This is a genomic window from Flavihumibacter sp. UBA7668 (assembly GCF_002483205.1).
Lineage (GTDB): Bacteria > Bacteroidota > Bacteroidia > Chitinophagales > Chitinophagaceae > Flavihumibacter.
On the sequence record NZ_DLHM01000005.1, the window covers coordinates 691,804 to 807,146 of the forward strand.

General features: G+C 42.9%; 100 protein-coding genes (1 of these 100 running past the window's edge). 55 read left to right on the forward strand and 45 right to left on the reverse strand.

All coding sequences use genetic code 11. The features are described from left to right. Nucleotides 1-178 precede the first annotated feature (178 nt). On the reverse strand, nucleotides 179-538 hold the full coding sequence (gene rplS, locus B2746_RS15050; protein WP_290795517.1) for a 50S ribosomal protein L19: 360 nt from the start codon (nucleotides 536-538) through the stop codon (nucleotides 179-181). 1,106 nt (nucleotides 539-1,644) lie between these two features. Continuing rightward, a complete protein-coding gene (gene rny / locus B2746_RS15055) occupies nucleotides 1,645-3,210 on the reverse strand; it encodes a ribonuclease Y (protein ID WP_290795519.1) in 1,566 nt (521 codons plus the stop codon). 155 nt (nucleotides 3,211-3,365) lie between these two features. On the opposite strand from rny, the gene B2746_RS15060 reads away from it, so the two are divergent. Next, nucleotides 3,366-4,493: a TlpA disulfide reductase family protein gene (locus B2746_RS15060; RefSeq protein WP_290795521.1), complete on the forward strand. Its 1,128-nt coding sequence runs from the start codon at nucleotides 3,366-3,368 to the stop codon at nucleotides 4,491-4,493. Here the strand turns inward: B2746_RS15060 and B2746_RS15065 are convergent. The 3 genes from B2746_RS15065 to pheT are packed head-to-tail and all read right to left on the reverse strand — an operon-like array spanning nucleotide 4,490 to nucleotide 7,512. Then, entirely contained in the window at nucleotides 4,490-4,792 is a 303-nt protein-coding gene (locus B2746_RS15065) for a cell division protein ZapA (protein WP_290795523.1), read from the reverse strand. The two genes, B2746_RS15060 and B2746_RS15065, sit on opposite strands and share 4 nt — an antisense overlap. Before the next feature lie 3 nt (nucleotides 4,793-4,795). Continuing rightward, nucleotides 4,796-5,086 (reverse strand): hypothetical protein, encoded by a 291-nt coding sequence (locus B2746_RS15070; RefSeq protein ID WP_290795525.1) that lies wholly within the window; start codon nucleotides 5,084-5,086, stop codon nucleotides 4,796-4,798. Then, nucleotides 5,086-7,512, reverse strand: a complete 2,427-nt coding sequence (gene pheT / locus B2746_RS15075; RefSeq protein WP_290795526.1) for a phenylalanine--tRNA ligase subunit beta — start codon at nucleotides 7,510-7,512, stop codon at nucleotides 5,086-5,088. Before pheT ends, B2746_RS15070 begins: the two co-directional genes overlap by 1 nt. A gap of 558 nt (nucleotides 7,513-8,070) precedes the next feature. Between pheT and dnaB the strand changes: the two genes are divergently transcribed. Together dnaB and B2746_RS15085 are read left to right on the forward strand one after the other, a co-directional pair. Then, nucleotides 8,071-9,639: a replicative DNA helicase gene (dnaB, locus tag B2746_RS15080; protein WP_290795528.1), complete on the forward strand. Its 1,569-nt coding sequence runs from the start codon at nucleotides 8,071-8,073 to the stop codon at nucleotides 9,637-9,639. Continuing rightward, the gene (locus B2746_RS15085) at nucleotides 9,639-10,340 is read left to right on the forward strand and encodes an RsmE family RNA methyltransferase (RefSeq protein WP_290795529.1); all 702 of its coding nucleotides are present in this window, start codon (nucleotides 9,639-9,641) and stop codon (nucleotides 10,338-10,340) included. The genes dnaB and B2746_RS15085 overlap by 1 nt, the downstream gene beginning before the upstream one ends. A 3-nt stretch (nucleotides 10,341-10,343) precedes the next feature. Here the strand turns inward: B2746_RS15085 and B2746_RS15090 are convergent, their stop codons facing one another. Continuing rightward, nucleotides 10,344-11,168, reverse strand: coding sequence for a TerC family protein (locus B2746_RS15090; RefSeq protein ID WP_290795531.1), 825 nt, complete (start codon nucleotides 11,166-11,168; stop codon nucleotides 10,344-10,346). 30 nt (nucleotides 11,169-11,198) lie between these two features. After that, on the reverse strand, nucleotides 11,199-12,245 hold the full coding sequence (locus B2746_RS15095) for a quinone-dependent dihydroorotate dehydrogenase (protein WP_290795532.1): 1,047 nt from the start codon (nucleotides 12,243-12,245) through the stop codon (nucleotides 11,199-11,201). A 144-nt stretch (nucleotides 12,246-12,389) separates the two neighbouring features. Between B2746_RS15095 and B2746_RS15100 the strand changes: the two genes are divergently transcribed. The 5 genes from B2746_RS15100 to B2746_RS15120 all read left to right on the forward strand — a co-directional run bounded on the left by B2746_RS15100 (nucleotide 12,390) and on the right by B2746_RS15120 (nucleotide 19,197). Next, complete coding sequence (locus B2746_RS15100) at nucleotides 12,390-13,565, forward strand: thiolase family protein (protein WP_422653617.1); 1,176 nt, start codon at nucleotides 12,390-12,392, stop codon at nucleotides 13,563-13,565. A 145-nt stretch (nucleotides 13,566-13,710) separates the two neighbouring features. Further along, the gene (locus B2746_RS15105; RefSeq protein ID WP_290795536.1) at nucleotides 13,711-14,355 is read left to right on the forward strand and encodes a response regulator transcription factor; all 645 of its coding nucleotides are present in this window, start codon (nucleotides 13,711-13,713) and stop codon (nucleotides 14,353-14,355) included. Then, nucleotides 14,352-16,196 carry a tetratricopeptide repeat-containing sensor histidine kinase gene (locus B2746_RS15110; RefSeq protein ID WP_290795538.1) on the forward strand — a complete coding sequence of 615 codons (1,845 nt, stop codon included), beginning with the start codon at nucleotides 14,352-14,354 and terminating at the stop codon, nucleotides 16,194-16,196. The genes B2746_RS15105 and B2746_RS15110 overlap by 4 nt, the downstream gene beginning before the upstream one ends. A gap of 69 nt (nucleotides 16,197-16,265) precedes the next feature. Next, nucleotides 16,266-18,617, forward strand: a complete 2,352-nt coding sequence (locus B2746_RS15115; RefSeq protein ID WP_290795540.1) for a TonB-dependent receptor — start codon at nucleotides 16,266-16,268, stop codon at nucleotides 18,615-18,617. Between the two features lie 28 nt (nucleotides 18,618-18,645). Beyond that, nucleotides 18,646-19,197 (forward strand): hypothetical protein, encoded by a 552-nt coding sequence (locus B2746_RS15120; protein ID WP_290795542.1) that lies wholly within the window; start codon nucleotides 18,646-18,648, stop codon nucleotides 19,195-19,197. On the opposite strand, the gene B2746_RS15125 is transcribed toward B2746_RS15120, so the two are convergent. From B2746_RS15125 to B2746_RS15140, 4 genes are read right to left on the reverse strand one after another with little or no spacing between them, the layout of a single operon-like run. After that, nucleotides 19,178-20,956 carry an ABC transporter ATP-binding protein gene (locus B2746_RS15125; protein ID WP_290795544.1) on the reverse strand — a complete coding sequence of 593 codons (1,779 nt, stop codon included), beginning with the start codon at nucleotides 20,954-20,956 and terminating at the stop codon, nucleotides 19,178-19,180. The genes B2746_RS15120 and B2746_RS15125 overlap by 20 nt on opposite strands. Before the next feature lie 35 nt (nucleotides 20,957-20,991). After that, entirely contained in the window at nucleotides 20,992-22,536 is a 1,545-nt protein-coding gene (locus B2746_RS15130) for a YifB family Mg chelatase-like AAA ATPase (RefSeq protein WP_290795546.1), read from the reverse strand. Between the two features lie 49 nt (nucleotides 22,537-22,585). Then, nucleotides 22,586-23,911 (reverse strand): MutS-related protein, encoded by a 1,326-nt coding sequence (locus B2746_RS15135; RefSeq protein ID WP_290795547.1) that lies wholly within the window; start codon nucleotides 23,909-23,911, stop codon nucleotides 22,586-22,588. A 30-nt stretch (nucleotides 23,912-23,941) separates the two neighbouring features. Continuing rightward, nucleotides 23,942-25,282 carry a dihydroorotase gene (locus B2746_RS15140; RefSeq protein WP_290795550.1) on the reverse strand — a complete coding sequence of 447 codons (1,341 nt, stop codon included), beginning with the start codon at nucleotides 25,280-25,282 and terminating at the stop codon, nucleotides 23,942-23,944. A 33-nt stretch (nucleotides 25,283-25,315) separates the two neighbouring features. Here B2746_RS15140 and B2746_RS15145 point away from each other — a divergent pair, with 33 nt between their 5' ends. From B2746_RS15145 to B2746_RS15185, 9 genes are all read left to right on the forward strand, one after another. Next, the gene (locus tag B2746_RS15145; RefSeq protein ID WP_290795552.1) at nucleotides 25,316-26,977 is read left to right on the forward strand and encodes a hypothetical protein; all 1,662 of its coding nucleotides are present in this window, start codon (nucleotides 25,316-25,318) and stop codon (nucleotides 26,975-26,977) included. Continuing rightward, nucleotides 26,967-27,833, forward strand: coding sequence for a UbiA family prenyltransferase (locus B2746_RS15150; protein ID WP_290795554.1), 867 nt, complete (start codon nucleotides 26,967-26,969; stop codon nucleotides 27,831-27,833). Before B2746_RS15145 ends, B2746_RS15150 begins: the two co-directional genes overlap by 11 nt. After that, nucleotides 27,826-28,923, forward strand: a complete 1,098-nt coding sequence (locus tag B2746_RS15155; RefSeq protein WP_290795556.1) for a type III polyketide synthase — start codon at nucleotides 27,826-27,828, stop codon at nucleotides 28,921-28,923. The genes B2746_RS15150 and B2746_RS15155 overlap by 8 nt, the downstream gene beginning before the upstream one ends. Beyond that, complete coding sequence (locus B2746_RS15160; protein ID WP_290795557.1) at nucleotides 28,898-29,611, forward strand: methyltransferase domain-containing protein; 714 nt, start codon at nucleotides 28,898-28,900, stop codon at nucleotides 29,609-29,611. The genes B2746_RS15155 and B2746_RS15160 overlap by 26 nt, the downstream gene beginning before the upstream one ends. Then, nucleotides 29,604-30,746, forward strand: coding sequence for an NAD(P)/FAD-dependent oxidoreductase (locus tag B2746_RS15165; RefSeq protein WP_290795559.1), 1,143 nt, complete (start codon nucleotides 29,604-29,606; stop codon nucleotides 30,744-30,746). Before B2746_RS15160 ends, B2746_RS15165 begins: the two co-directional genes overlap by 8 nt. After that, nucleotides 30,743-32,209 carry a DUF5723 family protein gene (locus B2746_RS15170; protein ID WP_290795561.1) on the forward strand — a complete coding sequence of 489 codons (1,467 nt, stop codon included), beginning with the start codon at nucleotides 30,743-30,745 and terminating at the stop codon, nucleotides 32,207-32,209. The genes B2746_RS15165 and B2746_RS15170 overlap by 4 nt, the downstream gene beginning before the upstream one ends. A gap of 52 nt (nucleotides 32,210-32,261) precedes the next feature. Continuing rightward, nucleotides 32,262-32,768, forward strand: coding sequence for a GbsR/MarR family transcriptional regulator (locus B2746_RS15175; protein WP_290795564.1), 507 nt, complete (start codon nucleotides 32,262-32,264; stop codon nucleotides 32,766-32,768). Between the two features lie 5 nt (nucleotides 32,769-32,773). Beyond that, complete coding sequence (locus tag B2746_RS15180; RefSeq protein ID WP_290795566.1) at nucleotides 32,774-33,142, forward strand: CoA-binding protein; 369 nt, start codon at nucleotides 32,774-32,776, stop codon at nucleotides 33,140-33,142. A gap of 73 nt (nucleotides 33,143-33,215) precedes the next feature. Further along, the gene (locus tag B2746_RS15185) at nucleotides 33,216-33,689 is read left to right on the forward strand and encodes a ribonuclease H-like YkuK family protein (protein WP_290795568.1); all 474 of its coding nucleotides are present in this window, start codon (nucleotides 33,216-33,218) and stop codon (nucleotides 33,687-33,689) included. A 45-nt stretch (nucleotides 33,690-33,734) separates the two neighbouring features. Here B2746_RS15185 and yihA read toward each other — a convergent pair whose 3' ends face one another. After that, the gene (gene yihA, locus B2746_RS15190) at nucleotides 33,735-34,382 is read right to left on the reverse strand and encodes a ribosome biogenesis GTP-binding protein YihA/YsxC (protein WP_290795570.1); all 648 of its coding nucleotides are present in this window, start codon (nucleotides 34,380-34,382) and stop codon (nucleotides 33,735-33,737) included. Nucleotides 34,383-34,467: 85 nt separating this feature from the next. On the opposite strand from yihA, the gene B2746_RS15195 reads away from it, so the two are divergent. Then, nucleotides 34,468-36,153 (forward strand): pyruvate dehydrogenase complex dihydrolipoamide acetyltransferase, encoded by a 1,686-nt coding sequence (locus B2746_RS15195; protein ID WP_290795572.1) that lies wholly within the window; start codon nucleotides 34,468-34,470, stop codon nucleotides 36,151-36,153. Between the two features lie 16 nt (nucleotides 36,154-36,169). On the opposite strand, the gene B2746_RS15200 is transcribed toward B2746_RS15195, so the two are convergent. After that, nucleotides 36,170-37,666, reverse strand: a complete 1,497-nt coding sequence (locus tag B2746_RS15200) for a glycosyltransferase (RefSeq protein WP_290795575.1) — start codon at nucleotides 37,664-37,666, stop codon at nucleotides 36,170-36,172. Between the two features lie 166 nt (nucleotides 37,667-37,832). Here B2746_RS15200 and B2746_RS15205 point away from each other — a divergent pair, with 166 nt between their 5' ends. Beyond that, nucleotides 37,833-38,975, forward strand: a complete 1,143-nt coding sequence (locus tag B2746_RS15205) for a hypothetical protein (protein ID WP_290795577.1) — start codon at nucleotides 37,833-37,835, stop codon at nucleotides 38,973-38,975. 9 nt (nucleotides 38,976-38,984) lie between these two features. Here the strand turns inward: B2746_RS15205 and B2746_RS15210 are convergent, their stop codons facing one another. The 7 genes from B2746_RS15210 to B2746_RS15240 form a co-directional block, all read right to left on the reverse strand. Beyond that, nucleotides 38,985-39,761, reverse strand: coding sequence for a rhomboid family intramembrane serine protease (locus B2746_RS15210; protein ID WP_290795579.1), 777 nt, complete (start codon nucleotides 39,759-39,761; stop codon nucleotides 38,985-38,987). A 141-nt stretch (nucleotides 39,762-39,902) separates the two neighbouring features. Then, complete coding sequence (locus B2746_RS15215) at nucleotides 39,903-40,664, reverse strand: outer membrane beta-barrel protein (RefSeq protein WP_290795581.1); 762 nt, start codon at nucleotides 40,662-40,664, stop codon at nucleotides 39,903-39,905. 88 nt (nucleotides 40,665-40,752) lie between these two features. Continuing rightward, nucleotides 40,753-41,508 carry a bifunctional demethylmenaquinone methyltransferase/2-methoxy-6-polyprenyl-1,4-benzoquinol methylase UbiE gene (gene ubiE, locus B2746_RS15220; protein ID WP_290795583.1) on the reverse strand — a complete coding sequence of 252 codons (756 nt, stop codon included), beginning with the start codon at nucleotides 41,506-41,508 and terminating at the stop codon, nucleotides 40,753-40,755. A 26-nt stretch (nucleotides 41,509-41,534) separates the two neighbouring features. Further along, the gene (locus B2746_RS15225) at nucleotides 41,535-43,331 is read right to left on the reverse strand and encodes a DNA polymerase III subunit gamma/tau (RefSeq protein WP_290795585.1); all 1,797 of its coding nucleotides are present in this window, start codon (nucleotides 43,329-43,331) and stop codon (nucleotides 41,535-41,537) included. 73 nt (nucleotides 43,332-43,404) lie between these two features. Continuing rightward, nucleotides 43,405-44,565, reverse strand: a complete 1,161-nt coding sequence (locus B2746_RS15230) for a hypothetical protein (RefSeq protein WP_290795588.1) — start codon at nucleotides 44,563-44,565, stop codon at nucleotides 43,405-43,407. A 33-nt stretch (nucleotides 44,566-44,598) separates the two neighbouring features. Next, nucleotides 44,599-45,771 (reverse strand): hypothetical protein, encoded by a 1,173-nt coding sequence (locus B2746_RS15235; RefSeq protein WP_290795590.1) that lies wholly within the window; start codon nucleotides 45,769-45,771, stop codon nucleotides 44,599-44,601. Between the two features lie 5 nt (nucleotides 45,772-45,776). Beyond that, the gene (locus B2746_RS15240; RefSeq protein WP_290795592.1) at nucleotides 45,777-46,859 is read right to left on the reverse strand and encodes an AI-2E family transporter; all 1,083 of its coding nucleotides are present in this window, start codon (nucleotides 46,857-46,859) and stop codon (nucleotides 45,777-45,779) included. A gap of 65 nt (nucleotides 46,860-46,924) precedes the next feature. On the opposite strand from B2746_RS15240, the gene B2746_RS15245 reads away from it, so the two are divergent. Genes B2746_RS15245 through B2746_RS15255 form a run of 3 tightly spaced genes read left to right on the forward strand, consistent with a single transcriptional unit; the run spans nucleotide 46,925 to nucleotide 47,907 of the window. Then, nucleotides 46,925-47,173 (forward strand): YtxH domain-containing protein, encoded by a 249-nt coding sequence (locus B2746_RS15245; protein ID WP_290795594.1) that lies wholly within the window; start codon nucleotides 46,925-46,927, stop codon nucleotides 47,171-47,173. Between the two features lie 10 nt (nucleotides 47,174-47,183). Beyond that, complete coding sequence (locus tag B2746_RS15250; RefSeq protein WP_290795596.1) at nucleotides 47,184-47,561, forward strand: phage holin family protein; 378 nt, start codon at nucleotides 47,184-47,186, stop codon at nucleotides 47,559-47,561. Beyond that, nucleotides 47,545-47,907: a hypothetical protein gene (locus B2746_RS15255; protein WP_290795599.1), complete on the forward strand. Its 363-nt coding sequence runs from the start codon at nucleotides 47,545-47,547 to the stop codon at nucleotides 47,905-47,907. Before B2746_RS15250 ends, B2746_RS15255 begins: the two co-directional genes overlap by 17 nt. Before the next feature lie 122 nt (nucleotides 47,908-48,029). Here B2746_RS15255 and B2746_RS15260 read toward each other — a convergent pair whose 3' ends face one another. Further along, nucleotides 48,030-49,655, reverse strand: coding sequence for a L,D-transpeptidase family protein (locus B2746_RS15260; RefSeq protein ID WP_290795602.1), 1,626 nt, complete (start codon nucleotides 49,653-49,655; stop codon nucleotides 48,030-48,032). A 132-nt stretch (nucleotides 49,656-49,787) separates the two neighbouring features. Here B2746_RS15260 and atpD point away from each other — a divergent pair, with 132 nt between their 5' ends. The 3 genes from atpD (at nucleotide 49,788) to B2746_RS15275 (ending at nucleotide 53,344) form a co-directional block, all read left to right on the forward strand. Next, nucleotides 49,788-51,287 (forward strand): F0F1 ATP synthase subunit beta, encoded by a 1,500-nt coding sequence (gene atpD, locus B2746_RS15265; protein WP_290795604.1) that lies wholly within the window; start codon nucleotides 49,788-49,790, stop codon nucleotides 51,285-51,287. Between the two features lie 35 nt (nucleotides 51,288-51,322). After that, nucleotides 51,323-51,586 carry an ATP synthase F1 subunit epsilon gene (gene atpC, locus B2746_RS15270; RefSeq protein WP_290795606.1) on the forward strand — a complete coding sequence of 88 codons (264 nt, stop codon included), beginning with the start codon at nucleotides 51,323-51,325 and terminating at the stop codon, nucleotides 51,584-51,586. 114 nt (nucleotides 51,587-51,700) lie between these two features. Next, entirely contained in the window at nucleotides 51,701-53,344 is a 1,644-nt protein-coding gene (locus tag B2746_RS15275; protein WP_290795608.1) for a DUF4139 domain-containing protein, read from the forward strand. 218 nt (nucleotides 53,345-53,562) lie between these two features. On the opposite strand, the gene B2746_RS15280 is transcribed toward B2746_RS15275, so the two are convergent. Beyond that, nucleotides 53,563-54,120: a YqgE/AlgH family protein gene (locus B2746_RS15280; RefSeq protein ID WP_290795610.1), complete on the reverse strand. Its 558-nt coding sequence runs from the start codon at nucleotides 54,118-54,120 to the stop codon at nucleotides 53,563-53,565. 96 nt (nucleotides 54,121-54,216) lie between these two features. Here B2746_RS15280 and B2746_RS15285 point away from each other — a divergent pair, with 96 nt between their 5' ends. Continuing rightward, nucleotides 54,217-55,563, forward strand: a complete 1,347-nt coding sequence (locus B2746_RS15285) for a sensor histidine kinase (RefSeq protein WP_290795612.1) — start codon at nucleotides 54,217-54,219, stop codon at nucleotides 55,561-55,563. A 6-nt stretch (nucleotides 55,564-55,569) separates the two neighbouring features. Here B2746_RS15285 and B2746_RS15290 read toward each other — a convergent pair whose 3' ends face one another. After that, nucleotides 55,570-56,805, reverse strand: coding sequence for an S-adenosylmethionine:tRNA ribosyltransferase-isomerase (locus B2746_RS15290; RefSeq protein WP_290795614.1), 1,236 nt, complete (start codon nucleotides 56,803-56,805; stop codon nucleotides 55,570-55,572). Between the two features lie 266 nt (nucleotides 56,806-57,071). Between B2746_RS15290 and mraZ the strand changes: the two genes are divergently transcribed. The 14 genes from mraZ to B2746_RS15360 all read left to right on the forward strand — a co-directional run bounded on the left by mraZ (nucleotide 57,072) and on the right by B2746_RS15360 (nucleotide 74,544). Further along, nucleotides 57,072-57,533 (forward strand): division/cell wall cluster transcriptional repressor MraZ, encoded by a 462-nt coding sequence (mraZ, locus tag B2746_RS15295; protein ID WP_290795617.1) that lies wholly within the window; start codon nucleotides 57,072-57,074, stop codon nucleotides 57,531-57,533. A gap of 1 nt (nucleotide 57,534) precedes the next feature. Continuing rightward, entirely contained in the window at nucleotides 57,535-58,443 is a 909-nt protein-coding gene (gene rsmH / locus B2746_RS15300; RefSeq protein ID WP_290795619.1) for a 16S rRNA (cytosine(1402)-N(4))-methyltransferase RsmH, read from the forward strand. A 59-nt stretch (nucleotides 58,444-58,502) separates the two neighbouring features. Then, nucleotides 58,503-58,823 carry an FtsL-like putative cell division protein gene (locus B2746_RS15305; RefSeq protein ID WP_290795621.1) on the forward strand — a complete coding sequence of 107 codons (321 nt, stop codon included), beginning with the start codon at nucleotides 58,503-58,505 and terminating at the stop codon, nucleotides 58,821-58,823. Nucleotides 58,824-58,900: 77 nt separating this feature from the next. Next, complete coding sequence (locus tag B2746_RS15310; protein ID WP_290795623.1) at nucleotides 58,901-60,961, forward strand: penicillin-binding protein; 2,061 nt, start codon at nucleotides 58,901-58,903, stop codon at nucleotides 60,959-60,961. Further along, a complete protein-coding gene (locus tag B2746_RS15315; RefSeq protein ID WP_290795626.1) occupies nucleotides 60,961-62,427 on the forward strand; it encodes a UDP-N-acetylmuramoyl-L-alanyl-D-glutamate--2,6-diaminopimelate ligase in 1,467 nt (488 codons plus the stop codon). The genes B2746_RS15310 and B2746_RS15315 overlap by 1 nt, the downstream gene beginning before the upstream one ends. Before the next feature lie 155 nt (nucleotides 62,428-62,582). Continuing rightward, on the forward strand, nucleotides 62,583-63,857 hold the full coding sequence (gene mraY, locus B2746_RS15320; protein WP_290795627.1) for a phospho-N-acetylmuramoyl-pentapeptide-transferase: 1,275 nt from the start codon (nucleotides 62,583-62,585) through the stop codon (nucleotides 63,855-63,857). Between the two features lie 91 nt (nucleotides 63,858-63,948). After that, entirely contained in the window at nucleotides 63,949-65,301 is a 1,353-nt protein-coding gene (gene murD, locus B2746_RS15325) for a UDP-N-acetylmuramoyl-L-alanine--D-glutamate ligase (protein WP_290795629.1), read from the forward strand. A 43-nt stretch (nucleotides 65,302-65,344) separates the two neighbouring features. Then, nucleotides 65,345-66,577: an FtsW/RodA/SpoVE family cell cycle protein gene (locus tag B2746_RS15330; protein WP_290795631.1), complete on the forward strand. Its 1,233-nt coding sequence runs from the start codon at nucleotides 65,345-65,347 to the stop codon at nucleotides 66,575-66,577. Next, nucleotides 66,570-67,652: an undecaprenyldiphospho-muramoylpentapeptide beta-N-acetylglucosaminyltransferase gene (gene murG, locus B2746_RS15335; protein WP_290795633.1), complete on the forward strand. Its 1,083-nt coding sequence runs from the start codon at nucleotides 66,570-66,572 to the stop codon at nucleotides 67,650-67,652. The genes B2746_RS15330 and murG overlap by 8 nt, the downstream gene beginning before the upstream one ends. Nucleotides 67,653-67,654: 2 nt before the next feature. Further along, nucleotides 67,655-69,040 (forward strand): UDP-N-acetylmuramate--L-alanine ligase, encoded by a 1,386-nt coding sequence (murC, locus tag B2746_RS15340; RefSeq protein ID WP_290795635.1) that lies wholly within the window; start codon nucleotides 67,655-67,657, stop codon nucleotides 69,038-69,040. Then, complete coding sequence (locus tag B2746_RS15345; RefSeq protein WP_290795637.1) at nucleotides 69,030-69,977, forward strand: cell division protein FtsQ/DivIB; 948 nt, start codon at nucleotides 69,030-69,032, stop codon at nucleotides 69,975-69,977. The genes murC and B2746_RS15345 overlap by 11 nt, the downstream gene beginning before the upstream one ends. Nucleotides 69,978-70,008: 31 nt before the next feature. After that, nucleotides 70,009-71,403 (forward strand): cell division protein FtsA, encoded by a 1,395-nt coding sequence (ftsA, locus tag B2746_RS15350; RefSeq protein ID WP_290795639.1) that lies wholly within the window; start codon nucleotides 70,009-70,011, stop codon nucleotides 71,401-71,403. Between the two features lie 72 nt (nucleotides 71,404-71,475). Continuing rightward, nucleotides 71,476-73,455 (forward strand): cell division protein FtsZ, encoded by a 1,980-nt coding sequence (ftsZ, locus tag B2746_RS15355; protein ID WP_290795641.1) that lies wholly within the window; start codon nucleotides 71,476-71,478, stop codon nucleotides 73,453-73,455. A gap of 156 nt (nucleotides 73,456-73,611) precedes the next feature. Beyond that, entirely contained in the window at nucleotides 73,612-74,544 is a 933-nt protein-coding gene (locus B2746_RS15360; protein ID WP_290795643.1) for a TIGR01777 family oxidoreductase, read from the forward strand. 21 nt (nucleotides 74,545-74,565) lie between these two features. On the opposite strand, the gene B2746_RS15365 is transcribed toward B2746_RS15360, so the two are convergent. The 4 genes from B2746_RS15365 to B2746_RS15380 form a co-directional block, all read right to left on the reverse strand. Further along, a complete protein-coding gene (locus B2746_RS15365; protein ID WP_290795645.1) occupies nucleotides 74,566-75,030 on the reverse strand; it encodes an RDD family protein in 465 nt (154 codons plus the stop codon). A gap of 75 nt (nucleotides 75,031-75,105) precedes the next feature. Then, nucleotides 75,106-75,924, reverse strand: a complete 819-nt coding sequence (locus B2746_RS15370) for an ABC transporter permease (protein ID WP_290795647.1) — start codon at nucleotides 75,922-75,924, stop codon at nucleotides 75,106-75,108. 7 nt (nucleotides 75,925-75,931) lie between these two features. Then, entirely contained in the window at nucleotides 75,932-76,825 is an 894-nt protein-coding gene (locus B2746_RS15375) for an ABC transporter ATP-binding protein (RefSeq protein ID WP_290795650.1), read from the reverse strand. A 126-nt stretch (nucleotides 76,826-76,951) separates the two neighbouring features. Beyond that, a complete protein-coding gene (locus tag B2746_RS15380; RefSeq protein WP_290795652.1) occupies nucleotides 76,952-79,330 on the reverse strand; it encodes a 3-hydroxyacyl-CoA dehydrogenase/enoyl-CoA hydratase family protein in 2,379 nt (792 codons plus the stop codon). 158 nt (nucleotides 79,331-79,488) lie between these two features. Between B2746_RS15380 and B2746_RS15385 the strand changes: the two genes are divergently transcribed. After that, nucleotides 79,489-80,865 (forward strand): glycerate kinase type-2 family protein, encoded by a 1,377-nt coding sequence (locus B2746_RS15385; RefSeq protein ID WP_290795654.1) that lies wholly within the window; start codon nucleotides 79,489-79,491, stop codon nucleotides 80,863-80,865. On the opposite strand, the gene B2746_RS15390 is transcribed toward B2746_RS15385, so the two are convergent. The 3 genes from B2746_RS15390 to metG all read right to left on the reverse strand — a co-directional run bounded on the left by B2746_RS15390 (nucleotide 80,822) and on the right by metG (nucleotide 88,158). Continuing rightward, the gene (locus B2746_RS15390) at nucleotides 80,822-82,168 is read right to left on the reverse strand and encodes a GntP family permease (RefSeq protein ID WP_290795656.1); all 1,347 of its coding nucleotides are present in this window, start codon (nucleotides 82,166-82,168) and stop codon (nucleotides 80,822-80,824) included. The two genes, B2746_RS15385 and B2746_RS15390, sit on opposite strands and share 44 nt — an antisense overlap. Before the next feature lie 8 nt (nucleotides 82,169-82,176). Further along, nucleotides 82,177-85,959: a hypothetical protein gene (locus B2746_RS15395; protein WP_290795658.1), complete on the reverse strand. Its 3,783-nt coding sequence runs from the start codon at nucleotides 85,957-85,959 to the stop codon at nucleotides 82,177-82,179. Between the two features lie 84 nt (nucleotides 85,960-86,043). Then, the gene (gene metG, locus B2746_RS15400) at nucleotides 86,044-88,158 is read right to left on the reverse strand and encodes a methionine--tRNA ligase (protein ID WP_290795660.1); all 2,115 of its coding nucleotides are present in this window, start codon (nucleotides 88,156-88,158) and stop codon (nucleotides 86,044-86,046) included. Nucleotides 88,159-88,275: 117 nt separating this feature from the next. Between metG and B2746_RS15405 the strand changes: the two genes are divergently transcribed. The 3 genes from B2746_RS15405 to B2746_RS15415 are packed head-to-tail and all read left to right on the forward strand — an operon-like array spanning nucleotide 88,276 to nucleotide 90,472. Beyond that, on the forward strand, nucleotides 88,276-89,310 hold the full coding sequence (locus B2746_RS15405) for a S66 peptidase family protein (RefSeq protein WP_290795663.1): 1,035 nt from the start codon (nucleotides 88,276-88,278) through the stop codon (nucleotides 89,308-89,310). Continuing rightward, nucleotides 89,307-89,498, forward strand: a complete 192-nt coding sequence (locus B2746_RS15410) for a hypothetical protein (protein ID WP_290795665.1) — start codon at nucleotides 89,307-89,309, stop codon at nucleotides 89,496-89,498. Before B2746_RS15405 ends, B2746_RS15410 begins: the two co-directional genes overlap by 4 nt. 56 nt (nucleotides 89,499-89,554) lie before the next feature. Beyond that, nucleotides 89,555-90,472 (forward strand): DUF2167 domain-containing protein, encoded by a 918-nt coding sequence (locus tag B2746_RS15415; protein WP_290795667.1) that lies wholly within the window; start codon nucleotides 89,555-89,557, stop codon nucleotides 90,470-90,472. Between the two features lie 198 nt (nucleotides 90,473-90,670). Here B2746_RS15415 and B2746_RS15420 read toward each other — a convergent pair whose 3' ends face one another. Together B2746_RS15420 and B2746_RS15425 are read right to left on the reverse strand one after the other, a co-directional pair. Next, nucleotides 90,671-92,938: a mechanosensitive ion channel domain-containing protein gene (locus tag B2746_RS15420; protein WP_290795669.1), complete on the reverse strand. Its 2,268-nt coding sequence runs from the start codon at nucleotides 92,936-92,938 to the stop codon at nucleotides 90,671-90,673. 212 nt (nucleotides 92,939-93,150) lie between these two features. Continuing rightward, nucleotides 93,151-94,353, reverse strand: coding sequence for a DUF4421 family protein (locus B2746_RS15425; protein WP_290795671.1), 1,203 nt, complete (start codon nucleotides 94,351-94,353; stop codon nucleotides 93,151-93,153). Between the two features lie 100 nt (nucleotides 94,354-94,453). On the opposite strand from B2746_RS15425, the gene map reads away from it, so the two are divergent. Continuing rightward, nucleotides 94,454-95,212 carry a type I methionyl aminopeptidase gene (gene map / locus B2746_RS15430; RefSeq protein ID WP_290795673.1) on the forward strand — a complete coding sequence of 253 codons (759 nt, stop codon included), beginning with the start codon at nucleotides 94,454-94,456 and terminating at the stop codon, nucleotides 95,210-95,212. Here the strand turns inward: map and B2746_RS15435 are convergent. The 5 genes from B2746_RS15435 to B2746_RS15455 are packed head-to-tail and all read right to left on the reverse strand — an operon-like array spanning nucleotide 95,209 to nucleotide 100,845. Continuing rightward, entirely contained in the window at nucleotides 95,209-95,661 is a 453-nt protein-coding gene (locus B2746_RS15435; RefSeq protein WP_290795675.1) for a Spy/CpxP family protein refolding chaperone, read from the reverse strand. The genes map and B2746_RS15435 overlap by 4 nt on opposite strands. Before the next feature lie 6 nt (nucleotides 95,662-95,667). Further along, complete coding sequence (locus B2746_RS15440) at nucleotides 95,668-95,997, reverse strand: hypothetical protein (RefSeq protein ID WP_290795676.1); 330 nt, start codon at nucleotides 95,995-95,997, stop codon at nucleotides 95,668-95,670. Beyond that, on the reverse strand, nucleotides 95,990-96,568 hold the full coding sequence (locus B2746_RS15445) for an RNA polymerase sigma factor (protein WP_290795679.1): 579 nt from the start codon (nucleotides 96,566-96,568) through the stop codon (nucleotides 95,990-95,992). The genes B2746_RS15440 and B2746_RS15445 overlap by 8 nt, the downstream gene beginning before the upstream one ends. Nucleotides 96,569-96,613: 45 nt before the next feature. Next, the gene (locus tag B2746_RS15450) at nucleotides 96,614-99,490 is read right to left on the reverse strand and encodes a TonB-dependent receptor (protein WP_290795681.1); all 2,877 of its coding nucleotides are present in this window, start codon (nucleotides 99,488-99,490) and stop codon (nucleotides 96,614-96,616) included. Nucleotides 99,491-99,540: 50 nt separating this feature from the next. Further along, on the reverse strand, nucleotides 99,541-100,845 hold the full coding sequence (locus tag B2746_RS15455; RefSeq protein ID WP_290795682.1) for a voltage-gated chloride channel family protein: 1,305 nt from the start codon (nucleotides 100,843-100,845) through the stop codon (nucleotides 99,541-99,543). A 117-nt stretch (nucleotides 100,846-100,962) separates the two neighbouring features. Between B2746_RS15455 and B2746_RS15460 the strand changes: the two genes are divergently transcribed. Next, nucleotides 100,963-101,874, forward strand: coding sequence for a S66 peptidase family protein (locus B2746_RS15460; protein ID WP_290795684.1), 912 nt, complete (start codon nucleotides 100,963-100,965; stop codon nucleotides 101,872-101,874). Here the strand turns inward: B2746_RS15460 and B2746_RS15465 are convergent, their stop codons facing one another. Together B2746_RS15465 and B2746_RS15470 are read right to left on the reverse strand one after the other, a co-directional pair. After that, nucleotides 101,875-102,573: a copper resistance protein NlpE gene (locus tag B2746_RS15465; RefSeq protein WP_290795686.1), complete on the reverse strand. Its 699-nt coding sequence runs from the start codon at nucleotides 102,571-102,573 to the stop codon at nucleotides 101,875-101,877. It lies immediately after the preceding gene. Beyond that, the gene (locus B2746_RS15470; protein ID WP_290795688.1) at nucleotides 102,573-102,713 is read right to left on the reverse strand and encodes a hypothetical protein; all 141 of its coding nucleotides are present in this window, start codon (nucleotides 102,711-102,713) and stop codon (nucleotides 102,573-102,575) included. Before B2746_RS15470 ends, B2746_RS15465 begins: the two co-directional genes overlap by 1 nt. A gap of 51 nt (nucleotides 102,714-102,764) precedes the next feature. Between B2746_RS15470 and B2746_RS15475 the strand changes: the two genes are divergently transcribed. Next, nucleotides 102,765-103,709 carry a hydrogen peroxide-inducible genes activator gene (locus B2746_RS15475; RefSeq protein WP_290795690.1) on the forward strand — a complete coding sequence of 315 codons (945 nt, stop codon included), beginning with the start codon at nucleotides 102,765-102,767 and terminating at the stop codon, nucleotides 103,707-103,709. Between the two features lie 44 nt (nucleotides 103,710-103,753). On the opposite strand, the gene B2746_RS15480 is transcribed toward B2746_RS15475, so the two are convergent. Further along, nucleotides 103,754-104,572 carry an alpha/beta hydrolase gene (locus B2746_RS15480; RefSeq protein ID WP_290795692.1) on the reverse strand — a complete coding sequence of 273 codons (819 nt, stop codon included), beginning with the start codon at nucleotides 104,570-104,572 and terminating at the stop codon, nucleotides 103,754-103,756. A gap of 70 nt (nucleotides 104,573-104,642) precedes the next feature. On the opposite strand from B2746_RS15480, the gene B2746_RS15485 reads away from it, so the two are divergent. Next, nucleotides 104,643-105,794: a hypothetical protein gene (locus tag B2746_RS15485; protein WP_290795694.1), complete on the forward strand. Its 1,152-nt coding sequence runs from the start codon at nucleotides 104,643-104,645 to the stop codon at nucleotides 105,792-105,794. Here B2746_RS15485 and nudK read toward each other — a convergent pair. The 4 genes from nudK to B2746_RS15505 form a co-directional block, all read right to left on the reverse strand. Beyond that, the gene (nudK, locus tag B2746_RS15490; RefSeq protein ID WP_290795697.1) at nucleotides 105,791-106,369 is read right to left on the reverse strand and encodes a GDP-mannose pyrophosphatase NudK; all 579 of its coding nucleotides are present in this window, start codon (nucleotides 106,367-106,369) and stop codon (nucleotides 105,791-105,793) included. The two genes, B2746_RS15485 and nudK, sit on opposite strands and share 4 nt — an antisense overlap. A gap of 18 nt (nucleotides 106,370-106,387) precedes the next feature. After that, on the reverse strand, nucleotides 106,388-107,566 hold the full coding sequence (gene bla / locus B2746_RS15495; RefSeq protein WP_290795699.1) for a subclass B1 metallo-beta-lactamase: 1,179 nt from the start codon (nucleotides 107,564-107,566) through the stop codon (nucleotides 106,388-106,390). Next, nucleotides 107,529-108,389, reverse strand: coding sequence for an alpha/beta fold hydrolase (locus B2746_RS15500; protein ID WP_290795701.1), 861 nt, complete (start codon nucleotides 108,387-108,389; stop codon nucleotides 107,529-107,531). The genes bla and B2746_RS15500 overlap by 38 nt, the downstream gene beginning before the upstream one ends. Before the next feature lie 99 nt (nucleotides 108,390-108,488). Continuing rightward, entirely contained in the window at nucleotides 108,489-109,640 is a 1,152-nt protein-coding gene (locus B2746_RS15505; protein ID WP_290795703.1) for a serine hydrolase domain-containing protein, read from the reverse strand. 126 nt (nucleotides 109,641-109,766) lie between these two features. On the opposite strand from B2746_RS15505, the gene B2746_RS15510 reads away from it, so the two are divergent. The 7 genes from B2746_RS15510 to B2746_RS15540 all read left to right on the forward strand — a co-directional run bounded on the left by B2746_RS15510 (nucleotide 109,767) and on the right by B2746_RS15540 (nucleotide 114,644). Next, complete coding sequence (locus tag B2746_RS15510; protein ID WP_290795705.1) at nucleotides 109,767-110,615, forward strand: alpha/beta fold hydrolase; 849 nt, start codon at nucleotides 109,767-109,769, stop codon at nucleotides 110,613-110,615. Next, nucleotides 110,615-111,106, forward strand: a complete 492-nt coding sequence (locus B2746_RS15515; protein WP_290795709.1) for an RNA polymerase sigma factor — start codon at nucleotides 110,615-110,617, stop codon at nucleotides 111,104-111,106. Before B2746_RS15510 ends, B2746_RS15515 begins: the two co-directional genes overlap by 1 nt. Continuing rightward, nucleotides 111,093-111,704, forward strand: coding sequence for a hypothetical protein (locus B2746_RS15520; RefSeq protein WP_290795711.1), 612 nt, complete (start codon nucleotides 111,093-111,095; stop codon nucleotides 111,702-111,704). The genes B2746_RS15515 and B2746_RS15520 overlap by 14 nt, the downstream gene beginning before the upstream one ends. Before the next feature lie 309 nt (nucleotides 111,705-112,013). Next, the gene (locus tag B2746_RS15525) at nucleotides 112,014-112,808 is read left to right on the forward strand and encodes a helix-turn-helix domain-containing protein (protein WP_290795713.1); all 795 of its coding nucleotides are present in this window, start codon (nucleotides 112,014-112,016) and stop codon (nucleotides 112,806-112,808) included. Between the two features lie 116 nt (nucleotides 112,809-112,924). Further along, entirely contained in the window at nucleotides 112,925-113,077 is a 153-nt protein-coding gene (locus B2746_RS15530; RefSeq protein WP_290795715.1) for a hypothetical protein, read from the forward strand. Further along, nucleotides 113,074-114,267 carry a helix-turn-helix domain-containing protein gene (locus tag B2746_RS15535; RefSeq protein WP_290795717.1) on the forward strand — a complete coding sequence of 398 codons (1,194 nt, stop codon included), beginning with the start codon at nucleotides 113,074-113,076 and terminating at the stop codon, nucleotides 114,265-114,267. Before B2746_RS15530 ends, B2746_RS15535 begins: the two co-directional genes overlap by 4 nt. A 5-nt stretch (nucleotides 114,268-114,272) precedes the next feature. Further along, nucleotides 114,273-114,644 carry a DUF3703 domain-containing protein gene (locus B2746_RS15540; protein WP_290795720.1) on the forward strand — a complete coding sequence of 124 codons (372 nt, stop codon included), beginning with the start codon at nucleotides 114,273-114,275 and terminating at the stop codon, nucleotides 114,642-114,644. On the opposite strand, the gene B2746_RS15545 is transcribed toward B2746_RS15540, so the two are convergent. Then, nucleotides 114,641-115,343, reverse strand: the 3' portion of a protein-coding gene (locus B2746_RS15545; RefSeq protein ID WP_290795722.1) for an alpha/beta hydrolase. It continues 80 nt past the right edge of the window; only the last 703 of its 783 coding nucleotides appear in the window; its start codon lies off the right edge, out of view — the gene reads right to left on this strand; its stop codon occupies nucleotides 114,641-114,643. The genes B2746_RS15540 and B2746_RS15545 overlap by 4 nt on opposite strands.

Consider the following 115,343-nt stretch of genomic DNA (forward strand, 5'->3'; position numbering starts at 1 on the left):
AGGAAAAGGAGACAACGGAGGAAAGGAGAAACCAAAATTTCGTAATCATTAAACTCCGGTGACCTGGCATTTATTAATTTAAGAACGGGACATCCACGGAAATGAGACTGAAATACAAACTGTGGCAATAAATAAAAAAACCGCCTCGAAAGGCGGTTTAAGTAGTATATAGAATTGCTTATTTAGCAACAGCCATTTTCTTTTCTTTGATACGAGCGCTTTTGCCGCTACGTTCACGAAGGAAGTAGAGTTTCGCTCTGCGTACTTTACCAACTTTGTTCACCGCAATAGAATCGATGTTGGGGCTGAACAGGGGGAAGGTTCTTTCCACACCAATACCATCGGAAATTTTCCGAACGGTGAAGGTTTGGGTAGTACCCTGACCCTGGCGTTTGATCACATCGCCCTTAAAGCTCTGGATCCGCTCTTTGTTACCTTCAACAATTTTATAGTTTACAGTCACGTTGTCGCCTGCCTTGAATTTCGGAAATTCTCTTTTCTGGGTTAGCTGCTCGTGAACAAATGCTACTGCGTTCATGACATTGTTTTTTTAATCGGACGGCAAAGGTAATAGAAAGAAAGTAAAAAGTCAAAAGTAAAAAATAAAAAGTTGGAATACTCCGAAAATCAGGCAGGTAGAGGAAGTTCAATCACCCAAGGAGGAAAGTGGACAAGGAGGAAAGTGGACAAGGGGGAAAGTGGACAAGGAGGAAAGTGGACAAGGGGGAAAGCGGACAAGGGGGAAAGCGGACAAAAGTGAAAGCGGACAAAGGGGAAAGGGGAAGGATGGAAAGAAGAAGAAGGAGGAAAGGTTGAAGCCGTTTTTTGACCATTATAAAAGTCTTTGCAAACCAACAGCTTTTAATAAGGATCTGTGTCGGGCCAGCCAAATAGGCGTTTCTGTATAATCCAGAAAAAGCATTAAAGAAACTGAATTGGAACACTAGTTGTTAATAATTAAAGAGTTATGGCTCAAGATAAGATTATTTGTTTCATCGGAGTAAGGAAGAGGATAGGATGAAGCTTGGATGAAGTTTGGGTAAAGGAGAAAAAGGAGAAAAAGGAGAAAAAGGAGAAAATGGGTAAAAGTAGAAAAGGGGGAAGGTGAAAAGCCGTCTAAAAGCCGTCTAAGAGCCAGAAACGATAGAGAAACAAGAAGGAATCGATAGGGAATCGACGGATAAAGGATTTAGAACAGATATGCAAACTACGGAGAAATGATTTACAAACGATATAGAATGGAATTACAAACAATAATAGTGGTTTGGGAAAACAAGGGGCAAAGGAGGAGGGAGGTAGGAAAAAGGAGATAGGAGGAGGGTGGAGAGAGGATGGGAAAGTGGAGGGGGGAGCAAAAGTTGGCAGGGGAGAATGGACAAGGGAGCGAGGAGAGAGCAAAGACTAGAGGTGAGACGAAAGTGAAATAGAAATGAGGAGAGTTAGGTTCGGAGAAGGGAAGAGTGGAAGATGAAGAGATGAAGATGAAGAGGGGAAGAGGAGGAGGTGTCTCGTCAAGGGAGAGAGTGGAGAAGGCCGTCCTTGTAAGGTGTTGAATAATTACCCGTCGGGTGTAAAATAAAAGTGGGGAGCCTGCACACGCGGACTCCCTACTTTTAACTTATTACTTTTAACTTTTTACTTGCACTATCGTGCAACATTCACCGCTCTTTTCTCGCGGATCACTGTCACGCGGATCTGGCCGGGGAACGTCATTTCGGTTTGGATTTTCTGCGCAATTTCAAAGCTCAGGCGATCACTGTCGGCATCCGTTACCTTATCGGCTTCTACAATTACCCTTAATTCACGTCCGGCCTGAATGGCATAGGCTTTCTCTACTCCCGGGTAGGCCATAGCCATATTCTCCAGGTCCTTGATCCGCTGCAGGTATTGCTGCATAATCTCTCTGCGGGCACCGGGACGGGCACCGCTGATGGCATCACAGGCCTGAACAATCGGAGAAATCACATATTGCATTTCCATTTCATCGTGGTGAGCACCGATAGCATTCACTACTGCGGGATTCTCTCCATATTTTTCTGCCAGCTTCGCTCCAAGCAACGCATGGCTCAATTCAGATTCCTCATCCGGAACTTTACCAATATCGTGTAGTAATCCGGCTCTTTTAGCCAGTTTAGGATTCATTCCTAATTCAGATGCCATAATTCCGCAAAGATTGGCCACTTCCCGACTGTGCATCAGGAGGTTTTGTCCATAAGAAGAACGGAAGCGCATTTTACCTACAATCCGCACCAGTTCCTTATGTAATCCATGGATGCCCAATTCAATTACCGTCCGGTCCCCAATTTCCATTACCTGCTCTTCTATCTGGCGACGGGTTTTCTCCACTACTTCCTCAATACGGGCAGGGTGGATTCGACCATCGGTTACCAGACGTGTAAGACTCAGACGGGCAATTTCACGACGTAATGGGTCAAATGAGGATAGAATGATCGCTTCCGGAGTATCATCCACAATCAGATCAACACCGGTTGCAGCTTCCAATGCCCGGATATTCCGACCCTCACGTCCTATGATCTGTCCCTTTATTTCATCACTCTCCAGATTAAACACGGTTATCGAGTTCTCGATTGCCTGCTCAGCAGCCGTACGCTGAATGGTTTGGATGATGATTTTGCGGGCTTCCTTGTTCGCTTTTTGTTTGGCGTCATCAATAATTTCCTGCTGTACCGCAATGGCCTGGGTTTGCGCCTCATTTTTAAGGCTTTCAACCAACTGAGCTTTTGCTTCATCAGCCGTTAATCCGGCTATCTTTTCCAGCCGGCGAATATGCTCTTCCTGGTGTTTTTCCAGTTCCGTGCGCTTGATATTCACCAACTCAATCTGGCGGTTCAGGTTTTCCTTTATGGCTTCGTTCTCCTTGATCTGTTTATCCAGTCCGGCTTCTTTCTGATTAATGCTGAGCTCCTTTTGTTTGGCTCTGTTTTCAACATCGCTCAGTTTCCGGTTCCGATCCAGTACTTCCCGGTCATGGTCTGCTTTTAATTGAACAAACTTCTCTTTTGCCTCCAGGATTTTTTCCTTTTTAAGAGTTTCTGCCTGCAGCTGGGCATCTTTAATTAATTTCTGTGCCTGGCTTTCCGCTTCATCGATTTTCTGTTGAGTATTCGCTTTAAAAATAAACTTTCCTGCCACAATGCCCACTATCAGTGCAACAATGGCAACAATCAATATCATTAAGGTTTCGTTCATTGAATGGTTGTTTTAATCTTTTTTCAATCGTACATAAGGCCCTAAAATAACTCATAACTGGTTGAGTAAGACGCTAATTTGCGAAAATACGAATTCATAGCATAAAAGGTTGCAGCTTTTAATGCCAGGCCGTAATTTGGTGTAAAGAATCCAATATGGTTAAAAAAAGTATGGTCCTATTGCTTATTTGCTCATCGGTAACGGTAAGTGCTCAGGATCAATCCTTCAGCTTACAGGGGAGTTTTGCTAAAATGGACCGGAAACCTTCCAAACTCTACCTGCAATACCAACGGGGTAACCAGTGGATAAAAGACAGCAGCGAGGTGGCCAATGGAAATTATTTTTTTAGTGGCCAGATTCCGGAACCTACCCTGGCCAGTCTCACAGTTGCCGGTCAAGGTGGTGTTTCAACCGGTTTACCACAAATTCTTGGACTATTCCTGGAAGCTGGAACTATCAGAATTCTTCATACAGACAGTTTTTCCCAAATTATAGTGTATGGATCACTTGCTCAGTTGGATTATGCAGAACTGGACAAATCGGGTGCCCCTTATCGATTTCGGCTCGATACCCTATATAATGCCTACCGGCTGGCTCGAAAATTAAAAGAAGCTAACCGGATGCAGAAACTGGAAATTGAAATTGAAGAGGTTTCTGAAGAGCACCGCGAAAAAGTGCTACGAAAATTTGCTGCGGAACATCCCGAATCTCCCGTTGCTTTATATGCTTTGATTGAATCAGCAGGTTTTCCACTTGATCCGGTTAAAACAGAGCCCTTGTTTCTAAAACTGGCTCCCGGATTGAAAAATTATCCTTCTGCAAGAGAACTGAAAGCAAAAATTGATATCGCCAAACTAACTGCAATTGGTCAGATCGCTCCTGATTTTACCCAAAATGATACGCTGGGTAATCCAATTACATTGTCCAGTTTAAGAGGAAAATACCTGTTGATCGATTTCTGGGCTTCCTGGTGTGGTCCCTGCCGCTACGAAAATCCCAACCTGGTTGCGGCTTATGAAGCTTATAAGGATAAGGGATTTGATATTTTAGGCGTATCGCTGGACCAGCCAGGCGAACGCGCGGCCTGGCTGAAGGCTATTAAAGACGATAAATTGAACTGGCACCAGGTATCTGATCTTCAATTCTGGAAAAATTCCGTAGCAGTTCAATATGGAATCAATGCAATTCCGCAAAACCTCCTGCTGGATCCCCAGGGTAAAATCATTGCAAAAAACCTGAAGGGGAAAGACCTGTTGCTGAAATTGCAGGAGTTAATGCCTTAAACAGGCTGATTGTCTTTCATCCTGTCAAGAAATGTTTCCAACTGATCCAGTTTGTCCTGGACAGCCTGGGTATCCAGATCAGTGCGGGTATTGGAGCTTTGCTCTGTGGCATACCAGACCAGTACCATAGCTATATAATCCTGCATGTCTTTAGCCGAAAACTGGGTTTTAAATTCAATGATTTTATCATTGATCAGCTTTACAGTGGAACGTACGGCTTCCTCATCCTGAACCCTGATTTTGATCCGGTAGGTACGATCTCCTATTACAATATTGGCGGGAATGAGTTGATCTGACATTACCTATTCGTTTAAAAGTGCAATACACTGTTCAATCTCTTTCAGGTACTGGTTGATCCTTTTCTCCAGTGCCTGCCGATCGGCTTCGTTCATGGTAGCGGGACGCGTAGCCCGTACCACCTCCAGCTGCCTTTCCAATTCTTCGATACGGGATTGCTGCAGTTTGTCTTTTTCCTGGAATAACTGCAGGGTTTGTTGCAGACGATCCTGTTCTTTCTTCAATTGCAGGTGTTGCTTCTGCACCTCCGCCAGTTTTTCCTGGATTCGGGTTATATGTTGGAGAATCGATTCCATCAGGATGTCCGGATTTCTGCACCAATTTCTTTTTCCAGTGTTTGGATCAGCTTTTGCATCAATGCATCAATTTCCTTATCCGTCATGGTTTTTTCTTCGTCCAGAAAAGAGAAATTGACCGCTACCGATTTTTTATCTGTCCCCAGTTTGTCACTTTCAAATAAATCGAACAAACGGGTTCCGGAAAGTTTTTGAACTCCTGCTTTTTTTATGGCCGATTCGATGGAACTATAAGCTACCGTACGGTTTACGAGCAGGGCAAGATCCCGTTCCACAGCAATCTGTCTTGGCAGCTCACGGAAACTCAATTTGTTTTTGGTGGCAAGTTTTACAAGGGTATTCCAATTCAGATCTGCCAGATAAACGGCCTGTTTCAAATCAAACTGAGCCATCTTGGATTTTGAAACCTGTCCAATCACGCCAATTTTTTCCTTGCCTGCCAATAAATTAAATCCGGGTTGAAATCCGGTTAAAGCTGCTTCTTCCAGTTTTAATGTAGGTAATCCAAGAGCTGCAGCCAGTTTTGCCGCAACCCCTTTAAGGAGATACAAATCGGCCTGTTGTGCCGGCTGCCTCCACGAGGCTTCCGTATATAAACCACTCAGGTAAACACAACAATGGTTTTCTTCCTGATATTCACCAAGCCCGGTGGTGGAATAGGTTTTTCCAAATTCAAAAAGCCGCAACTGGTCGTTCTTGCGGTTAAGGTTATACGAAATAACTTCCAACGCTGTCTCCATCATAGACGGACGTAAAATATTGAGTTCAGCACTAAGGTTATTCAGCATTTTAACCGTACCCTGCAACTGTTCTTCCGTATAGTAGGCACTATTGGTAATTGAGTTGGTCAGAATTTCTCTGAAACCGGCTCCGGCCAGGTATTGGGCCAGCTTTTCCCGCAGCTTTCCATCTACATCATTTTCAACAGAGGGGGTGATAGTAATGGCCTGAGGAATTTCAATATTGTCAAGTCCGTCAATCCGTATAATTTCCTCCACTATATCGGCCGGGATGGAAATATCCGGTTTACTAAAGGGAACACATACCCGCAGCTCATCAATTCCATCTTTCAAAACTTCGAAGCCTAATGCTTCCAGAATCTTTTTTACGGTATCGGGATGATAGTTTTTGCCACTTAATTTTTTCAGGTAATGGTATTTGATGGCGACCTGTTTTTTTTCTTCCTGATTCGGATAGATATCAACGATATCGGATGCAATTACGCCGCCGGCTATTTCCCTGATAAGGAGGGCTGCTCTTTTTAGAACATACACCGTTTGAGAAATATCCACGCCTTTTTCAAATCTTCCTGCTGCATCCGTGCGCAATCCGTGTCGGAAAGAAGTTTTGCGAATCATGCTGGGATTAAACCATGCCGATTCAAGAAAGAGTTGTGTTGTTTCATTTGTTACACCACTGCCGATTCCACCAAAAACACCGGCTATACAAAGCCCTTCTGCTGCATCGCAGATCATCAGATCATCTGCATGCAGACGGCGTTCTTTTTCATCCAGTGTTATAAAAGGGGTTCCTTCCGGCAATTGCTGAACGATAATTTTTCCCCCTTTGATTGCAGCAGCATTAAACGCATGAAGCGGCTGTCCGGTTTCATGCATAACATAGTTGGTGATATCAACAATATTATTGATTGGACGCAATCCTATTGCAAGCAGACGGTCTTTTAACCATTGCGGTGATTCAGCCACTTTAATACCTGATATGCTTACACCGGCATATCGCTGGCAGGCAACAGGATCTTTTATTTCCACTTCTATCTGAAGCGATTGTTCCTGTACTTTAAAACTATTTACAGAAATCGTTTTAATCCGTAGTTCTTTTTTATCGTGATGGGTAAGATAAGCAGCCACATCCCGCGCAACCCCCATATGGCTCATGGCATCCATGCGGTTGGGGGTAAGCCCAATTTCATAAATGATATCGGTGTAAACCTGGATATGCTGATTTACGGGTGTGCCGGCTTTAAGTGTATCGGGTAAAAGTAGAATTCCTCCATGATCGGGCCCCAGTCCGATTTCATCTTCTGCACAGATCATACCCTGACTTTCCTCACCCCTTATTTTAGCCAGTTTCATGGTGAGGGGATCGCCAGAAAAGGGATAAATTGTAGTGCCCACAGGTGCTACTACCACGGTTTGTCCGGGTGCCACATTCGGTGCCCCGCAAACGATGGAAAGTAATGCTTCTCCACCTATATCAACCTTGGTAAGGGTAAGTTTATCCGCATTTGGGTGCCGCTCACAGGAGCGAACCTTTCCAACCACCAATCCTTTTAGTCCGCCTTTGATAGATTCATAGGGTTCCATGTTTTCAACTTCCAGTCCAATCGAAGTAAGAATTCTGGACAACCGTTCAGGGTCAACCGAAACGGGTAAATAATCGCTCAACCAATTATAAGAAATCGTCATGTAGGTAATTATCAATTAAGAACGCAAATATAACAGATTGTAGAGGCTTCGAAAAACCCGCAGTATATAAGGCGTGAAACAGTAGTGAAACAGGGCATAAATTGGAAATAGGTGTTTTCACGGATTTTTTAAATCCCGTGAAACCTTTTTCCAGTAGGTGTTTGAGGTAAATTGTCGATTTGATGCAAATCCTGAAAGGCTTGTTCCTGTTTGGTTTGAGGTGAAATTTGAGATGCCTGAAGCAGCTCCGGCAGCCGCAAACGCCATTCTGGTAATCCTGGTATGTGGCCAACGATTCTGCCTTAAATCTTTGTTCACAAGTGGTGTGTATAAACTTCGGCTAATCAAGGAAAACTTTTTTAAATTGTGGATAGCCCACCAAATCAGGTGGATAACCGTCTGATTCCTGTGGATAAGCACCTGCATTACTTAAGTAAAACTAAACGGTTTAAAAAATTTTTTCGGAGTTGGGTGCAGGTCTATATTCGCCGTCCTGATTAGGGGTGTTAACACCCGATTCACGATTTCATAATGTTCTGGTAACGTTGAATAGTTCAAATGGATCTTACAAATATTAATAAAGACCGTAAAAACAGGCGGAAAGGCACTATGGACCTTAGTACCATGGTGTACGGTAAAGTACCGCCCCAGGCCAAAGACCTGGAAGAAGCGGTTTTGGGGGCCATCATGCTGGAAAAAAGTGCCTTTGATACGGTGGTGGAAATCCTGAAGCCCGAATGTTTTTATGTGGATTCGCATCAGCGGATCTTTAAGGCAATGCAATCCCTGTCTCAAAAAAGCCAGCCGATTGATATCCTGACCATTGTTGAAGAACTCCGAAAGCGGGAGGAACTGGAGATGGTTGGTGGTCCATATTATGTAACCAAGCTGACGAATACCGTCGTTTCATCCGCCAATATTGATGCGCACTCCAGAATTATTCTTCAGAAATTTATTCAGCGCGAACTGATTCGGATCAGCGGTGAGGTGATTTCTGATGCGTATGAAGATTCAACCGATGTATTTGATCTGTTGGATTCAGCGGAAAGCAAGTTGTTTGATATCACCAACAATCACCTTCGGAAAGATTATAGTGCTATCGACTCGGTATTGGTGCAGACAGTTCAGCGGATTGAAGACCTGCGGAACCAAACGGAGGATATTTCCGGTGTGCCATCGGGCTTCCCGAGTATTGACAAGGTTACTTATGGCTGGCAAAAAACCGATCTGATCATCCTGGCTGCTCGTCCCGCGGTGGGTAAAACCGCCTTCGCGCTTAACCTGGCCCGGAATGCTGCATTGAGTCCGACCCGCCCAACGGCGGTGGCTGTGTTCAGTTTGGAGATGAGTGCCGGACAATTAGTTCAGCGGATTCTTTCTGCAGAATCAGAAATCTGGCTGGAAAAAATCAGTCGCGGTAAACTGGAAGAATATGAGATGAAACAGCTCTATGCCAAAGGCATTCAGCGTTTGTCGGAAGCGAAAATATTCATTGATGATACGGCAGCCCTCAACATTTTCGAATTGAGAGCGAAATGCCGTCGCCTTAAAAATAAACACGATCTCGGCCTGATCATCATCGATTACCTGCAGCTGATGAGTGGTGCCGGCGGGAATACCAACCGGGAACAGGAGATTTCACAGATTTCCCGCTCTCTCAAACAACTGGCAAAAGAATTGGAAGTTCCGATTATTGCACTTTCCCAGTTGAGCCGGGCGGTGGAAACCAGGAAAGAAGGTAATAAAATGCCGCAGCTGAGTGATCTCCGGGAATCCGGTGCCATCGAACAGGATGCGGACATGGTAATGTTTATTTACCGTCCCGAATACTATGATGTGAATGCCAATGAACACGGTGAAAGCGTAAAAGGGGAAACCCATGTTCGGATCGCAAAACACAGGAACGGTTCACTCGAAACCATCAAACTCCGCGCAATGCTTCATATCCAGAAATTTGTGGATGAAGGAGTGGAAGGGGGTGATGGTCCGCCATCCGGACCAATGCCGGGAGCCTGGAAGCCGATTGGTCCAACCGGGCCTGCAGCCGGACCGGATCAAAGCGGTTATCGCCAAATCGGCAGCCGGATGAACGATGTTCCTTTTGATGATGATGAAACTCCATTTTAATGGCCCTTCCTTTTTTTTACCTGAACCAATACCAGGGAGAAGACAGGATTCTGCTGGATGAAGCAAATTCAAGGCATATGGTTGCCGTGCTCCGTATGCAGACAGGGGAGGGAGTGCAGCTTACCGATGGGAAAGGAAACCTGCTTCAATGCCGGATTAGTGAAGCACATAAAAAAAAGGCGATCGTCGATTTAATTAAAAAAGAGGTATTGCCTCCCCCAGTTAAAAAAATTACCATTGCTATTTCTCCGGTTAAGAATACTACCCGCTTTGAATGGTTTCTTGAAAAAGCAACAGAGATCGGCGTTTCTGCCATCATTCCGCTGATTGCACAACGTACCGAAAAACAACAGTTTCGTCACGACAGGATGCAGCAAATCCTGATCAGTGCATTAATGCAAAGCCAACAGGCCTGGTTACCGGAACTTATTCAGCCTGTTCGATTTGCTGATTTGATAAAACAGGAAAATTATTCACAGAAATGGATTGCCCATTGTCTGGATACAGAACGCAAATCCTTAAGAACTCAAATAGGTGCAGGAAACAATCAATTACTGCTTATTGGTCCGGAAGGCGATTTTACTCCTCAGGAAATTGAGCTGGCATTACAGGCCGGATTCGAAGCGGTTACTTTGGGTGATACCCGTCTTCGAACCGAAACTGCCGGTCTCGTAGGTGCAACCCTGCTTTGTGTTTCCTGATCATCAACGAGCCATATCGGAATATCCGTCGGCATCTTTATCTGTTGAAAAACCTGCATTTTTTAACTGAGGTTCTCGTAATGCAACCGGTGCAACCCTGGTTTTTTTGCGCATAGCCATATTCAGCATTTCAACGCCAACTGAAAAGGCCATTCCAAAATAAATATAGTTTTTCAGGTGAAGCTGGTGGGCTGCTTCACTATCCCAACCTTCAATTACCAGACTTAATCCAATCATTACCAAAAAGGAAAGCGCCAGCATTTTCAGTGTTGGATGTTTATGAATGAATCCGGAAATATTCGGACTAAAACGGAACATCACAAACATGGCAATAACAACTGCGGCTATCATAATTTCAACATGTTTGGCAGTTCCTCCGGCAGTCAGAATACTGTCGAAAGAAAATACTGCATCCAAAATTACAATCTGCGTAATGGCTTGTGCAAATCCAAGTCCGGCTTTCTTTTCGGCCGCTTTATTTGGATCATCTCCTTCCAGTTTGTGGTGAATTTCTTTAACGGATTTATAGATAAGAAAGAGTCCGCCTAACAGCATAACCAGACTGGCGAGGTCAAATCCTTTGGAGCCGATGTGAAACAGGTTTTTTCCTTTTTGAGCCAGCAGCCAGCTCAATCCCAACAATAACAGACTACGCATAATAATGCCAATGATCATCCAGTAGCGTCTTGCTTTTTTCTGGTCTTTGACATCCGGCAACCGATTCATAATAATACTTACGAATATCACATTGTCAATGCCGAGCACTACTTCCAGTATAACCAGAATAATAAAGCTGATAATACTTTCGGAGGTTAAGAGATGTTCCATAATAAAAACTAACTGGGTTTGGGTAAAAGCTTAGAGAGATTTACAAATATCCTTAGCAATAGTTGGACCAACATAAATAAATCCGGTCCACACCTGCACAAGGCAGGCACCGGCATCCATTTTTTCACGGGCTTCAGGGCCGGTAAATATACCGCCACTTGCAATGATTGGAATTTCGCTATTGGATTGTTTACTGATATATTCAACCAATTCAGTTGCACGCTGCCGTAAGGGAGCTCCACTTAATCCACCGGCACCAATTGCATCCAATTCCTGCTGACCGGTTTGTAAATGCTCACGGGAAATAGTGGTATTGCTTACAACCAATCCATCCAGATGTATTTCCCTTGCCAGATCAACCACATCGTTTACCTGTTCCAGCGTAAGATCTGGTGCGATTTTCAAAAACAGCGGTTTGGGATGCGGTTGCTGTTGGTTGATCGTTTGCAGATGAGAAAGAATTTTGTGGAGGGCATCCTTTTCCTGTAAGGCCCTAAGTCCCGGTGTATTCGGTGAACTAACATTTACGACAAAATAATCGACCACATTAAACAATTCACGAAAGCAGATTTCATAATCTTTCCAGGCATCTTCATTGGGGGTCAGTTTGTTCTTTCCAATATTGCCACCAATAATCAGCCGGGGAGTTCTGAGATTTCGGCTCTCTTGCGTCAGTTTCCAGTTTTTCAATCGTTCCGCCACCACTTTTACCCCCTCGTTGTTAAATCCCATTCGGTTGATGAGTGCCTTATCTTTTGGTAAACGAAACAGCCGGGGTTTTTCATTTCCATCCTGAGGTTTTGGTGTTACTGTTCCAATTTCAATGAAACCAAAACCAAGCAATTCCAGTTCCCGCAGGTAGCGGGCATTTTTATCGAAACCTGCAGCAAGCCCAACGCCGTTTTTGAAGCTTAATCCAAATGCCTGCACCGGCCGGGCTTCAGAATAACTGAACTTCCGGCTGATCCAGTTACGCAAAAAAGGGATACTGCTTACCAATTGAAGGCAGTTCATTGAAAAATAATGGGCAGTTTCTGCAGGTAACCAAAAAAGAATACGTCGTAAAAATGAATACATACTCCAAAAAAAAACCATTGGGGGGGCATAACAAAAAAATCTTTTCCATCTACGCAGTTTCCTTTAAATTTGGGTAATAAGGTTGTTTATGCAACCAATATGGAAGTGGCCACCACTTCTTATTTCAAACTTCAAACTTCTCAGATGAAAACGGCTTATATCGTGGCGGGATTTCGTACTGCAGTAGCAAAATCAAAACGGGGAGGATTTCGGTTTTATCGTCCGGATGATCTTGCGGTTGACCTGATAAAGGGACTGATGGCAACGATTCCTCAGTTGGATCCAACCAGGGTGGATGATCTAATTGTGGGTAATGCTGTTCCGGAAGCGGAGCAGGGACTACAGGTTGGCAGGATGATTTCCGTCAGGGCATTGGGAATTGAAGTGCCTGGAATGACGGTGAATAGGTATTGTGCCAGTGGCTTGGAAACAATCGCTATTGCTACAGCCAAAATTCAAAGTGGCCAGGCAGAATGTATTGTTGCAGGAGGTACTGAAAGCATGAGTATGGTGCCAACAGCCGGGTGGAAAACGGTTCCAGCTTATAGTGTGGCAACTGAAAATCCGGATTATTACCTGAGCATGGGATTAACTGCAGAAGCGGTTGCAAAAGAATATGGAATCAGCCGGGAAGCCCAGGATGAGTTTTCTTATAATAGTCACCAAAAGGCAATCCATGCCATATCAAGCGGCTATTTTAAAGCAGGCATTTTGCCGATGAATGTGGAACAGGTTTATCTGGATGAAAAAGGGAAAAAACAGAAAAAACAATATATCGTTGATACGGATGAAGGGCCGAGAGCCGATACCAGCCTGGAAGTTTTGGCAAAACTTAAACCTGCTTTTGCTGCCGGTGGTGTGGTAACTGCAGGCAATTCCTCTCAAACAAGCGATGGGGCTGCCTTTGTAGTGGTAATGAGTGAATCGATGGTGAAAGAACTGGGGGTTCAGCCAATAGCCCGCCTGGTTAGTTGTGCCAGTGCCGGTGTACATCCAAGAATCATGGGAATTGGGCCAGTTGCAGCCATTCCAAAAGCAGTAAAACAAGCGGGACTAAACCTGTCACAGGTTGATCTGATAGAATTAAACGAGGCATTTGCCAGTCAGTCGCTGGCAGTTATTCGGGAAGCCGGATTGGATCCTGAAAAGGTTAATATTAATGGAGGTGCCATTGCATTGGGACATCCATTGGGATGTACCGGTGCCAAATTAAGTATTCAGGTTATTCATGATATGAAAAGATTGGGCAAAAAATATGGAATGGTTACCGCATGTGTTGGAGGTGGACAGGGAATTGCAGGTATTATAGAAAATTTATAAGTAGTATATTTCAGTAAGATGTGAATATTTATGAAAACGCCGGACTCCAATTCGGCGTTTTCCTGTATATATAGGGTAAAATATAGTTTCTTTGTAATAGGTTTACGGTCCGTTAACCATGATTCTTTTAAACAGCAAGCAAGCTATGACCAGGGTTTTTATTATCGATGATCATGAAATGTATCTGGAAGGGCTCTCTTTATTATTGGCAAAGCAATCCACAATTCAGGTGACCGGTGCCTGTCAGACTGCCACTGATTTATTGGAGCAGCTTCCCCAACTTTCAGCAGAAGATATTTTATTGTTAGATGTGAATCTGCCTGATATGGAGGAAGATGTATTGTTGAAGGAAATCCGAAAGACCCGCCCACAGCAGAAGATCTTATACCTCACCCTGATGAGGGGTACCCGTTATGTTCATAAATTATCCAAGTTTCAGATTCAGGGTTATATATTGAAAAATGCCTCGGTGGATGAATTGGTAAATGCGATTGAAACGGTGAATGGAGGTGGAACTTATTTCAGTAAGGAAATAGATATAATGGGATCTGAAACTTTTCGGAATACACTAACTATTGAAGATCGTAAAGTTGATGAAATTTTATCCAAAAGAGAAATTGAAGTACTCCGGCTGGTTTGCAAAGAATTCAGCAACGCAGAAATTGCTCAACAACTATTTTTAAGTATCAGTACGATTGAAACACATCGGAAAAACCTCATTGCCAAACTAGGTGTTCAGAATACCGTAGGATTAGTGAAGTTTGCTTTGAGGAATAATCTTATCGATTGATAAAATTCCGGCTCATATCGCCAGCCATTTTTTTTTGCTTTGGCTTCCTGCATCTTCAGGCTCAGGTATCCGATACCAATGCCATAAAAAATCTATACGATCAATCGCTTGATTATTCTGAGGATCGTATAGATTCTTTAAAATCGAATGCCATTCTGATTGAAACAGCATCCAGTCAATTAGGGTTTAGTAAAGGCTTTATTCTTTCAAACCGATTAAAAGGATTGGCAGAAGAGTACGCAGGAAATTATGAAGAAGCCATTTCATGGTACTTGAAAACCCTGAATGATGCCAGATCAGCTAAATTGGTGGAATATGAGATTGCGGCATTAAGTGATCTGGCCATTACGTACAGTGAGGTTAAACAATATGAAAAAGCCAGAGATGTTTACAGACAGTCTTTACAGCTCTCCATGCAAAGAGGGGAGGTCTCCAATATAATTTCCGGGCTGGGCAATCTCGGTGCAATTTATAACCTGCTGAATAAACCGGATAGTGCATTGCTTTTTCTGGAAGAGGGACTTCGTTTATCAACCGCCTATAATACTTCCGAAACGCTGCCAACCATTTATAATAACCTGGGGAATGTTTATTTTAAAAAGAAAGATTTCTATAAAGCACTTCAATATTTCAGAACCAATAAATCACTGCATCAATCGCCCGATCAATTGGGGAATCTTTGGACAGATTATCTGAATATTGGCGATGTTTATATTGAGTTGGGAAGGCTGGATTCTGCAAGAATGTATTGTGATGAAGCGCTTCGCCTGGCCAAACAATTAAACTCCCGATCCAAAGAGGCTGAATCATATTCGTTATTGGCAAAATTATATGAGCGCCTGGGTCAATACCGCATGGCTTATCAGTATCAGCAACAATGGTATCAGTTGGATACAGCGCTGGTAAATCAGGATATGGCCGCTTCCATTGCAGAAATGCAGGAGCGTTTTAATGCCAAAGACAGGGAGAAAAAAAATCAGTTGTTACAGGCTGCCATTGAAAAAGAAAAACTGAATAACCGAAATCTTCGTTCCTTAAGTCTGGCAGCATTTCTCATACTCGTTTTGATCAGTATAATTTTATTTATTTATAGAAATTCCAATCAAAAGCTGGTAAAAGTGAATGCTGTAATCAACAGGCAAAAGGAATCACTTTCATTGCTGAATCAGGAAAAAAATACCCTGATCAGTATTGTTTCACATGATTTAAGCACGCCTTTTTCCAGCATTCATATGTGGAGCAGGTTACTGGAAGCCGACCATAACCTGGCACCGGATCAGAAAAAGGCGACTGAGAATATTCGTAAAGCTGCTGAGAATGGTGAACAATTGATTCGCCATATTCTGGAAGTCGAAAAGGAAGGTACCGGAATGGAAAAAATGGAACTGGAAGAAATTCATCTTGCTGCTTTTTTGCATCATTTGGTGGAGCATTTTCAGCCCGCAGCCAGCGAGAAAAAAATTAAACTTTCCGGTCCTGATCCGGAGCAGCAAGTATTTCTTTTTGCGGATCAGTCACTTTTAAAACGGATTATTGAAAACCTGGTTTCCAATGCGTTGAAATTTAGTTTACCCGGACAGCAGGTTCAAGTACGGATTGATAACAATTCGGCCTTTACCGATATTATTGTGGAGGATAATGGTCCCGGTATCAGCAAAGAAGATCAACAACGACTGTTTACCAAATATGGTCAATTATCGGCACGGCCTACAGCCGGCGAATCTTCCACCGGGCTGGGATTGGCTATTGTAAAACGCCTTGCCAATGAATTGAATGCAAGTTTGCAGTATGAAGGGAATCCAGGTATTGGAAGCCGCTTTATCATCCGGTTTAAAAAATAAAAAAGAAACATTGTTGCAAATTTTGAGAATTTCCTAGATTTGTGGTCTTAACAGTAAAAGGTGCGGAATTTGAGAAGATTAGCAGGAATTCTTATCGGATGTTGTTTGTTGAACAGCAGTCAGGCACAATGTATTCTGCGGTTTAGTGGGGTGGTTACCGATTCCGATACACGGGAGAAGCTGGCAGGAGCTTCTGTTCGGATCAAAGACACCCGGCAGGTGGTTGAATCAGATGCCAATGGCCGTTTTCAGTTTGAAGGTCTTTGTCCGGGAAGCTATAATATCCTGATTACCCATATTGGTTGTCAGCCACTTGAATCACATATCCACCTGAAAGATGACCTGGCAAAAGACTTTGTTTTACCTCATGCTCACAGTGAGTTGGAGGAAGTAGTGGTAGTAGGTGCAACTCACCGGCATGGCACTGCGGTTGCGGAAGAATTAAAAGGCCGACAACTGGCAGCAACCAGAGGCAGCAGTTTGGGAGAATCACTTCGAAGTATCAGTGGCGTAAATATTTTACAGACAGGGGCAAATATTTTCAAACCAGTAATTCATGGATTGCATAGTAACCGGGTATTGGTATTGAACAATGGAATCCGCCAGGAATCGCAACAATGGGGAAGTGAGCATGCTCCGGAGGTAGATCCCTATATTGCCAACCGCATAACCGTAATAAAAGGAGCCAGCAGCATCCGTTATGGTAGCGATGCAATTGGGGGCGTTGTACTGGTTGAACCCAGATTATTACCCGTGGAACCGGGTCTCTACGGAGAAATAAATACAGCTTTTTTTAGTAATAACAGGCAGGGGGTGTTATCGGGCATTCTCGAAAATAATTCATCGCGTCATCCCGCATTCAGCTGGCGTTTACAGGGAACTTTAAAGAGAGGCGGTAATTCCAGAACACCTGATTACTGGCTCATGAATTCAGGAATTGAAGAATATAATTTTTCAGTTGCTGCCGGGTGGAAACAGCAACATCGCGGACTGGAATTATTTTACAGCAATTTCAATACAAAGCTGGGCATTTTTCGGGGTGCTCATATTGGAAATGTAACGGATTTGGAAACTGCAATTGAGCGGGGCGAGCCATCAGAAGAAGTTAAATCGGCGCCCTTTACCTATACCATTGACCGACCCTATCAGCAGGTGCATCATCACCTCGTGAAGCTGAAAGCATTTCATACAACCGGTACTGCAGGTAAATTGAACTGGACCTTATCCGGACAATATAATAACCGGATGGAATATGATGTAAAACGATTTGCCTCCAGTTCGGATGCGCCTCAACTGGATCTGAGCATTAGTACAGTGGGCACCGATCTGGTTTGGGATCATAATAGCTGGAACGGATTGCGTGGAACCATTGGTGTCAGCGGAGCCTACCAGTTTAATGACAGTTATAAACAACGGGTTTTTATTCCTAATTACCAGGCCTGGAATGGAGCAGCATTCCTGATAGAAAAATGGACGCAGGGAAAATGGATGCTGGAAGCGGGAATCCGATACGATTGGAGATCCATGTTCAATATTGAAAATAATAATAACCAGCAATTTCCCGATCAGCAATTCAGTAATTTTTCAGGCTCGGCAGGAGCCAGTTATCAGTGGAATAAGGAGTTGAGTACAACCTTGAATTTTTCGACAGCCTGGCGATCGCCGCAAATAAATGAATTGTACAGCGATGGCCTTCATCATAGTTCAGCCAGAATTGAAACAGGAAATCCCGATTTGAATCCGGAAAGAGCCAATAGCTGGATGCTGAACCTGAACTACCAGCCATTCAGGTGGACAATCGATCTGGGATTTTATTATAAGGATATTTCGAATTTTATCTATCTGGCACCTGATTATCCGCCTGTATTAACCATTCGCGGAGCCTTTCCATCTTTTTCATTTGAGCAGACGAATGCAAGATTACATGGATTGGACGCTAATGTTGGTTATACGCTGACAGCGCACTGGAAAGCAGAAGCCAAAGCATCCATACTCAGAGCATGGGATAAAAGCGCAGACGACTGGTTGATTCAAATGCCGGCAGATCGATACGAAGCAGGACTTATCTATGAATTTGGAAATGCCAGGCATTGGCAGGACAGTTATATAAAACTAAGCGGACAACAGGTGCTAAGGCAAACAAGGGTGCCGGCTACCGGTAATATTGAAAAACCAAATCCGGATGGAACCATCCGGTTTGAATCAGATTATGCACCACCACCACCAGCGTATCTTTTGGCTAATCTGGAAGCAGGAACCAAAATAATCTGGGGAAAGCAGCCATTGCATTTGACGTTTACGGTAACCAACCTGTTAAATTCAGCCTATCGCGATTATATGAACGCGTTTCGGTATTTCGCCTGGGATATTGGCAGGAATATTGGATTAAGAGTGATGATCCCTTTGGGAAAACAACATTGAGTCTAATCAAACCATAAAATAGAACATCATGCAAACAAGATGGGTAAAGCTGTTTAGCGGAGCCGCCTTATTGGCTTTTACTATGAGCGCCTGTTCCAAAGACAAAGATGAAGTAGTAAATGAAGAAGAACTCATAACCACGGTTGCACTTAGCTTTCAGGAAGTGGGTACTGTAAATGCTTTTTCAGTAGTTTTTCGTGATACGGATGGTGAAGGTGGAAATCCTCCTTCAACTTTTGATGAAATCATTTTAAAGCCGAATGCAAATTATTCCTGTTCTATTACACTCCTGAATGAAAGTGTTAATCCGGCAGAAAGTATTACGGACGAAATTGAAGAAGAGGCCGATGATCATGAATTTTTTCTTATTCCTTCCGGTGCGGATATTGACATCACACGAGTAGACCTGGACAGCAAAAACCTGCCTATTGGATTAAGCAGCACCTGGGCAACCGGCGCAGCATCAACAGGAACAGTTCGGGTTGTTTTAAAACACAAACCAGGTTCAAAGGCTGGCGGTGATGCAGTAACCAAGGGAGAAACAGATATTGATCTGAATTTTACTGCAAAGGTTCAGTAATTGGTTGTGCAGTAGGAGTTTTCCTTTCTCCAATCTGTTGCCTCCACATAGCATAGTAGAGACCCTTATCCTCCAATAACTGGTAATGGGTACCGGTCTCTGCTATTTCTCCTCTTTCCAGTACATAGATTTTATCGGCATGCATAATGGTGCTGAGCCGGTGTGCAATCAGTACAGTTATCTGTGATCGTAAAGATGAAATTGTTCTGATTGTTGTAGTTATCTCTTCTTCTGTTAAAGAATCCAGCGCAGAAGTCGCTTCATCAAAAATCAACAATTTGGGTTGACGCAACAACGAGCGGGCAATCGATAAACGTTGTTTTTCGCCGCCACTTAGTTTCAGTCCGCTTTCTCCGATTAAGGTATCCAGGCCGTTTTCTGCTTTTTTAAGCAGGCTATGGCAACTGGCTTTATAAAGAGCATCCAGTAATTCTTCATCCGTTGCGCCGGGTTTTACAAATAATAAGTTCTCTCTGATGGTACCTGCAAATAGTTGCGTGTCCTGCGTTACAAAACCAATCTGTTTGCGCAATTCATCATAATCAACATCGTTTTCGTTGATCGTATTGTAGGAAATGCTGCCTTGTTGCGGCCGATATAAACCTACCAATAATTTAACCAGGGTTGTTTTACCAGATCCGGAGGGTCCAACAAAGGCAATGGTCTGTCCCTTGCTTACTTCAAAACTGATGCCTTGTAAGGCATGTTGCTGCGCTGTTTTATGTTTAAAATGCACATTGTCGAAACGGAGCTGCTCAATTCCTTCCAGCAGTACGGGATGTGCTGGTCTGGGTTCCGGTTTCTTTTGCATCAGGGTTTTGAAATTATTCAGAGATGCTTCTGCTTCCCTGTAAGAAATGATAATATTTCCTATGTCCTGCAAAGGTCCAAAAATAAAAAAAGAAAAAAACTGCATGGTAACCAGTTGTTCGGGAGCCATATGTTCCCTGTAAATCAGCCATAACAGAATAAACAGAATGGCCTGTCTCAATGTGTTTACAAATGTACCCTGTACAAAACTCAGACTTCGGATGCGCTTGACCTTGGTAAGTTCCAGCCCGAGTATTTTGTACGTATTTTTATTCAACCGTTTTACTTCCTGATCGGTTAATCCCAGACTTTTTATCAATTCGATATTTCTAAGTGATTCGGTGGTACTTCCGGCCAGAGAGGTTGTTTGGGATACAATGTTTTTCTGTATGGTTTTGATCCGCTTACTCAATGCATTGGTGAGTATGGTCAATAACAGAATACCACCAAAATAGGTGAGGGGCAGCGACCAGTGAATATTGAAGGCATAAATTGATACAAACAGGATGCCTACAAATACACCAAAAAGTACATTTATGAAATTGGAAATGAATTTTTCCGTATCCGTTTCCACTTTCTGTAAGATACTCAGTGTTTCACCGCTTCGCTGATCTTCAAATTCATGAAAAGGTAATTTCATGGCATGTTGTAATCCATCGGTAAATACCTTGGCTCCAAATTTTTGAGTTATTACGTTGAAGAAATAATCCTGAAAAGCTTTTGCTATCCGGCTTACCATGGCCACACTGATAGAGGCAAGGAGTAGCCAGCCGATACTTTGGGCAAAACTTCCCCAGCTTTCGTATTCTTTATAGGTAAAAGCAGCTTTGGTGATTTTACCAAAGATGATCGGATCAAGAAGGGAAAATCCACTGTTGATCGATGCTAATAAAAGGGTAAGAAGAACCAGCCACTTGTATGGTTTGAGGTACTGTAAGAGTAGTTTCATAAAAATAATGGTAGAACACTAAATTAAGACAATCCCTATTTCCAGCCCCAATTATCCCGGTCGAGGCTCCGGTACTGGATAGCTTCGGCAATATGTTCCGGCAAAACCTGGTCAATTTGAGCCAGGTCAGCAATGGTTCTTCCCATTTTGATAATGCGGTCATATGCCCTGGCGGATAGTTTTAAACGTTCCATTGCAGTCTTCAACAATTGTTGAGCCGGTTGGTTCAGTCTGCAGTGATGATTCATCAATGAAGTGTTCAATTGTGCATTGCAATAGATCCCCTGATTGGATTTCAGTCGGTCTTCCTGAATTTTTCTTGCCTTGATTACCCGGTTTCGTATCAATTGTGAACGTTCCCCCGGCTGATTGCTGCTCAGGTTTTGGAAGGGAACCGGAGTTACTTCAATTTGAAGATCAATCCGGTCCAAAAGTGGGCCGGAGATTTTTTGCAGGTATTTCTGAACGGCTCCCGGAGGGCAACTGCATTCTTTCTCCGGATGATTATAATAACCACAGGGACATGGATTCATAGATGCCACGAGCATAAATGCGGCCGGAAAGTCGACACTTGATTTTGCTCTTGAAATGGTTAGTTTACGTTCTTCCATCGGTTGACGCATAACTTCCAGAACTGAACGATTAAATTCAGGTAATTCATCCAGAAACAATACACCGTTGTGTGCGAGTGAGATTTCGCCTGGCATCGGGTTGCTCCCACCTCCAGCCATGGCCATATGAGAGATGGTATGATGTGGTTGCCGGAAGGGACGCTGACAAACCAATGAATTACTGCTGTTCAATTTGCCGGCTACACTATGAATCCTGGTTGTTTCCAATGCTTCATCAAGCGTTAGTGGCGGCAGAATCGTAGGTATTCTTCTTGCCAGCATGGTTTTGCCAGCACCAGGCGGACCAATCAAAATAAGATTATGCCCGCCTGCCGCCGCGATTTCCATAGCACGTTTTATATTTTCCTGTCCCTTTACATCGGAGAAATCTCCCTGGTTATATACCATTGGCTGATTGAACCAGTCGGTTGAATTGCTTTTTATTGGAACTACTTGATTTGGCTGTTCCAGTAGTTGAATTACTTCCAAAAGTGAGCGCACACCAATAACCGGCAAGCCTTCAACAACGGCGGCTTCATTAGCATTTTGGAAAGGCAGCATAATACCACTGAAGGCTTCTTTGCGGGCTGTTAAAGCCATGGGTAAGGCTCCCCGTATGGATTGAATGTTTCCATCCAATCCCAATTCTCCACAGAGTACCCAGTTTTGTAAAGTTTCCAGATGGATGAGCTGATCGGTAGCGGCTAGTATTCCAACAGCAATGGGTAGATCAAAAGCAGTTCCTGTTTTACGGATATCCGCAGGTGCCATATTGATGATCACTTTGGTACGGGGCATAAAAAACCCGATTGCTTTAATCGCACTTTCAACTCGTAACATACTTTCCTTTACTGCATTGTCGGGTAGTCCGACCAGGAAGGTATGCGTTCCAATGGTTACATTAACTTCTATTGAAATTGTGATTGCGTCCACACCATTCACAGCACTGCCAAATGTTTTCACTAACATTTGACCAAGGTAGTTCAGGCCGGAATTCCGGTCAACCGTTCTTTAACCCTTATTTTGCGGGGATTTGCTCCAGTAATTCCACCACCTTTTCTCTTTTTAGGATCAGATAACCTAAGCGATCATTACTGATACCTTCCTTTAATTGATAGCTAAAATTTAACTGGTCATCGTTTACTTCGGTTTCAAAATAGCGAAAAATAATATTGGGGAATATTCTTAATCCTTCTCCAATTTCATATAAGTGAGTGGACAATATAAAAAGAGAATGGTTGATTTTTATAAGGCCTTCAATAACGGTGGAAGAACATTTCATGGCATCCTGAACATTGGTTCCCTTGAATAATTCATCGATTAGTACCAGCCATTTTCGTCCATCATTTATTTTAAGGATGGTGTTTTTAATTCGTTGGACTTCGTTAAAAAAATAGCTTTCTCCTTTTACGATATTGTCTGTGAGATTAATATTGCTGAGTATGCCATCAAATAAAGATAACCGTAAATAAGATGCGGGTACCCCCATTCCAAGGTGCGCAAGGTAAACCGCAGCGCCAACGGATTTGATAAAAGTGCTTTTGCCTGCCATATTGGCGCCGGTCAGAAAAAGAAAATTATGCTGCTGATCCAAATGAAGATCATAATCTACCGGTTTTGCCAATAATACATGAAATAATCCCCGTGCTTCAATAAAAGGTTGTTCGGATTGTTCAAATACCGGGAATTTGAGATTGAAATGCCGCATTGCCGCAGCCATCCCGTACCAGCCATCGAGTTTTCCATAGATTTCAATTAACTCGGTCGTAGCATTTTTGAATCGGTTGCGGATATAGTGACCAAAATAAAGCACCTGTTTTGGACTAAGAACGGTTTCTTTTTGAAGTTCTGCTAAGGTTTGCAGGTGTACATCTTCTGTTAAACGATTTGCTCTTTCCAGAATGGCTACCAGATTAGGTGGCAGGGTTTTCTCTTCAAAAAGCCGTATGATTTTTCTTATTCCTCTGATGAAATCACCGAAATGCAGCAAACTGAAACGGATGATCGCGTAATCGGGACTGTGAAACAATTTGTAGAAATGGGCATTTATCCAACTGCTATCGTGTGGAATACTATCCAGCTGTGTGCTAAAAAATTTTTCCATTACCATCAGGGTTCCATTGGTAATGTCTTCCGGCCAGTTGTCAAGTGCTTCATGAATCAGCCGGAGAATTTGTTGTGTTTGATTGATTGATTTTAAATCATGAAAAGGCTCCTGGAACCGCAACCGAAGCCATTCCTTCCCTTCCACGGTGCGGGTAAAATTAAGCCGGTGAAAAATAGAGTATTCCTCTTCCGGATGGAAAATATTAAGGTCCAGTAAGGAAATTTTATCTATATCCATAGGCTGTTAATTTACAGAATCCGGCTCATTTTACCGGTCAAATTCGAGGCGTGCGCCTTTCTGAGATTCATCCAACTGCCCATTTCCATAAACCAGGTGCCCATTTACAAATGTGTGGGTAACCGAAGCTGGTAATTCCATTCCTTCCATTGGGCTCCATCCGCATTTATAATAAATGTTTTCTTTTGATACGGTTTGGGCGAGGTTCATGTCTACCAGAACCAGATCTGCAAAATAGCCTTCTCTAATAAAGCCCCGATTCCGAATCTGGAAACAGGTGGCAGGGGCATGACTCATTTTTTCCACAACTTTCTCTAATTTAATAGCTCCTTCATTTACATATTTCAGCATGAGTGGAAGCGAATGCTGCACCAGTGGCAGTCCGGCATGCGCATGGAGATAGTCTTCCTGTTTTTCATCCCAGGTATGCGGGGCATGATCCGTTGCAATGATGTCCAGCCGGTCATCCAGCAGGGCTTTCCAGAGTGCAGTTCGGTTGTTGGGGGCTTTAATAGCCGGATTACACTTAATAAGATTGCCGAGCCTTCCATAATCTTCACTGGTAAAATGAAGGTGATGAACGCAGACTTCCGTTGTAATTCTTTTTTGATCCAATGGCAGCATATTGCCAAACAACTGTAACTCCCGTTCAGTGGAAATATGCAGTATATGCAATCGGCTATTGAATTTTTTTGCCAATTGAACAGCATAAAAAGAAGACTCAAAGCAGGCTTCCTCATTTCGTATAATGGGATGGTCAGCTGCTGTCAGGGTTCTGCCGCTTGCTTTTGCAGCTTCCAGATTCTTATGGATGATGCGTTCGTCCTCACAATGGGTGGCAATCAGCAATTCAGAAGCTTCGAAAATATGTTCGAGCGATAAAGGATTGTCGACCAGTAATCCTCCGGTGGAGGAACCCATGAATATCTTTACCCCGCAAACCCTGTCTTTTTTGTCGTTTGTTTTTAAAACCTCTTCCAGGTTATCATTGGAGGTCCCCATAAAAAAGGAATAATTCGCCAATGAACTGGCTGCTCCAATTTCATATTTGTTTTCCAGCAATTCCTGGGTAAATACAGGTGGCTGGGTATTGGGCATTTCCATAAAACTGGTCACCCCACCTGCAACAGCAGCCCTCGATTCTGTAAAAATACTGGCTTTATGCGTAAGGCCGGGTTCTCTGAAATGAACCTGGTCGTCAATTACGCCAGGTAATAAATACTTTCCTTCCCCGTTTATTTCAATAACTCCGTTTGTGGCACTGATTTGGCTATTGATTTTCTCAATTCGTCCCCCTGAAATCAGCATATCTGCGGAATAAACGGTTCCTTCGTTGACAATTTGCGTATTCTTTATGAGATATTTTTGCATATTAGTATTTCAATCCTGTTAAACATCCAATTGATGCAAGTTATAAAAAGACTGCTTTACACTGCCTGCTTAAGTTTCCCTGTTTTGGGTTTTTCCCAATCCACCTTATTGCCACAGGGGTATAAACACCAGCCACTGATGGACCGTCTGGAGATAATGCACCGGGATAGTGCCCTTTCATTTCAGCACCTCAAACCTTTTGATCGCAAAGGCTGGGTGCAGTTTCTGGAAACTATTCCGGTGGAGAACTTAAGTAAAGTGGATGCCTCTAATCTACGAAGTGCCCTGATGAATAATTCGGAATGGGTGACAGGCGATAAAACAGCTTTCCAAAGTAAAAAATCGATTTTTAAAACATTTTATACACAGCAATCTGATTTTGCACTGGTAGATGTAAAGGATTTTTTTCTGAGCATTAACCCGGTTGTACAATTCACCGTTATGAAGGAGTCGGATAACAGTGAATCCCTTTTCCAAAATACCAAAGGAGCCCGGGGACGGGGTATGATTGCCAAACGAATCGGATTTGATTTTTACCTGACCGATAATCAGGAAAGACCACCTTCCTTCGTGAAAGATTTTATCCGGGAAAACAGGGCTGTGCCCGGGGCCGGTTATTACAAGCCGTTTAAATCAACCGCATTTGATTATTTTGATGCACGAGGTTCCATATTTTTTAATGTGACCGATTATATCAATATGCAGTTTGGTTATGACCGGAATTTTATCGGAAACGGTTATCGCAGTATGTTCCTGAGCGATTTTGGGAACAATAATCTTTTTTTGAAGATCAATACCCGAATCTGGAAACTGAATTACCAGAATCTTTTTATGGAATTGAACCCTTCCCATATCCGTAGAAATGATAACCTGCTTGATAAAAAATACATTACCATGCATCATCTCAGCTGGCAGGCTACCCGTTGGCTGAATATCGGTTTTTTTGAAGCCGTTGTTTTTGGCAGAACCAACCGCTTTGATTTCAGTTACCTGAACCCAATTATCTTTTTCCGTTCCATTGAACAACAAAATGGGAGTCCGGATAACGCCAATGTTGGCTTTGATCTCAAAGCAAATATTGCAAAACGGGTTCAATTATATGGACAACTGCTTTTAGATGAATTCAAATTAAGTGAAGTGAAGGGCGGAAAAGGTTGGTGGGGAAATAAATATGGGTTACAGTTGGGAGGTAAATATGTGGATGTGGCCGGAATAAAAAATCTTGACATTCAGGGGGAGCTCAATATCGTGCGACCCTTTACCTATAGTTTCCGCGATTCCGTTGCCAGTTATATGCATTATAATCAGCCGCTGGCGCATCCCAGGGGTGCCAATTTCGTGGAATTTGTGGGGATAGCCCGGTATCAGCCTCATCCCAAACTAACGGTTCAGGGTAAACTAATAGTGTGGAAGCAGGGACTGGATTCAGCCGGGATTAATTTTGGCAGCAGACCCGGCCGGCTCTACACAACCCGTCCATTTGATTATGGATGGGAGATAGGGGAGGGCAGATCCTCAACCGGAATAAATGCATCATTATGGGTAGGTTATGAATTGAAGGAGAATATATTTCTGGATGGAAGTCTGATGCTTAGAAATCTGGATGTGCCGGATGATGCCAGCTTAACCAGGAATAGTACTATATTCAGTCTCGGCTTAAGAATGAATATGTTCCGCCGGGAATATGATTATTAACTCTTCTACCATACGACTACTACGGTTCCCTTTTTCTCTGTTTCTTTTACCGGTATTTCTGTTCGGATTAAGTCAGCCAGTGCAATCCAATTGGACCAGAGCAGGCTTACTGTTTTTTATATTGCATTTTCTTGTATATCCATCCAGTAACGGGTATAATAGTTATATCGACCGGGATGAATCACCAATTGGGGGATTAGAGCATCCTCCACAACCAACCAAACAGCTCTTATACCTAACAATAATAATGGATCTATTGGCAATTGGATTGTCCTTTTTTCTGTCTGTTTGGTCAGTAGTAGCTATTTTTTTTTACATACTTGCTTCACGAGCATACAGCAGCCGGACTATACGATTGAAAAAATATCCTTTTCTGGGTTTTTTAGTAGTTATTAGTTGTCAGGGCGGACTTATCTTCTGGCTGAGTTATCATGCCACGCACGCAAGTTTAAGTACTTCTGTTCCTTTTACTGGAGTACTGGCCAGTACTTTTTTGCTTGCAGGAGCTTATCCGCTTACTCAAGTCTATCAACATCAGCAGGATGCAGCAGACGGAGTTACTACCATCAGCATGCGTCTGGGAATCCGGGGAACATTTAAGTGGGCTGCATTGTTATTTAATTTATCTTTTCTTTTGTTGGGATTACATTTTGGTCTTCAACTGGAATTGGACCGATTTTTTATAGTATTGATCTGTTTTCTTCCTGTTCTAGTATATTTCATCTGGTGGGCAAAAGCCGTTTGGCGGGATCCTTCCAAAGCCAATTTCCATTATCTTATGAAAATGAATACAATTTCTGCTGTTGGATCAATAGCTGGTTTTGGATCACTTTTAATATGGAAATTTTTTGACTGATATTTTAGCAATAGGAACTGCCTTGCCGACCTACAGGCATGTACAAACGGATATTCTTACGTTTATGCAACGCGTATATGCGTTGGATCCGGTAGAAGAAAGAAAACTTCGTTTTCTGTATCATCAAAGTGGAATTGATTACCGGTATTCATTTATTCCGGATTATAGTAAACCAAAAAGGGAGTGGAGATTTTATCCTCCTGAAGAATCCCTGGAGCCTTTTCCAAGCCTGGAACTTCGAATGAGCTGGTTTCAGAAATATGCAGCCGCTCTTTCGGTTGATGCGATCCGTGACTGCCTGCAGAATTATGGAAAAGACAGGCCTGAAATAACACATCTGATAACGGTAAGTTGTACCGGTATGAGTGCACCAGGACTGGATTTACAGGTAATGGAAATGATGGAGCTGCCAAGGCATATACACCGATCTGCAATTAATTTTATGGGCTGTTACGCAGCACTGCATGCCCTAAAGCAGGCCGACAGTATATGTAAAGGAGATCCCTCTGCAATAGTTTTAATCGTGTGTACAGAACTATGTACCCTGCATTTTCAAAAAGTTCCAACTGCAGATAATCTGACAGCATCCCTTCTGTTTGGTGATGGTTCTGCAGCTGTTTTGATCGGTTCCGGATCAAAAGAAAAGCAAATCGCAACATTGAATGGTTTTTATGCAGAAGTAGTACCTAAAGGAAAAAGAGATATGAGCTGGGAATTGTCCTCTACCGGTTTCCTGATGACCCTAAGCGGCTATATTCCTGAATTGATTTCGACCGACTTTAAGCCCTTACTGGAAAGAGCCATGAAGCAATATAAGCTGGATCTGAAGCAGATCGATTCCTGGTGTATTCATCCTGGTGGTAAGCGAATTCTGGAAGCTGTTAAAAAATCACTGAATCTGGATGAACATGCTCTGGACTCAGCAGAATCGGTGCTGCGTGATTACGGAAATATGTCTTCGCCTTCCGTTTTATTTGTATTAAAACGAATTCTTGATGCGGGTAAAAAGGGACGGGTGCTGGCTGCGGCATTTGGTCCGGGTTTAACCATGGAAACCTGTTTTCTTGATATCCCTGATTCAAATGTATAAAAGAGCCTGTCAGAAAGAGTTGCTGGACGATCCGTCTATGTCTTTTGAGGAAATTCAACTCAATATGAAAGAGTTGAACACAATCAATTCTTTACTGGGAGGACATGCAATCACGCTATCTGGTTTGCGTAAAATAGTTTCAGATAGAAAGGATTCATCCATTTCTGTTATGGAAATCGGCTGTGGCGGAGGAGATAACCTTAAAGCATTATGGACATGGGCCATAAAAGGGAATTCCAGTATTCAGTTCTCAGGTGTAGATATCAATCCGGCCTGTATCAGTTTTGCTAAACAGGTATTTCCGGAAGCAAACTATCTGCATGCTGATTACCGGCAATTAATTTTTGATAAACAGCCTGATATTCTGTTTTCATCCCTTTTCTGTCATCATTTTACGGATGAAGAATTGGTTGAACAGCTACGATGGATGTATCGCCATTGCAAACTTGGTTTTTTCATTAATGATCTACATCGGCATTGGGTGGCCTACCATAGTATTCGCTTGCTGACAGCTGTATTTTCAAGGTCCAGGTTGGTTAAAAACGATGCGCCTTTATCTGTTAAGCGTGGTTTTCGTCGCGCTGATTGGATCCGGCTATTGCAGTATGCAGGTATTCCTGATGCTGAAATTCAATGGCGATGGGCCTTTCGCTGGTTAATTGTGGTAAAAAAGCCCCACCATGACTGATAAAAAAACATATGATGTGGTTGTGGTTGGAGGTGGCCTTGCCGGGCTGTCGGCTGCTATTCAACTTGCAGAAAAGGGATACCGGACCTTGTTAATCGAAAAAAATTATTATCCGTTTCACCGGGTCTGTGGCGAATATATAAGTGAAGAAAGCAGGCCTTTTCTGGAAAAGCTGGGTATCCCAATTTCGTCGCTGTCGCTTCCGAAAATCGGGCGGCTACTGGTCAGTGCTCCGGATGGCAGCAGTTTGACCAACCCTCTTGTACCGGGCGGTTTTGGGATCAGCAGATATTGGCTGGATGCTTTACTTGCCAGTCAGGCAAAATCTGTTGGAGTTACTGTTTGGGAAGGTATGAAAGTGCAACAGGTGAATTATGTTGACGGCTGGATGCAGGTTCGGTTGTCTGGCGCTGTTATACAATCCAAATTGGTCCTCGGTTGCTTTGGTAAACGATCTTCCCTTGATATAAAAATGAACCGATCTTTTGTTCGTGAAAAACCGGGCAAACTGAATAATTTTCTTGGAGTAAAATACCATATTGAATGGGATGATCCGGAAGATTTGATTTCTCTTCACAATTTTAAAGGTGGTTATTGCGGAATTAGCCGAATTGAGAACAATCAGTATTGTCTTTGCTATCTTACCAATGCCAATAATCTTGGAATGAGTAATAATTCTATTAGTCAAATGGAAAAATCGATCTTATCGCGCAATCCCTACCTAAACCGTATTTTCAGGGAGGCCCGTAAGATCAGGCAGGAACCTGTCAGTATCTCGCAGATTTCTTTTGCACCCAAAGAGCAGGTGGAGGAACATTTATTACTGGTTGGAGATGCTGCCGGATTAATTTCTCCATTATGTGGTAATGGTATGAGTATGGCTTTACATGGAAGTTATCTGGCTGTTAAATCTGCCATGCCATTTTTGGAAGGCAACTGTTCACGCCAGCAAATGGAACAGGAGTATGCAAAACAGTGGAAACAACAATTTTCCGGTAGGTTGCGCTCAGGACGAATCATTCAATCCTTTTTTGGTGATCCATGGTTGTCAAAAGGACTTATTTTCGCAGGAAACAAATTCCCGGCTTTTACCAACTGGTTGATAGGGAAAACCCATGGAGAAACTTTTGTATGAGTAGAATACCCGTTACTATGAAAAATATGGTGCTCATCTGTATTTTGGTGAGTGCTTCCGGTTATTTAACAGCTCAGGATTACCATGCAATTTCAGGTTCTAACTATGCCGGAGCCCTGGGTGTTCATAATAATCCCGCTTCTATTGTAAATACACCATATCCCTGGGATATTACGCTGGTTGGTTTGCAGGCGAAATATCAGACCAATGCCATCAAAGTGGTCGATTATTCTTTATTGTCCAGCCCGGCACAGTCTAAATTTTTTGTGTCGGGAGGAAATTATGCAAGGAAAGGAAATGAACAATTAAACCTGAATCTGCTGAATACAAGATTTGCCTGGGGTAAAAAAACGGTTTTTGCTTTTGGCGCCAATCTTCGATCCTTTGCCAATGTCCGATCTTCTGCTTATAATTTTAGCGATAGTATTGAAACTGTTAATGAATTATTCGCACTGAATCCGGGAAATACGCCATTGGAAGCCAGCATGCGAACCAGCAGTTGGATTGAACTTTATGGATCTGTTGGCAGAACTTTATTCGAAGAGCAGGGTTTTCGCATCAATGCCGGACTCACGGCAAAGGTAAACCGCGGAATTGGAGGGGGGCGACTGGATGTAACCGGCATGTACCGCGATCGAACCATTGTGAATGGGGAACCACAGTATTCTTTACGGGATGGACAATTTGCTTACGGCTATTCCTCCAATTTTGACAGATGGAACAGTGACCGGAGTACAACTGAAAATTTGCGGGAGGTTCTGTTGACAACCCGGATGGGTTTATCGCTGGATGCGGGTTTGGAATTATTGATCAAGCCCTCAGGTGAGCCAGGTTTTATGGAGGATGAAGAATCCTATTACGATTATGACTGGAAGTTTGGAGCCTCTCTGATAGATCTTGGATTTGCCTATTATCGTTATAGTAATAATAGCAGAACTGGCAGGATAAAAGTTAGCGGATTGGACGGTACTCGTTTAAACAATGCTTTTGTGGATGGTATTCCAAATATTGACGCGTTTTCTGATTCTGTAGCAGCTGTATTTGATGCCAATACCCTGAGCGGTGATTATAGAATCTGGTCTCCAACCCGCCTGGTGCTAAACGCAGATCGATTTATTACAAGTGCTTTTTATGTGAATGCTGAGCTCAATATCAACCTCATCGGTTTGTTGGGTGATCAGCGGCTTTATGTAAAGAATCTGAATCTTATTCGGGTAACTCCTCGCTATGAAACCAGACGATGGGGTGTCTATATGCCCTTATTATACAACTCCCAAAATCAGTTCTGGGTAGGCGCTGCCATTAAGGCCGGTCCGTTGTTATTGGGCTTTCATAATTTGGGAAATGTATTTGGAAAAAACAGCATGGCAAACGGTGGTGGATATATTGCCATAAGTATTCGGCCCGGAAAAAGGGTAACAGGTGAAAAAGAAGACCGAGGTATTGATTGTCCCCCATATTGATTAGTAGTTTCAATAAGTACTGAAAGCTTAGAAAAATTCAATAAATTGCCGTATGAAACTGTCAGAAGCGAAAGCGCAATTCATACAGACCTGGGGTTCGCTGGCAACCCAATGGGGCATCAATAAAACAATGGCCCAGATTCACGCGTTGTTATTGATTACACCTAATCCGCTCAGTCAGGATGATCTTATGGAAGAGTTGAGTATCAGCAGGGGAAATGCGAATATGAATATCAGGGAACTGATCGATTGGGGACTGGTGGACCGGGTTATTATACCAGGTGAGAGGAAGGAGTTTTTTCTGGCTGAAAAGGATATCTGGAAAGTTTCCAGGCAAATCATAAAAGAACGGAAAAAAAGAGAATTGGAACCGCTGAATAAAGTGTTGGAACAATTGCAGGAGGTTGAAGGAGATAAACGAAATGCCGAGGTGAAAGCCTTTACGGAAACGATCGGAAATATCCGGAAATTTGTAAGTCAGACAGATAAATCGCTGGACACATTGATTAAGGCAGATGAAAATTGGTTTTGGGGCAGTCTGATTAAAATGATTAAATAAGAGCCATGGGAAGTCCTAAGAAAACATTGGTACTGGGGGCATCAGAAAATCCGTCCCGTTATAGTAACCTGGCTATAAAAAGTTTGGTTAGCCGGCATCACCCGGTAGTTGCAATTGGAAAGAGACAGGGAGAGGTGGACGGTGTTCCCATTCAAACAGATCATCCTGATTTGACTGATATTGATACGGTAACGCTGTATCTTTCTCCAGAAAACCAGCAGGATTATATTCCCTATATACTATCACTTAAGCCCAAACGAATCATCTTTAATCCGGGTGCTGAGAATCCCGAACTGGCCAAACTGGCAAAAGAGCAGCAAATCTATCCGCAGGAAGCCTGTACACTTGTTCTACTGAGTACGGGCCAGTATTAAGTTAATTTTTATATAACAGGAACAAACCATTATTGGAACTGGGTTTTTCGGTAACTTGGGAAAACCCATTTTTATGTTATGGAGAAAATTTAACGGCGACACGATCGATCTTCCGATTCGTGATGCCGTAGAAAAAGCCATCCGGCGCGAAACTGAACAGGGATATCGCTTGAAAGTATGTATTGGAACAGATTCCCAGGTCAAAGGATCCGAAACAGAATTTGCAACTGTTATTGTTTTCCTTCGGGAAGGGCATGGTGGATTCATGTTTATTCAGAATGAGAAAACAAGGCAGAAGTATTCTATTAAGGAGCGGATGTTGGTTGAAGTGGCAAGAAGCATCGAAATTGCCTATGAATTATGTGGACTTTTTACGACGTATAATGTTGATATGGAAGTGCATGCTGACATCAATACCAATCCGCAATTCAAAAGCAATGATGCATTAAAAGAAGCCATGGGCTATATTCTGGGAATGGGCTTCGCGTTCAAAGCCAAACCGGAAGCTTTTGCCAGCAGCAGTTGTGCCAATAAGGTGGTGAACTGATCCTGCCCTTCGTTTTTCCTGCCTGAAGTGGTGTACTCTACACTGCTAAGGGACTTGTCTCCCTTCTTCATAGCTATTATTGGATTCCTGGATCATTTCCAGAATCTGTTTTCTTCCCATGCCTTTCATAACGCTGGTTACTACGCTGGCTGGTAAAAACTGCCAGGTTTTCCGCATGGCATCCAGAAAATCACGCACATTTTTTGCTACAACCCGCTGTGTTTCCTTATCTGCTTTGGTAAATACCAGGGTGAAAGGGACCTGCCATTCGCCTAACTGGTTCACAAAATCCAGGTCCAGTTGTTGTGGTTCATGGCGACTGTCGATCAAAATGAACACCATTCCGAGGTTTTCCCTTTTACGGAGGTAGTTTTCTATCATTTTTTCCCACTGACGGCGCTGGTTTTGAGAAACCTTCGCAAAGCCATAGCCGGGCAGATCCACGAGATACCATTGTGTCCAGTCGGTAGCCCCTTCTTTTGAGCTGGATTTGATAGAGAAATGATTGATCAACTGGGTTTTTCCCGGTGACCCGGAGGTTTTAGCCAGCTTTTGATTCTTGCATAACATGTTGATCAGGGATGATTTACCTACATTGGATCGGCCAATAAAGGCATATTCGGGCCGGTCGGGAGCAGGACATTTCTCTACCTCCGGACTACTGATTACATAAACTGCTTGATGGATGTGCATGGCGCAAAGATAGGAAGTCGGACTTCGGTCTTTTTCCTTAATTTCGGCCTCTCATAAGCAAACGAAAACTAAATATTTCATTCAGATGGCAGAAGTGATTTTGATGCCCCGTTTGAGCGATACCATGACAGAAGGCGTAATCGCGGCCTGGCATAAGAAGGTAGGAGATACTGTGAAGAAAGGTGAATTGCTGGCAGAAGTTGAAACTGATAAAGCTACCATGGAACTGGAAAGTTACAAGGACGGCACCCTTCTCCATATCGGTATTGAACCCGGTGGCAAATTGCAGGTAAATGATTTGCTGGCAATTATTGGCGATGCCGGTGAAAATATTGATGAGTTGGTAAAATCAGGCGGTTCCGCCTCCGCTAAAGCTACGGCGGACGGGTCCGCTGAAGCACTGGCAGAAAAGTCAGCTCCGGCAAAGGAAGTAGTAACCAAGACTGGTTCGTCCTCCGCAGTTTCAGCGAAGGCGGGTCTTGATCTCAGCAAAGTGGAAGAAGTTATCCTTATGCCTCGTTTGAGCGATACCATGACCGAAGGCGTAATTGCAGACTGGCATAAAAAAGTGGGAGATAAAGTGAGTAAAGGTGAATTGCTGGCTGAAGTCGAGACCGATAAAGCCACCATGGAGCTGGAAAGTTATAAAAATGGAACCCTGCTTTATATCGGTGCCCAAAAAGGTGATAAAGTGCCGGTGAATTCCTTGCTTTGTGTAATAGGTGAACCGGGTTCAGTTGATCTGGAAGCCATCAAGGCAGCTGCCAGTGGTGGTCCGGTTGAAGCGTCCTCCGGTAATGGATCTGCAGAAACTTCTGTTCCTGCGGCTGAATCAGCTTCAGCAGCTCCGGCGGTTGGAAATACCAACGGACGCGTGAAAGCATCTCCACTTGCACGTAAAATTGCCGCTGAAAAGGGAATTTCCCTTAATCAGGTGCAGGGGTCAGGTGATGGTGGCAGAATTATCAAATCCGATATTGAAAGTTTCCAACCTGGTCATGCAGCCCCTGCAGCGAAAGCAGCACCCTCAGCTGATACTGCAAAAACTTCGGCGCCCGCTGCTCCGGTAGTTAGTGGTGGTTCAGGTCTGGTGAGTTATGAAGATCGTCCGGTTTCTCAAATGCGCAAAGTAATTGCCCGGCGCCTGGCAGAAAGCAAATTCACTGCTCCGCATTTCTATCTTACCATGTCTATTGATATGGATAAGGCGGTTGCCAGCAGAGCTCAGTTAAATGAATTGGCTCCGGTAAAAATTTCCTTTAACGATATGGTTTTAAAAGCCGTTGCTGTAGCTTTGAAACAGCACCCGGTTGTAAACAGCAGCTGGCTGGGGGATACCATTCGTACAAACTATCATGTGAATATAGGAGTAGCTGTTGCTGTGGAGGAGGGACTGCTTGTTCCGGTTATTCGTAATGCGGATACTAAGGGCCTGGCTCAGATTGCAGCAGAAGTGAAAGATTATGCAGGAAAAGCAAAATCCAAAAAATTGCAGCCTTCCGATTGGGAAGGAAGCACTTTCACTATCAGCAACCTGGGGATGTTTGGTATTGATGAATTTACTGCCATAATCAATCCGCCTGACAGTTGTATCCTTGCAATTGGCGCTATTCAACAAGTACCGGTTGTGAAAAATGGTGCAGTAGTGCCGGGGAATATAATGAAAGTAACCCTCAGTTGTGATCACCGTGTGGTTGATGGTGCATCTGGTTCTGCTTTCCTTCAAACCGTAAAAGGTCTGTTGGAAGAGCCGCTTAGAATGCTGATCTGATGAGGACCTGAATATTTTAACAACCCGCTGTTTCCGGCGGGTTTTTTCTTGCCCAGCTCCAACCGGAATAGATCAATAAACCCATTGCTGCCAAAAAGAGGGATGGCAAAACCAGGGTTGCTGGTTTGGATGGATTGGGAAACCCCTGCCATGCATCTTTGTTTTCTGCTCCTGGAATTATTTGAAGCAAATCTTTGAGGTCAGGGGATTGGAAAAAATAACCAATGCCTGCGCGTTGTAAACAGGGGTGGTCTCGCCTGCTTGCTGTTACATAAACGATATTAGATGCATGAAGCTGGTGACGGTCCTGGATATGCGAAAAAAGATGTTCCTTGCCATAGTCGTTTTCTGAAATGCTGCCATTTTCTGTTATGTTTAGCTCATATTCAAAATAAGGAGCCAGTTCCAGTTCTCCGGTAACAATCCCATCATCCAGCACTAATTGATTGCTGATCACAAAATCAATTCCAAGTTTGTTCTTAACATGATTGGCAACAAATGAGAAAATCTCAGAAACCAGTCCCACTGAATACCCTCTTTTTTTCAATTCCGCAATTACTTCATGAACTCCCTTTACCAAAGGCATGTCGTCGGCAATTTCCAACAGTTCTGGTAAGCTCACGCCGTTAAAAACAGCGGCGATCTCTTTTATTTTTTCTTTTGCCGGTGCACCACTCGATACAATGGGCATTAATTTTTCGGTCAGGCCTAACTGTTTTGCCGCCTCAGCCAGGTAACGTCCATTCAGAACCACTTCATCCATTTCCAGCAGCACCATTTTTTTCATATGTTCAAAAGACTCGAGAACGGAAGATTCCAGCTGTCTGCTGATCAGATTTATTTCACCAATTGTAGCCAGACTTTGCAAGCCTTCTGCATCTGCTTTGCGAAGAATGGTACGTGATACCTGCTTAGACATCTTCCCTAATTGTTCAAGACTCTGCATGGCATTTTGCACCCTGCCGATATTTACTTCTTCAATTCTTGCACCCAGCTTATGAATATCTATCAAGAGTCCGATGTCCACTCCATAATCTTTTTCAAAGCTGATTTTTTCCAGCAGTGATTTTTTTGCTGCAATCATTCCGCTGAGCGGTTGATCCAGGCTACTCAATTCGGGAAATAAAATACTCAACAATGGTTTGGCAACCAGTTGGGTTACCCTGCCTGCCTGCCTGGCAAAACAGGATTTTACAAAATCAGCACGATCTTCCAGAATAGGATTGGTCAGAAGATCTATCACATCATTGGGATAGGTGGTGATATCGCCATCCAGGTATACGATGGTATCATATTTTGCAGCAAGCAGCCCTTCCCGCATGGAAAGCCCTTTTCCTCTTTGGCTGCTGGTAAGAATTCGCACAGATTCTTTCAACGCTTCTGAAATGGTATTGTCGGTGGAATTATCATCAACCACGATAATTTCATGTGGAATACTGGTTTTCCGAATGATTTTAATCACTTTTCGAATAGTAGCTCCTTCATTCAATACTGGAATTACAATAGAAACCATAGGTAAGCATTTATGTTCTTCAGAAAAACAAAGGTATCGCCTATAAGCGCGGCAGAACCGATTCGTTTTCTGTTAGTCAGGTTTTAATCAAATTTTCATGCCAAACCAGGTGTTTGTCGTAGAGTTCCTGATATGTTGTAATTTGAATAGATTAAAAAATTAGTATATGAGCCGAATATCCTTTCTGCTATTGCTTATTGTCGGAATTTTTTGGTCTTGTGGCAGTTCAAATAAGTTAAGCAGGTATTACACCGAGGAGGATAAAGCGGTATTTGAGCTCATTGATCAGGTAAAAAAAGCTCCTGCTGACAAATCTGCTATCCGATTACTGACGGATGCCTATGATGTTGCCTATCAAAAGCGGGCAAGAATGCTAGGATATACTGGCATGGGGAATCAGGCAGGAGATCAGTACATGGCACTCGCCAGAGAATGGGAGATTGTGAGCCAGATGTATCGGCAGATCAGGCAATTGCCGATTGCTGAAAAATTACAACCCATTTTAATGGATCCTTCTGCTGAGCTTAATCAGGCAAAACAGGAGGCCGCTGAACAATATTATCAGGCAGGAAGAACCTTTATGAGCTATAATACCCGGCAACAGGCAGTGCAGGCACTGGACTTTTTCGAGAAAGCCAATAAGGCCTGGCCTGGATATAAAGATGTTACTCAACTGATGCAGGTGGCAGCAGAACGAGCTATAACCCGAGTGCTGGTAAATCCTGTGAATTATAATCGGTATAACTGGAGCTACTGGGGATTTCAAAATGATTGGTTGCAGCAACAAATGGTACGCGACCTGAATGCCCGGGCATTCCGGAATGTTCGGTTTTTTACAGAATGGGAGCTTCGTTCACAACAATTGGTGGAGGATAAAATAGTAGACCTTGATTTCGTGGAGCTATTTGTTGATCGGGTACATGCTGAACGCAGACGGTATGAACGATCAAAGAATATTAAAACAGGCGAAACTAAATCCAATCCGCCCAAACCAATTTATACAACCGTGCGTGCTACTGTTTTTGTTGACAGACAATATATGTCGAGTTATGCTACCCTTGAATGCAGAATCTATGATAGAGAAAGTAATCAGAATATTTTATATGATCGCTTTCCGGATCGTTACAACTGGACGCAGGAAAGAGCCCGGTATACCGGCGACCGGCGGGCATTGGAACCTTCTGATATTACGCTGCTTACCAATCGGTGGGATGATAACCCGCCCAGCAGAGAGCAGATTGCAGACCGGCTGATCCGGACCACCTACCAGCAATTATTAAGTCGGATCAATAGCGGAGTTAGTTTTTGATATTGTAGTTTATCTTCTCCTGTAAATAAATTTACGTTGTTGTTTTTGTGGTGGGGGAGGAGCTCCGTTTGCAAATACTTTGATTAACAGAAATCCTGCTGCAAATCCACCAATATGTGCGGCATAAGCTACGCCATCTCCCTGTCCGGATAAAGTTCCGAACCCGCTAACCAGCTGAAGACCGATCCAGAGTCCCAATGCTACCCAGGATGGGATGGCAATTATAAACCAGCCAATGAGGGCATTTACCCGACGGGTGGGGTATAATAATAAATAACCTCCCATCACACCGGATATTGCACCGGATGCACCCAGACTTGGAATCATAGGATCCGCGCCAACGAATTGAGTGAAGAACACATGACTGAGGGAAGCAATAAGGCCGGTTAGCAAATAAAATAGCAGGTAACGTCCGTGCCCCAGTCGATTTTCCAGGTTATCACCAAAAATCCAGAGATATAGCATATTTCCGGCGATATGCGCAATACCCCCATGCATGAACATGGAAGTAATCAGGGTTAGGTAAACCGGTATGGGAGTCGGTTGCAATCCCGGTACCTGAAAAGTTTGACCGGATGCCATATCTCGGATGAGCTGACCTTCCGTTATCAGGTCATTATTGGTCAGAATTTCAGCTGGAACGGTTGAAAATGCGTAGGTAAATCCAATATTGGATCCCAGTCCCTGCAGGAATATAAAAACAAAGATATTCAGGGCAATTAGCCCCCACGTTATAAAAGGGGTTCTATGCCGGTCACTGTTGTCATCACCAATCGGAAAAAGCATGGAATTGTATTTTTGGGGTTATAAGGAAAAACCGTTGGTTGGGCCAACGGTTCTATTCCTTTATTGAGATACATGCTATACCAGTCAGACTTATTACTGGTAATTTAATGTTTTCAGCGCAGTAAAAAAAATGGACCTGAACTAACCTTCAAAAATTAAGGAGAAGATAATCTGCCTGCTTTGGATGCGGTCGATTACATTGGAGAATTTAAGATCAGCATCGCGGGCATGAACATTGTTGATACCATTACTTATTTTAATTTCCGGGGAAAAAATGAACATCTTATTATAAAAATTAAATCCGATTCCGGCTTCGATACCAAGGTCTGCTTTTTTAAGTTTTACAAAATTTTCCGCATTCCGGCTGCTTGCTTTGGAGGTGAGATCTGTTTCGAATTTAACTCCCCCCATCATGTATACCCGAAAATTCCCGATCCGGTCTGATTTGAGTTTTAACTGAATGGGTACGCCCAATAAGATTGATTCCACCTGTTGGTTCATAACAGGCGTTTCATCATTGCTGCTATTGGGGTATTTCAGGTTATAATTAATGGATTTGTTCACGAATAACAATTGGGGAAACACGACTCTGGCTTCAAAACGGTGACTGATTCGAAAAGTATGCATCCCTCCGATTCCAAATCCGAAACTATTATTGGGATTACTGACCATCACACTATCATATTGTAAAAAACGGGGATGCTGATTAAATTGAAAGCGATTGGATGTGCCCATAATTACAATCCCGATATGGTACCATTTATCGTCATTATCGGGCATATTTATGGAGTTGCGCAACTGCGCCTTTCCATCCAGGCTGCTGCCCAGGGCAATAAAACAGATAAAAACGGAGAGCCATCCGCCCCATTTTCTATTCGGGGCAACCTTCTTAACTACATACATAAGTAAAAAATCGAACTATAGGCTGGCTTTTGGTGCTTCAAGTATCAAATAAACGGCCAAAAATCGGTTCTATTGTAAGTACGAAGGATTATAACAATGCTTTAGAACCTGCATAGATGGTACTGATCCCCATAGTCAGGGTTTTTCGATAAGTTGATTGAAATCCCGTGTCCTTCAGAATGGTAAGAAATGCTTCTCCTTCCGGGAAAGCCTGAACTGAATCATTCAGGTATTGATAGGCAGTTTTGTTTTTTGAGACCAGCTTTCCAATGCCAGGTGTTATCAGGTTCATATAAAACCAGTACAGGGATTTAAAACCAACAGCCTTTGGTTTGGAGAATTCCAGTACCACCAGTTTTCCACCCGGGCGCAATACCCGTAACATTTCTGCAAGTCCCACCTGCAAATGTTCAAAGTTACGTACTCCAAAGGCTACTGTAATGGCATCAAAATGATTGTCGGGGAAAGGAAGTGCTTCACTATCAGCTTGTTGGAGCTGGATTTGACCAGTTAAACCAAGTTTTTGGATCTTTTGCCTTGCGATTTCGAGCATTCCATTGGATATGTCAATTCCGGTAATATGTTCTGGTTGCAGGTATTTATAGGTCATTAGCGCAACATCTGCGGTACCTGTAGCAACATCCAGTATTTTTTTCGGCTGAATGGATTGAAGTTCCCTTATGGCTTTCTTTCTCCATTGGATATCAATTCCACCACTCAGAAATCGATTCAGAAAGTCGTATCGAAAGGCAATCTGATCGAACATGTCAGCCACCTGTTCCTTTTTACTGCGTTTTTCATCGCCAAAGGGAACGATTGTATCGTGGGGAAGGGATTTGTTCATTTTCGAAAAATTAACTGGTTTGAGTTTTAATAATCCAACTCGAGCTTCAGGCGATCTTTTAGTTCTTTAACTAATGGAAACTGCTCTGCCAGTTGCTGGAAACGTTCCTTCGAATTGAGCGGGGCTTCAATTTTAATCGCCAGATCATCCCGCTGTTCAACCACCACCTGATAGGATAAGCGCCGGTTATGAAAGCGATTTTGAAGGTATTCCGTTAACGCAATCCGCTCACCATCTACAAATTTTTGCTGCAAATTGTTGGGTGTGACTACCGTAAATTGTTCATGGCTGACAACTCTCAGTTCGGCCATTTCAAAACTCTGGGCAGCCGGGTTGCGGTTATTTTTCAGGATTTCAATAAACTCTGCCCATGCAGTTTGCAGCAGTTCGGGAGTAATATGTATGGAAGAGCGAACCTGCTCTGTTTGAGCTGCCGAACTTACCTGCTGCCGTAGTTTTTGAAGGGAGCCAAGTTTTCCGATTGGGGCAGCTTTTTTCTCTGTGATCAGTTTTTCTTCGATAATCAGTTTTGCTCCGCCTGTTGGTTTGTCTGTTTGTTTAGGATGAACCGGGATGGCTGCATTTTTTTCAGGAATCGGGCTAACGGCTGGCGGCAGGGGACTTGTTACTGATACAGGTGTAGGGGCTTTAACCGGCTGCACTATCCGGAAATTAAGTGGTTTCAGGTCAGTTCGTTTTTTTTTATCCGAATCTGCTGTCAACTCGATTGCCTGTTGCAAATAGCAGAGTTTAATCAAAGCGAGCTCCACATGCAGTCTTTTGTTGCGGGCTGATTTATAATTAATTTCCGCTTCGGCTAAAACATTCAGAGTGCTGACAAGATAACCGGTACAGCAACCGGCAGCCATTTCCTGGTATTGCTGGCGAAAACTTTCCACTACTTCTACCAGAATCGCAACTTTGGGATCCTTGCTTAACAGGAGATTGCGAATGAATTCTGCAAATCCATTTAATACAAGATCACCCTCAAAACCTTTGCGATTGATATCTTCAAAAAGAAGCAGGGCTCCGGATAAATCCTGATTCAACATGCACTGCATGAGCTTGAAATAATAAGCTGCATCCAGGATATTCAGGTGTTCCAGGGTATTTTTATAGGTTAGTTCGCCATTGGTAAAGCTGACGATTTTGTCGAGTATACTCAACGCATCCCGCATACATCCTTCACTCTTTTGGGCTATTACCTGAAGTGCAGGTAATTCTGCCTGAATGGTTTCTTTCTCGCAAATTTCTTCGAGATGTTCAACTGTATCCTGTGTGGTGATCCGTTTGAAATCAAAAATCTGGCACCTCGAAAGAATCGTTGGCAGTATTTTATGTTTTTCTGTGGTGGCAAGAATAAAAATTGCGTAGGGGGGCGGCTCTTCGAGGGTTTTCAGGAAGGCATTGAAGGCACTGGTACTGAGCATGTGCACCTCATCCACGATATATACTTTCTTCTTGCCTGCCTGTGGAGCAAATCGGACCTGCTCTACCAGGGCCCGGATATCATCCACGGAGTTATTACTGGCGGCATCCAGTTCATGGATATTTAGAGAACTTCCTTCATTGAAGGAAACACAGGAATGACAGGTATTACAGGCTTCTCCATCTGGGTTTGGTGCTTCGCAGTTGATGGTTTTTGACAGAATTCTGGCACAGGTGGTTTTGCCCACTCCTCTGGGACCGCAAAACAGGAAGGCATGCGCCAACTGCTGATTTTTAATTGCATTCTTAAGGGTTGTGGTGATATGTGCCTGCCCCACAACTGTAGAAAAATTCTGAGGACGGTACTTTCTCGCTGATACTATAAACTGCTCCATACTGCCGCGAAATTAAGCATTTGTTTGCATGCTGCTCCATCCACCCGTCGGGTACCCGACGGGTGGATGGAGATTAGAGCAGGGGATGGCGGTGGAATGGTTTGTTTCGGTCGAAAAGGTAGCGATAAGTGGTGAGTATCCTGCTTCGTTCATTGGTAAGGTTCTCCGCCACTGCAATCATTTTGGGGTTAAAATCACCGATCCATTGCATTTCGTACTCTTCGTAGGGAAGTTTGTGTTGAATAACTTTCGCTGATTCCACAATTATAAAACTATCCACCCCTTTTGCCTGCCATTCAGGAACCACTCCAAATACAATTCCCAAAAAGCGGGTATTGGGTTTGGTGGCCTTGATCCATAAAAATTTCAGTTTGGCGAACAGATTAAATTGACCATTCAGGTGTTTGAACCACTGATTCAGATCAGGCAGATTGATAAAAATAGCAATGGGGTCTTGCTTATAGTAGGCGAACCAGATGATTTTTTCATCCATCACTGGTTTCATTTGCTCAAATAATTTAATACATTGATTTACGCTCAGTTCCTTATTGCCTGCATGTCCGGCCCAGGCTTTATTGTAAACGGTACAAAAATCAGCTGCAAATTTTTTTAGTTCAGATTTGCGAAAATGCCTCGCTGTAAAATTCGGATCAGCAGCTACCATCGCATGTCGTTCGTAGAATTTCGGTTGCAATTTCTCGTGAGGATGCATCCCGAAGCAGATCTGTTTAAAGAAAAGCTGAAATCCGTAGTTTTCAAATAATTCGATGTAATAAGGAGGATTATAGTTCATGCAGTATAAAGGGGCCTGAAATCCATTGGTGAGCAGGCCCCACCATTTATCGCGTTCACCAAAATTGATTGGTCCGTCCATTGCTTCCATGCCTTGTTCCTGTAACCAGTTTTTGGAAGTATCAAAGAGCAGGCTGGCTGCTTCCTGATTATTGATGCATTCAAAAAAACCAATCCCGCCAACCGGAACATCATCGCCTTTGTTACGGTATTTTTTATTGTGAAAAGCAGCAATTCGCCCGATTAGTTCCTGTTGATCGTTAAATAAAAGCCAGCGAATTATTGTTCCATGCCGGAATGCTTTGTTTTTTTTCGAGTCGAAAACAGCTTCAATGTCTTTGTCAAGTGGCCGAATCCAATTTGGTTCTTTCGCATACAATTTAACAGGCAGGGTTAAAAACTGTTGAATTTGCTGGTCGGTCTTTACTACTTCAATTTTCATCAGATGCTGGTCTGTTATTGGTTAATGGTTTTGTTAGTTCAGGAAAGGATGTCGGTTAAATGGTTGGTTTCGATCAAACAAATAACGCCAGGTAATAAGTTTTCTGCTTTGTGTAGCACCAAGATTATGGGAGATGTTCAGCATTTTTTTGTTGAAATCGCCCTGCCACATAAGTTCCAACTCTCTGTAGCGTCCTTGTTTTTTAATTACCTTTTCTGCTTCCACAATCATGTAATAATCAATGCCGGTTCCCTGGAATTCTGGAACAATACCATATATGATTCCAATGAACCGATCACAAGTGCCCCGGCGCAGATGATATAACAGACGTAATTTATTAAGCCAGTTTAATTTGCCATTGAATTTTCGGAAAATCTGATTGAGGTCAGGGATATTGATCCACATGGCAATTGGCTCATCCTGCTGGTAGGTCATCCAGGCAATAGTTTCGTCCATGATGGGTTTCATGCTATGGAATAAGCGGATGGCCTGTTTATCCGACATTTCCTTATTACCCTCGTGTTTTGCCCAGGCTTTATTGTAAATTTTGCAAAAGTCACGAGCAGCCTGATCAAGTTGATTTTTTCGGATCATTCTGGCCTGAATCCCGGGTTTGGATGCGAATTTTTTATGGGCTTCATAAAATTTAGGTTGTAATTGTGTGGAGTTGCCGGCAACTTCCATTCTGTAGCAAAGCTGGTTATAAAAAACCTGAAACCCGTAGTTTTCAAACAACTGTTTATAATAAGGCGGATTGTAATTCATTCCGTAGGGGGGCGATTGAAAACCTTCTACAAGTAAGCCCCAGAATTTATCGCGTTCGCCAAAATTAATTGGACCGTCCATGGCAATCATTCCATTCTCGGTTAGCCATGACCGTGCAGTATCAAATAAAAGGTTTGCGGCATCCTGTTGGTTAATGCAATCAAAGAAACCAAATCCGCCTACCGCACCGGGATCACCTTTGGACCGGTATTTTTTATTTATAAAGGCTGCTATTCTGCCTGCAAAACGTCCGTCTTCCAGTTGCAATAACCATCGCATCGCTTTTCCCTGACGAAACAATTTGTTTTTCGATGGATCGAAAACTTCTAGAATATCGTTTTCTATTGGAATTATAAAATCCGGGTTGTGCTGGTTCAGTTCCACATGTACTTGCAGGAATGCTGTTGCCCGTTGGTTGTCATCTACCGGTACAATTTTCATGCTGTTCATTTTTGATCCTTGCCTAAAAAGGGCAAGTTAAAACGAACGGGTCTATTTTTCTTTCTTTTTACAGTAGGGGTAACCATCTGGTATTCCCAATAATAAATTTTTAACAAAATGAGAAAATAAGATATTAGGAGCGGACCGAATATGAGGCCGGGTAACTGAAAAAATTTCAATCCCATTATAACACCCAATACGGTAACAACGGGATGAGTGTCTGCCATTTTTTTGGCCAGTAGAAAGCGCACCACGTTATCCACGCTACCCATTATAATGGCGCCCCATCCGACTATAAAGAATCCCTGTCCAACATGACTTGTTGCCATTAGGTAAATTGCAGCCGGTATCCAGACGATGGCACAACCTACAATGGGGATGATGGAGGCAAATCCGGTAATAATTGCCCAGAATCCGGCTTCCGGAAGGTTGATAACTTTATAGGCGGCATATCCGGTGAGTCCCTGTGCTATTGCAATCAATGGTACACCGACAGCATTGCTGAATGTTTGTGCAACCAGTTCATGGCCGAAGAGTTCAATTTTCTGACGGGGAAAGGGCAGATAAAATACAATGGCAGCTTCCATCCGGTTTACATGAATGATCATGAAGTAGAGAAAAAAGTACATCATGGTGATGGTGCTGAAAAAATTCAGGCTGTTATTCAGGACGGCAGTCATGAGATTGGTTGCCGTTGTCTGGATTTTTTCCATATTGGAAGGGGAGAGGAGCTGAACGCCAAATCGGTCTGCAACCTGGTTGTCGAAATTTTTTAAGGTTTGCATGATCAGGTCAGGGTTTTCAAGGAATCCTGCGATTTTTTTATACACCATTGTAATAAAAAGTGTCATGGGTGCCATGATGATGATCAATGTCGTGAAAATGATAAAAACAGCAGTAAGTGGTTTGCTCCATCCCTTTTTTTTGATGAGATATTCCACAATTGGCTTGCTAAGAACATAAAACATTACCGATGCCAGAAAAGCGGTGAAAAATTCGATCAGGCTGTAGAGCAGCATCAAACCAAAAACGATGATGATTGCCAGAAAAAAATAGCGGTTAATCTTGTGGTCCGGTCTAATTTCCATATTGGGGGTGTTTGTCCAGAGGAAGTCGTAATTTTAAACAAGTTAGTTCTATAAAATAGTATGCCATGAATGATCAATCAAAATTTATTGCCGGATTATTGTTAGGAGCTGCTGCCGGTGCAGCACTGGCTTATTTATTAACCAGTGACAAGGGGAAGGAGATAGTAGAGGAGTTCAAATCTGCTGCAGCAGCAGCCGGGGAGGAGGTAAAAGCAACTGCCCAGCAGTTTGAGTCTGAGTTGACGGAAGCCGTTGAAAAAGGGAAGCAATGGGCCAGCGATCTTCAGTCGAAAGCGAATTCCTTCACATCCTGATACCAATCCAATGAGCGAAGCAAAAGAGCCCGGTTATTTTGAGCAGATGGAAACCCTGCTGCAGCAGTATGTGAACGATCGCATTTTGTTGCTGAAGTTGCAGGCAACTGAAAAAGCATCCCGCATTGGTTCTTTGGCCCTGATTTTTATAGTGATAGCCGGACTGGTGTTTTTTATGCTATTTTTCATCAGTATCATGGCGGGGTATTTTTTTGCAGAGCTTACCGGTAGTCTATTTTATGGTTTCAGTATTGTAACGGGGGTTTATGTAGTGTTGGTGGCAATATTGTTATTGGTTCGAAAAAAATACCTGGGTCCGTTTCTGGTGAATATATTTATTCGAATTTTTTCTGAGAAAATAAACGATCAGGATGAAGAAGCAAAATGAATTGAGAAATGCACCGGCGATTACCAATCTGGCAGAATTGAGAGCCAGAAGCCGTGACTTGGCGGCATCGATCCGGAGTCAGGAGATAGCCATACGGGAGCATGCGAAATCTTTACCATCCGAGTCGTTGAAAGCGGGGGTTGGGCGGTTGTTTTCCGGGAAAACGGGTACGGTGCTGGCCGGACCGATTGCCGGACTAGCCATGTCTGCGGGTTCTGCCTTATTGGGTAGTTTTCTTACTAAAAAAGCGACTACTGCGGTTGCCGGTAAACTGGGGATGAACCTTGCCAAAACCGCTCTGGTTGCGCTCGTTCCCGTCCTCCTTAAGTTGTTCAAACGTAAATAGGTGTCAGACAGGAGTTAGAACTCTGTTAGAGAGGTGTCAGATACATGTTAGAACACTCTTAGACATGTGTCAGACAGGTGTTCCAATAGGTATCTGATACCTGTCTCACTGGTGTCTGACGTCTATTGGAACATCTTCTTCATCATTTTGGCATCATGGCCGTAGATGTCATCGCGGAAATTCAGGCGGCCTTCCCGGTCTACCCAGGCAGTGAAATACCCGATAAACACCGGTACCTCCTTTTTTAAGGTCACATATTTTTCCTTTCCCGCATTCATGGCTTTGAAAATGGAATCCTGCGTCCAGGTGCTGTCAGATCTTAGCAACCAGTCGGCCAGCCATTCCGGATCGGAAATCCGGATACAACCATGACTAAATGCACGCTTATCCTCCTTAAACAGACTCTTACTTGGCGTATCATGCAGATAAATATTATAATTGTTGGGAAAGAGAAACTTGACCAATCCCAGTGAATTCTTCGGTCCGGGTTTTTGACGCACCTGCCGGTTGCCAAACCATTCCATATTATGGCTTGCGAGGTAATTCGGATTGCGCGCAATCCCTGGTAATACCTCCTTTTTCAGGATACCGGGTGGCACATTCCAATAAGGACTAAACACCACATATTTCAAGCCACCTGTAAAAATCACCGTACTATTGGTGGAAGTACCCACCACCACATTCATTGTATGTGCATAGTTCCCCTGCTCATACACATGTAATTTGAATTCAGGAATATTTACGAGTAAATAATCAGATTTCGGCTCCTCCGGAACCCACCTAAGCCGCTCCATGTTTACAAGAATTTGTCGGATACGACGATTAATCGGCAGGCTTAGTTCGCGCAAGGTGCTGCCACCAATCACTCCATCCTCTTTTAATCCATAGCGGGATTGAAAACGTTTCACAGCAAGCTCAAGACTTTCATCAAAACGGTTGCCCGAGTCAGCAACCGGCAAATCGCCCAATAGCGATAATTTATTTTTCAATTGTATGATGGCTGCACCTGTATCGCCACGCTGAACTTTTTTCTCATTCATCACCAAAGGCGTCCAGGAACTTAATCGTTCAATTTCATAATATCGTTTCAATTGCTCCCGCAGCAGTCCATATTGGCGGTTAACCGGCTCATACCGGTCGAAATCCTTACCCTTTTCTTTTACCAGGGTATCAAGTAAAGAAAGAATATCTACCCGCTTTCGGGGAATAAACCAGTTCAGATCCTGAGCTTCCAATTCACGGTTTCCCATATAAGCCTGTGACGCATACCGTAAAAATTGAAGCGTCAATGCCCATTCCACCCGTTGTCTTGCAGTATCCGGGACGGCACGCATTCCATTTAACTGAACGGAATCTGCCCAGGCCTGGAGATAGGGGTTGAAAATTGAACTGTCGCGGCTTAGTTCAAGGTACCCGGACTGTAAATTCCAGAAATGAAGGGTTTGTTCCGCCACACCGGAGGTGTCAAACCAGGCAAAATGAAAATTCCGCTGATTATAAAAATTCCGTACCAATTGCCTGGCTGTATCGGGAATAGAAACACTGGTCAGATAGTTTTCCAAAGCCACACTGTCGAAAAATAGTGTTGAAAAGGAATTAGCACCGGATATGGCTGTATCCCGCTGAATAACAGCCTGTCCGGTAGCTGAATTCTCTTTACAGGATCCCAATAACAGAAAAAAGGAGGAAAAAATTGTAAAAATCAGGTTCCGGCCGAAGCCGGTAAGGTATCTTTGGCGCCGATTCATAATTGGATGAAGTCAATGGTTCAGGGTAAAGGTAGGATTCCTTCAATTTCCTTGTTGAAATGATGGATTTTAACTGCCAACCCTTACCTTTGCGGCAAAATTCGAAAACCTCACCTTAAAAGGTCTTCATATATGTCAACGAAAGGAAAGATCAAACAAATCATCGGGGCCGTACTGGACGTGCAGTTCGATGGCAAACTGCCAGAAATTCTCAACGCGCTTGAAATTAAGCGTCCCAATGCGGAGCCGCTTGTACTCGAAGTACAGCAGCACCTTGGTGAAGACAGTGTACGCTGTATTGCCATGGATGGTACCGAAGGACTGGTTCGTGGAATGGAAGTAGTTGACACCGGCAAACCCATCGCAATGCCAATTGGAGATGGAATTTATGGCCGTCTGTTTAATGTAACCGGTGATCCAATCGACGGATTGCCCGCAGTGGATAAATCAAATGGTCGCGCTATCCATGCAAAACCACCACTTTTTGAAAACTTGAGCACATCAACCGAAATCCTGTTTACCGGTATCAAGGTAATTGACCTGATTGAGCCCTATGCAAAGGGTGGTAAAATCGGTCTGTTTGGTGGTGCGGGTGTAGGTAAAACCGTTTTGATTCAGGAATTGATCAACAATATCGCTAAAGGACACGGTGGTTTATCCGTGTTTGCAGGGGTGGGTGAGCGTACCCGCGAAGGAAATGACCTGATGCGTGAAATGATCGAAGCCGGTATCATGAAATACGGCGATGCGTTCAAACACAGTATGGAAGAAGGCGGATGGGATCTGGAAAAAGTTAATATGGAAGATCTGAAAGAATCCAAAGCAACATTTGTATTCGGACAGATGAACGAACCTCCGGGAGCCCGTGCAAGAGTGGCACTAAGCGGACTGACCATCGCAGAATATTTCCGTGATGGAGATGGTACCGGAAAAGGTAAGGACATTCTCTTTTTCGTAGATAATATCTTCCGTTTCACCCAGGCAGGTTCCGAAGTATCGGCGCTGTTGGGACGGATGCCATCAGCAGTAGGATACCAGCCTACACTGGCAACGGAAATGGGGCTGATGCAGGAACGTATCACCTCTACCAAAAACGGATCCATTACTTCCGTACAGGCGGTATATGTACCGGCGGATGACTTAACTGACCCCGCACCGGCTACCACATTTGCACACCTTGATGCCACAACGGTATTGAGCCGGAAGATCGCTGACCTTGGTATCTACCCTGCAGTGGATCCATTGGATTCAACCAGCCGGATTCTTACTCCGCTCATTGTGGGTGATTCACATTACGATACAGCTAACCGCGTAAAACTGATTCTTCAGCGTTACAAGGAATTGCAGGATATCATCGCCATCCTCGGTATGGATGAATTGAGCGATGAAGATAAAATGACCGTGCAACGTGCCCGTAAAGTGCAGCGTTTCCTCAGCCAGCCTTTCTTTGTGGCAGAGCAGTTTACCGGTCTGAAAGGTGTTTTCGTAAGCATCGAAGATACCATCCGTGGATTCAACATGATTATGGACGGCGAAGTGGATGAATATCCGGAAGCTGCTTTCAACCTGGTTGGAACCATTGAAGATGCTATCGAAAAAGGTAAAAAACTCCTCGCTCAGGCGCAGGGATAAGACAGGATTTGTTCCGAATCTATTGAATCGAACGTATGAATTTAGAAATATTGACCCCAGAACGCAAGCTCTACTCAGGTGATGTGTACGGCGTACAATTACCAGGAGTAGACGGTTTGTTTGAAGTTCTCGAAAAACACGCCCCCCTGGTTAGTGCGCTAAAAGCGGGAAAGCTGAAAGTGTTGAAAGACAAACAGCAATCCGATACAGAGCAGTTTTCCATCCAGGGTGGATTTGTGGAAGTTTTTCAGAATAAGGTAACCGTTTTAGTTGAAGGGGCCATACCTATGAATGATTGACGACCAATCGTCTTTTGGAATAACTAGTCCCGCAGTGTAGTAAGCTGCGGGATTTTTTTTCGGTTAACCATTGCAGCTATATCCGGTTTTTTATACTCTTGTAAAAAAGGCCGTATGAATCCACGCTTGCTTCTTCCCTGCTTTGTTTTACTTGTAATAAACGGGCAGGCACAATTGAAACGCATACCTGCGGATTCAAAAATTGAATCCGTTACTGTTTTTTTAAAGGGCGCTGAAATCAAACGAACCGGAACAGCTCAATTACCTTTAGGTAAATCAGAGCTGGTGCTTTCCGGTATATCCACTGATATTGAATCTCCCAGTGTACAGGTAAAACTGGAAGGCGATCTCACCATTCTTTCCGTTGGTGTTCGTAAAAATTTTCTGCAGGAAGAAAAAATCCGAGATGAAGTAAAGCAATTGCAGGATCAGATTGAAGCCCTTGAGGATAAACAGTCCCGCCAACGAAAGCAACAGGATGTATTAAAACAGGAAGAAGCCATGCTGGTACGAAATCAGGAATTGAAATCCGGTACCATCGCAATTAAGCCGGCAGACCTGAAAGCAGCCCTTGATTTTCAACGGGAGCGATTGGAAGAATTGTATTCCCGTCAATTGGAAATTGATAAACTACTCAACAAACTTGAAAAGGAAAAACAGGGCTTGCGTAATCAGGCCAATGAAATGAACAGTCTGCGTAATCTGGCAGTGAATGAAATTTATGCGATAGTGGAATGCCGTCGGGCAGCAAATACACCGGTAGCAGTTACATATCTGGTTAATAAAGCGGGATGGCATCCTTCTTATTCGATTGCTGTAAAAGATATCAGCTCTCCACTGGATATACAGTTCAATGCAAATGTGTATCAGTCCAGTGGAGAGGTGTGGAAAGACGTGAAGCTGGCTTTATCGAGTGGTAATCCCTCCCAAAATAACCAGAAACCGGAAATCGAACCCTGGTATTTAAGATACTGGACACCGCCTCAACGGGTTTTATCTGGACGAACGATAAATAATCAGTTAGCTGGACGAGTTGCGGGCCTGCAGCTTGAAAGTGATGAATTGAATGAAGTAGTTGTAACGGGGTTTGGATCAGAAAATAAAAAAGAGAGAGCCGCCAAACCCCTCGAAATTACCACCACCTACCAGCCTACCACTACCAAATATGAAATAAAGGAAATCTATACCATCTTCAATGATGGAAAAGTAAATACCATTGATGTAAAGAAATCCTCCCTTTCCGCGGAGTATGAATATTATGCCGCACCCAAACTGGAAGAAGCAGCCTATCTCACCGCCCGGATCGTTAACTGGCAGGAACTGGAATTGATGGCCGGTGAAGCCAATCTGTTTTTTGAAGGCACTTTCCTGGGAAAATCCTTTATTGATCCTGCTGCTTCCGAAGATACGCTCTACCTGTCTCTGGGCAGAGATGCCAACGTGGTTGTTAAACGTACCATGGTAAAAGATTTTTCTTCGAAACGATTCCTGGGTGGAAATAAATCCGAAAGCAGACAGTTTGAACTCAGTGTTCGGAATAACAAAAAACAACCCATTAAAATTTTGCTGGAAGACCAGTTTCCAATCTCAACCATGAAAGAAATTGAAGTGGAAAGAGATGGCCAGGATGGTGGCCGATTGAATACTGAAACCAGTGTGGTGAGCTGGAATCTTTCCATTGCGCCCACTGCCGAGGTGAAAAAATCCATCCGGTTTACGGTAAAATACCCAAAGGAGAAACGTCTGCAACTGGATTAATTGCGTAGATATCAGTAAAACCGTTCAAACACTGTTGAATAAACCGTTTTATCACGCTGGCAGGTGATAGGTTCCCTTTGTACTTTCACATCAGAATCCAGTCATGGAGAAACCTGGTTTGTGTTGGTAGCATGGCTGGAAGGTGGAGTAGTAAGTGGAGCAAAAAACCGGACTTCAATTGAAGTATCCGGTTTTTTGTTAGGTGATAAACAAATTGTTCAATTAAGCTGGGGGTCAATCGGATAATTGACCAGTTGTTCATATTCTCCACCCAAATCGCGCAGGGCTTCTTTCCAGATGGCATTCAGATCAATCTGGAAAACCAGCCGTGGATTGCCTTGTGAAGTGATCCATGACTTGTCTTTTAATTCATTTGCCAGCTGCCCTTCTGACCATCCGGAATAACCGATAAAAAACCGGATCCCGGCAGCATTTATCTCCTCATTTTTCAGCAGTTGAACAGCCGTTTCAAATTCTCCTCCCCAATAAATACCTTCTGCAACCTCAAATCCACCGGGAATCAACTCGGGATACTGGTGCAAAAAATGAATGGTATCTACCTGAACCGGCCCCCCATAATAGACTGGTAAATTCATGCCTTCCGCACTTGCCATCAATTGATCCAGGGTGAAATCATATAAACGGTTCAATACAAAGCCAAAACTTCCTTCGTCCTGGTGTTCACAAAGAAATACCACCGTACGCATGAAGTTGGGATCTTTCAGGAAAGGATCCGCTATCAGCAGGGTGCCTGCAGTTGGTAAGATTTGTGTCATACAGTTAATTTATGGAATATTGGGAAATAGAACAATATTTGTTAAGAAAAGCCGGGCGAATAGTTCAAATCGCCAACCAACGCTATTTTTGTTACAATGAAGCGAATTTTCCCATTGATTATTTTACTGGTTGCTCTTTCACTGGTTGGCATCATCGTCATCCAGATCTCCTGGTTTAGAAGCATGCTGGTGGTTAAAGAGGAACAACTGGCCGATAATATCGTGAAAGCGATGGGACAGACGGGCGAGGAACTGATGGCCCAGAAAGGAACCCTGCCTTCTTTGAAAAACCGACGTATGCGCCCCAACCTCAGCTGGCCATCCGACCAATTGATGATGGAATTGATGAAACCCTCCACCATTTCAGAAAAATTCACGCCATTTGAAGTACAGGAAAAACTGAGGAAAAACTTCAACGCATTTGGTCTAAAAGACACCAAATTCGAATTTTTAATCACCTCAGATGCGGGATTTCTTACCTATGATGAGCTGCGTTCGCCCGGATTTGACCGGGTTTTTGAAGATACCTTAAGGAATCGCCGGTTTATTTATCCATTACTGATTCCGGGTGGAAGTAATATGGAGGGACTGGTTCCTGAAGAGGCTATGGTAGTAGTGGTGCCAAATGTAAAAAATATCGTATTTAAGGAATTGCGCTGGATGTTAAGTGGTGCTATCCTTTTTACCCTCATTTTGTTGGCTGCTTTTTATGTAACAGTAAGTGCCTTGCTTCGGCAGAAAAAACTGAGTGAAATTAAGAATGACTTCATCAATAATATGACCCATGAGTTCAAGACGCCACTGGCCACTATTTCACTGGCTGTGGATGCATTAAGAACGGAAAAGGTGTCGAATGATAAGGAAAAGATGCAGTATTTCACCGGCATCATCAAGGAAGAAAATAAGCGGATGAACAAACAGGTGGAAACGATTTTACAGGCTGCACTGATGGACCGCCAGGAAATCAATCTCAATAAAAAGCCGGTACACGTGCATGCTCTGATTGAACAGGTGCTGGAAAATTTTGATCTGCAATTGCAACACAAAAATGGTTATGCCGATGTGCAGCTCAATGCAAAGAATGATTTGATTATGGCCGATGAAGTACATTTTACCAACCTCATAAATAATCTGGTGGATAATGCCGTAAAATATTCAAAGGACAATCTGGTACTTAAAATTGCCACCAGTTCAACCGGCAAAGGAATGACCATCCGGATTGAAGACAATGGTATCGGTATGACCAAAGAAAGTGTGAAACGAATTTTTGAAAAATTCTATCGGGTTCATACCGGCAATCTGCATAATGTAAAAGGATTTGGTCTGGGACTTAGTTACGTAAAAACAATTGTGGATGCACACCAGGGTAAGATCAAAGTGGATAGTACACTTGGTAAAGGAACTGCATTCACCATTGAAATGCCCTACGGTAAAGAATCCTGATTCTTTCTATTTCTTACACCATAATAAAGATCCGTCTCCATAACTCAGGAATCGGAATTGATTGTCCAATGCATACTGATAAACTTTTTTCCAATCTTCTCCAATAGCTGCAGCAACCAATAAAAGGAGGGTGGATTGTGGCTGATGAAAATTGGTGATCAGTGCTTCAATCATCCGCATTTTATAACCTGGTGCTAGTAGTATTCTTGTTTTACAGATCAGCCTTCGACTGTTGTTTTTTTTCATCCAATTCAATAATGCTGTTAATGCATCCTGAGCCGGAATTACTTTTTGCATCCAGTGATCATAAATTTCCCACTGTTCAATGATGAGTTCGGTTATACCTGCCTGTGGCAAATAATGCGCTTTCACTCCCATCCAGTAAATTGTTTCCAGTGTACGTAAAGAGGTAGTGCCAACTGCAATAATTTTTCCGGCATTTTCTCTGAGATGTTCAATAGCAGAAAGGTCTACCTCAATAAATTCTGCATGCATGTCATGGCCTTCCATTGTTTCCGCTTTCACTGGTTGAAATGTTCCGGCACCAACATGCAGGGTAAGCTTTTCAGTTCGTATATTTTTTTCAGCCAGTCCGTTTAATATTGTTTCACTGAAATGAAGTCCGGCTGTTGGTGCCGCAACAGATCCTTCCGCTTCTGCATAAATTGTCTGGTATCGCTGCGTGTCAGATTGGTCAGCAGCTCTTTTGATATAAGGAGGTATAGGAATTTTTCCAGCCTGCTGCAACACTTCTGCAAAAGAGGAGTTCGGTTGATTCCAGGAAAACTCAATCAGATAGGCTCCTGATAATTTTTCTGCCAGTCTTGCTTCCAGTTTTAAGTCATCAAAAGATTGCAGCTCCAGTACCTGTCCCGCTTTCCATTTTGCAGCACCACCAACAAGGCAAATCCAGTAAACTCTTCCGGTTTGCTGCATTGCTGTGGTAATATCCGGATAGCGGGTATCCGGTTCCAGGCAGAAAATTTCAATTTGTCCGCCTGTTGGTTTCCGAAAACTCAACCTGGCCTGCACCACCCTGGTTTTATTAAAAACAACTGTGTACCCCGATGGGATCTGTTCCGGAAGGTTCCGGTAGATCTGCTCTTCGATCTGTCCGTCTTTATAAATCAGCAGTTTGGATGCGTCTCTTTCTTCCAATGGATAAAGTGCAATCCGATCTTCCGGTAAATTATACCGGAAAGATTCAATACTTAAAGAGCGGGGAGAAAAAGAATCTTGCATAGGGACTGCAAATTCCGAAAATTCAACGAAAATCAAGCTGGATAACGGTTTTAATTGGTTCATTAACAGGTTATCCACCATTATTCACATTCAATTCACATTGCATTCCCAAAATTACTAACATTTTCGGCTGAAACGTAGATCTACTAAGGGTTTGGCGTAATTCTCCCATGTGGATAAAATAAAGCATCCAAAATTTCTCCCGTAAGTGGGAAAAAGTGTTATTTTGTGGTAATAAATGTCAAAATCAGGGCATATATCGATAAATGAAAGGTTTTCTAGGCGAATACGAAGCAACGCTGGACGCCAAAGGGCGCTTCCTTCTCCCGGCCGGGCTAAAAAAGCAGCTGCCGGAGAATGCAATGCCATTCGTCATTAACCGTGGTTTGGAAAAATGCCTCACTTTATATCCCCAGACAAGCTGGGAACCGATATATGCACAGATCAGCAAACTGAATGATTTTGACCCCAAAGTTCGGGAATTCAGAAGGTTTTTCATGAATGGAGCTACGGAAGTAGAGCCAGATACTGCAGGAAGAATCTTATTACCTCCCAATCTGAAAGAATATGCCGCACTAACCAAAGACATTGTATTGGTATCAGCGGTGGATAAAATAGAGATATGGGATAGTGCGACGTATAAAAAGCTCTTTGAATCATTTTCATCAGACAGTTTCAGCAGCCTGGCACAACAGGTGATGGGCGGAACGAACGGAACCGGAGTTTAAGATGCAGGAAGAAGTGTACCATATTCCGGTGTTGCTCCAGGAATCTCTGGATGCACTGAAGATAGAACCGGCTGGAATTTATGTGGATTGCACATTTGGAGGAGGAGGGCATTCCCGGGCGATTTTGGAAAAACTGGGAGAGAAGGGAAGGTTGATTGCTTTTGATCAGGATGCAGATGCAAAGCAAAATCTGCCAGATGATCCAAGGGTCCTGTTTTTGCCACATAATTTCCGGCACCTGAATCGTTTTTTGCGTTTACACAAAATTTCATCTGTGAACGGAATACTGGCAGATCTGGGGGTTAGCAGTCACCAGTTTGATGAAGCGGATCGCGGATTTTCCATCCGTTTTGATGCGGACCTGGATATGCGGATGGATACCCGTTCGGAACTGACAGCCGCTAAAGTATTAAAACAATATTCAGAATCGGAGCTGCATAAACTGTTTGAGCAGTATGGTGAGGTGACCAATTCAAAAACACTGGCCAGAACCATTGTTGCCAATCGAACTACCATGCCAATGCAAACGATCCAGCAGTTCAAGGCGGCCATTCAGGGAGTGGTAAAAGGAAATCCGAATAAGTACCTGGCGCAGGTGTTTCAGGCACTGCGAATTGAAGTGAACGATGAGATGGGAGCGCTAAAAGATTTATTGCAGCAGATACCGGAACTGCTTGTGCCGGATGGACGGGTGGCGATTATCACCTTTCATTCCCTGGAAGACCGATTGGTGAAACAGTTTTTTAAACAAGGCAGTTTTGAATTGGAAGAAGACCATCCCTTTGAAAATCGAAAGCAGGTGAGTTTGTTGAGAGTGATTACAAAAAAACCGATTATTCCATCAGCGGAAGAGCAGAAAAGAAACAGCAGGGCAAGAAGCGCAAAGCTGAGAGTGGCAGAAAAAATTTAAAGAAGGTCTATATCGTAGTAGTGAAATGTTAATGTCCTATTGATCAACCTATCAGTCGTATGGAAAAGCAACGCGACAAAAAAGAAAAGAAATTCAGAATCAACTATCAGTTGATGGTGCAGCATTTGCCTTTTTTTCTTTTCCTGAGTGGATTGGCCGTGGTATATATCTACAACGGACACAATTCGGATAAGATTATCAAGTCAATCAGCAGGACCAATAAGGAGTTAAGGGAATTGCAATTTGAGTATAAGACATTGAAGAGTGAAGTGATGTTTCGCAGTAAACAAACGGAGATTGCAAAGACGGTAGCTCCACTCGGATTAATGGAATTGACAACGCCTCCGGTAGTAATTAAAAAAGATGCCGGACAAAAATAAAAACAGAAACCTAATTGACCGGCGCTGTGGAAGTAAAACGCGACATACTGTGGAGAGTGTACCTGTGTTTTATCGGTATGGTAGTGTTAGCCTTTCTGGTGATTGGGAAAGCTCTTTACATACAGCAAGTAGAAGGATCCTACTGGAGAAGCAAGAGTGACAGTTTGCATACCCGGATCATTAACCTGGATGCAGACCGCGGCACGATTTACAGTGAAGACGGTAGCATGTTAAGCACATCCATCCCCTATTTCAATATCTATATTGATTTTGGTGCAGAAGGTTTGCGAGACAAAAACGGAAAACGGTTTCGGGAAAATCTGGATTCACTGAGTTATTCACTGGCTAAACTTTTTCTGGATAAATCATCCAATGGCTACAAGCAGTTGTTGCAGGAAGGTTTCCGGAAAAAGAATCGCTACTTTTTACTTAAGAAGAACATCGATTTTCAACAGTATCAGCAACTTCGTGAATTTCCACTGGTTCGATTGGGCAGAAATAAAAGTGGTTTTATAGCTGAAGTAAAAAGTAAACGACTGAATCCATTTGGAATGCTGGCGAACCGAACCATCGGACTGGCTAGAAAGAATGCGCAAAATGTTGGACTGGAAAGAACCTATGACAGTTTGTTGAAAGGGGAAACAGGCAAAAAACTGGTACGATTCATTGCAGGTGGTGTAGCGGTTCCGGTTGAAGGATATGAGGTGGAGCCGGAAAACGGAAAAGATCTGATCACTACCCTGGATGTAAATATCCAGGACATTGCTCAGAACGCATTGTTGAAAATGATGATTCAGAATGAAGCAGTAACCGGAACCTGTATCGTGATGGAAGTGGCTACCGGAAAAATCAAAGCCATTGCCAATCTGGGGAAAAGAGGAGAGGGGGAATATTGGGAAGATTTGAATTATGCCATTCGTGCTTCAGAGCCGGGATCAACTTTCAAGCTGGCTACTATGCTGGCGGTACTGGACGACGGTAAAGCAAATCTGGGTACTCAGGTTAATCTGGAAAATGGTGTTTGGCAGGTGAATCGCAGAACAGTGTACGATAGTGAGCGACATAAGAGGACCAATGTTTCACTGCAACAGGCTTTCGAATTAAGTAGTAATGTAGGGATGGCAAAAGTGGTGATGCAACATTATGCAGGAAATCCGAACAGTTATATTTCGCATTTGAAGCGGTTGCGCTTGAATGAAGTTTCAGGGATTGATCTGGTAGGAGAAACACAGCCGATTATTAAATCGCCGAAATCGAAAACATGGAGTGCTACATCATTGCCCTGGATGTCATTTGGATATGAAGTGCTGGTGAGTCCCCTGCAAACGCTGATGTTGTACAACGCGGTTGCAAATAATGGAAAGATGATGCGGCCTTATCTGGTACAGGAAGTTCAACAGGATGGCCGAAGCATATGGAACAGGGAGCCGGAAGTGATGGTGGAATCGATTTGCAAGGAAACTACGCTGAGGCAGCTCAAAACCTGTCTGGAAGGTGTGGTAACCAATGGAACTGGTAAGCCGCTTTCAACACCGTATTTTACAATTGCAGGAAAAACAGGAACAGCCTTGGTGGCCAACGGAAACAGAGGATATGCAGATCATATTTATCAGTCTTCATTTGCAGGATATTTTCCTGCAGATAACCCAAAATACAGTTGCATTGTGGTTATAAAAAACAAACCCTTTGCTCCAATATACTACGGCGGTTCGGTAGCCGGTCCTGTTTTCCGCGAAATTGCCGATAAGCTCTTTGCCATACATGCTCAGCAGGCGCCTGTCCATACCGCAGTGCTTCCGGAAAAAGATAGTGCTGACTATAAATATGCAGGGGCCTCTGATGATGTAAAAAAGGTGATGGAAGAACTTCGCATACCCTTTACGGATAGTGTGGGCAAGAAAACCTGGGTAACGGTTGAACCTGACAATTCATTTCATCCGGTACTGAAGGGCACTGCAACAATTGGAAAAATGCAGATGCCTGAATTGAAAGGATTGGGATTAAAAGATGCGCTGTTTTTGCTCGAAGAAAGAAGGTTGAAAGTGCAGATAATAGGAAAAGGAAAAGTAAAGAATCAGTCGATCCCAGCTGGAACGGCGATTCAGCCAAAACAAACAATAACGATCGAATTGAATTGATGCTAAGTCTGCAGGATATACTTTATAATGTGGCGATTCGCTCTGTGAATGGAAATCTTCAGAGTGAGGTAAAAGACCTGCAAATTGATTCAAGGAAAGTGAAGGATGGTAGCTGTTTTATTGCTATCAGGGGTTTGCAGGCTGATGGGCATGGTTTTATTGAAAAAGCGATTGCGGCTGGTGCAACCTGTATAGTTGCTGAAGAATTGCCAAAGAAATTGAACGATGAGATTACTTATGTGGAGGTGGCCAGTAGTTCGGAAGCTACAGGAGTAATGGCAGCAAATTATTTCGGTCAGCCATCCCGCCAGATCAAACTGGTTGGAGTAACAGGTACCAATGGTAAAACAACAGTTGCTACATTATTATATAAGCTCTTTACATCGTTGGGATATGATTGTGGATTGATCAGTACGGTAAAAAATCTCATAGCAGGTGAAGTGATCGAAGCAACGCATACCACACCGGATGCCATACAGGTGCAGGCTTTGCTGAAGCGGATGGTGGATAAAGGCTGTAGGTATGCATTTATGGAAGTGAGCTCACATGCGATTCATCAAAACCGGACTGCGGGAATTGAATTTGCTGGTGGCATTTTCACCAACATAACACATGATCATCTGGATTATCATAAAACCTTTGATGAATATATCAGAGTTAAAAAAAAGTTCTTTGACGAATTACCGGTTGAAGCTTTTGCCATCAGCAACCTGGATGACAAACGCGGTCCTGTAATGTTGCAGAATACTCCTGCCAATCGGATGTATTACAGTTTGCGATCCTTGGCCGATTTCAAGGGCAAAATTCTTGAAAATGGGCTAACGGGATTGTTGATGGTCATAAATGAACAGGAAGTTCATTTTAGATTAATTGGTGAATTTAATGCCTATAATCTGCTGGCTGTTTACGGTGCTGCAGTGAGTTTGGGGGAGGATAAGCAGGAAGTATTGCAGGCATTGAGTGAACAAACTGGAGCAGAGGGAAGATTTGATTATCAGGTATCTCCAGTGGAGAAAATAATTGGAATTGTGGATTATGCGCATACACCCGATGCTTTGATGAATGTACTGAAAACCATTCGTCAGTTACGCCAGGGTGGAGAGCAACTGATTGCCGTGGTAGGATGTGGTGGTGATCGGGATAAAACAAAACGGCCGGTAATGGGTCAGGTGGCCTGTGAGTTAAGTGATCGCGCCATTTTTACTTCTGATAATCCACGATCAGAAGATCCGGAAGCGATCCTGAGAGATATGGAAGCCGAATTGAATACGGCAGCGCGTCGAAAGTTTCTTTCCATCGCCGACAGAAGGCAGGCCATTAAAACGGCTTTCAGTATGGCGAAACCGGGAGATATAATTCTGGTAGCTGGAAAGGGGCATGAAAATTATCAGGAAATAAAAGGAGTGAAACACCATTTTGATGATAAGGAGGAAATGGAGAACGTGATAAGGGAGTTAGGGAAATAGGAGTAGAAAAAACAAACAACAATAGAAAGATATTTTGAGTTCGAATGGGAAGCACTTCCAACTTCCCACTTCCAACTTCCAAATTCTTAGGACGGTTACATTCAATCACAGACCAATCGGCTGGACACCGGTTGGTAACCAGTAACAAAACCATCATGCTGTACCACTTAATTGATTGGTTAAAGGAAATGGACATCCGAATCCCGGGAAGTGCGCTCTTGCAGTTCATCACTTCCCGGGTGTTACTGGCTGTGATTCTGTCACTCGTCATAACAACGGTGTTTGGAAAAAAACTGATTAACTATTTGCTTAAAAGACAGGTTGGTGAATCTGTGCGGGATCTGGGCCTGGCTGGCGAAGAGCAAAAGAAGGGTACGCCTACAATGGGCGGACTCATCATCATACTGGCGATATTATTACCAACTATTTTGTTGGCTGATCTGAATAAAGCATATGTGCGGTTGATGATTTTTTCAACTATCTGGCTCGGCATCATCGGATTTGTGGATGATTACCTGAAACTGCGAGCCAAAAGAATTGCACAGAAACAGGGTGTGGCATATAAAAAAGGTGACAAAGATGGATTGGCAGGCTGGTTTAAAATATTGGGACAGGTTGGATTGGGGCTGATCATCGGATTAACACTTTTATTCAATGAAAACACCAAAGCCTGGAGAGAATATAAAGGTATACCTGGCGCTGAAGCCAATGTGAAAGTGGTTAAACAACAAACAAAGGACAGGTATTTTGTAGAAGCGAATGAACCAATAACCACTATTCCGTTTGTTGCAGGACATGAATTCAACTATGCCAAATTATTGCCGGAAGCATTAAGAGGATTTACATCAGTATTATACGTGGTAATTGTGATTTTTATTGTTACTGCCGTTTCTAATGGGGCAAATATTACAGATGGGATTGATGGATTGGCAACAGGTGTGAGTGCAATAATTGGAGTTTGTTTGGGTGTATTTGCTTATGCAAGCGGGAATCTTTTATTGGCGGATTATTTGAACATCATGTATATCCCAAATTTGGGAGAGTTGTCGATTTTTATTGGAGCGATGGTGGGAGCCTGTGTTGGGTTTCTTTGGTACAATGCTTATCCGGCTCAGGTCTTTATGGGTGATACAGGTAGTCTGACTTTGGGAGGTGTGATTGCAGCGTTGGCTATTATTGTTCGTAAAGAATTGCTGATACCAATCTTCTGTGGTGTGTTTCTGGTGGAGAATCTGAGTGTGATGTTACAGGTTAGCTACTTCAAGTATACAAAGAAAAAATATGGCGAAGGGAGACGGATTTTTTTAATGAGTCCACTTCACCACCATTATCAGAAATTAGGCTATCACGAAAGTAAAATCGTAACACGATTTTGGATCGTAACTATATTTTGCGTGATCTTCTCTATTGTGACCTTGAAGATCCGCTAAAAGAAACGTAGAAAAACCGCCGGCGAGAGAAAGAGTATTTGTGGTGCAGTAAATCCTATGCGTATGAAAAGCCCCCGATTCGTGGGTTCGAATGAAGCAGATAATGAAGCAGTTTGTAGTCATATTGGGAGCCGGCGAAAGCGGTGTTGGAGCAGCTATACTTGCCTATAAGGAAGGATATGCCTGTCTGGTTAGCGATGGCGGATCCTTGAAGTTGCCGCATCGCCAAGAGTTGACTAAATATGGTATTGAATGGGAGGAAGGACATCACAGTGAAGAGCGTATACTCGAGGCTGATATTGTAGTAAAGAGTCCGGGTATCCCCGAAAAAAATGAGCTGGTAAAAAAAATCAGGGCGAAGGGTATAGAAGTGATCAGTGAAATTGAATGGGCCTATCGCTTTATAGGAGATGGAAAAGTTATTGCAATAACAGGCAGTAATGGAAAAACAACCACAACAGCATTGACCTATCATATTTGCCGGCATGCTGGATTGGATTGCGCACTTGTTGGAAATATAGGATACAGTTTTGCGCGGCAGGTTGCATTGGATCCCAAACCCTGGTACGTTGCAGAGCTAAGTAGTTTTCAATTGGATGATATCCGTAGATTCAAAGCACATGTAGCCGTACTGACCAATATCACGGAAGATCATCTTGACCGGTATGAATATAAGTTTATCAATTATGTACGAAGCAAGTTTCGGATACTTTTAAACCAGACAGCATCGGATTATTTTATCTATTGTGCAGATGATGAAGTAACGATGCAACATATAAACGATTTTCAACCAGTTTCTAACCCATTACCATTTAGTATGAGAAAAGAATTACTCCAGGGCGCATTTATCAGGGAGGAGGAAATGAATGTAGTTACCAAGGAAGAGAAATTTCAGATGAGCATTTACGATTTTGCGCTCAAAGGGAAACATAATCAGTATAATACTATGGCAGCAGGGTTGGCAGCATCCGTTATCGGATTGCGTAAAGATAAGATCAGGGAAGCCATTCAGTCTTTTGAAGCGCTGGAGCATCGGATGGAACCGGTGGCAACGGTTCGTGGTGTTGAGTTCATCAATGACAGCAAGGCAACCAATGTAAATAGTACCTGGTATGCATTGGAAAGCATGACCAAACCGGTGATCCTGATACTTGGAGGGGTGGATAAAGGAAACGATTATTCGTTACTGTTGGAACTGGTAAAAGAAAAAGTAAAAGCAATCGTGTGCATGGGAACGGATAATTTGAAAATTCAGGAAGCTTTTCAGAATTATGTTCCTGTTATGGTGAATACCGGAAGTGCGGCAGAAGCAGTACACTCCGCTTTTCAATTGTCTAACAAGGGAGATGTGGTGTTGTTAAGTCCGGCTTGTGCAAGTTTTGATCTTTTCAAAAATTACGAAGATCGCGGTAAGCAGTTCAAAGAAGCAGTATTGGGACTGTAGGAAGAAGGGAATGGGAGATGGCGAAAAAGAAAACAACTAAATAATGAACCAACTACTAAATAAAACGAAAGGCGATAAAGTGATCTGGACACTGGTGGTGCTCCTGGCGCTGATGTCACTTTTGGTTATTTATAGCTCAACCGGTTCACTGGCCTATAAAATGTATAAAGGTAATACCGAAGTTTATCTGTTTAAACAGGTTGTGTTTATCTGCATCGGTATTTTTCTGATTTATGTATTTCATCAGGTTAACTATACCATCTATTCAAGGGTTTCCAGAATTTTATTCTGGCTGGTTATTCCCCTGCTTATTTATACCTTATTCTTCGGCGTAAGTTACAATGAAGGAAGCCGCTGGATCAGATTACCTATTATCAATCTTACTTTTCAAACATCGGATCTGGCGAAGCTTGCACTGTTTATGTATATCAGTCGTTTGCTCAGTAAGAAGCAGGAAGTAATTAAAGATTTCAAACAGGGATTTCTGCCATTGATCATTCCAATTGGAATCGTGTGTGTGTTGATAGCACCCGCCAACCTCTCCACTGCTTTATTGGTGGGTGCAACCAGTATGTTGCTGTTGTTTATTGGAAGAGCCAGTATTAAACACCTCGTACTCACGGGTTTGATTGCCATGGTGCCGGTGGCTGTATTAATACTTGCTGCGGTTTGGCAACATAATGCGGGAAATGGCGTTCCGGCTAAACCGGAAAATCGTTCTCGTTTAACCGCCCGTGTCAGTACCTGGGTAAATCGTGTCGAAACCTTTATGTATGGTTCTGATAAAAAGAATGAAGACGATAACTATCAGGTAAACCAGGCAAAAATTGCCATCGCAAAGGGCGGCTGGTTGGGATTGGGACCAGGGAACTCTGAACAGCGGAATTTTTTGCCACATCCTTACTCGGATTTTATTTTTGCTATTATAATTGAAGAATACGGAATTGCCGGCGGCGCTTTTGTATTGTTTGTATACATGGTATTTCTATTTCGAAGTATACAGTTATTCCGGAAATGCCCCTTTGCCTTCGGTGCCTTTCTTGCATTAGCATTGAGTTTTACCCTGGTTATACAGGCAATGGCCAATATGGCGGTGAATGTAAACCTGTTTCCAGTAACCGGAGTTACTCTTCCATTGATAAGTATGGGAGGAAGTTCCTTTTTATTTACCTGTGTGGCAATCGGAATTATTTTGAGTGTTTCCCGGTTTGTAGAGAAGAACCAGGAAGATGGAAAGGAAGAAGAGGAAGAAGAAAAGGAGGTTGCGAATGGCTAAGCGGATCGTCATAGCAGGAGGGGGAACAGGGGGACATATTTTTCCCGCCATCGCTATTGCCAATGCGATGAAAAAACTGGATCCGGCTACGGAAATCCTTTTTGTTGGCGCAAAAGGGAAAATGGAAATGGAGAAAGTACCACAGGCAGGATATAAAATTGAAGGATTGGATATCGCTGGGTTAAATCGCAGTTCGGTTCTTAAAAATCTGTCTCTGCCTTTTAAGCTAATACGTAGTTTTTTTCAGGTTAGAAAAATCTTTTCTGAGTTTAAACCCGATGCGGCAATAGGTGTGGGTGGTTATTCCAGTTTTCCGGTTTTGAAATTTGCCCAGCAGAAAGGAATACCAACCTATCTGCATGAAGCCAATTCTTTCGCAGGAAAATCAAATCAGCTGCTTGGTAAAAACGCTCGTACCATTTTCGTTGCCACTTCAGGGATGGAATCATTTTTTCCAGCCAATAAAATTGTGGTGAGTGGAAATCCGGTACGATCCACCATTGTAAACAGCCGGCTGGCAAGAGAAGAAGCCATCCGTTTTTTTGGATTGGATCCATCACAGCCGGTTGTATTGTCGGTGGGAGGGAGTCTGGGTGCAAAAAGTATTAATGAAGCTATTGCAGGCGGACTCGAAACGCTAAACGCAGCAGGAGTTCAGCTGATTTGGCAAACAGGAAAATCGTATTTGTCAACTGCTCAAACGATAGCGGATAACCGAAAAGGAATTTGGGTGAATGATTTTATTAAAGAAATGGAATATGCGTATGCGGCAGCCGATGTAATTGTGTCAAGAGCTGGTGCGATGAGTATCGCAGAAATTTGTGTTGTTCAGAAACCTGCCATACTGGTTCCTTATCCATTTGCTGCAGAAGATCATCAGACGGTTAATGCACAGTTCCTGGTGAAAGCCGGAGCAGGAGAAATGGTGAGAGACCAGGAAGCGGGCAGTCGCTTGATTCCAGAGTTAATGGATTTGGTGCGTGATAAGGATAAGCGTTCTTCCATATCAGGGAAATTGGGCGCATTGGCTATCCGGAATGCAGATGAATTAATTGCTAAATATATAGTACAATAAACTTGCTATCAGTAAAAGACATACAAACAGTATATTTTATCGGTATTGGCGGAATCGGTATGAGCGCCCTTGCCCGTTATTTTAATGCCCTGGGCAAAACGGTCAGTGGCTATGACAAAACCCCTACACCCTTAACCAGTCAGCTCGAATCGGAAGGTATCCTGATTCATTTTGAAGAGAATCTGAACCTTATTCCGGCAAACCCCGATCTCGTCGTATATACACCGGCGGTTCCGGTGCAACATTTGGAACTGGTATATTTTCAGCAAAAAGAAATTCCAGTTCTGAAAAGAAGTGAGGTGCTGGGCATTATCAGTAATAGTTCCTTCAATATCTGTATCGGGGGAACCCACGGTAAAACCACCACGACTACAATGACAGCCCATCTGCTGCGCCACAGTGGATTCGGATGTAATGCTTTTCTGGGTGGGATCAGCGTGAATTATAATACAAATTTCTGGAGCGATCCACGGAATGTGGCAGTGATTGAAGCCGATGAATACGACCGAAGTTTCTTGCGCCTTCATCCGGATATTGCTGTAATCAGTTCAATGGATCCGGATCATTTGGATATTTACGGAACCGAAGAAAAGCTGCAGGAAGCCTTTATTGCTTTCAGTCAGCGATTGAAGCCAGAAGGCATGTTATTCAGTAAGTATGGATTGCCCAAAGAAAATGAACTGAAAGCCAACAAACAGTTTACCTATAGTGTGCTTAATCAATCGGCAGATGTTTTTGCCGAAAATATTATCATGAAAGACGGCAGTTATACATTTTCTGTTTCATTGCCGGAAAAAAGAATTGATGGTATTCAGTTGAATATGGGAGGTCTGCATAATGTGGAGAATGCACTGGTATCAATTGCTATAGCCGATCAGTTGGGTATTGATTCCGAAAAAATAAAAGCGGCTGTTGCTTCATTCAAGGGTGTTAAAAGAAGATTTGAATATATTATCAAAACTTCTCGCATGGTCTTTGTAGATGATTATGCACATCATCCCGAAGAATTAAGAGCCTTGATAAATGGAGCGAAAGCCTTGTTTCCGGATCGCAGAACTACGGTGCTTTTTCAACCACATTTATTTTCAAGAACCAATGATTTGTATGAAAGTTTTGCGCAGGCTTTGAGTCTTGCTGATCAGGTAATTTTGCTGCCAATTTATCCCGCAAGAGAATTACCTATGGAAGGTGTCACCAGTTCTTTGATAGCAGAGCAGATGGAGAATGGCAACGTACTGCTGTTGGAAAAACAGGAATTGAACAATTATTTGAATGATATATGGAAGGCAGGCAGTGATCAACCGGAATTGTTTATAACTGCAGGAGCTGGAGATATTGATGCATTGGTTCAACCAATTGCAAAAATTTTGGAAAGATATGCCGGATAAAAAAATCAGTATACGCAAAGTGATGGTTGCCCTCGGCTGGATGCTGGTGGGAACGACCCTGCTTGTGGTATTGATTGCGGCGATCAATAAAACGAACGATGCCAATTGTACGGCCATCAATATAGAAATTAAAGGATCGGGAGATTATCGGTTTATTGATCAATCCGATTTGCTCACCATAATTGGTGCGAAATCAAAGAAATCCTTCAATGGAAAGGCGATGAAATCGATTGATTTAAGAGCGCTGGAAAGCAGGATTCGTAAAAATCTGTGGGTAAGGGAAGCGGAGCTTTTTTTTAATTCCGATCGGGAACTGGAGATTCTGGTGAAGGAAAGAACACCAGTTGCCAGAATATTTACCGCAAATGGAGCATCCTGGTACTTGGATACAGCCGGAGCTTATTTGCCCATCGTGATTGGAAAGCCACCCGTTAAATTACCGGTATTCACCGGTATGCCGGAAAAATTATTGAAAAAAAGGAGCGGAGATAGCATTCTCCTTATTAGGGTGCTGAATATTGTTGAACAGTTGAAGGAAGATCCTTTTTGGAATGCACAGGTTGTACAGTTGGTGTATACACCCGAGAAAACGATTGAGCTGATTCCATTGGTGGGAACTCATCGGATACTGTTTGGAGATGGTTCCAACGCATCTGCAAAGTTCCGTCGATTGAAAATATTCTATGAAGAAGTACTGATGAAAACAGGCTTTGATTATTACTCGACCATTGATGTTGGTTTTGCCGGGCAGGTGGTCGGAACCAGAGAAGGTGGAATATCCACATCCGTGGATAAAAATAAACTGCCTTACAGCCTTACTGCATCACCTTTACAGGTTAATAATCCAATATCCTCCGAAACAGCTACCGTTTCCCATCCATCTCCTGTGTCAACTACTTCCAGACGCCAACCAAAAGCGGTCATGCGAAGGCAATAAAAAGTTTCGAAACAACTAAAAATAAGATAGAATGAAGAACGAACAACCCATTATTGTTGGACTCGATATTGGTACAACCAAGATTGCTGCCATTGCGGGTCGCAAGAACGAGTTTGGCAAACTGGAGATTCTGGGTTTCGGTCGGGCGAACAGCAACGGGGTGAAACATGGCCAGGTTTTGAATATTGATGAAACAATTAAAGCCATTGCTGCTGCGCTGGAGAACTGCTATGCATCCAATCCGGATTTGCAGATCAATGAAGTGTATGTAGGGATTGCAGGCCACCATATCAAGAGCCTTCAAACCAGGGGTGATATTGTTCGTCAGACAAACGATGAAGAAATTTCTCAGCGTGAAATAGATCAGCTGATTGCAGATCAGTACAAAACCTATATTCCTGCCGGTGATCAAATCATTGATGTGATTCCACAGGAGTTTACAGTAGACAATTTTCAGAATATTCCCAATCCGATCGGTTACGGCGGAGTGAAGGTGGGCGCCAACTTCCATATCATTACAGGTGATAAAAACGCCATCCGTAATATTAACCGGGCGGTTGAAAAAAGTGGGTTACACACCAAAGACCTGGTATTGCAACCCCTGGCATCGGCAGCAGCAGTAATGGGCCAGGAAGATATTGAAGCTGGCGTGGCCATCGTGGATATCGGAGGCGGCACAACTGATCTGGCTGTTTTTTATGAAGGCATTCTGAAGCATACTGCGGTTATTCCTTTTGGTGGTGAAAATATCACCAATGATATCAAAACCGGATTGGGGGTATTAAAAACCCAGGCCGAGCAGATGAAAGTACAGTTTGGATCTGCCCTTGCCAATGAAGCAAAAGCGAATGCATTCATAACAATTCCGGGTATGCGCGGACTTCCTCCCAAGGAAATAAGTGTAAAAAATCTGGCCAATATTATCCAGGCAAGGATGAGTGAGATCATGGATTTTGTAACCTATCACCTGAAACAGGTGGGAATGGACAGCCGGATGCTAAATGGTGGAATTGTATTGACCGGTGGTGGTTCGCAATTGAAACACCTGATACAACTCACTGAGTATGTAACAGGTTTAAATGCAAGAATAGGTTTTCCGAATGAACATCTGTCGCCCAATCATACTGATGAACTGACCAAGCCCATGTATTCAACCTGCATCGGTTTGATTCTGAAAGGTTACGACGATTATGAACGCAATCGTAAACTTTTCACCAAGCAGTTTAAGATGGTGGAAATTCCTAAAGAACTGAAAAAAGAAATTCAGCAGCCGGAAGTGCAGGATACGCTTGCATCGGAAGATAAAGAAGGTCCTGTTGAAGTAAGTACCCGTACGAGAGAACTGGGTGGAATTAACAGGTTCTGGAGTAAGTTCAAAGACAATCTGATCGATCTGTTTAAAGAGGAAGACGACAAGAATTTTTAATAGATATCGCACTAACCCATACATTCTATAACAAACCAGCTGGCAACAGCGGAAGCAAAACAAATTCGTGATATGATACACTTTGATCTACCGAAGGAAAAGTCATCCATCATCAAGGTGATTGGTGTAGGAGGCGGTGGCAGCAATGCTGTTAACCATATGTTCAGTCAAAGTATTGACGGGGTAAACTTTATTATATGTAATACCGACGCCCAGGCAATCGCACAAAGCCAGGTGCCGAATAAAATACAACTCGGACCACATCTCACCCAGGGCCTGGGAGCAGGTGCTAATCCGGAAATTGGAAAACAGGCGACAGAAGAAAGTCTGGAAGAAATCAAACGCATTCTGGAAGTAAATACCAAGATGGCATTTATTACTGCCGGAATGGGTGGTGGTACCGGAACCGGTGGAGCGCCGATCATTTCCAAAATCTGTAAGGATCTGGGAATTCTGACAGTGGGTATTGTAACTACACCGTTCTCTTATGAAGGAAGAAAGCGGCAGCTACAGGCGGAAGACGGTATTCAGCAATTGAAGGATTATGTAGATACCCTGTTGGTGATCAGCAATGATAAACTGCGACACCAATATGGAAACCTGAAAATGAAGGAAGCTTTCGCTAAAGCAGATAATGTGTTGGCTACGGCTGCTAAATGTATCACGGATGTAATCAGCAGTACCGGGCAAATCAACGTGGATTTCGCGGATGTTTGTACCGTCATGCGGAATGGTGGTGTAGCTATTCTTGGTAACGCTACTGCATCTGGTGAGCAGCGCGCACAAAGAGCCATTGAAGAAGCGTTGAATTCACCGCTGTTGAATGATAACGATATTCGTGGAGCACGCTGGATCCTTATCAATATTAACTCTGCAGAAGGACAGCATGAATTTACCATGGACGAAGTGGATACAATTCAGAATTACCTGTTGAGTCATGCTGGTGAAGATACCGATGTGATTCTTGGTTTGGGGTACGATAATTCATTGGGTGATGAAATCAGCATCACGCTGATTGCAACCGGATTTGAATATAAAGATCCGTTCAGCAAGCGGGAAGCAAAACAGCCGGAACCTAAAAAAGATGATAAAATTATAATGACGCTTGATCAGTCTGTTTTACCATTTGGTACAGAAGATAAAGCCTATTATAATCCGATTCCTTCTGCTGCACCAGTACCTGCTCCGGCTGCAGTTGTTGCCGCAAGGCCAGGTATTTCTGTATTGAAGCCGGCTGAACGTTCGCAACAGACTGATGGAGGTTCAGCTCCAACTGCCATAATTCAACAACAACCCAAGATGGATGCGTTGTTGCCGGATCCATTGCAACCGCGATTGGTAGAAGAAGAGCCGGTTCGTGAAAATACGAGCAGTATGGTGACATTTACGTATGAGGATGACCGTAAGAATACGGTGGATAACTCAATTGCTATTGATTCGGGTCAACCCGTAGTTTCGCAACACTCACACTCATCCATACCCGAAGAAAGAATACAGCTCAACCTGAGTGAAAATAATTCTCCCGTGTCTGCAGCATCCGGAGGATACTTGGCCAAGCCATCCAATATTTATGCCGAACCTGCAAAGGGGCCTGAACCCAGTTCTCGCCAGGAAAACAGTTCTCCTGTGAACGAACCCATCCGTCAGCAGTTGCCGGCATTGCCACAGAAAGATGAAGAACCTTCTTTCGATATGCAACTGGTGATAAAAGATGAAACCCCTGCGGCGGACAAGCCGTTGGCACCATCAACTCAACCGTCTTTTTATCCTTCACCTGAGGAGCCGGCTTTGCTGGACGAAGTGGAAGAACAAAAAAGGAAAGCTGCAGAGAGAATACAGAAATTACGTAATCTGTCATTCAATATCAATGCAGCGGACCCAAACAATGAGTTTGACACTGTGCCGGCCTATATCCGCCGCAACCTTGAACTCTATAACACTGTTTCACCGGCCGAAAACTTTTACAGTAATTATACGGTAAAAACAGATGACCAGAATAATACCCAGATCAGTACCATCAATACTTTTCTGGACGGAAAGAAACCAGACTAATCAGCACCCGATCCCGAATAAGTCAACGATTTTTGTTTTTAGTTGTTTATCCGAAAAGGATAGTCGGCCCTTCGTTTTTGCGAGGGGCCTTTTTTCAGGGAGAGGGAGGGAGGAAGAGGGGAGAAAGGAGAAAAAGGGGAAAGGAGAAAAAGGATTATGCAAACTATACTTATAACTGGAGGTACAGGACTTATTGGAAAGGCACTTACATCTGCTCTTTTAGCAGCGGGTCATAAGGTAATTATACTTACCAGAAATCCGGATCGATACCAGGAATCGGGAAAACTGAGCTATGCTGCATGGGATCCTGCTGCCGGCACGATTGACGAAGCTGCCATCCGAAAGGGAAGTGCAGTCATTCATCTTGCCGGTGCAGGTGTCGCGGATAAACGGTGGTCGGTTAAACGGAAAATGGAAATTCTTAATAGCAGGGTAAAAGGTGGGGAACTGCTTTGCAAAGCGCTTACGACTATTCCAAATGAAATTTCGGTGGTAGTGGCTGCATCAGCAATTGGATGGTATGGGCCTGATCCTGTTATTCCGAATCCCAAGCCATTTGAAGAAACAGCTCCTGCTTATGATGATTTTCTGGGTAGCACCTGCCAGATATGGGAAAGATCAATGGATCCTATAACAGCAATGGGTAAACGTTTGGTGGTTTTACGAACCGGTATTGTGCTTGCTATGGAAGGCGGGGCACTTGCTGAGTTTGTCAAACCTCTTCGTTTCGGATTTGCTACCATTCTCAGTAGCGGTAAACAGATGATCAGCTGGATTCACCTGCAGGACCTGGTTCGACTCTACCTGAATGCAATGGAATCTGGTAGCTGGCAGGGTATTTATAATGCAGTAGGTCCAATTCCGGTAAATAATAAAAACCTGGTTCTGACACTGGCGAAACTTGTTCGCGGCAGCAGTTTTTTGCCAATTCATGTTCCCGGTATCCTTTTAAAAATGGTGTTGGGGGAAATGAGTATTGAGGTGTTGAAAAGTACAACCGTCAGCAGCTCTAAAATCAGAACAGCAGGATTTCAATTTGCTTTCCCTACTATTGAATCAGCATTGAACTCACTGATAAAATCAACCTGACTTAATTTCGAACCGGCATTTTTATCGAATCTGTACCACTCTTGTTTTTGTCCAGGTATCATGCCAGGGATATCCGCCAAATGCCGATAATGGCTCAAATGGTACAATCCGGCACAGGCTTCTCAATACAAAATCCTTGAATACCAGTTTGTTACCGTCAATATGTATCACTTTGGTTTTGGTTATTAACTTTCCCAGTGTTCGACCTTTGGTTACCCCTTCAACAATGATATAGAATACGGCGTAAAAAATCATGCTGTATATATTTTGAAGAAGAGGATTTATATTGTCATCAAATGGAGAAATAGATATACCCATAAATGCTTCGCATAAATAACTTAGAATCCCATAAAAAAATAAAAAGATCATAAACACTATTGCATCTATAAGATAATTGACGAAACGTTGCCCTGTGCTCGCATCCTTCAAACTTGTTACCATGTGAAAATCTTCCAGAATATTATCATTCGTTGTCAGGTTTTCCATATTTGCTATTTAATTCTGACAAGATAATTCCGGTTTTTCAAATTTGCAAATCTTGCACCCGGCAGGTGCAAGAAATCAGAGGTCACGTTTTAAGTAAATCTGGTAGTTAATGAGCCAGGTGAGCACTAGTAGTCCAATAGTTAATAGTATATGCGTGCCAATTGCATCCAAAGAAGCCTGATAGGCGGTTTCGTCCATCTTGCTCATGAAAGCAGGCGCAGGAATCAGCCGATCAGAAATTTCCATGGGGAAATAACGCCCTGTTTCCGATTTGAATTTATACTTCAGGAAATTCACGGTAATAGGTTCGGCAATCATTCCATAAAAAAGAAAAATGGCCATGGCAATAAATGCTTTTCGCACTAACAGTCCAATTAAGAATGCAATGGAAAGTTGAGAAAATGTTTGCAGGGCAAACAGACCAATATAATAGATCTGTTCAAATGCATTGTACTCGGTGTTCTTTGTATTTTGAACCCCCATAAAAAAAGCAACCAGCGAATACATTATTGTTACAATCAGTGTTATCAATACCACATCAATGACTTTAGCCCACATGAATTCCGTTCTGCTCCAGCCATCGATAATATTCTGCCTTGCGGTTTTATAATTGAATTCATTCGTGATCAGCATAATGATAAGAATAGCAGGAATAAATACAAATACCGATGAGAGAAAAGCACTGGTCTTCCAAACTTCCGGAAAGGAAAACGGTTCGCCCAATAACATAGTAACGATCTGTCCGGTAGTAGATTCTTTTTGTGTTATTTCCTGAAATACGCTCAAAAAAATCAGGTTGATACCAGGATAGGTAATCATGCAAATCCCCAACAATAACCAAAAAGCGGGGTATCGGTTTATTTTAAGCCATTCTGTTTTAAGTAAACTAAGCATCGTTCGGTTAATTACTGGTTAATTCAAAAAATCGGGCTTCGAGCCGCTTTTTTCGCATGGCAAGATGGTGTACTGAAATGCCGGCATATTGACAATACGCATTGATGGCTGCAGGATCCAGGCTGCCTTTCGGACCTTTTACCAATAAGATATGGCCACCCCTTTCCAGCGAACCAATGCCTTCATATGCCGACAACAACCTGGTCAGTTCATCCAGATCGGATGCAGCTATTTCCAACACATCTTCATCTGCCAGCACCTCTTCTACCGTTCCCTGTGCAATTAGATTGCCTGTTTTAAGAATCGCTACATGTGTACAAACTTTTTCTACTTCATCCAGCAGATGACTCGCAATTATAATTGTGGTGCCTTTTTCACTCAGCAGTTTTATTAGTTCACGGATCTCCGCAATGCCAACAGGATCCAGCCCATTGGTGGGTTCATCCAAAACCAGTACTTTGGGTGAACCCAATAAAGCCGCTGCAATTGCAAGCCGTTGTTTCATTCCCAAACTGTAACTGCTGAACCGGCTATTTCTTCGTTCATATAGATTTACTGTTTTTAGTACTTCATGAATTTCATCCAACGAACCCCTGCCGCTAATGCTCTGCGTAATTTTCAGGTTATTGACTGCGGACAAATAATGATAAAAATTGGGGGTTTCGAGAAGGGAACCAATCTGTTTTCGCTGTTCTTTGGAACCTGGATTTCCAAACCAGGAATAGTTTCCATTATCTGCTGCCAATACATCCAGGATGATGCTTAATAGTGTGGTTTTTCCACTTCCATTTGGCCCCAATATTCCATACACTGTACCTCTGGGAACAGAAAGGCTAACTCCTTTCAGCGCTTTTACCGGTCCGTATGCTTTTGCGATGGAGTCCAATACCAGTACATCCATTTTTTTTTAACAAGATAAGCTAAGCGTCTGAGGATCTAAAATGAATTGTGCCAGTGGCAAAAAAAGCCGGCCCGAAGGCCGGCAACGCTATGTGTGTTTACGCGAATTGCTGTTGGTAGCTGCTCTTTAATTTCGTATAGGCTTACCCGATTTTAAAACGGATTGTATTCTTTCCAGGCTTTTTCTTTCACCACAAAGAGAAAGAAATGCTTCCCTTTCCAGATCCAGTAAGTATTGTTCGGATACCAGGGTGGGTTCGCTCAGATCTCCCCCGCACATTACATACGCCAATTTGCGCGCCACCAGCGCATCATGTTCAGTAGCATAATTTGCTCTTAGCATTCCATTGATGCCAGTTAACAAGGTGCCCAATCCCGACCTTCCCATTACTTTAATATCCGTTCGCTGAATTGGAGTGATATAGCCACTATCGTATAATTCAAGTACAGATCGTTTTGCTTCAACAATCCGCCTGCCCTGATTCAAAACAATTTCATCCTTCCCTTTACGAAGAATTCCCATCTCCATTCCTTCCTGTGCAGATGTGGCAACTTTTGCTGTTGCTATAGACAGGAATCGATTTTTCAATGTTATGGTTTCAGGCTCGTCTTCATGCATTTCATCAGCTGCGCGAAGGGCAAATTCTTTTGTGCCACCCCCACCAGGAATCAGTCCTACTCCCAATTCAACTAATCCTATATAAGTCTCTGCGGCAGCGCAGATCTTATCTGCATGCAGGTTAAGTTCGCAACCTCCTCCTAATGATAATCCATGTGGTGCTACTACAACAGGTACGGAAGAATATCTGGCCCTCATCATGCTTTGCTGAAACTGGCGGATGGCCATATCCAGTTCATCGTATTCCTGCTCTATGGCAAGCATAAAAATCATTCCAACATTGGCACCGGCACTGAAATTGGCGCCTTCATTGGCAATTACCAATCCCTTGTATTTTTCTTCTGCCAATGTTATGGAACGTTGTATGCCTTCCAGTACCTCACCTCCGATGCTGTTCATTTTGGTGGACCATTCCAATCCGATTACATCATCCCCCAAATGATAGGCTCTGCAGGCAGCATTCTTCCAAACGGTTTGTCCTTCAAAATGTTTCATCACAATAAAGGCCTCACCTCCTGGGATAAGTAGATAGGATTTCGTTGGGATATCATAAAAAAAACGTTTCCCGTTTTCCAGTTTGTAAAAGCTGGTATGTCCTGCAGCCAGCATTTCCTCCACCCAGGCCGGAACCGTATAACCCGCTTCCTGCATCCTGGCGAGTGTTTTACTTAGTCCCAATTCATCCCAACTCTCAAATGCCCCGATTTCCCAACCAAATCCGGCCATCATGGCATCATCAATCCGATATAATTCATCTGAAATTTCCGGCAAACGGTGAGCTACATAAGAAAATAATCCATAGTGAAAATGTCGATAAAATTCCCCGGCTTTATCTGTCCCCGAAACCAGTATTTTCAAACGAGTTTTCAAATCATCTACCGGTTTGGCTGCTTCCAGACTTGCAAATTTTGGTTTTTGCCGCGGACCATATTCCATGGTGGAAAGATTCAATGTTAGAATTTCTTTCTCTCCCATTGGACCCTTTGTTTTTTTGAAAAACCCCTGACTTGATTTATCACCCAGCCATTTATTAGTTACCATTTGTTCCAGCCAGGCCGGAATGGTAAATACTATATTTTGCTCGTCACCCGGACAATTTTCTGCAACACCCCTGGCTACTTTTACCAAGGTGTCGATACCCACTACATCTGCCGTTCTGAAAGTGGCGGATTTGGGTCGGCCAATGACCGGCCCGGTTAATGCGTCAATATCGTCTATCGTCAATCCGAGTTTGTCCGCCAGTCCGAATATGGCCATGATTCCATAAACACCAACCCTGTTGGCGATAAAAGCCGGCGTGTCTTTACAAAGAACCGTTGTTTTACCTAATTGCAGGCTGCCATATTGCATCAGAAAATCAACGACTTCTTTTTTCGTATGCGGCGTTGGTATAATTTCCAATAAACGCAAATAACGCGGCGGATTAAAAAAATGCGTGCCGCAAAAATGTTCTTTGAAATCCTGTGACCGGCCTTCCGCCATCATATGTATGGGAATGCCGGAGGTATTGGAACTGATCAGGGTGCCAGGTTTCCGATATCGTTCTACCTGTTCAAATATCTGTTGTTTGATATCCAGCCGCTCCACTACCACTTCAATAATCCAGTCGGCAGTGGCAATATCTTTCATATTGTCTGTGAAATTTCCGGTGTTGATCCGTTTAGCCACTTCCTTTGAATAAACAGGAGAAGGATTTGATTTTAATGCTGCCTGCAATGTATCATTAACCAACTTGTTACGGGCAGCTTTATCTGCCGACTCCTGCGCTTCTTTGGGTACCATATCCAGCAGTAATACCTGTAATCCAACCCCTGCAAAATGACAGGCGATTCGCGATCCCATTACTCCACTGCCCAATACAGCCACTTTTTTAATCGTTCTTTTCATATAACAAGTCTGTGTTTGTTTATAACAGGGTCAAAATAGTTAGCTAAACAACTAATTTAGTCGAAGTTAATGATTTATTGGAAAATCCAGCATACGGCCAATCATTTATTTGAGGCTTCTTAACCGGCGACAAACCGGATATATCCTAACTTGGCCAAATGAACGGAGCTACAGCCATTTCAGTCTTTAAAGCAGGGGTACATGCCGTGCTGCCATCGGTATTTATGGAAATGTTTATAGAAGGAAAAGAAGATGAAATCCGAATTGGCGACAAGTGGATCAATCGCTCTTCCATAGGGCGTCTGGTAGTACTGGCCATGGGAAAAGCAGCGGCTGCTATGGCTTTGGAACTTAAAAACAGGATTGGCAATCAGGTAGATGAGGCACTGGTAATTACCAAGGATGAGCATGCACTCGCCACCCTGTCATGGCCCCAGCGGGAAGCGGGTCATCCTGTTCCCAATGAAGCCAGTATCGCTGCGGGAACTGCAGTAAAAAACCTACTTGCATCACTTAAGAAAAAAGATTTGCTGATCGTACTTTTAAGCGGTGGGGCCAGTTCCTTAGTGGCTGATTTGCCGGAAGAATGCAGCCTTGAAGAGATGCAATCCTTTTATAAATTATTACTTGCATCGGGAGCTACCATTAATGAAATGAATGCTATTCGAAAACATTATTCATCCATTAAAGGGGGGCAGTTAGCCAGACTTGCAGGAGAGGCGCAAATTGAGGTAGGTGTACTGAGTGATGTGCCAGGGGATGAACTATCGGTAATTGCAAGCGGTCCTTTTTATCCTGATAACAGTACCATCTCTGAAGTTGATCAGATTATCCACAGATATCAATTGCTCAATCAATTGCCTTCCAGTATACTGACGCATTTAAAAAGAATAAAGGCAGATCTGCGTTATGAAACACCCAAGCCGGGAGACCCGGTTTTTGAAAATATTACGCATCATTTGCTTGCAACCAATCAAACGGCTCTTCAGTCTGCTGCTAAAGCTGCATTGGAAATTGGCTTGGAGCCGATCATATTTCAGGCACTTATTGAAGGAGAGGCAAGGGAACAGGCAGTCTTATTACTGGGGCATTGTCTTCATGAAATGGAAAGTCGGACGGTAAAAGGACTCCAACCCACTCTTTGTTTTATTGCCGGAGGAGAAACCACTGTAACTCTTACAGGTAAAGGCAAAGGCGGCAGAAACCAGGAATTTGTATTAGCTATACTGGCAGCATGTTTGAAAGACCCTGAATTGTACGAAAGATTAAATGCTTTTCAATTTGCCATCCTGAGTGGAGGTACGGATGGTACGGATGGACCTACGGATGCAGCCGGAGCGGTATTGGATAATACCATCCTTCAAAATGTAAAAATATATGGACCCGATCCCGAACCAGCCCTTACAAGCCAGGATGCATATACGTATTTTTCAGCCATTGATGCACTTATTAAAACCGGACCAACGCAAACTAATGTGATGGATATCATTATTATCCTGTTACAAAATAAAGAAGCAATACCCCCAGAAGAGTAGTAAGTCCCATTGCTGCTGTTAATAATGTATAGGTTCTGTACAGGCGATTTACCGGAATTTGACCATACTGATGTATCACCCAGAAATAACTGTCATTGGCATGGCTTACGGTCATCGCACCTGCACCAATTGCGAGTACTACCAACGCCTGTTGAGGTACATTGAGAATAAAGGAGCCCATCACAGGAAATAAAAGTGCGGAACAGACTATTAGTGCAGCAGTTGAAGATCCCTGCGCGGTTTTTAAAATAGCTGCCAAAATAAAAGCAAATGGATAGACGGCCCAGGCCGGTATGCTGGATGATTGTAAGAAATTGCCAAGTACTTCCTGAATGGGTGTGGCTTTTAAAACTGCTCCAAATGCACCGCCCGCAGTGGTTATTAAAATAATGGGACCCGATTGTACCAGGGCCTGCTGAAACCAGGATCCCCAATTTTTTTTACTGGTCCAGCCTAAGGTGAACATCGCAACCAGGGCACTAAGGCCCAGGGCAATTACAGGATGGCCAAGCAATTCCAGCACTGTTACCAATGATTCATTCTCAGTAAACATGGGTAGAATAGAACCTGCTGCAATTAATACCAATGGTAATAATAACGGCAACAAAGCTTTCCATAAGGGGGCTGTATTTGCTGATGATATTGTTTCTCCCTCTTCCAAATCCAGTTTCGTTTGTGCCAGTAGGTTAGTCCGATCCATCTTACGAATTAACCAGGTTGTTACAAGTCCAATTGGAATCAATAAAATCAGTCCTAACAGTATCACCCATCCCAGATGATCACCTAATCCAAGATTTCCTGCTGCCGCCATGGGTCCGGGTGTTGGCGGAATAAGTACATGCGATCCATATAATCCGGTTCCCAGTGATAATTGAAGTGCGGAAATCGAGTTGCCCTGTACCTGGGTCATGGACTGAATGAGCCGGGATAACAGAATAAATCCGGCATCACAGAATACAGGAATTCCAACCAGCAAGCCCATTGCATGGGTGTAAAGTGCCATTCGACTTCCGGATGCCCGTTGAACCAACTGGTTGGCCAATTGAGCTGCTGCACCGGTTCTTTCCAGAATTTCTCCCAGAAAACTTCCCAGTACAATTAAGAAACCAATGCTGGCAAATACAATTCCAGCTCCTGATAATAAGGTGTTGAGTGTTTTTTGCGCCGGCATTCCCGTGAAGATGCCCACGGCCAATGCAGCTATCAGCAACACTACCAATGGATGCCATTTCCAAACTGAACAGGCAATGATTATAAATAAAACAGCAAGACCAAGAATCGTTAATAAATAGGCGGCAGGCATGGTTAAGATTATTGAAGCAATTCTTCCGGTATCGCTAATCGTTTTGCTTCTTTTTTATATTTGCGAATATATTTCTTATCTGATTTGACACCCATATTATTCAGCAATCCACTCAACGCGATCTTACCCCAAAAATTGAATGTCGACTTATTTCGCAATCGTTCCTGATAAACCAATCCTTTTTTTGAATTTTTGTTTTTGATAAGCAGGTTGGCCAGAAAGCTGGTGAATTTTTTCTTTTGCCCATTCTCCCTTAAGAGTTCGAACCGTAGTTTCCGATAATCCAGTTCCATATTGCCATAAGCGAAATAATCATTCCCCCTTACTCTTAGCCAAAGACTGTCTGTACGGCCATCTGTTATTTGAAGATTAAACAAAGGCCTTAATAGGGGAGAGAGCGCGTTTAAATTCATTTTTCCCATCCTGGCAAGAAGTAAAAATCCTTTCAAACTGTCAGAATAGGATTGCTGGAAGGCAAATTTCATTTTGCCCTGATCCATAAAATCACTTGTAGCACTAATTTTTAAGGAGTCCTTATTCTGTAATGCATAGTTTTTAATTGGCCCGGCTACCATGTTCAGGTTGCTGAACCAAATTTTTCCCTCCTTGCCTGTTTTACCGCTGATTTCACTATAGGCAATTTTGGAATTGGTCAATATTGCTGCTCCAATCTGAATATTTACCGGAATTTTTTGGATGAGATCAGTCAACAGCGGGCGATATTCTATTGAGTCCTGCGGTAGTCGTTTATCACGGTCAATGTTCATATGAAACTGATCAAATTCAATCCGGTTAGCTTTCCATAGGGTATCCATGCCGATTATTCCCCTGTCATATCCGACTACCCTGCTTTTACCTGCGGTAAATTCAATGAAATCGGTTTGATAGAGTGATTGTTTAAAAAAACTATCTTTTGCTATCTGACTGGTAAATCGGATACTGTCTAATCCTATTATTTTCTGATCTGCATTAATCTGGGGATTAAGAATCTCCCAATTCCGGTCGCCTTTTTTCAGGGATAACTCCTCCGCTGCCAGGTTGATATGTGGCAGGTTCTCCAGAAATTTTTTGAGATCTTCTTTTTTGCTGGAAAACAATACGGTTGCTTTGTTAGTTACCTGAATGCCTTTAATAGCAAGCTCGAAGTTATCTGTCTCATGTTCCAACAGGCCTTTGTTCAGTGCAATATTTTCAATTTTTGTTGTCAGGTACTTGTCAAACAGGAAATCATGTGCCTTCAAACTGAAACTGCCAATACGCATATTGGTTTTATCTGGAACTGCGATGATGTCGTTGAATGAAAGATCCAATGCCTCCGTTTGGATCCGGCCACTATTAAGGGAAATGATTTCCGTTTTCAAATAACCGCCCTTATTACTGAATAATTTAAGGATACTGTCGTTCCTGGTTCTGTTGATGTCAAGTACGGGTTCAATTAAATGAATTGCCGGTAATCTGGAAAGCGCTTTTTCGGATTCTTTTTTATCAATAAAATCTTTCTGTTCTTTAAAAATAACCTGTATGTTGGGATAGGTCAACGTTGCTTTTTTAATCCCTGCAATCGGATCTTTTACTGAACCTGGACTCCCTTCTGATTCTAATTTTGGAATAGATGCTGATAGGGAAAGTTGCGCTGATTCTGAGAGAAGTTGAATGTTTTGAATAGTGGCACCCGTTTCAGAATTAATTCTATACTTATCTGTTCGAACCTGGAGGCCGGTTTGGTCCAATTGCAGTTTGCTGCCTGCCAGGTAATAGCGGTACCAGTTCCATTGGTTATTCTTAAAATGTAAACTATCAATTGCTATGCTGTCAATCGATGATTTTACCTGCAGATTGGGCTGTTCCAAAACCAGATCGATTTCTCCGGTTCTGATATTGCGGATCATGTTCTGCGGGATCTTGTTTTTTTGACCGTTCTTTTTATTTAACTCTTCCAGCTTAATTGTTACCTGGCCTGAACCCAGCTCAATTTCCCTTACCCAGTTGGTGTCTTTTCCGGTAATTATTCCTGCTGCATTGATATCTTTTACGTGAACTGCATTCAGATTGAACTGGATTTTCTGATCTGTGGAATTGCCTTTTGCATTGTTGGCGTATAAGGCATTGTTTTCATACAGTGCATCTTTTAAATCCACCTGAAAATTATTGAATCGAAGCGCCAGCTGCGGCATCTCCAGCCTGTTCTTGCCATCAAATAATTCTTCCAGTGTGCCGGCCCTTAATACACTATTGCTGGAAATTATAGCAGAGAAGGAAGCCGATTGAACCAATGGTTTTTTAGCTTTTCCTTCCGTAATCAGTAAATCAGCGTCAAGAATCCGGATTTTTTCAATCTGTAATTTTCTTCGGATAGTTCGTTGAATTTCTCTGATCGGATTAACCTTTTTGTTTTTCCGGTTACCTGATAAATGAATGCGAACATTCGGCTCAATCAGATATAATTCATCTGCCTGTAATCGCCCGTTTAATAATTCCGGTATGGAAAGATTATTCAGTATTAGTTGTTTGGTTTGGATACTATTATTCCCGGTATTCGATCGGTTGGCAGCGCGTAAAAAATAATTCTGCAGGATCAACTGGTTTTTTTTGATTCTCATGCCATCAAATCCGGTTTGGAAAGATTTGGTGCTATCAGACTCAAGAAATCCGCGAACCCCAAATTCCAGATCATCTAATTCAATTTTGTTGGGAAGGGCGTTGTCAACCACCAGGTTTGTTACCAAAAAATTATCTCCTAAAATCTGCAGTGTTTCTCTGCCTCTCCGGCTAAAGGTGGTTCCACTGAATTCGATGCTGTCGATCTCTACTTTTTTTATGTTGATGGCACCTAATACATCAAGAAAACTGTTTTCAACCCTGATTGATTTTTTATCAGCAGTTCTTCTGAATCGTATATCGTTACTGGTGAAATAGCCTTTGGCTGCTTTCAGCAAACCCAGTTCTATCCGACCTTCTGTGAGCAGGGTATTCCAGTTCAGGGAATCAAGTTGGATATTCTCCAGCCGGAACCCCGATTTTTCTCTTTTATCTTCCATTCTTTTATGGAAATCGAGTCCGCTTAATTCAAAACGTCGTTGCCTCGATTGCCATACCAGTTTTTCAAGAACAACCTGTAAGCTGCTATCGGGGTATTCTATATTAGGCTTCAACAGGCGAAAATCAACCGCTACCCGATTGGTATTATCCCATTGCCTGATTTTCCGAAGCAGGTGTAAATCATCCAATGATAGATAAATATGATTCAGAAAAAATCGACGCTGGTGCTGGTTGATTTCCGGATAAATTGAAACACTGCCATCGGTAAGCTTGAACTGCTGTACTTCAAGCGAGGATAATACATCGAAAAATACATCTTGAACAGCAGCTATTTCTATTCGCAGCGGACGTACCACTTTGTTTTTGGAACTGTCTTTTTGGTAAGTCTTTATTTCGAGATAGGGAGTTTTAATGATAAGCCTGTTAACGGATAGGCGCTTGTACAATAATAATTGAATCGGATTATTAACATTAATGGACAGGGAATCCGCTTTGAATTCAAATTGGCTGTTATCATCGTTTTTATCCGTTGGTTTTATATGGATATTTTTTACGTTAATCTGAAATTTGAAAAGATTGAATTTAAAAGTGGTTGCAGAGAGCTGATATTCTCCACCAGATAAATTTTTTACCAGCTGTTCAACTGCTTCAACAGACCGGTAGCGTAAAAGGTAGCCAATCACCAGTCCTGCCAACAACAGGGTGATACCTGCTCCCATCATTATCCAATGTTTACGCAAAATCCTGCCCATGGCTTACAAGTTAATCAAAAAAAAGAGGTTGTTCAACTGAGTAGCTGAACAACCTCTATGTGGAATGTGTTGATTTGCTGAGATTTAACTTACTCCTGCACCTGCATTGATCAGGCTTTCCGGTTGTACAAAATGAAGTTTTCCTGCAGCATCTTCTGCCATCAGAATCATACCATTACTCTCGATGCCTCTCATTTTTCTGGGAGCCAGATTGGCTACTACAACTACCTGTTTGCCGATAATTTCTTCCGGTTTGAAATGTAAGGCAATTCCACTGACAATAGTTCTTGTCTCCGTACCCATATCAATGGAAAGCTTTAATAGTTTATCTGCTTTCTCTACTTTTTCTGCTGTCAAAATGGTTCCAACTTTCAAATCGATTTTTGCAAAATCATCAAATTGGATAATTTCTTTTGCGGGCTTTTCCGGAGCAGCAGGGGCTGCAGTTTCGGGTGAAGTTGCCTGCGTTGCTGTAGGCGTACTATTGTTTTTTAACTTATCTATCTGGTCCTGTATTTCCATATCTTCAATTTTTCTGAATAATAATTCGGGTGGGCGCAGGCTATACCCTACGCTCAATAATTTTAAGGAACCGGCATTCTCCCATTCCAGTAATTTGTCCACCACTTTCATCAGGTAGATCATTTTCTGAGAAGTATTGGGTAGGAATGGATGTGCCAGAATGGCCAGGTTGGCGCATAATTGCAAACAATAATGTATGCAATTGTCAATTTCAGGTTGGGCGCTGCTGCCGGCTTTCGCTTTAATCCAGGGTTCTTTTTCCTGCATATAACGATTCCCTTTTCTGGCAAGGTCAATCAGTTCAAACTGCGCTTCCCGGAATTTATATCCTTCCAGCAGAGTTTCCATTTTTTCTTTGGAAGCCCTGATCGCATTCGCAAGATCATGGTCTTTTTCATCCAGGATTGCTGCATGAACAGGTGGTACTTTTCCTCCCGTCAGTTTGTGCATCAGTACAAAGGTTCTGTTGACAAAATTTCCAAAAATAGCAACCAGTTCACTGTTAACGGCATCCTGAAAACCTTTCCAGGTAAACTCGCTGTCCTTTGTTTCAGGGGCTATCTGGGTGAGATAATAACGTAAGGCATCGACCATTTGCGGTCCGCCATTTTCTTTTTTGACGAAATCGTCGATATAGTCCTGCATGTCCAGCTTCCAATTTCTGCTGGTACTCATTTTGTCGCCTTCCAGATTCAGGAATTCATTGCTGGGTACATTTTCGGGAAGGATATTTCCATGCAGTTTCAACATTACCGGAAAAATGATAGCATGAAATACAATATTATCTTTTCCTATAAAATGTACCAGCTTGGTGTCCTTGCTGTACCAATAGGGTTTCCAGTCTTTTTGATGTTGTTTTGCCCAGCTACGGGTAGCACTGATATATCCGATGGGTGCATCAAACCAAACATATAAAACCTTTCCTTTGGCTTCCGCCAGCGGTACCTCTATACCCCAATCCAGATCACGGGTAACGGCACGGGCCAGCAATCCGCCATCTATCCAGCTTTTACACTGCCCCAACACATTTGCTCTCCAATCATCTTTATGTTCTTCGAGTATCCATTGACGTAAAAAAGCTTCGTGGCGGTTAAGTGGAAGATACCAATGGGTTGTTTTTTTCTTAATCGGAACTGCACCACTAAGAGTGCTTACCGGATTGATCAGTTCATCCGGACTCAACGCTGTTCCGCATTTCTCGCACTGATCTCCATAAGCTCCATTGAAACCGCAATTCGGACAGGTCCCTTTTATATATCGATCTGCAAGAAAAGTAGCGGCCTGTTCATCGTAGTATTGCTCTGTCTCCTTTGTTTCAAGTTCACCGGCATCATGAAGTGCTGTAAAAAACTCACGCGATGTTTCATGGTGAATGGGAGCACTGGTACGGTCGTAGATATCAAAGGCGATACTAAGATCGGCAAAATTTTGCTTGATGATTTCATGGTATTTATCAATAATTGCCTGTGGTGTGGTGCCTTCCTTCATCGCCTGAATTGGGATGGCTGTACCATGTTCATCACTTCCACAAACAAACACCACATCCCGTTTTTTTGCCTTCAGGTAACGTACATAGATATCCGCAGGCAGGTAGGCACCTGCCAGATGGCCAATATGCTTCAGGCCATTGGCATAGGGCAGGGCTGCCGTAATCAGGTATCTTTTTGGTTCTTGCATGATTCCTCTCTTTAATATGTCCCGGCCAAAGCCGATAGGGCGCAAAAATACGGAAAGGCAGCCAACCTTAGGACGGAATCCCGCATCTCAAATAGGTAAAGCGAATATCTTTAAGGTATGGAGCGACAAGATTTTTTAAAGCATATAACAGCCCTTGCCATTGGATCCGGACTTCCTTTCGATGGTTTTTCTGCCGGAAATGAAGAGTTGACGGCCTCTCAGCCTCCTTTTCTAAAACAAGGAGACCGAATCGCGATTACTTCTCCGGCTGGTTATATAACCAGGGAAGAAATCGCCCCTGCCATCCAGCAATTGGAAGCATGGGGACTTCAGGTACAGCTAGGTTCAACAATTGGAAAACGGGACGGTACTTTTGGCGGAACCGATCTGGAAAGAACTGCTGACCTGCAGGAATTGATTAATGATCAATCTGTAAAAGCAATATTATGCGCTAGAGGAGGATATGGACTGATCCGGATTATTGATGCTGTGAACTTTCAACCCCTGCGCAGGAATCCAAAATGGATGATTGGATTCAGTGATGTAACCGTTTTACACGCCCATCTATTTCGGAAAACCGGACTTGCTTCCATCCATTCCAAAATGTGCAATAGTTTCCCGGATGACTGGTTTAAAGCGGATGAATTGCAGCGGGCAACCATTCTTTCCATCCGTGACCTGCTTTTTGGCAAACCGATGCAGTTTGAATTTGCTTCCTCCGCATTTAATAAATTCGGAAGAGGCGTAGGTCAACTGGTAGGGGGGAATTGTAAAACCATTGAATCGATTGCAGGCTCTGCCTCCGATCTTCATACCCGGGGAAAAATCCTTTTTCTGGAAGATACCGGTGAATACCTGTACAGCATCGACCGGATGTTCTGGAATATTAAAAGAAGTGGGAAGCTGGAACACCTGGCCGGCTTGATTATTGGTGGATTCAAACACAAACCTTCTGAAAACCCGGCAGAAGAATTTGGAAAAAACCTGCAGCAGATTGTTTTGGAAAAATTGGGTGATTGTCCCTATCCCGTTTGTTTTGATTTTCCAGTGGGACATCAAAAAAATAATTTTGCACTTAAATGTGGAGCACTCGTTCAATTGGACGTAAATGCCGAAAAGGTGCGCTTAACCGAATTAAATCAATCAGCATGATGAGTTTCCTTCTTTGGATCCTACTTTTTGTTTTGTGCTGGCCGCTGGCCTTGCTGGCACTGGTGCTTTATCCGATTTTCTGGCTGCTGGTATTTCCTTTTCGAATTCTGGGATTTGCAGTAGACGGGGTACTTGAATTAATAAAAGGAATTTTCCTCTTACCGGGCCGTTTGTTAAAACGAATTTAACAATTCACTTGCAAATATGGAAAAGCGCCATTATTTTGGAGGCTTAATTCTGCTCCATGAAATCCATAAGCCTATTCCTTTTTTTGTCTTTTTTCCTAATTACTTCCTCCTTTGCCCAGCTTCCTGATAGTATCCAGGTAAAGATTGATTCAATTAATAAATCACTGAGTTATAAAACCGGAACGATTGAACTTGAATCAGGCAATGCAAGCTTAAAGGTTCCGGCAGGCTTCAAATACCTCGATCGTACTGAAAGCCGTTATGTATTGGAAGATCTTTGGGGTAATCCGGAAGATACTAGTATTCTCGGGATGCTGGTTCCTGAAAAAGGTGGCATTGTTGGTCCGGGTTCATGGGCTTTTACCATCAGTTTTGACCCAATGGGTTATGTAAAAGACAGTGATGCGGAAGATATTGATTACAATGATTTATTAACCGAACAACAGGAAGAAGCGAAAGCTGCCAATGAACAGCGGCTAAGCGCGGGATATCAAGCTGTGGAATTGATAGGTTGGGCTTCCCGTCCCTATTATGATCAGAAAAATAAAACCCTGCATTGGGCAAAAGAGCTGGAATTTGGTGGGGATAGTATTCATACACTCAATTATAATCTGCGTATTCTTGGCAGAAAAGGAATCTTCCTTATAAATGCAGTAGCAGGAATGGAAGATTTACCACAGGTACAGGCCAATATCAATCAGGTATTAGTCAGTATTGATTTCAAAGAAGGACATCGTTATGCTGATTTCGATTCCAATGTGGATGATGTGGCTGCCTGGACGGTAGGTGGACTGGTAGCTGGGAAGGTATTGGCAAAAGCCGGCTTTTTTGCCATCCTGCTTAAGTTTTGGAAACTGATTGCGCTGGGAGTTATCGGCGCTGGAGGTGCTGTCTGGAATTTTATCAGAAGAAAAAAAGAATCAACCGGAGAGCCATTTGCCGAAACAACTACCCCGACTGATCCACATGTTTAAAAAGCAAAGCTCGGATAGGGTTCATTACTGGTATCGAGCAGCCTGGGAAACAGGCGGGGGAGTTCGTAACAGGATTTCCTGTAGTGGAACCGGAATATGGATCCCGGCCTCTTTGAATTGCAAATCAATCTGCTGAATTATGTGGCTTTTTACCTCTCCTGCAGAACGTAAATCATTCAACCAGAAAAATAACTCCAGTTAAATACTGCTTGCTGCGAAATCACGGGCCAGTACAACTGCAGGTGGTGCAAGGGCGATTCTGTTATCAGTTCTCAGAATGGAATAAATAATATCCTGCGCGTTTGTCAGATCAGTGCCATAAGCAACACTAATTACCAGGCTGATTCGCTTTCTGTTTCTGCTCATGGTCCAATTCACCAGATGTTGGCTCAGCAGGTCGCCGTTTGGAATAATTAAACTGGCCCCATCTGAAGTAAGCACCACACTGGATCGGAATCCGATTGATTTCATGGTGCCGGTTTTCCCATCCACTTCTATAATATCACCTACATTTACCGGTTTTTCAAATGCAATGATCAGTCCGCTTACCAGATTATTTACCAGTGATTGCAAACCTAATCCAATTCCTACGCCAAGCGCTCCGATAATGAGCGTGATTCTGTCCAAAGGAATGCCGGCAGCAGCAATTGCCAGAAATAATCCGGAACTAATTATAATGATTCGTATCAGCAATAACCAGCTACCTACCTCCACCTTTCCTTTTCTTGAGGAACTGGTGTGGGTGGGATCAGGTTCTGCAGCGAAATAGGAAATCAGTCTGGAAAGAAATAAGGAGCAGATCAGGATTAAGGCAAAAATAAATATGCCATTAATACTGAAACTGTAATCACCCAGTTTTCGCTCTTCGTTTAGAAAATTATTGAGCGGTACTGCAATCTTCCTGAAAGCATAAAAATGTCTGCCCATTAAAATGCCCCATCCAACAATCAGGAAAACATAAAAAATCGATGGTGCTTTATCACCAACTTTTTCAAAGTTGATGTAAAATAATTTTTTATCGGGGTGTTGATAAATTTGAGAGGCAATACTGAGTCCTTCATTTACGAGCCGAACGGTCCATAAAAACAGAATGGCAATTATTAATCCCGTGTATCCGATTATTAAAAATGTTTTTGACAAATTATATCTGCCAAATAGATTAAATAAAGCGGAGAGCAAGGCTATAAATGTAAATATTCCAACGAAATACAGAATTTTTTTCTCCCTTAGAACGGTACGATGGCTGTTTTGGAGAATGTAGGTCCCATATACAAATCCGAATACCTGCATAGCCAGCATTACCCAGCGCTCTATGCGGGATGCCTGTAAGAACATATTGCTTAATCCCGCAAGAAAGAATACAAAAACCATAATCAGCCAGAAGCGCATCCAGAATCCGGTAATATACCGGTAGAATAAAATGGAAAGACTAATGGCAGAAAGAACCCAGAGGAAAAAACTGAATATAAAGGGCGGATCAAGAAAAATAAATTGGAAAACAGAGCTGGTAATTATAAAAGCACCAATTATAGGGAAGCGAACCACCAATTGTCCATCAAAATTCGGCTGTAATGTATTTTCTGTTTTTAGCCGGTGTTTGAGAGAGTGCAGAAAGAAAGATACTGTACCTAACAGAAATAAAAATAAGGATAGCCTGCCTTTATTGTCAGTAAGGTAAAATTGAAAAGCTAGCAGTTCTTTTTTTCTGGATATTTTTATAATTTCTGTGATTGGTCGTTTGTTCTTTGGCTTTTCCCATAGGTTGGGAAATTCCCGGTTTCCCAGATGGATGGCTAAATCATTGTTGAGCTTTTCAATTTCGTTTCTGGCTGTATGAACTTCGTACAAAAAGAGGTCAACATCCTGCAACAGGCGTTGAACATCCGCTACCGATTTTGTTGTTAAGGTGTCCAACGGTCCAACTTCCTTCATAATGGAAATCATTGTCTTGAAATAATTGATTACTTCCAGCGAATCTGATGGGAAAACATAAACGATGGAATCACTGGATAGAGAATCTATTCGAAAACGGAAACCTGATAGGGTAGTAAAGTAGTTGTCGAGTGTTTCCCTGTGTTTCTCCAGGCTCAATGAAATCTGTTCCAGGATGGCATCTGAAACTGCCAAATTTCGCTGGGTATGGTGAGTTCCCTGGTTTTTAAAAACACCATCAACAACAAGTTCAAAAGAAGACTTACTTCGGTTTAGATCATGGACAATATGGGATGTATCGAGCGATTGCTTTATAAACAAACCGGCTCTTTGCATTTCAAGTCGAATAGATTCCAAAAGAGCTCGCTTGCGCAGGTCAATTTTGCTTTTTTCAAACTTAGCAATACTGTTTTGTGCCTCCTTTCTTCCTATTTCCTGAATCTGTTGAACAAAAGGAACCGGAATCTGATTAGTGTCTTTTTTTTGACGCTGGCTGTCGGCCGTTTGTGAAAATGCAGAAAAGCTGACAGCCATTATTACTAATATGCCGACAGCTATTCTGGTCTGTTTTTTAATTATTGATAAATGCAATATAAAAAATTGATTCATTTTTAATTACTTCGAATAAAGCGGGCATCTTTTAAGCAGGTATTCCAAAGTTGATTTGTAGGCATCCTGTGTGTTCCAGAAAGATCGTTATTCCTGGCTATATACTCTAGTGCCCTTATCATTATAGATGCATAAATTCAGACTTGTTTCGAAATTTTGGGTATTAGTGGAAACAACTGGCCGGGTAGTTTTTTCATTGCTTTTATATTGATTATTTTATCATTGTATTTGCGCGAAAAGGTGGTATTGGCGTTACCGGATGTAATGCTGGTTTGTGCGCCTTTATTGGTAATCCGGCTGCTTATATTGCTTTGTTTTTCTTTTACGATTGATAGTGCTGATATGCGGTAACCTAAAAATAGTTTAAAAAATATTCGGGAATTCCCGTTTATAACATGCGAATTTTCCTGTTCGTAAGAAGATGTAAAGGCGCTTGTGTAAAAGCCTCCAAAAATTCGTTCGCCATTGTATCCCAAGCCTGCCCTGGCATCTACCCGAACGATCAGGTCACGCTGACGGCTGTTGATTGTTGAATTGTTTGCGTTTCTTGTTGTAAAATTCATAAACAAAAATCCGGCGGCCGGAGTTAGCCCGAGTGCTACATTGAAATTCTTCTTCATTATAAAATTATGATAGTAACCTGCACCTGCCAGTAATTCCAGATTGCGGGCTTTCTGTGAAGATTGGTTAGGCGTTTCCAATCGGGTGCGGTCATCCGTCAGATAGTATCGATAATGAATTTGAGGAATGAAACTGCCGGCACTTTTTAGTTGGCGTTCTGATTGGGTAGATATTGCATTTAAGGAAAAATTCCGGTTGCACTTATAGCCGGTTGTTCCCTGAAAACCTTTGTACAACAGGTTGGGGAATTGTATATAGAGGTCACCTTCCTGCCAACCCGGTGTAAAATCACTGGTATTATCGAGGTAGTATCCTTTGGTACGGCCATAGGATAACTCCTGCAGCCAATGATCCAAATAGAGGTTCAGTCCAAAACCCAGACTCTTGGTTTTGCCTTTTTCGTCAGTGTCTGAATTATTGGGAAAAAACCGGGGTGTAAACCGAAAGGTGGCGGAAATAAATGAATAGTTAATGCTTATTGTTGTTATCGTTGCAGCATTGGGATTGATCTGATATCTTATATCTCCGGAATACACGGAAAAGGTTTCCAAATCACTGGTTAGTGCTAGTTTAAGCGTAATAAAATCACTCATGGTTTCTATATACTGCTGTTTACTGCCAAGCTTAATTGAACGAGTATCCTGCGCATGAAGGCAGAGGGAGAATAGCAGAATAAGTCCTGCTGCCCATAAATAAGATGTAAATCGAACGAAAGACATTTGGCTGATTTGATGTTATACTTCAGCTGCCTTAACGTCTTACAATAATACGTTATGTGATTTAATTCAGCCTCAATTTTGTCTTTATTATCTTTGTAGAATGTCTATAAGTTCAGCTAGCGATTTAATTGGAATGCAGGCAGCCAGTTCTGCTGTTGCCATTACCCTCAAAAAAATGAGAGAATACGCCCGTCCGGGTATGAGTTGTAAGGAACTGGATGACTATGGTGGAAGCCTGTTAGAAAGTTTCGGAGCCAATCCCGCACCAAGTAAAACCTATGGTTTTCCGGGAAATACCTGTATCAGTGTAAATCATGAAGTGGCACATGGTATTCCAAGGAAGGATAAAATGCTGGCAGCCGGAGACCTGGTTAATATTGATGTATCTGCAGAATTAAATGGATACTGGTCTGATAATGGCGGCTCTTTCGTTTTGGGTGAAGATGTATCCGGTCATGCAAAATTGGTGAATGCATCACGTAGCATTCTGTTGAATGCCATTCATTATATTAAGCCCGGAATGAAAGTGGCTGAATTAGGTCGTTTTATTGAGTTGTCTGCAAAGAAAGAAGGGTATAAGGTAATCCGAAACCTCACGGGACACGGAATAGGCAGGAGTCTTCATGAATATCCGCATTCCATCGCTAATTTTTTTGATCCCTATAACCGTGACCGCTTCAAAAAAAATATGGTGATAGCTGTTGAAACCTTTATCTCAACCGGTGCGAGAAATGCAAAAGAATTAAATGATGGCTGGACCCTGGTAACCGGTGATGAAAGTTTTGTTGCCCAGCATGAACATACCATTGTAATTACAGAAAAAGCACCCTTAATATTAACTGCTGCCAATGACATTTAGCGGCGTTTTCCCCGCTTCGCCAGGCGACTGATTACTGTGTCAAGCTTTACCTGCTGGGTGTCATTGCAGATGGCTCTCACTCTTCTGAAATGCTGGTAATTATTTAAACTTACCTGCTTTTCATATCCGGCCATTTTTGTTGCAATTTCCTCAATGAGTGAATCGGGCTGGGGCTCCAGTTTCATGTTCCGGTACAAGGCTTCTCTGTTCGAACGGATGGAATCATACATTTCCCGGTTCTTTTTATTAACCGTTTCCCATAAATCGCGGAACTGGTTTTTTTGAGTACTGTCAAATCCTATTTCTTTTGCCATATACTCAACCGGCGACCATTCATTTTTACCCGAACCTTTTCTTTTATCTTCTTTGCCAAAAAAATATACGCCCAGTAAAACCAGGTTGCTGATTAAAAGGACGGCAATGACAATAATGAGCGTTTTGTTTTGCATACTCAATCAGGGTTGATTAATTCCATTCTCCAGAATATTGGAGGGCTGGAAACTGTAATCCTGCGCCAGTGTTACCAACTGATCGTTCAGCTCATCTGCACTGGAATTATTGCTGGTAATAGTCAGAATATTTAAAAGAATCACCACCGCAACCAATCCAATAGCTACCATTGGCTTTGAAAGAAAATTTGCCAGCCAGCTCCATGCTGTTCTTTCCTGATCAAGCTTCACTCTGATCCGGGTATACAGATGCGGATTGGCACTGGCACTTTCCAGTCCATCCAGGCTTCGGAGTGCCTGCTCCACCTTCTCCTGTATCTCTTTTTTTCTATTCATGTTTGTGTGTTTGGTAATAGTTGGTCAATGTTTTTTGGAGGTTGGATTTTGCCCTGTTTAATAATGCTTCCACTGCTCCGTCTGTCGTTTCCATCACCTGTGCAATTTCCTTCAAAGCCAATCCTTCTATCTTCTGCAAACTGTAGGCCACCTGTTGTTGTTCCGGTAACTTTTTTATAGCCCTGAACAAAACCTGCGCTTCCTGTTTTTTTTCCATTTGAACACCGGGATGAATAAAGTCTCCCGGGTCTGATTCTCCATTTTCGTCCGAACCTAAAATGGGCGTCATCCAACCAAACCGTTTCTTTCGTTTCTTTTTTCGGATCGCATCCAGCGACTGATGCACGGCTATTTTATACAACCAGGTCTGAATGCTGGATTCCTCCCTGAACCGGTGGATCGTTTTCCAGGCAATAATAAATACTTCCTGGGTTATATCCTCTGCATCCTGTTCCTGCTGTACAAGCCCGAGTGCCGTATTGTAGATCCTGTCTTTCCAGTCCTCCACCAACTGGCAGAAAGCCGCTTCTTCTCCCTGCCGGAGCCGCTCTATAAATCGGGGATCAGTCACACTCTGATGGTTTCTTGCTTGCTGCTTTTGATCCCAATTTACTGGTTAATTCATAGAATCGCCAAATCCTCCCATGCCGGTATTGCCAAGATAGGCTCCCGGAGGGCCACCCGGACCGCCAAATCCACCACCTGGTCCCCAGGGACCCTGGCGACGCTGTGGTGCCGGAGCTTTTCCAAAATTCTTGATTCTATAGGAAAAGGTCAGCATAAAATACTGGGTCAGTACCTGCGTCTGGTTGTCTTCAATATAGTTGGCTGCAACGGTTCTGCTGATACTTCTGTTCTGTTTCAATAAATCAAATACGGAGAGTCTTAATTCACCTTTTTGGTCTTTCAGGAATTTTTTACCAATCCCCATATTCCACAGCCAGAAATTCTGATTGAAAGCCGCCGTTAATCCACGGTATAACTGGTTATTGATATCGGTGTTAAAAATCCATCCGTTTTTGCTCAACAGGTTCAGACCTAATCCGGCCGACTGACTGAAATAATTGTTATTGAGAGATTGCTGAAAACTATTCTTTACCGTACTGTAATTCGCATTATAATTCAGGTTGAAATCTACATACTCACTGATGTTACTTGCGATGATCATGCCACCATTCCAGGTAGTATTTTTTGCGATGTTTGAAATATTGTTGATAATGCCCGGTGTCTTGGAAAAATTACCTCCCACATTAAAGGTCAGGTTTGATTTGATGGCCTTAAATGGAAAGGAATAGGTGAACATTGTATTCGTTGACCAATATCCATTCAGGTTAACGGGTTTGGATAACTGAGCACCTTTTCTTAGAGTAACGGTCGGTGTTAGCACTGAATCCTCAAATGCGGTATAAGTGGCATTGGTGATATAATCGTCTGCCTGGTTCATGAAGAAATTAATGAAAAAGCTATTGCCTTTCCGACTATTGGTATAGGTATAGCGGCCACCCAGCCTGTTTGCGACCGATTGTTCCAGTTCCGGATTACCCGTATTCATAAATAACTGATTGGTATTGTTGATTACATTCTGCAGTTGATTCACAGATGGGTTGTTGGTACTGCTCCTGTAAAAAATTCGGATATTACTTTTGTCGCCGATTTTTTTTCTGAAAAAAGCATTCGGAAGGAGATTGCTGAATGTTTTCTTCAGATTGCCGGTCTGCGGATAGGTCTGATTGTTATCAAGGGTTGTATGCTGGGCATCAATTCCGATATTAAGGTTCATATTTCGATCTCCGATCCGATAAGTGATACCTCCGCGATGCGTTGTAATTTCATTTATAAAGACATTGGATAAACTGGTATCCAGTATGCTGAATTTGTCGGTACTATTATCAAAACCCAAGGTACGTTGATCTGCATCATTTTTAGAGAAGGAAGGGTTGTAGTTAAATTGCAATTGTCCTCTTTTACCAATGGGTTCGGTATAGGAAATATTAGCTGATATGGATTGGCTCTTAGTGTCAGACAATTGCTGCTGAAGCAGCGAGTCGTTATTGATGACTCCACCTTTGTAAAAAGTAGAAATTGCCGTAACATCCTTCTGGCTGTTCCGGTCATTAAAACCAGTTGTTAATCCAACCGAGACCGATCTTCCTTTTTTGCCAAAGGAATGGCGATATAAGAAAGTGTTATTAAAATTGTACCCACTGCCGGTGGTTCTGTTCCGGTTCTCCGTTTCGCTGATCAGTTCCTGATTTTGCTGGCGCTGTATTCCAAGAATATTGTTCTGGATATCATTTTGCTGATAACTGAAGCTTGGAATAATCAGGAGTGTATTATTGGAGTCGATTTTATATTCCATTCGCATATTAATGCGATGGTTGGTGTTCTTATTCTCACTCAGCGATTCTTCTCTATATAAAGAGCTGCTGTCTGGAGTAATAAATTGTTCCCTGTTGGAACTGGAATTGTTTTCATTATTGGAATTATTAAAGAAATAACTGCCACTTACATTAAAGTTTTTGCCCCATAGATCACTGAAATTAACACCTATCGCATTGGTTTTGGTGATTCCATTGGCGCCCTGCACCTGGAAGTTTCCTCCACCGCCACGGCCTGCACCACCACCCCGGCCACTACCACCTCCGGAAAGCCCAAGCATATCGGAACTGGAGAAATTCTGTTGATTGATATTATTGAAAAGTCCTACAATGGAGACCCTTCTTTCTTTTTTGAAAAAATTTACTGCACCACCTGCCTGGTAACGACTATCCGTTCCATAACCTCCATAAATCCGTCCAAACTGTCCGGCTCTTCTGTCTTCTCTTGTTACTATATTGATGGCTTTATATCCCTGCCCGTCATCAAAACCGGTTAGCTGTGCCTGATCGCTCAAACGGTCAAATACCTGAATTTTGTCTACCACATCGGCTGGCAGGTTACGAAGTGCTGCAGTAGCATCATCCCCAAAAAATTCACGGCCATCCACGGTTACTTTACGAACCTGCTCCCCCTGTGCCTTTACCTGTCCGTTTTCAATAGAAACACCGGGCATTTTTTTAACCAGGTCTTCCACATTGGCATCTGGATTCACCTTAAACTGGCTGGCATTAAATTGTACGGTATCGCCTTTTTGCTGTGCAGGAGGAGTTGTTGCTTTTACGATAACTTCTTCCAGTGCTTTATCTCCTTTTCCTAAGCGGATGGTACCCAGGTTGGTTTCACCTCCCTGCAGTGTCACCAGCTTTTCATAAGCTGCAAAACCTACAAAGGATACATAAATTTTGTAGGATCCATTGGGTACTTCAGCCAGACTAAAACCACCTGTTTTGTCTGTAACTGCATTCCTGCTGAAATTGGTATTACGAATTTGCACAGTTGCCCCTGTAAGCGGAGCTTTGGCGGTGCTGTCTTCAATTTTACCGGTAATGCGGTTTTGCGCAAACACCGTGCTTCCTAATCCGAGGGCTAAAACGAGTCCGAGAAAATACTTCATATTAATAGGTCTGTGAAGTATTAGACGTCGCAGTTGCAAAAATCCTACGGTTATTCTTCGATTTTTTTCAATGCTTTTCCAGTTTTGGGCTCCAACATGCGCTGTGAACTGTATATGCCGGTATGTCCGCTGAAATAATATGCAGTAAAACAAGCGATTGCATAAAACAGAAAATGATCTCCTCCGAACAGCTCAATTCCCATAATTGTGCAGGCAATGGGCGTATTGGTGGCAGCTGCAAATACTGCAATAAAGCCCAGTCCGGCCATCAGGTCAATAGGAGCACCCAAAAAAATAGCCAGGGTGTTTCCCAATGTAGCACCTATAAAAAAGAGGGGAGTAACTTCGCCACCTTTAAAACCCATGCCAATGGTTATTGCCGTAAATAATAATTTCCAGGCAAAGCTGAAATCATCTGATCCACCCATGCTGAAGGCAGAGCTTATGGTTACAACTGAGGGGTCTGCATTCCAAACGCCCAATCCCAGGTAATCGGAATTGCCGGGGATTATGCTCAGTCCAATAATCAGGATTCCGCCAACCATGGGAATCAGCCAGGCCCTTCCCAATAGAAGAGTAGCCATGTTTTTTATCTGGTTCGTCAGTTTGCTGAAGCAGGCACTTACCAGTCCGGCTGCCAATCCCAATACTATTACCTTGGCTAAAAGCAGCCCCGATGGCAACCAGTTGGTTATATCCGTGATCCGCATGTTTACCGGCACAATGGTATAGCTAACATGCCCAACACCCAGGAACTGACAGGTAATATCTGCCAGAAAACTTGCTATCAGGCAGGGCAGGAGTGCGGTATGAAGGATCTGTCCCAGTAGCAATACTTCCAGGGCAAATAAGGCCCCGGTTACAGGGGTTCCGAAAACTGCGCCAAAACCGGCGGCCATTCCGCATAAGAGCAGGGTCTTGCGATCCTGGCTATCCAGTTTGAATGGTTTGGCCAGGGAGTCTGCAATACTGCCTCCCATCTGTACGGCTGTTCCTTCTCTTCCGGCTGATCCACCAAATAAATGGGTGATTAAGGTTGCAATTAATACCAGTGGAGCCAGTCTTAGTGGAACCCCGGCCCCTGGTTCATGAATTTCATCCAGAATAAGATTATTGCCTTTTTCAGTTCGTTTTCCGGCAAGATCATATAGAAAATATATCAATACACCTGCTGCCGGTAAAAACGCCAGTAGCCAGGGGTACTTTAATCGCACCAGTGTTAATTCATCCAGCGACCAGAGAAAAAATGCAACAAGGCTTCCTATCAGGATGGCCAGGGGAATGGCCAGAAGGGTCCAGCGTATAAGAAACCAGGTGATGCCTATTTGTTCGAATGATGCAAAACGTTTCTTCATGCGGTGTTCGTCTAGACGGTCATAATCAAAGTTTGCTCCGAATATAACGCAATTTCCCTGGCATATCCATAGAGTGAATTATATTTGAGCCCTTTCGCTAACCGGAAATCAATTGATATGATTCTACCTCCTTACCTTAAAAAAGGCGATACAATCGGACTTGTTTGTCCCGCTGGATTTATGGCTCCTGAAAAATGGCAAACCTGTGCACAAAAACTGCAGGACTGGGGCTTTCAGGTGCAATTGGGAGCTACGATGAATAGTAGTTCCGCAACCTATTTTTCCGGAACAGATGAGGAGCGCCTGAAGGATTTACAGGGTATGCTGGATGATGAAAAAATAAAAGCGATTGTCTGCGGAAGAGGCGGATATGGAATGGGCCGAATCATTGATCAGCTAGATTTTAAAAAATTTCTGCGCTCACCAAAATGGATCGCTGGTTTCAGTGATATTACCGTGTTGCTTGCGCATTTGAATCGGGTATATAAAGTTGCCAGTCTGCATGCCCCCATGGCAGCTGCGTTTAATGATGGGGGTGATGAAAATAAATATGTCCAATCGCTCAGGGTTGCATTGTTGGGTAAGAAGGCCCTATATTCAACACCACCTCATAGTTTTAACAGGCTGGGTTCTGCAATTGGCCGCCTGGTGGGAGGCAATTTAAGTTTGGTTGCTCATCTAATTGGAACGCCGTCTTCTTATAAAACTAAAGGAAGAATTCTATTCCTGGAGGATGTAGGGGAACAGCTGTATAATATTGACCGTATGTTTCATCAGCTGAAAAGATCGGGGATGCTGGATGGACTTGCCGGATTGGTTCTCGGAGGCTTTACGCAAAATAAGGATACGGACCGGCCATTCGGTCAAACAGTTGAAGAAATCCTGCGGTATGTCCTGAAGGATGCCGATTATCCGGTTTGTTATGGTTTTCCCGTCAGCCATGAAAAGGAGAATTTTGCTTTAAAAGTTGGCGCAAAATTCAGGTTGAAAATAAGTCTTGATGAGGTGTTGTTGGAGGAAACGGATTAATCAATTGCATCCACCGGCCAACAGGTCATTGATTTTATTGAGTTTAACCTGATAAGTGGTGCCGGTACTGTCAGTTGATGGCTGAAGTTCAATAGCCGCTCTTAGGTATATGCCCTTGGCCAGTTCAGCTTTCTGCTTTATTAAATTTCGCTCTGCATCTTTAAGCCCCTTGTCATCCAGAACACCCCAGGCCTGCTCCTGACCGCAGAGTTGAAAATTTGCTTTTTTAGCTTCCATTTTGAATAACCCGCTGGCAATAAATGGCAGGCTTAATAGATTTGCAGGAAGGGTTGCTTTATCCAGGCTATAATCCAATCCGGACACAATCTCGGTTCCGTCATTATCCAGTTGCAGTATCCGGTCTTCCAGAATTTTAAAACGGATTACACTGTCTGATTCAAATTGCAACAAAAGCTGATCTCCTTCTCTGCTATATTTTCCAATCCTCCCAAAGGGAATTGCTTGTTCGGACAGATATAGCTCCGTCAGAAAATAGGTGCTGTCATCCAGTATGGCTAATCCGGTTAGAATACCCTCACAGCTGGCACATGGTAAGGTATCCGTATAATAGCCGGCTAATTCATTTAATGAAATGGCCAGTTTGGTTTCCGGTACCGTGATATCCGTGGTTACTTCTATTCCATCGTTGCAGGCAAAACAACCATAGGTGAGGGTTGCTAAAAGCAGTTTACGAAGCATTAGCTGGATTTTGGCTCAATATACTGAAAAAAGCCACCCGCATAGGCAGGTGGCTTTATCGTGCTTACTACCAACCAGTGACTAAACCGAAGCACTGGCAGATAGGGTGGTGCATTCAACCCATAAATTAAGCATTTCATCTGATTATTCAGATTGATTAATTTTATAGTTGGATAGATAATTTCTATATTATGACCCTGACTCAACTGGAATATATTCTGGCAGTGGATGAATACCGTCATTTCGCTACGGCCGCTTCCCATTGTTATGTAACCCAGCCTACGCTGAGCATGCAGATTCAGAAACTGGAAGAAGAGATGGGCTTTAAGTTTTTTGACAGAAGTCGCCAACCCGTTGTGCCTACTCCAATGGGAGAACTGGTTTTGGAACATGCGCGCAGAGTACAGCGGGAGGTCAAGTTGTTGGAGGATGTGATTAGAGAGAAACAGGGACTCATCCATGGCGAACTCCGTTTGGGTATTATCCCCACTCTGGCACCGTATTTATTGCCACTTTTTCTCCCTTCATTTTTGGAAAAATATCCTGAACTCCAACTAAAGGTGAAAGAAATGACAACGGATAATCTGCTGGATGCAGTTCTGAAAGGTCATCTCGATATGGCCCTTGCTGTAACCCCCCTTCAAAATAAAGGGTTAAATGAACATCCTCTTTTTTATGAAGAAATGGTAGCCTATGTTTCGAAAAAAAATGCAGCGTATAAAAAAACTTATATGCTTGCCAATGATATTGACGTGCATGAACTCTGGTTATTGGAAGAGGGACATTGCTTTCGCGATCAGATGCTGAATTTATGTGAATTACAACAGGCGCATAAAGATCTGCTCCTCTTTGAATACGAAGCTGGAAGTCTGGAGACCCTAAAAAAAATGGTGGAGACTAACAGAGGTATAACCATCCTTCCTGAATTGGCCACTTATGACCTGAATGCTACACAGCAACGGATGTTACGTCATTTCCGCTCACCGTCACCGATGAGGGAAGTCAGCCTGATTACCAGCAAAACATTTGTAAAACAAAAACTATTGCTGGCTTTGCGCGATTGTATAATTAGTTGTATCCCTGATAAAATCAGAAAGAATAAGCCAAAAAATATTATTCCTGTGTCGGAGAATTGATCCCTTAAGCCACTTAAGAACCGTTTTATTCATAGAATGGGCGGTTAGTATTGGTTTGTTTGAAGAACTGAATCCAGGGTTTTCTGATAAAGCGGATATTTGGTAAGATCATTGTGACTGCCATCTTCAATCCGAATGAACTTGTCGGCTGGTTTTAATAAGGGCTCTAATCGAACCGCATTAGAATAGGGAACAACACCATCATCAGTTCCCTGAAAAATCAGGATCGGCGCTTTCACCATTGGAATATAACGGTAGGTCGGAAATTCCATTTTAATCATTCTGCTTATCGGATAGATGGGCAGGTACCGTTGAAAAAGTGAATGAATACTATAATAAGGCGTTTCAAGGATCAGTATTTTATTGACAGATGCTGTTGCCAGTCGCGCTGCAATTCCGGTGCCCATACTTTTTCCATATAGTACCAGACTGTCGGAACTAAAGCGGGTTCTTGCCAGCTTATAGGTTTGTACAGCAAATGAATGTATACGCTCTTCTGTAAGCTCACCCGTGCTTTTCCCAAAACCAGGATAATCCGGCATCCACACTTCGTATCCCCGGCTTGTAAACTGTTTTGCATAGGCGGCATAATGCCGTATGTTTTTTTTATTTCCATGGAAATATAATACAGCGCCCTTCGACTTATAACTACTGTCTGATGAAGGTAAAAAACGGATGATATTCAGGTTGGATGCGGCATCTATGGGGATATTCAATTCCTTGAAAGGCTGATCAAACTGATAGGGACTTGATTTGGTGAGTGGCTCCGGATGAAAGAGAAAATAATCCTGCAGATAATACACGGCTATTCCAATTCCTGCATACAGTAATACTGCTAATTTTAACCACCTCATCCATTTCATTGCGCAAAAATAAGAAAGCCGGAACGCCATAAACAAATTAATGCTAAATTGAATGTGTAAATATTAATATATGAAAGGCAGATGGTATTCAATTCCGGTGGTACTCCTCTTGCTTTGCGCTGTTTCTGCAAGTTCCCAAACCGAATCCGATGAGGGAAAATTAGGCTTACCTGGAGATAACCTGAATCTATTTTCGGTGATGAAAATTTTTCAGGAATCGGAAACCCTTGAAATTTTCGAGAAGAAATTAAATGAAGAAGAAAACCGGATCAACAACCTCGATTTGGATGGAGATGATAAAATTGATTACATAACTGTGGTGGATGAAGTGGATGGTGATGTACATCTGATTATTTTAAGGGTTGCGCTGAATGAAAAGGAAAACCAGGATATAGCCGTATTTACCGTGGAGAAAATAAAAAACGGCGAAGTGCAGATTCAGTTAACGGGTGATGAAAACCTTTATGGGAAGGATTATATCATTGAGCCGAATATGACGGAAAGCGGTTCCGGTCGACCCAATCCGGGTTATACAGGGAAAACGCAAAAAATTGACGATAAGGTAATTGTGGCCAATACCATACCTCGTACTGAAATCGCCACCTGGCCGGTAGTGGTGTATATGTATCAGCCCACCTATGTTGTTTGGCGTTCACCCTGGCATTGGGGTTATTATCCGGGTTGGTGGAGCCCATGGCGCCCCTGGTACTGGCACCAGTATTATGGCTATCACTATAACTGGTATCACCATTATTATGGATTTTACCGAAGAAGTTATTACCACCACTATCCGCACTGGAATGGTTTTTATTACAGTAATCGCCGAACAGTATCTATAACCGTTACCAACAGACGCAGATCGGGATATTACAAAACTACCTATTCAAGACCTGAATTGAGGAGAGATGGCATGGCGATGTACACCAAACAACATCCCGAAAGGCCGGTGTTGAAACCAGGCATTAATCGGCCTGCTCCAAGACCCACCCCAACGAGACCAGGAGCTAACAACGGAGCAATTGCAAGGCCAACACCATCCAGACCGAGCCCCACCAGACCAGCTCCGACAAGACCAAGTCCTGAAAGACCCGTTACAAGGCCTACTCCGCAACGTCCGGTAACCAGACCAACACCACAAAAGCCTCCTGTTACAAGGCCCGTAACACGTCCTGCAACCAGGCCGGCACAAAGGCCTGCACCGAAGCAGGGAACAGGAGGTTAAAGAATACCTTTAAGTCGGAGATGCTGAATCAACAGGATGGTTTTGCCGTCCTGAATTTCACCTGTATCAATCATTTGAAATGCGTCTTCAATTGGAATTTCCAGCACTTCAATTTCTTCCTGATCAATGCCGCCGCCATCTGCAATTTTCATGTTATGGTCGTAAGCCGCAATAAAAAAGTAAAGCTTTTCAGTTACTGATCCGGGCGACATATAAGCATCAAATACCCGGGTCACATCCTTTAACCGAAAACCGGTTTCTTCTTCTGTTTCTCGCCTGATGGCATCAGCCGGTTGATCCTGATCCAATAATCCCGCACAGGCTTCTATCAGCATACCATCGGGATTGCCATTTATATAAGTAGGCATCCTGAACTGGCGGGTCAATACAATTGTCCGGCTTTCCTGATTGTATAATAAGATCACCGCACCATTCCCCCTGTCATAGGCTTCGCGATCCTGCCGCTGCCAGTTACCGTTTTTTAACTGATAATCGAAATGGACTTTTCTTAAAACATACCAGTTGTCTGATAAGATTTCAATAGAATGAATCTTCACAGCAGGCGAATGATGCATATGGTGATAGTTGATTGTTTAATGGTCAAAACTCAGCACACGGGTAATTTTCCATTGATCCCCGGTTTTATTCCAAACCATAATATTTTTAAATGTTCCGCAATCCATCTTTTTGTTTTCAATATGGCAAAACTGATGGCGGTTCACCTGAATGGCACCAAAGCCTGGAATTGGAAATACTTCCATACTGCCCGCAATCAGATCACGTCGAAAACCATTGCTTGCATTATTGGTAAATAAGGTGTTGAGCTTCTCTCTGGTTATTTTGTAATCATCCTTTCCTCCTTTATCATGATAAAATTCGATATCCGGTGAAAAAAAAGACATAGTTGTTTCCAGGTCGCGACGATTGAATGCATCAAAAAAAGCGCTGTCCATTGCATGAATGGTATTGAATAATTCCTGATCAGTAACAGGTGCTGAAGCATTCGATTCCGTTACAGGCAATGCAAATAGACGGGCGGTAAAATCAAGCAGTCTTCCATCGCCATAATCTCCATGTCCCGGCACCACTACTTTGAAGGCAGGAAAACCGGCCTGAACCGCCCGGATTGTATTTGCCCATGCAGCAATGTTGGCATCACCCACATGACCAAATCCGGCATCAATGGCTTTTACCATACAGCCTCCAAACAAGGCATTGAATTCAGGAATATAACTCACGATATTATCCTTCGTATGCGCCTCACCAAAATACTGATTGATGATTTCCTGATTACCAAGTTTTAAAATCTGCTTATCAGTAAATCCATATTGCGGAACAGGAAGATTCTCCTGTTTCGCTGTCTTGATAGTCAACTCCGAGGCATAAGAACTAATACCCGCTTTATGAAACACAGTTAATCCGGCTAAACAATCATTGTGGTAATGATTAACGATTACACCTTTGATTTTGAGCTTCCACTTTTTCTGCAGCACCCTTATTAATTCCTGGCTGGCAGTATCGGATGCAGGCGTGTCAAAAATATACGCAGAATCCTTGTTGATATAAACCATTCCATTACAGCCCACCTTGCCCCATTCATTGGTGTTCAGGTAAGATACATGTACATACAGTGATGGATTGATGGGAACCAGTTCCAACCGGGCTGATTTATAGGACCTGGTTTGCGCGCTGGCGAAATTGCCTGCCAGCAGTAACAGACAAATAAGTATGCGCTTATTTGTACAGGTCCATCCAGGCAAGTAATTTTTCATTAAATAGTTCTGCTTCTTCATATGGAGGGTTATGTGCACTTTCTTCAAATAATTCAATGGTCAGGTCCGGAAATTGTTTGCTGATGGCTGTCCATTGTTCACGAGGACCTGCAACAAAATCATATTTCCCCAATGCCAGCCAAACCGGGGTATAAAAATCTTCCAACTCCTTGGTTATTTCAATGTCTCTGAAAACGATGCCCCATAAATAATCGATGGCGGGCATATTTGTATAAACACCATTCCAAAAAAACCGTACATCAGTTTCACTATTCCTCCAGCTTTTTGGTGCCAGTGCCAGATTATATAAAAGGAATGACTGATCCGGACCGGCTTCAATAAGTGCCGGTAATTCTTCCATGTTTTTCTGGAATTGGAGAATTCGTTCAGGCTCAGCCAGAGTGTCAAAATGAAGATCAGCTATCGCGTGGTTTTCTGTTGACAAAGACGGACTCATGGCAATCAAGATAAGTCCATATACCTGATCATTGTATTTTTTTGCATATTCAAACGCCATATATCCATGTCCGCTATGCCCGGCTACCCACCATTTTTCCAAACCAAGGTATAAACGCAAAGCCTCCATATCATCAGTTATCCGATCCAATGAATACAAATCTTCAGTAGTTCCACTGCTTTCAGGTGGAGGCGTAAAACCTCGGTGATCAAGATAAATGAGTTGAAGGTTTTCTTTTAGTTTCGGAGAAAACCATCGCTGATAAAAAAGGGTGCTTCCAATAACAAGCACAGGTTCTCCGGTTCCTTCTATCCGGTAACTAAGCTTAAAGCCATCACGTTCAATAATGCCATCTTGGATTTTCATCTTGGATTAATCTTTCAGGGTCGGAAATTTCTGTTTCTTTCAATAACCGGGCACAATATACTACAGCAACGGCGAAGACAGATTGTAAATGGCGATCATTTATTCACAGGCCGCTGTTATCAGTCGCATGATTTCACCAATCTGCTGATTGGTCCATCGGGTTACTACTACCAAATCATTTTTATAGTCTACGATAATATAATTCCCGCCATATCCTGCCGCATAATATAAATGAGTGGGCGCTCCTTTCAATGATTGATCACTGTTGTTCCACCATAGATATCCATAGGCTTTATTGGGTGCAGAAGGTGCCAGCGCTTCCTTAATCCAGGCTTCTGATAAAAGCTGTTTATTTTTCCATTTTCCTTTGCGCAAAAACAGCAAACCATACCTTGCCTGATCAAGGGTATGAATGAAAATTCCGCCTCCAAAATGGCCGCCCCCACTTACCGACTGCACCTGCAGTCCGTCCATGTTGACCCAGGAGTTTTTGTATCCAAACCAACGCCAGGTGGTAGACGCACCAATAGGGTCCTGAATTTCATCCTTCAATACCTGCGGCAAAGGTTTTCTCCAAACCTGCAATAGAGAATAGGCCAGCAGATTTACCCTGATATCATTATACTTGTAAAAGGTTCCGGGTTCATTCAGTTTTCGGTTTCTCCAGTCATCAATGGTTCCTTCTTTTGGCGGACGATCAGCCCAGTCATATTGATTAAATAATTCACCCGACCAGTCCGAGCTCTGGTTTAATAAATGTTCCCAGGTGATTTTGCTGTTATGAGGACCCTCAAAACTGCCGTCCCACACATATTGATTCACCTTATCCTTTACAGATTTGATTAATCCTTTGTCAATGGCGAGTCCGGCAATGGTAGACAGATAACTTTTCGTAACACTAAACGTCATATCCACCCGTTCAATATCGCCCCAGGATGCTACGATATAACCATTTCGGATCACAAGGCCGGCTGGTTTTCCCCTTTCCTTAGTGGGACCAAGAATCTCATAGCCGGGTTCCCGCTGATACGTTTTATAGGATGCAATACGCAGGTCTTTGTCAATATCAATCTCGGAAGCAATAGCCAGTTTTACTGCACTGTCCAGCAAAACCTGATTCATACCTACCCCTTTTGCAGGTTTGCGTTCCCAACTGCTATCCGGATAATAGGGTTGCTGCGCGATGGCAGATTCAACAAGAAAGACTCCGACCAGCAGCAACCAACTGAAATTTTTATAATACGATTTCATTGCAGCAATATACAACGCTTTCGTTTTTGGCTTTTATTATTAACGCTGAAAAAAAACTTGGGAATTTCTGTAATTATAAGTGAGTTGGGGAATCTAAGAACTGAACATACACAAAAAAGAGAAAAAATGAAAAAACCGGGAATTGCTTGTTTGTTACTGCTGCTGGGATTTGCAGTAGGAGCGCAGGAAAAGAAAGCGTTTAAAGTGGAAGTTAGCGGCAGAGGCCCCGCAGTACTATTTATTCCAGGCTATAGTTGCAGTGGGGAGGTTTGGAAAGAAACCGTTTCCCAGCTCCAAAGGAACTATGAATGCCATGTATTGACGCTGGCTGGTTTTGCAGGACAACCAGCTATTGATTCCCCTGTTCTAAAAACAGTAAAGCAGGAAATTATTAACTATGTAAAGAGTAAGAAACTCCATAAACCGAGGCTGGTTGGCCATAGTCTGGGTGCTTTTATGAGCTTATGGGTGGCCAGTGAAGCACCGCAGCTATTCGGGAAAATCGTTTGTGTGGATGGTGTTCCTTTTGTCTCTTCTCTTGGAAAACCTCAAATAACAGTTGATTCAATTAAAAACAATCCGGCTTTTAATCCGGCGATGGTTATCGCCAATTTTAAAAATCTGCCGGACAGCGGTTTTGTTGATCAAACAGCTAAAGCTATGCGTTGGCAGGTGCAGGACAGTTCAAGAGCCCGTCAGATCGCCATCTGGCAATATAAAAGTGACCGGCTTACCCTGGCAACAACCCTGATCGAAATGTCAACAACTGATCTTCGAAACGCAATTGCCCATATTAAACAACCGGTTTTGGTATTGGGAAGTATTTATGTTACAAAAGAAAACAGCGTACTTTGGTTGAGGCAGCAATTTGAAAAGCTGACGCAGGCTGAAATCAAAGTGGCAGACAGCAAACATTTCATTATGTATGATCAGCCAGATTGGTTCCTGATAGAATTAACTGCTTTCCTGAAATAATGAACCAGAAACAAGTTTTTACTGAGCTCTATGAGTCGTATTCGCCTGGCATATTAAAGTTGTGCATGGGATATACAGGCGACCGGAATCAGGCTGAAGATCTGTTACAGGAAGTATTTTTTTCTGTTTGGAACAATATGCAAAAATTCAGGCAGGATGCCGCCTGGAGTACCTGGATTTACCGGATAGCCGTAAATACCTGCCTTACTTATCTGAGAAAAAAGAAACTGATTACGGTTGATCTGGATGCCGATTTTTTAGGTGCCATGCCGGAAGAGAAAAGTGCCAAAGAGCAGGAAATTCAGTTGTTGTATACCTGTATCAGCAAGCTGGCTGAAGCAGACCGTTTGATTATTGGAATGGTACTGGATGATAAGCCTTATGATGAAATTGCAACTATTCTTGGTTTGACGGTCAATAATTTGCGGGTAAAGATTCATCGGATAAAAAAACAATTAACTGAAATCTATAACAGTTATGCAAGACTTTGATGCGTTGAAAAAACTCTGGCAGGAAGAGCCGGAAAAGGCCCGGCCGGTAACAAGGCCCCAGCAACTGAGCAGCACGTCCAAACGAAATAAAAGAGTGCTGAAAAATTCACAGTTGATTGGTGCATTGAGCCAGGTTTATGTTGCCGGCTTTATTAGCTGGATGATATTTTTTGGAAATTTTGGTTTCAAATTCTGGTATACCCATTTATCTATGGGCATGATTGTGCTGCTCTGTTTAATCCAGGCCGGATTCATGTTTTATACCCATAAAAAGATCAAATCAATTGATGATGGCCTTACACCTGCTGAACACCTTCGTCAATGGGAAAACTATTATGAAATCCGTAAAAAACAATTGACTTTTCAGGGACCGGTTTTTACGATTCTGCTCAGCATTTCATTAGGGATCTACTATATTGAAATATTAAGTGACCGCCCCTTTCTGCCTTCCCTTATTATAGTGGTGCTAACTATCGCCTGGGTACTCTTTGCCTATTTTTACCTGGGTAAAAGAAGTATCAAAAAAGAGACGCGCCGTATGCAGTCAATCATTGATGAATTGAAACAGGTGGAGCAGCAATTTGCCGGGAAGGAATGAGAAAAGGAGGAGCAGGTATTTCGCTCCTCCTGGTTAGTTGTTAGCAACCGCAGCCGCAACCACAAGTGCAGGAACTGCCTATGCAGGTGTCGCCGCAGGTGCAAATGATAGAGTTGAATGATGTGCCGCAAATGCATTTGTTTGAATTTTTCATTGTTTTATTTTTTTGTTTGAATTGATATTGCAAAACTACATCGGCAAACAGGAGCTGCCGTTACACCCTGTAGGGATTGATGTACATAATTCCCTGAAAAGCGGAAAAAACTTTAAATTCTATAGTATAACTTTATAGCGTGTAGATAAATAAATATGCAATCCCACAAAGCTTCGCTCTATATGAGTCCCACCCGCATGATGGTGGTGTCGCCGCACCTGGTGGCAGATGTGCACCAACATGCTGTGATGCAATTTACCTGTTCGCTGGATGGGTCGCCATTTTCGGTATGGACTGATTCTGATGGCTGGCAACAAACAGAGGGAGTGTTAATTGATGGCAATATTGCTCATGGTGTAAAAGATTTTACCGGATGGCAGGTAACAACCTGCATCATACCAGATGCACGAAAAGGAAACTGCGTCAAGAATAAAGTGTTGAAAGGCCAACCACTAAAATATTTTAAAGCAGATGAAATTCGACCTGTATTGGATGCGCTGCAAATCACCCGCCGGCAGCTGCTTCCCGATTCTTCCGTTTTTCATGCCCTTACTGATGCGGTTTACGACCATCTGATTGGCGAAGAAACCTTTCTGCTTCCGCTCGACAATCGAATCGTTCTGGCAATACGTTCCATAAGACAAAATATTCGCGATACTATTTCTGCAGCTGCTTTAGCCGCTGAAGTGCATCTTTCTGAACCCCGCTTTCTGCATTTATTTAAAGAGCAAATAGGGGCGCCATTGAGGCAATATGTGTTATGGCAGCGTACAGCAGTTGCTGCAGAAGCATTTATCAGCGGCATGTCAGCCAAGGAAGCCGCCTATGAAGCGGGCTTCTCCGATCCTGCCCATTTCTCCCGCAGTTTTTTGCAACTATTCGGTGCACAGCCTTCTTCTTATGCCGCCATCAGGCCGTTCTATCAATTTGCCTTCTTTCAGGACATATAAATCAGTTTCAAGTGGTCTGAAAAATAAAGAATAGCCAGTTTATTCAAGCCGATAGCCGTTTCGTTCAAGTGTATGCTGGTTGCATATCGTTCCTTTGTTCCAGCAAAAAAACAGGTATGAAACAATTTCTTCTCTCCTTACAAAAAAGAACGCAATCAGAATCTTTTATTCGCCTTCCTCTTGAATGGCGGCTCCTTAGCGTCCTGCTCTTACTGATGGGACTGCGACTGGCAACCATTTTGGCAATTGTAGTAAAACAATTGTTATGAATGGAGCTTATACCTATCACGTAAAAAACATGGTTTGCGAACGATGTATTGTTATCGTGAAAAACATCCTGTCATCGTTACAGATTGAAGCAAAACTGGCCCTTGGTAAAATCAGTGTTGCCCAAAAACTGATGCCTTCCTATGAGCGTGGGTTGGTGGAACGTCTTCGCAGTGTGGGACTTGATCTTATAGAAAGCCGGGTGAGCCTCCTGATTGAAGGCGTCAAACAGGCAGTTCGGGATTATATTGCGCTGGGAATCGATGCCCGCCAATATAAGCTATCCGGCTTCATTTCGTCCCGTTTGTCCTACGATTTCGGGTATCTTAGTGATCTTTTTTCAAAAGAAGAAGAAATAACTATCGAACGATATTATATTCTTCAGCGAATGGAAAAAGTTAAAGAACTGATTGCTCATGATCAGCTTACATTAAGCGAAATTTCTTATGAAACCGGCTTTAGCAGCGTACATCATTTGTCTGCGCAATTCAAAAAATTTACCGGACTAACACCCTCCCAATACAAAGCAGCTGGTAATGAAATCAATCAAACACAAACAATTGCTATTTTGATGGCAGATTTGTCTGGTTATTCTGCTCTTACAGAAACACATGGAGCTATTTCTGCAGCCGATCTTATTGATAAGTATGTAGAAATTGTTCAGGATTGTTTGATTGGTGACAGCAGATTAGTAGAACGGGTAGGTGACGAAGTAATGATAGTTTCAAATTCCCCTGATCATTTATTAGCTACTGCTGACTTAATTATTAAAAAAACCTCAAAGGTGAATAATTTTCTACGTGTTCACGGAGGTCTTCATTATGGTGAAGTAGTTCAACGAAACAATAGTTATTTTGGATCAGCCATTAATCTTACTTCCCGAATCGCCAAAAAAGCAAGCCCCGGAACTTTTTGGTGTTCAGGGGAATTTGTAGATGCGCTGCAGGATAAAGTACAGCTTAGCTTAACCCCATTAGGGAAACACAGCTTCAAAAATTTCACAGAAGAAAAGAATATAATTGAGTTGTCTTCAGAGCTCCATTCCTCTATTTATGTTGATCCTGTTTGCCACATGCTGATATTAAATAAGGAAACAGCCGTTAAACATCCTTCTGATGAACATTATTTTTGCTCCGCGGAATGTCTCCAAATTCATAAGTCAGCAATAAATAATAGCATCACATTTAATTAGAAACGATGAAATTTTATTGGAACATGCCATCCGGTTTACAAGTTCATTACCGGCATGAGTTGGACTCGTATCAGCAGGAAATGGAAAAAGGAAATTTGCCGCAGGCCTGGCGACAGTTGGAACGTGCTCATATCCTTGGCCAGCCCTGGTTGGTGCAGCACAATCATGTTCATTGGCTGATGCTCAAATTTGGTATCAGTATAAAAAGCAGAAAAGAAATTCTTGGTCAACTGCTGCGACTCATTTTTGGCGGCGTAAAGTCCTTTGTAGGGAAAGTCCCTACCGGCAATACTGGCGGTTCCGATGTGCCCCCATTGAAGAAAATGGAACTGCCGGAAGACCTTGAAAATTTACTAAGGCCCTACCGGAGTCGTTAATACTTCAAAATATCACGCATAAATGCATGGTATTCGGAATAAGAGGGCAGGTTATTGTGGCCGCCACCGGGGATTCTGATCAGAGTAATTTTGGATGGATTAATCCCCTGCAATTTCTCACTGTGTTTAATGGGGATCAGCCAATCCTTCGTGCCGTGAATAATATAGGTATGACAATTGACATGACGGATCCATTTGTCAGTGCGAAGATGATACCTCAACACAAGCGAAACAGGTAATATGGGAAGAAATCGTTCCACTACTTTCTTGAAACTATAATAGGGCGCATCCAGTATAAGATAACGCGGACGGTTATCCGACGCCAATTTTGTTGCAAATCCGCTCCCGATGCTCCGGCCATAAACAATCATGTGATGCTCCGGATACTGATTGGTTAATTCTTTATAAACGAATTGGATATCTGCCAACAATTGTTTTTCGCTTCGTTTACCTGTGCTTTTCCCAAAGCCCCGATAATCAATTAGTACAACATCGTAATTGTAGCGATAAAAATCCCGCGCATATTTCGCCCAGCCCTTGATGCTTCTGCTGTTCCCATGCAGGTATAAAACCAGTCCATTTGGCTGATCCCGGTAAAAATGTAATCCATTGATACTTACCCCCGGCTCCGGATGAAAAAACAATTCACGAAACGGACTATCGTATTTGAATTCAAAATCCGCCGCCAGTTTCTCCGGC

Coding starts and splice junctions, on each gene's coding strand:
- rplS (WP_290795517.1), bottom strand. CDS start 538: ATGAACGCAGTAGCATTTGTTCACGAGCAGCTAACCCAGAAAAGAGAA.
- rny (WP_290795519.1), bottom strand. CDS start 3,210: ATGAACGAAACCTTAATGATATTGATTGTTGCCATTGTTGCACTGATA.
- B2746_RS15060 (WP_290795521.1), top strand. CDS start 3,366: ATGGTTAAAAAAAGTATGGTCCTATTGCTTATTTGCTCATCGGTAACG.
- B2746_RS15065 (WP_290795523.1), bottom strand. CDS start 4,792: ATGTCAGATCAACTCATTCCCGCCAATATTGTAATAGGAGATCGTACC.
- B2746_RS15070 (WP_290795525.1), bottom strand. CDS start 5,086: ATGGAATCGATTCTCCAACATATAACCCGAATCCAGGAAAAACTGGCG.
- pheT (WP_290795526.1), bottom strand. CDS start 7,512: ATGACGATTTCTTATAATTGGTTGAGCGATTATTTACCCGTTTCGGTT.
- dnaB (WP_290795528.1), top strand. CDS start 8,071: ATGGATCTTACAAATATTAATAAAGACCGTAAAAACAGGCGGAAAGGC.
- B2746_RS15085 (WP_290795529.1), top strand. CDS start 9,639: ATGGCCCTTCCTTTTTTTTACCTGAACCAATACCAGGGAGAAGACAGG.
- B2746_RS15090 (WP_290795531.1), bottom strand. CDS start 11,168: ATGGAACATCTCTTAACCTCCGAAAGTATTATCAGCTTTATTATTCTG.
- B2746_RS15095 (WP_290795532.1), bottom strand. CDS start 12,245: ATGTATTCATTTTTACGACGTATTCTTTTTTGGTTACCTGCAGAAACT.
- B2746_RS15100 (WP_422653617.1), top strand. CDS start 12,390: ATGAAAACGGCTTATATCGTGGCGGGATTTCGTACTGCAGTAGCAAAA.
- B2746_RS15105 (WP_290795536.1), top strand. CDS start 13,711: ATGACCAGGGTTTTTATTATCGATGATCATGAAATGTATCTGGAAGGG.
- B2746_RS15120 (WP_290795542.1), top strand. CDS start 18,646: ATGCAAACAAGATGGGTAAAGCTGTTTAGCGGAGCCGCCTTATTGGCT.
- B2746_RS15125 (WP_290795544.1), bottom strand. CDS start 20,956: ATGAAACTACTCTTACAGTACCTCAAACCATACAAGTGGCTGGTTCTT.
- B2746_RS15130 (WP_290795546.1), bottom strand. CDS start 22,536: ATGTTAGTGAAAACATTTGGCAGTGCTGTGAATGGTGTGGACGCAATC.
- B2746_RS15135 (WP_290795547.1), bottom strand. CDS start 23,911: ATGGATATAGATAAAATTTCCTTACTGGACCTTAATATTTTCCATCCG.
- B2746_RS15140 (WP_290795550.1), bottom strand. CDS start 25,282: ATGCAAAAATATCTCATAAAGAATACGCAAATTGTCAACGAAGGAACC.
- B2746_RS15145 (WP_290795552.1), top strand. CDS start 25,316: ATGCAAGTTATAAAAAGACTGCTTTACACTGCCTGCTTAAGTTTCCCT.
- B2746_RS15150 (WP_290795554.1), top strand. CDS start 26,967: ATGATTATTAACTCTTCTACCATACGACTACTACGGTTCCCTTTTTCT.
- B2746_RS15165 (WP_290795559.1), top strand. CDS start 29,604: ATGACTGATAAAAAAACATATGATGTGGTTGTGGTTGGAGGTGGCCTT.
- B2746_RS15170 (WP_290795561.1), top strand. CDS start 30,743: ATGAGTAGAATACCCGTTACTATGAAAAATATGGTGCTCATCTGTATT.
- B2746_RS15175 (WP_290795564.1), top strand. CDS start 32,262: ATGAAACTGTCAGAAGCGAAAGCGCAATTCATACAGACCTGGGGTTCG.
- B2746_RS15180 (WP_290795566.1), top strand. CDS start 32,774: ATGGGAAGTCCTAAGAAAACATTGGTACTGGGGGCATCAGAAAATCCG.
- B2746_RS15185 (WP_290795568.1), top strand. CDS start 33,216: ATGTTATGGAGAAAATTTAACGGCGACACGATCGATCTTCCGATTCGT.
- yihA (WP_290795570.1), bottom strand. CDS start 34,382: ATGCACATCCATCAAGCAGTTTATGTAATCAGTAGTCCGGAGGTAGAG.
- B2746_RS15195 (WP_290795572.1), top strand. CDS start 34,468: ATGGCAGAAGTGATTTTGATGCCCCGTTTGAGCGATACCATGACAGAA.
- B2746_RS15200 (WP_290795575.1), bottom strand. CDS start 37,666: ATGGTTTCTATTGTAATTCCAGTATTGAATGAAGGAGCTACTATTCGA.
- B2746_RS15205 (WP_290795577.1), top strand. CDS start 37,833: ATGAGCCGAATATCCTTTCTGCTATTGCTTATTGTCGGAATTTTTTGG.
- B2746_RS15210 (WP_290795579.1), bottom strand. CDS start 39,761: ATGCTTTTTCCGATTGGTGATGACAACAGTGACCGGCATAGAACCCCT.
- B2746_RS15215 (WP_290795581.1), bottom strand. CDS start 40,664: ATGTATGTAGTTAAGAAGGTTGCCCCGAATAGAAAATGGGGCGGATGG.
- ubiE (WP_290795583.1), bottom strand. CDS start 41,508: ATGAACAAATCCCTTCCCCACGATACAATCGTTCCCTTTGGCGATGAA.
- B2746_RS15225 (WP_290795585.1), bottom strand. CDS start 43,331: ATGGAGCAGTTTATAGTATCAGCGAGAAAGTACCGTCCTCAGAATTTT.
- B2746_RS15230 (WP_290795588.1), bottom strand. CDS start 44,565: ATGAAAATTGAAGTAGTAAAGACCGACCAGCAAATTCAACAGTTTTTA.
- B2746_RS15235 (WP_290795590.1), bottom strand. CDS start 45,771: ATGAAAATTGTACCGGTAGATGACAACCAACGGGCAACAGCATTCCTG.
- B2746_RS15240 (WP_290795592.1), bottom strand. CDS start 46,859: ATGGAAATTAGACCGGACCACAAGATTAACCGCTATTTTTTTCTGGCA.
- B2746_RS15245 (WP_290795594.1), top strand. CDS start 46,925: ATGAATGATCAATCAAAATTTATTGCCGGATTATTGTTAGGAGCTGCT.
- B2746_RS15250 (WP_290795596.1), top strand. CDS start 47,184: ATGAGCGAAGCAAAAGAGCCCGGTTATTTTGAGCAGATGGAAACCCTG.
- B2746_RS15255 (WP_290795599.1), top strand. CDS start 47,545: ATGAAGAAGCAAAATGAATTGAGAAATGCACCGGCGATTACCAATCTG.
- B2746_RS15260 (WP_290795602.1), bottom strand. CDS start 49,655: ATGAATCGGCGCCAAAGATACCTTACCGGCTTCGGCCGGAACCTGATT.
- atpD (WP_290795604.1), top strand. CDS start 49,788: ATGTCAACGAAAGGAAAGATCAAACAAATCATCGGGGCCGTACTGGAC.
- atpC (WP_290795606.1), top strand. CDS start 51,323: ATGAATTTAGAAATATTGACCCCAGAACGCAAGCTCTACTCAGGTGAT.
- B2746_RS15275 (WP_290795608.1), top strand. CDS start 51,701: ATGAATCCACGCTTGCTTCTTCCCTGCTTTGTTTTACTTGTAATAAAC.
- B2746_RS15280 (WP_290795610.1), bottom strand. CDS start 54,120: ATGACACAAATCTTACCAACTGCAGGCACCCTGCTGATAGCGGATCCT.
- B2746_RS15285 (WP_290795612.1), top strand. CDS start 54,217: ATGAAGCGAATTTTCCCATTGATTATTTTACTGGTTGCTCTTTCACTG.
- B2746_RS15290 (WP_290795614.1), bottom strand. CDS start 56,805: ATGCAAGATTCTTTTTCTCCCCGCTCTTTAAGTATTGAATCTTTCCGG.
- mraZ (WP_290795617.1), top strand. CDS start 57,072: ATGAAAGGTTTTCTAGGCGAATACGAAGCAACGCTGGACGCCAAAGGG.
- rsmH (WP_290795619.1), top strand. CDS start 57,535: ATGCAGGAAGAAGTGTACCATATTCCGGTGTTGCTCCAGGAATCTCTG.
- B2746_RS15305 (WP_290795621.1), top strand. CDS start 58,503: ATGGAAAAGCAACGCGACAAAAAAGAAAAGAAATTCAGAATCAACTAT.
- B2746_RS15310 (WP_290795623.1), top strand. CDS start 58,901: ATGGTAGTGTTAGCCTTTCTGGTGATTGGGAAAGCTCTTTACATACAG.
- B2746_RS15315 (WP_290795626.1), top strand. CDS start 60,961: ATGCTAAGTCTGCAGGATATACTTTATAATGTGGCGATTCGCTCTGTG.
- mraY (WP_290795627.1), top strand. CDS start 62,583: ATGCTGTACCACTTAATTGATTGGTTAAAGGAAATGGACATCCGAATC.
- murD (WP_290795629.1), top strand. CDS start 63,949: ATGAAGCAGATAATGAAGCAGTTTGTAGTCATATTGGGAGCCGGCGAA.
- B2746_RS15330 (WP_290795631.1), top strand. CDS start 65,345: ATGAACCAACTACTAAATAAAACGAAAGGCGATAAAGTGATCTGGACA.
- murG (WP_290795633.1), top strand. CDS start 66,570: ATGGCTAAGCGGATCGTCATAGCAGGAGGGGGAACAGGGGGACATATT.
- B2746_RS15345 (WP_290795637.1), top strand. CDS start 69,030: ATGCCGGATAAAAAAATCAGTATACGCAAAGTGATGGTTGCCCTCGGC.
- ftsA (WP_290795639.1), top strand. CDS start 70,009: ATGAAGAACGAACAACCCATTATTGTTGGACTCGATATTGGTACAACC.
- ftsZ (WP_290795641.1), top strand. CDS start 71,476: ATGATACACTTTGATCTACCGAAGGAAAAGTCATCCATCATCAAGGTG.
- B2746_RS15360 (WP_290795643.1), top strand. CDS start 73,612: ATGCAAACTATACTTATAACTGGAGGTACAGGACTTATTGGAAAGGCA.
- B2746_RS15365 (WP_290795645.1), bottom strand. CDS start 75,030: ATGGAAAACCTGACAACGAATGATAATATTCTGGAAGATTTTCACATG.
- B2746_RS15370 (WP_290795647.1), bottom strand. CDS start 75,924: ATGCTTAGTTTACTTAAAACAGAATGGCTTAAAATAAACCGATACCCC.
- B2746_RS15375 (WP_290795650.1), bottom strand. CDS start 76,825: ATGGATGTACTGGTATTGGACTCCATCGCAAAAGCATACGGACCGGTA.
- B2746_RS15380 (WP_290795652.1), bottom strand. CDS start 79,330: ATGAAAAGAACGATTAAAAAAGTGGCTGTATTGGGCAGTGGAGTAATG.
- B2746_RS15385 (WP_290795654.1), top strand. CDS start 79,489: ATGAACGGAGCTACAGCCATTTCAGTCTTTAAAGCAGGGGTACATGCC.
- B2746_RS15390 (WP_290795656.1), bottom strand. CDS start 82,168: ATGCCTGCCGCCTATTTATTAACGATTCTTGGTCTTGCTGTTTTATTT.
- B2746_RS15395 (WP_290795658.1), bottom strand. CDS start 85,959: ATGGGCAGGATTTTGCGTAAACATTGGATAATGATGGGAGCAGGTATC.
- metG (WP_290795660.1), bottom strand. CDS start 88,158: ATGCAAGAACCAAAAAGATACCTGATTACGGCAGCCCTGCCCTATGCC.
- B2746_RS15405 (WP_290795663.1), top strand. CDS start 88,276: ATGGAGCGACAAGATTTTTTAAAGCATATAACAGCCCTTGCCATTGGA.
- B2746_RS15410 (WP_290795665.1), top strand. CDS start 89,307: ATGATGAGTTTCCTTCTTTGGATCCTACTTTTTGTTTTGTGCTGGCCG.
- B2746_RS15415 (WP_290795667.1), top strand. CDS start 89,555: ATGAAATCCATAAGCCTATTCCTTTTTTTGTCTTTTTTCCTAATTACT.
- B2746_RS15420 (WP_290795669.1), bottom strand. CDS start 92,938: ATGGCTGTCAGCTTTTCTGCATTTTCACAAACGGCCGACAGCCAGCGT.
- B2746_RS15425 (WP_290795671.1), bottom strand. CDS start 94,353: ATGTCTTTCGTTCGATTTACATCTTATTTATGGGCAGCAGGACTTATT.
- map (WP_290795673.1), top strand. CDS start 94,454: ATGTCTATAAGTTCAGCTAGCGATTTAATTGGAATGCAGGCAGCCAGT.
- B2746_RS15435 (WP_290795675.1), bottom strand. CDS start 95,661: ATGCAAAACAAAACGCTCATTATTGTCATTGCCGTCCTTTTAATCAGC.
- B2746_RS15440 (WP_290795676.1), bottom strand. CDS start 95,997: ATGAATAGAAAAAAAGAGATACAGGAGAAGGTGGAGCAGGCACTCCGA.
- B2746_RS15450 (WP_290795681.1), bottom strand. CDS start 99,490: ATGAAGTATTTTCTCGGACTCGTTTTAGCCCTCGGATTAGGAAGCACG.
- B2746_RS15455 (WP_290795682.1), bottom strand. CDS start 100,845: ATGAAGAAACGTTTTGCATCATTCGAACAAATAGGCATCACCTGGTTT.
- B2746_RS15460 (WP_290795684.1), top strand. CDS start 100,963: ATGATTCTACCTCCTTACCTTAAAAAAGGCGATACAATCGGACTTGTT.
- B2746_RS15465 (WP_290795686.1), bottom strand. CDS start 102,573: ATGCTTCGTAAACTGCTTTTAGCAACCCTCACCTATGGTTGTTTTGCC.
- B2746_RS15470 (WP_290795688.1), bottom strand. CDS start 102,713: ATGAAATGCTTAATTTATGGGTTGAATGCACCACCCTATCTGCCAGTG.
- B2746_RS15475 (WP_290795690.1), top strand. CDS start 102,765: ATGACCCTGACTCAACTGGAATATATTCTGGCAGTGGATGAATACCGT.
- B2746_RS15480 (WP_290795692.1), bottom strand. CDS start 104,572: ATGAAATGGATGAGGTGGTTAAAATTAGCAGTATTACTGTATGCAGGA.
- B2746_RS15485 (WP_290795694.1), top strand. CDS start 104,643: ATGAAAGGCAGATGGTATTCAATTCCGGTGGTACTCCTCTTGCTTTGC.
- nudK (WP_290795697.1), bottom strand. CDS start 106,369: ATGCATCATTCGCCTGCTGTGAAGATTCATTCTATTGAAATCTTATCA.
- bla (WP_290795699.1), bottom strand. CDS start 107,566: ATGAAAAATTACTTGCCTGGATGGACCTGTACAAATAAGCGCATACTT.
- B2746_RS15500 (WP_290795701.1), bottom strand. CDS start 108,389: ATGAAAATCCAAGATGGCATTATTGAACGTGATGGCTTTAAGCTTAGT.
- B2746_RS15505 (WP_290795703.1), bottom strand. CDS start 109,640: ATGAAATCGTATTATAAAAATTTCAGTTGGTTGCTGCTGGTCGGAGTC.
- B2746_RS15510 (WP_290795705.1), top strand. CDS start 109,767: ATGAAAAAACCGGGAATTGCTTGTTTGTTACTGCTGCTGGGATTTGCA.
- B2746_RS15515 (WP_290795709.1), top strand. CDS start 110,615: ATGAACCAGAAACAAGTTTTTACTGAGCTCTATGAGTCGTATTCGCCT.
- B2746_RS15520 (WP_290795711.1), top strand. CDS start 111,093: ATGCAAGACTTTGATGCGTTGAAAAAACTCTGGCAGGAAGAGCCGGAA.
- B2746_RS15525 (WP_290795713.1), top strand. CDS start 112,014: ATGCAATCCCACAAAGCTTCGCTCTATATGAGTCCCACCCGCATGATG.
- B2746_RS15530 (WP_290795715.1), top strand. CDS start 112,925: ATGAAACAATTTCTTCTCTCCTTACAAAAAAGAACGCAATCAGAATCT.
- B2746_RS15535 (WP_290795717.1), top strand. CDS start 113,074: ATGAATGGAGCTTATACCTATCACGTAAAAAACATGGTTTGCGAACGA.
- B2746_RS15540 (WP_290795720.1), top strand. CDS start 114,273: ATGAAATTTTATTGGAACATGCCATCCGGTTTACAAGTTCATTACCGG.